The sequence below is a fragment of the Lysobacter sp. A378 genome (genome assembly GCF_054052125.1).
In genome coordinates, this window is record NZ_JBSVRK010000001.1 from 55,909 (window position 1) to 171,251 (window position 115,343).

Annotated in this window: 79 protein-coding genes and 1 tRNA gene (2 of these 80 only partly in view); 38 read left to right on the forward strand and 42 right to left on the reverse strand. The window is 65.6% G+C overall.

All coding sequences use genetic code 11. From position 1 onward, the window contains the following. The 4 genes from ACW7G1_RS00280 to ACW7G1_RS00295 form a co-directional block, all read right to left on the reverse strand. Positions 1 to 453, reverse strand: the 5' portion of a protein-coding gene (locus tag ACW7G1_RS00280) for a DUF4019 domain-containing protein (protein ID WP_456977774.1). 39 nt of this gene lie to the left of the window's left edge; the window shows 453 of its 492 coding nt (coding positions 1-453); it begins with the start codon at positions 451 to 453; the stop codon falls past the left edge of the window. A 39-nt stretch (positions 454 to 492) separates the two neighbouring features. Then, complete coding sequence (locus tag ACW7G1_RS00285) at positions 493 to 2,082, reverse strand: methyltransferase regulatory domain-containing protein (protein WP_456977775.1); 1,590 nt, start codon at positions 2,080 to 2,082, stop codon at positions 493 to 495. Then, a complete protein-coding gene (locus ACW7G1_RS00290; protein ID WP_456977776.1) occupies positions 2,079 to 2,894 on the reverse strand; it encodes an OmpA family protein in 816 nt (271 codons plus the stop codon). The genes ACW7G1_RS00285 and ACW7G1_RS00290 overlap by 4 nt, the downstream gene beginning before the upstream one ends. Positions 2,895 to 3,003: 109 nt before the next feature. Then, positions 3,004 to 9,915 carry a YadA-like family protein gene (locus ACW7G1_RS00295; protein ID WP_456977777.1) on the reverse strand — a complete coding sequence of 2,304 codons (6,912 nt, stop codon included), beginning with the start codon at positions 9,913 to 9,915 and terminating at the stop codon, positions 3,004 to 3,006. A gap of 221 nt (positions 9,916 to 10,136) precedes the next feature. On the opposite strand from ACW7G1_RS00295, the gene ACW7G1_RS00300 reads away from it, so the two are divergent. After that, on the forward strand, positions 10,137 to 13,046 hold the full coding sequence (locus tag ACW7G1_RS00300; RefSeq protein WP_456977778.1) for a protein kinase domain-containing protein: 2,910 nt from the start codon (positions 10,137 to 10,139) through the stop codon (positions 13,044 to 13,046). Between the two features lie 54 nt (positions 13,047 to 13,100). On the opposite strand, the gene ACW7G1_RS00305 is transcribed toward ACW7G1_RS00300, so the two are convergent. Together ACW7G1_RS00305 and ACW7G1_RS00310 are read right to left on the reverse strand one after the other, a co-directional pair. Next, the gene (locus tag ACW7G1_RS00305) at positions 13,101 to 14,915 is read right to left on the reverse strand and encodes a S8 family peptidase (RefSeq protein ID WP_456977779.1); all 1,815 of its coding nucleotides are present in this window, start codon (positions 14,913 to 14,915) and stop codon (positions 13,101 to 13,103) included. A 171-nt stretch (positions 14,916 to 15,086) separates the two neighbouring features. Beyond that, positions 15,087 to 16,913, reverse strand: coding sequence for a S8 family peptidase (locus ACW7G1_RS00310; RefSeq protein WP_456977780.1), 1,827 nt, complete (start codon positions 16,911 to 16,913; stop codon positions 15,087 to 15,089). Positions 16,914 to 17,506: 593 nt separating this feature from the next. On the opposite strand from ACW7G1_RS00310, the gene ACW7G1_RS00315 reads away from it, so the two are divergent. The 3 genes from ACW7G1_RS00315 to ACW7G1_RS00325 all read left to right on the forward strand — a co-directional run bounded on the left by ACW7G1_RS00315 (position 17,507) and on the right by ACW7G1_RS00325 (position 25,417). Then, positions 17,507 to 20,386 (forward strand): winged helix-turn-helix domain-containing protein, encoded by a 2,880-nt coding sequence (locus tag ACW7G1_RS00315; protein ID WP_456977782.1) that lies wholly within the window; start codon positions 17,507 to 17,509, stop codon positions 20,384 to 20,386. Between the two features lie 99 nt (positions 20,387 to 20,485). Further along, positions 20,486 to 21,868: an FAD/NAD(P)-binding protein gene (locus ACW7G1_RS00320; RefSeq protein ID WP_456977783.1), complete on the forward strand. Its 1,383-nt coding sequence runs from the start codon at positions 20,486 to 20,488 to the stop codon at positions 21,866 to 21,868. Between the two features lie 78 nt (positions 21,869 to 21,946). Then, complete coding sequence (locus ACW7G1_RS00325) at positions 21,947 to 25,417, forward strand: hybrid sensor histidine kinase/response regulator (protein ID WP_456977784.1); 3,471 nt, start codon at positions 21,947 to 21,949, stop codon at positions 25,415 to 25,417. Here ACW7G1_RS00325 and ACW7G1_RS00330 read toward each other — a convergent pair. Together ACW7G1_RS00330 and acs are read right to left on the reverse strand one after the other, a co-directional pair. Then, the gene (locus tag ACW7G1_RS00330) at positions 25,389 to 26,057 is read right to left on the reverse strand and encodes a response regulator (protein WP_456977785.1); all 669 of its coding nucleotides are present in this window, start codon (positions 26,055 to 26,057) and stop codon (positions 25,389 to 25,391) included. The two genes, ACW7G1_RS00325 and ACW7G1_RS00330, sit on opposite strands and share 29 nt — an antisense overlap. A 9-nt stretch (positions 26,058 to 26,066) precedes the next feature. Then, positions 26,067 to 28,034 (reverse strand): acetate--CoA ligase, encoded by a 1,968-nt coding sequence (gene acs, locus ACW7G1_RS00335; RefSeq protein ID WP_456977786.1) that lies wholly within the window; start codon positions 28,032 to 28,034, stop codon positions 26,067 to 26,069. A gap of 223 nt (positions 28,035 to 28,257) precedes the next feature. Between acs and ACW7G1_RS00340 the strand changes: the two genes are divergently transcribed. The 3 genes from ACW7G1_RS00340 (at position 28,258) to ACW7G1_RS00350 (ending at position 31,795) form a co-directional block, all read left to right on the forward strand. Continuing rightward, positions 28,258 to 29,646, forward strand: a complete 1,389-nt coding sequence (locus ACW7G1_RS00340) for a DcaP family trimeric outer membrane transporter (protein WP_456977787.1) — start codon at positions 28,258 to 28,260, stop codon at positions 29,644 to 29,646. A gap of 31 nt (positions 29,647 to 29,677) precedes the next feature. Continuing rightward, complete coding sequence (locus tag ACW7G1_RS00345; protein ID WP_456977788.1) at positions 29,678 to 31,345, forward strand: MFS transporter; 1,668 nt, start codon at positions 29,678 to 29,680, stop codon at positions 31,343 to 31,345. Positions 31,346 to 31,501: 156 nt separating this feature from the next. Beyond that, positions 31,502 to 31,795, forward strand: coding sequence for a DUF2218 domain-containing protein (locus tag ACW7G1_RS00350; RefSeq protein WP_456977789.1), 294 nt, complete (start codon positions 31,502 to 31,504; stop codon positions 31,793 to 31,795). A gap of 22 nt (positions 31,796 to 31,817) precedes the next feature. Here the strand turns inward: ACW7G1_RS00350 and ACW7G1_RS00355 are convergent, their stop codons facing one another. Further along, positions 31,818 to 32,153 (reverse strand): hypothetical protein, encoded by a 336-nt coding sequence (locus ACW7G1_RS00355; protein ID WP_456978792.1) that lies wholly within the window; start codon positions 32,151 to 32,153, stop codon positions 31,818 to 31,820. Between the two features lie 102 nt (positions 32,154 to 32,255). After that, a complete protein-coding gene (locus ACW7G1_RS00360; protein WP_456977790.1) occupies positions 32,256 to 33,440 on the reverse strand; it encodes a DesA family fatty acid desaturase in 1,185 nt (394 codons plus the stop codon). Positions 33,441 to 33,622: 182 nt separating this feature from the next. On the opposite strand from ACW7G1_RS00360, the gene mutM reads away from it, so the two are divergent. The 3 genes from mutM to ACW7G1_RS00375 all read left to right on the forward strand — a co-directional run bounded on the left by mutM (position 33,623) and on the right by ACW7G1_RS00375 (position 38,154). Then, on the forward strand, positions 33,623 to 34,462 hold the full coding sequence (gene mutM / locus ACW7G1_RS00365; protein ID WP_456977791.1) for a bifunctional DNA-formamidopyrimidine glycosylase/DNA-(apurinic or apyrimidinic site) lyase: 840 nt from the start codon (positions 33,623 to 33,625) through the stop codon (positions 34,460 to 34,462). Positions 34,463 to 34,590: 128 nt separating this feature from the next. After that, on the forward strand, positions 34,591 to 35,190 hold the full coding sequence (locus ACW7G1_RS00370; protein ID WP_456977792.1) for an ECF-type sigma factor: 600 nt from the start codon (positions 34,591 to 34,593) through the stop codon (positions 35,188 to 35,190). A gap of 99 nt (positions 35,191 to 35,289) precedes the next feature. After that, positions 35,290 to 38,154 (forward strand): protein kinase domain-containing protein, encoded by a 2,865-nt coding sequence (locus tag ACW7G1_RS00375; protein ID WP_456977793.1) that lies wholly within the window; start codon positions 35,290 to 35,292, stop codon positions 38,152 to 38,154. 24 nt (positions 38,155 to 38,178) lie between these two features. Here the strand turns inward: ACW7G1_RS00375 and ACW7G1_RS00380 are convergent, their stop codons facing one another. After that, on the reverse strand, positions 38,179 to 38,817 hold the full coding sequence (locus ACW7G1_RS00380; protein WP_456977794.1) for a thymidine kinase: 639 nt from the start codon (positions 38,815 to 38,817) through the stop codon (positions 38,179 to 38,181). Between the two features lie 81 nt (positions 38,818 to 38,898). On the opposite strand from ACW7G1_RS00380, the gene ACW7G1_RS00385 reads away from it, so the two are divergent. The 7 genes from ACW7G1_RS00385 (at position 38,899) to cfa (ending at position 57,330) form a co-directional block, all read left to right on the forward strand. Continuing rightward, positions 38,899 to 40,878 (forward strand): UvrD-helicase domain-containing protein, encoded by a 1,980-nt coding sequence (locus ACW7G1_RS00385; RefSeq protein WP_456977795.1) that lies wholly within the window; start codon positions 38,899 to 38,901, stop codon positions 40,876 to 40,878. 350 nt (positions 40,879 to 41,228) lie between these two features. Further along, positions 41,229 to 49,088, forward strand: a complete 7,860-nt coding sequence (locus ACW7G1_RS00390; protein ID WP_456977796.1) for an ESPR-type extended signal peptide-containing protein — start codon at positions 41,229 to 41,231, stop codon at positions 49,086 to 49,088. Positions 49,089 to 49,223: 135 nt separating this feature from the next. Then, on the forward strand, positions 49,224 to 51,101 hold the full coding sequence (locus ACW7G1_RS00395; protein WP_456977797.1) for a S8 family peptidase: 1,878 nt from the start codon (positions 49,224 to 49,226) through the stop codon (positions 51,099 to 51,101). A gap of 102 nt (positions 51,102 to 51,203) precedes the next feature. Beyond that, on the forward strand, positions 51,204 to 52,133 hold the full coding sequence (locus ACW7G1_RS00400; protein WP_456977798.1) for a 5'-nucleotidase, lipoprotein e(P4) family: 930 nt from the start codon (positions 51,204 to 51,206) through the stop codon (positions 52,131 to 52,133). A gap of 144 nt (positions 52,134 to 52,277) precedes the next feature. Continuing rightward, positions 52,278 to 53,240 (forward strand): hypothetical protein, encoded by a 963-nt coding sequence (locus tag ACW7G1_RS00405; protein WP_456977799.1) that lies wholly within the window; start codon positions 52,278 to 52,280, stop codon positions 53,238 to 53,240. Positions 53,241 to 53,280: 40 nt separating this feature from the next. Next, positions 53,281 to 55,986 (forward strand): glycerol-3-phosphate 1-O-acyltransferase PlsB, encoded by a 2,706-nt coding sequence (plsB, locus tag ACW7G1_RS00410; protein WP_456977800.1) that lies wholly within the window; start codon positions 53,281 to 53,283, stop codon positions 55,984 to 55,986. Positions 55,987 to 56,115: 129 nt separating this feature from the next. Then, on the forward strand, positions 56,116 to 57,330 hold the full coding sequence (cfa, locus tag ACW7G1_RS00415; RefSeq protein ID WP_456977801.1) for a cyclopropane fatty acyl phospholipid synthase: 1,215 nt from the start codon (positions 56,116 to 56,118) through the stop codon (positions 57,328 to 57,330). Positions 57,331 to 57,371: 41 nt separating this feature from the next. Here the strand turns inward: cfa and ACW7G1_RS00420 are convergent, their stop codons facing one another. Continuing rightward, a complete protein-coding gene (locus ACW7G1_RS00420; protein ID WP_456977802.1) occupies positions 57,372 to 57,587 on the reverse strand; it encodes a YdcH family protein in 216 nt (71 codons plus the stop codon). A 122-nt stretch (positions 57,588 to 57,709) separates the two neighbouring features. On the opposite strand from ACW7G1_RS00420, the gene ACW7G1_RS00425 reads away from it, so the two are divergent. Together ACW7G1_RS00425 and ACW7G1_RS00430 are read left to right on the forward strand one after the other, a co-directional pair. Further along, complete coding sequence (locus ACW7G1_RS00425) at positions 57,710 to 58,612, forward strand: recombination-associated protein RdgC (protein ID WP_456977803.1); 903 nt, start codon at positions 57,710 to 57,712, stop codon at positions 58,610 to 58,612. Between the two features lie 18 nt (positions 58,613 to 58,630). Further along, positions 58,631 to 59,440 (forward strand): M48 family metallopeptidase, encoded by an 810-nt coding sequence (locus ACW7G1_RS00430; RefSeq protein ID WP_456977804.1) that lies wholly within the window; start codon positions 58,631 to 58,633, stop codon positions 59,438 to 59,440. Here the strand turns inward: ACW7G1_RS00430 and ACW7G1_RS00435 are convergent. Together ACW7G1_RS00435 and hemH are read right to left on the reverse strand one after the other, a co-directional pair. Then, a complete protein-coding gene (locus tag ACW7G1_RS00435) occupies positions 59,400 to 60,293 on the reverse strand; it encodes an alpha/beta fold hydrolase (protein ID WP_456978793.1) in 894 nt (297 codons plus the stop codon). The genes ACW7G1_RS00430 and ACW7G1_RS00435 overlap by 41 nt on opposite strands. 20 nt (positions 60,294 to 60,313) lie before the next feature. Further along, positions 60,314 to 61,276 (reverse strand): ferrochelatase, encoded by a 963-nt coding sequence (hemH, locus tag ACW7G1_RS00440; RefSeq protein WP_456977805.1) that lies wholly within the window; start codon positions 61,274 to 61,276, stop codon positions 60,314 to 60,316. A gap of 104 nt (positions 61,277 to 61,380) precedes the next feature. Here hemH and ACW7G1_RS00445 point away from each other — a divergent pair, with 104 nt between their 5' ends. The 5 genes from ACW7G1_RS00445 to ACW7G1_RS00465 all read left to right on the forward strand — a co-directional run bounded on the left by ACW7G1_RS00445 (position 61,381) and on the right by ACW7G1_RS00465 (position 64,771). Continuing rightward, entirely contained in the window at positions 61,381 to 62,283 is a 903-nt protein-coding gene (locus ACW7G1_RS00445; protein ID WP_456977806.1) for a YSC84-related protein, read from the forward strand. A gap of 110 nt (positions 62,284 to 62,393) precedes the next feature. Beyond that, positions 62,394 to 62,663: a Sec-independent protein translocase subunit TatA gene (gene tatA / locus ACW7G1_RS00450; RefSeq protein ID WP_456977807.1), complete on the forward strand. Its 270-nt coding sequence runs from the start codon at positions 62,394 to 62,396 to the stop codon at positions 62,661 to 62,663. Positions 62,664 to 62,694: 31 nt separating this feature from the next. After that, complete coding sequence (gene tatB / locus ACW7G1_RS00455) at positions 62,695 to 63,258, forward strand: Sec-independent protein translocase protein TatB (RefSeq protein ID WP_456977808.1); 564 nt, start codon at positions 62,695 to 62,697, stop codon at positions 63,256 to 63,258. Beyond that, positions 63,255 to 64,022: a twin-arginine translocase subunit TatC gene (tatC, locus tag ACW7G1_RS00460; RefSeq protein ID WP_456977809.1), complete on the forward strand. Its 768-nt coding sequence runs from the start codon at positions 63,255 to 63,257 to the stop codon at positions 64,020 to 64,022. Before tatB ends, tatC begins: the two co-directional genes overlap by 4 nt. Positions 64,023 to 64,024: 2 nt before the next feature. Continuing rightward, entirely contained in the window at positions 64,025 to 64,771 is a 747-nt protein-coding gene (locus ACW7G1_RS00465) for an RDD family protein (protein ID WP_456977810.1), read from the forward strand. Between the two features lie 131 nt (positions 64,772 to 64,902). Here the strand turns inward: ACW7G1_RS00465 and ACW7G1_RS00470 are convergent, their stop codons facing one another. Together ACW7G1_RS00470 and ACW7G1_RS00475 are read right to left on the reverse strand one after the other, a co-directional pair. Continuing rightward, a complete protein-coding gene (locus ACW7G1_RS00470; protein WP_456977811.1) occupies positions 64,903 to 65,742 on the reverse strand; it encodes a BPSS1780 family membrane protein in 840 nt (279 codons plus the stop codon). Continuing rightward, complete coding sequence (locus ACW7G1_RS00475) at positions 65,739 to 66,485, reverse strand: glutamine amidotransferase (RefSeq protein WP_456978794.1); 747 nt, start codon at positions 66,483 to 66,485, stop codon at positions 65,739 to 65,741. The genes ACW7G1_RS00470 and ACW7G1_RS00475 overlap by 4 nt, the downstream gene beginning before the upstream one ends. Before the next feature lie 96 nt (positions 66,486 to 66,581). Between ACW7G1_RS00475 and glyQ the strand changes: the two genes are divergently transcribed. The 4 genes from glyQ to ACW7G1_RS00495 all read left to right on the forward strand — a co-directional run bounded on the left by glyQ (position 66,582) and on the right by ACW7G1_RS00495 (position 75,597). Then, a complete protein-coding gene (gene glyQ, locus ACW7G1_RS00480) occupies positions 66,582 to 67,547 on the forward strand; it encodes a glycine--tRNA ligase subunit alpha (protein ID WP_456977812.1) in 966 nt (321 codons plus the stop codon). Positions 67,548 to 67,582: 35 nt separating this feature from the next. Beyond that, positions 67,583 to 69,751: a glycine--tRNA ligase subunit beta gene (glyS, locus tag ACW7G1_RS00485; RefSeq protein ID WP_456978795.1), complete on the forward strand. Its 2,169-nt coding sequence runs from the start codon at positions 67,583 to 67,585 to the stop codon at positions 69,749 to 69,751. A gap of 77 nt (positions 69,752 to 69,828) precedes the next feature. After that, positions 69,829 to 71,616 (forward strand): autotransporter assembly complex protein TamA, encoded by a 1,788-nt coding sequence (locus ACW7G1_RS00490; protein WP_456977813.1) that lies wholly within the window; start codon positions 69,829 to 69,831, stop codon positions 71,614 to 71,616. Between the two features lie 3 nt (positions 71,617 to 71,619). Next, entirely contained in the window at positions 71,620 to 75,597 is a 3,978-nt protein-coding gene (locus ACW7G1_RS00495) for a translocation/assembly module TamB domain-containing protein (protein ID WP_456977814.1), read from the forward strand. A gap of 10 nt (positions 75,598 to 75,607) precedes the next feature. Here ACW7G1_RS00495 and ACW7G1_RS00500 read toward each other — a convergent pair whose 3' ends face one another. The 6 genes from ACW7G1_RS00500 to ACW7G1_RS00525 all read right to left on the reverse strand — a co-directional run bounded on the left by ACW7G1_RS00500 (position 75,608) and on the right by ACW7G1_RS00525 (position 83,368). Further along, a complete protein-coding gene (locus tag ACW7G1_RS00500) occupies positions 75,608 to 76,087 on the reverse strand; it encodes a DUF421 domain-containing protein (RefSeq protein ID WP_456977815.1) in 480 nt (159 codons plus the stop codon). A 117-nt stretch (positions 76,088 to 76,204) separates the two neighbouring features. Beyond that, positions 76,205 to 76,933, reverse strand: coding sequence for a GTP cyclohydrolase II (gene ribA, locus ACW7G1_RS00505; RefSeq protein ID WP_456977816.1), 729 nt, complete (start codon positions 76,931 to 76,933; stop codon positions 76,205 to 76,207). A gap of 184 nt (positions 76,934 to 77,117) precedes the next feature. Further along, a complete protein-coding gene (locus ACW7G1_RS00510; RefSeq protein ID WP_456977817.1) occupies positions 77,118 to 78,554 on the reverse strand; it encodes a sialidase family protein in 1,437 nt (478 codons plus the stop codon). A gap of 75 nt (positions 78,555 to 78,629) precedes the next feature. After that, positions 78,630 to 80,069: a magnesium transporter gene (gene mgtE, locus ACW7G1_RS00515; RefSeq protein ID WP_456977818.1), complete on the reverse strand. Its 1,440-nt coding sequence runs from the start codon at positions 80,067 to 80,069 to the stop codon at positions 78,630 to 78,632. A 247-nt stretch (positions 80,070 to 80,316) separates the two neighbouring features. Next, positions 80,317 to 82,206 carry a tRNA uridine-5-carboxymethylaminomethyl(34) synthesis enzyme MnmG gene (mnmG, locus tag ACW7G1_RS00520; RefSeq protein WP_456977819.1) on the reverse strand — a complete coding sequence of 630 codons (1,890 nt, stop codon included), beginning with the start codon at positions 82,204 to 82,206 and terminating at the stop codon, positions 80,317 to 80,319. 583 nt (positions 82,207 to 82,789) lie between these two features. Then, positions 82,790 to 83,368, reverse strand: a complete 579-nt coding sequence (locus ACW7G1_RS00525) for a hypothetical protein (protein WP_456977820.1) — start codon at positions 83,366 to 83,368, stop codon at positions 82,790 to 82,792. Positions 83,369 to 83,494: 126 nt separating this feature from the next. Here ACW7G1_RS00525 and ACW7G1_RS00530 point away from each other — a divergent pair, with 126 nt between their 5' ends. Next, positions 83,495 to 84,505, forward strand: a complete 1,011-nt coding sequence (locus ACW7G1_RS00530) for a threonine ammonia-lyase (RefSeq protein WP_456977821.1) — start codon at positions 83,495 to 83,497, stop codon at positions 84,503 to 84,505. Positions 84,506 to 84,514: 9 nt separating this feature from the next. Here the strand turns inward: ACW7G1_RS00530 and ACW7G1_RS00535 are convergent, their stop codons facing one another. The 6 genes from ACW7G1_RS00535 to bioB form a co-directional block, all read right to left on the reverse strand. Beyond that, positions 84,515 to 85,162: a hypothetical protein gene (locus ACW7G1_RS00535; protein ID WP_456977822.1), complete on the reverse strand. Its 648-nt coding sequence runs from the start codon at positions 85,160 to 85,162 to the stop codon at positions 84,515 to 84,517. Between the two features lie 106 nt (positions 85,163 to 85,268). Beyond that, positions 85,269 to 86,273: a multidrug resistance efflux transporter family protein gene (locus tag ACW7G1_RS00540; protein WP_456977823.1), complete on the reverse strand. Its 1,005-nt coding sequence runs from the start codon at positions 86,271 to 86,273 to the stop codon at positions 85,269 to 85,271. Continuing rightward, positions 86,270 to 87,205: a malonyl-ACP O-methyltransferase BioC gene (gene bioC, locus ACW7G1_RS00545; protein ID WP_456977824.1), complete on the reverse strand. Its 936-nt coding sequence runs from the start codon at positions 87,203 to 87,205 to the stop codon at positions 86,270 to 86,272. Before bioC ends, ACW7G1_RS00540 begins: the two co-directional genes overlap by 4 nt. Beyond that, positions 87,202 to 87,987 carry a pimeloyl-ACP methyl ester esterase BioH gene (gene bioH / locus ACW7G1_RS00550; RefSeq protein WP_456977825.1) on the reverse strand — a complete coding sequence of 262 codons (786 nt, stop codon included), beginning with the start codon at positions 87,985 to 87,987 and terminating at the stop codon, positions 87,202 to 87,204. The genes bioC and bioH overlap by 4 nt, the downstream gene beginning before the upstream one ends. Positions 87,988 to 88,047: 60 nt before the next feature. After that, positions 88,048 to 89,268 carry an 8-amino-7-oxononanoate synthase gene (gene bioF, locus ACW7G1_RS00555; RefSeq protein WP_456977826.1) on the reverse strand — a complete coding sequence of 407 codons (1,221 nt, stop codon included), beginning with the start codon at positions 89,266 to 89,268 and terminating at the stop codon, positions 88,048 to 88,050. 3 nt (positions 89,269 to 89,271) lie between these two features. Beyond that, positions 89,272 to 90,405 (reverse strand): biotin synthase BioB, encoded by a 1,134-nt coding sequence (gene bioB / locus ACW7G1_RS00560; protein WP_456977827.1) that lies wholly within the window; start codon positions 90,403 to 90,405, stop codon positions 89,272 to 89,274. Between the two features lie 49 nt (positions 90,406 to 90,454). Here bioB and ACW7G1_RS00565 point away from each other — a divergent pair, with 49 nt between their 5' ends. Then, positions 90,455 to 91,243 carry a double zinc ribbon domain-containing protein gene (locus ACW7G1_RS00565; protein ID WP_456977828.1) on the forward strand — a complete coding sequence of 263 codons (789 nt, stop codon included), beginning with the start codon at positions 90,455 to 90,457 and terminating at the stop codon, positions 91,241 to 91,243. Between the two features lie 30 nt (positions 91,244 to 91,273). Here ACW7G1_RS00565 and ubiA read toward each other — a convergent pair whose 3' ends face one another. After that, the gene (gene ubiA / locus ACW7G1_RS00570; protein WP_456977829.1) at positions 91,274 to 92,173 is read right to left on the reverse strand and encodes a 4-hydroxybenzoate octaprenyltransferase; all 900 of its coding nucleotides are present in this window, start codon (positions 92,171 to 92,173) and stop codon (positions 91,274 to 91,276) included. 158 nt (positions 92,174 to 92,331) lie between these two features. Here ubiA and ACW7G1_RS00575 point away from each other — a divergent pair. From ACW7G1_RS00575 to prpB, 3 genes are all read left to right on the forward strand, one after another. Next, positions 92,332 to 92,408, forward strand: a tRNA-Arg gene (locus ACW7G1_RS00575). Positions 92,409 to 92,569: 161 nt separating this feature from the next. Next, positions 92,570 to 94,252, forward strand: coding sequence for a 4Fe-4S dicluster domain-containing protein (locus tag ACW7G1_RS00580; RefSeq protein WP_456977830.1), 1,683 nt, complete (start codon positions 92,570 to 92,572; stop codon positions 94,250 to 94,252). 61 nt (positions 94,253 to 94,313) lie between these two features. Next, a complete protein-coding gene (prpB, locus tag ACW7G1_RS00585; RefSeq protein ID WP_456977831.1) occupies positions 94,314 to 95,201 on the forward strand; it encodes a methylisocitrate lyase in 888 nt (295 codons plus the stop codon). Positions 95,202 to 95,229: 28 nt separating this feature from the next. On the opposite strand, the gene ACW7G1_RS00590 is transcribed toward prpB, so the two are convergent. The 7 genes from ACW7G1_RS00590 to ACW7G1_RS00620 form a co-directional block, all read right to left on the reverse strand. Beyond that, on the reverse strand, positions 95,230 to 95,571 hold the full coding sequence (locus ACW7G1_RS00590) for a DUF302 domain-containing protein (protein WP_456977832.1): 342 nt from the start codon (positions 95,569 to 95,571) through the stop codon (positions 95,230 to 95,232). Between the two features lie 196 nt (positions 95,572 to 95,767). Further along, on the reverse strand, positions 95,768 to 97,504 hold the full coding sequence (locus tag ACW7G1_RS00595) for a serine hydrolase domain-containing protein (protein ID WP_456977833.1): 1,737 nt from the start codon (positions 97,502 to 97,504) through the stop codon (positions 95,768 to 95,770). A 57-nt stretch (positions 97,505 to 97,561) separates the two neighbouring features. Next, positions 97,562 to 98,443, reverse strand: a complete 882-nt coding sequence (locus ACW7G1_RS00600; protein WP_456977834.1) for a helix-turn-helix transcriptional regulator — start codon at positions 98,441 to 98,443, stop codon at positions 97,562 to 97,564. Between the two features lie 113 nt (positions 98,444 to 98,556). Further along, the gene (gene ggt, locus ACW7G1_RS00605; RefSeq protein WP_456978796.1) at positions 98,557 to 100,275 is read right to left on the reverse strand and encodes a gamma-glutamyltransferase; all 1,719 of its coding nucleotides are present in this window, start codon (positions 100,273 to 100,275) and stop codon (positions 98,557 to 98,559) included. 224 nt (positions 100,276 to 100,499) lie between these two features. Next, positions 100,500 to 101,135, reverse strand: coding sequence for a DUF6624 domain-containing protein (locus ACW7G1_RS00610; protein WP_456977835.1), 636 nt, complete (start codon positions 101,133 to 101,135; stop codon positions 100,500 to 100,502). 1,459 nt (positions 101,136 to 102,594) lie between these two features. Further along, on the reverse strand, positions 102,595 to 103,680 hold the full coding sequence (locus ACW7G1_RS00615; protein WP_456977836.1) for an alpha/beta fold hydrolase: 1,086 nt from the start codon (positions 103,678 to 103,680) through the stop codon (positions 102,595 to 102,597). Between the two features lie 56 nt (positions 103,681 to 103,736). Next, complete coding sequence (locus tag ACW7G1_RS00620) at positions 103,737 to 104,987, reverse strand: FAD-binding domain (RefSeq protein ID WP_456977837.1); 1,251 nt, start codon at positions 104,985 to 104,987, stop codon at positions 103,737 to 103,739. A gap of 164 nt (positions 104,988 to 105,151) precedes the next feature. Here ACW7G1_RS00620 and ACW7G1_RS00625 point away from each other — a divergent pair, with 164 nt between their 5' ends. Beyond that, positions 105,152 to 106,048, forward strand: a complete 897-nt coding sequence (locus ACW7G1_RS00625) for a dienelactone hydrolase family protein (protein WP_456977838.1) — start codon at positions 105,152 to 105,154, stop codon at positions 106,046 to 106,048. 75 nt (positions 106,049 to 106,123) lie between these two features. Here ACW7G1_RS00625 and ACW7G1_RS00630 read toward each other — a convergent pair whose 3' ends face one another. From ACW7G1_RS00630 to ACW7G1_RS00655, 6 genes are all read right to left on the reverse strand, one after another. Beyond that, the gene (locus tag ACW7G1_RS00630; protein WP_456977839.1) at positions 106,124 to 106,342 is read right to left on the reverse strand and encodes a hypothetical protein; all 219 of its coding nucleotides are present in this window, start codon (positions 106,340 to 106,342) and stop codon (positions 106,124 to 106,126) included. 68 nt (positions 106,343 to 106,410) lie between these two features. Next, entirely contained in the window at positions 106,411 to 107,217 is an 807-nt protein-coding gene (locus ACW7G1_RS00635; protein WP_456977840.1) for a trypsin-like serine protease, read from the reverse strand. 83 nt (positions 107,218 to 107,300) lie between these two features. After that, positions 107,301 to 107,912, reverse strand: a complete 612-nt coding sequence (locus tag ACW7G1_RS00640) for a DUF1294 domain-containing protein (protein ID WP_456977841.1) — start codon at positions 107,910 to 107,912, stop codon at positions 107,301 to 107,303. Positions 107,913 to 108,056: 144 nt separating this feature from the next. Then, a complete protein-coding gene (locus ACW7G1_RS00645; protein ID WP_456977842.1) occupies positions 108,057 to 109,574 on the reverse strand; it encodes an ATP-binding protein in 1,518 nt (505 codons plus the stop codon). A gap of 132 nt (positions 109,575 to 109,706) precedes the next feature. After that, positions 109,707 to 110,054 (reverse strand): hypothetical protein, encoded by a 348-nt coding sequence (locus tag ACW7G1_RS00650; protein WP_456977843.1) that lies wholly within the window; start codon positions 110,052 to 110,054, stop codon positions 109,707 to 109,709. A gap of 287 nt (positions 110,055 to 110,341) precedes the next feature. Continuing rightward, positions 110,342 to 112,366: a S9 family peptidase gene (locus tag ACW7G1_RS00655; RefSeq protein ID WP_456977844.1), complete on the reverse strand. Its 2,025-nt coding sequence runs from the start codon at positions 112,364 to 112,366 to the stop codon at positions 110,342 to 110,344. Positions 112,367 to 112,700: 334 nt separating this feature from the next. Here ACW7G1_RS00655 and ACW7G1_RS00660 point away from each other — a divergent pair, with 334 nt between their 5' ends. The 4 genes from ACW7G1_RS00660 to ACW7G1_RS00675 form a co-directional block, all read left to right on the forward strand. Continuing rightward, the gene (locus tag ACW7G1_RS00660) at positions 112,701 to 113,216 is read left to right on the forward strand and encodes a c-type cytochrome (RefSeq protein WP_456977845.1); all 516 of its coding nucleotides are present in this window, start codon (positions 112,701 to 112,703) and stop codon (positions 113,214 to 113,216) included. Positions 113,217 to 113,343: 127 nt separating this feature from the next. After that, a complete protein-coding gene (locus ACW7G1_RS00665) occupies positions 113,344 to 114,057 on the forward strand; it encodes an alpha/beta hydrolase (protein WP_456977846.1) in 714 nt (237 codons plus the stop codon). Positions 114,058 to 114,064: 7 nt separating this feature from the next. After that, entirely contained in the window at positions 114,065 to 115,156 is a 1,092-nt protein-coding gene (zapE, locus tag ACW7G1_RS00670; RefSeq protein WP_456978797.1) for a cell division protein ZapE, read from the forward strand. 101 nt (positions 115,157 to 115,257) lie between these two features. Further along, positions 115,258 to 115,343, forward strand: partial view of a hypothetical protein gene (locus tag ACW7G1_RS00675; RefSeq protein WP_456977847.1) — the 5' portion only. Its footprint extends 277 nt past the window's final position; the window shows 86 of its 363 coding nt (coding positions 1-86); its start codon is at positions 115,258 to 115,260; its stop codon lies beyond the right edge, outside the window.

Below are 115,343 nucleotides of genomic sequence, written 5' to 3' on the forward strand. Positions count from 1 at the left end.
CTCGTCCAGATGCAGTGTCACCCGCTCATGCGCAACCGTGTTAGCAGCAAAAACCGTGGCCATCCCGATGCCGACGTACTGTCCGGGTGGAAGCGGGCCAGAGGCGTCGCCCTGCTGACGATGCAACGATACCCAGTTGCGGCTGACCACCGTGCCAAGCGGCTGCCGCACCTTGGCGATGCCGGCGACGAAAGCCTCGCGCGCGACACTGCTCTTGGTCAACGGGGACGCACCCTCCCACAGATCACCGACCCGGCCGGCATCGATCCATTGCGCAGCCTGCAAACCGGCGTTGATGAAATCATTGGGACTCAGCGCGTTGCGCTGTGCCGCAGGCGCGGTCCCCTCGGCTGATTGTGGTCGTTGCTGCGGTTGCTGCGCCAGAGCGGTGCCTGCCGTCAGCAGCAGCAGCAGCAGCAGCAGCAGGCAGAGCGTGAGCGGGAACTTCTTCATAGGGATATTCCTCCTGTCCGATCCTGATGATGTTGGCCGTCAACCATCGATCGGCAGCAACAGTTTTGTTTGCGGCAAGTAACTCAATAACGCATCCAGATGCTCCTCCATGCATCTGGCTTGCTCGGCCTCGCCGGTCACCGGCCGGCCGTTCATGACGAACTGGATTCGCTTTTTCCGCACCGCATCACCGAGTCGCTTCAACAGTGCCTGACGATCATGACTGCCGTCCAGGAAGGGAGACAGGCATTGGCCCACCGGATCCAGGGCGACCGTTTCATGCCATGCATTGAACGTCCCACCGGCCACGTCGTGCAATGCCGCCGCCTTGCGTGCGTGGATACCGATGCAGGGCTTGTCCCCTGTCGTCCCGCCGACGGCTACCGGCGACAGCCGGTACCGCGCCAGGCCACTTATCACCAGCGACTCCAGCAGGCCGTCCAGTTGGATGCGCACCTGCTCCCGAGGCTCGTCCACGCGGGCTGCCACCGTCGACAGCAGGTCGGGGTAGCTCAATGTCGAGGGCCAGACCCGAGTCAATGCGCCTGCCGCCGCCTTGGCCGCGGGCCCGTCCAAACTGATACTTTGGCCGGGGGACGGCCCGAAGCGCTGTGGCCGGGCATCCATTGACGGCACCTGATCCTGGCAAGGCAGGTTGGCCGCGTAGTGCAGCGCCTGCAGACGCTCGGCCGACAATGCGTAGTTGATCTCCGTCGCCCGTTCGGCAGGCACCAGCAAGGTCTGCCGGAACTGACGGTTGGTGACGAAATCCAGGTACTGCTCCAGCTTTACCTGGCTGTCCCCACACTCTTTCAGCAACGGCCCGGCGATACCCTGGCCATGGTTTGAAACGAACATGCCGGCCGGCTCGGCTTCCGCAAGATAGGACAGGCCATGCCCGGAGGCGCGTTCCACGAAGTCGCCGAAATAGCAGGGCGCATTGCACTCCTCCAGGAACTCGTGCAGCAGATAGTAATCCTGCGAGTTCTTCAGCATTGGCAGGTTTTCTTCCACCACCCGTGCCAGCACGCTGTCCGGATGTGCCATCTGGCCGAGAAACTCGATCATGCCGCGCGCATAGGCCAGCCGGTCGGCCGGCGTGTTGCGTTCGGCACCGCGCAACAACATCGCATCGCGCACGATCTCCTTGCCCTTCCAGCCTGGATAGGTGTTGTAGCTCACATACGCAACGCCATTCGGACTCAGGCGTTGCCCGCACAACTGCAGTATCGCGTTCTGCACATGCGCCGGCACCCAGCTGTAAACGCCATGACAGATGATGTAGTCGAACTCGCCGACATCATCCTCAAGCGTGCTCAGGTCGGCCTGACGGAGCTCCAGGTTCCGCAATCCCAGGCCATCGACAACCCTCTGCCCACAGTCGATCTGCACGTGCGACAAGTCCAGGCCCAGCACTTGGGCGCCCGGATGGCGCGCCGCGAACGGCACCACGTTGCCGCCTGCCGCACAACCGAGCTCCAACACCCGGGCCGTGTCCGGCGCGGGCGTTTGCAATCCGAAAAGGTGCGCGACGGCCGCCACGTGCTCCGGAGTCGACTGGGGAAACGGGCGCGAATCATACGGGGTTTCGTCGTAGCTCCGTTTCACCGATTCAACGGTCGTGGTCATTCCTCGGACATCACGCCATCGGCCACGATCTCGACCCGACGGTTGGGTTGCAGGCACACCACCAGCGCACTGCGTTCCAGGCCGTCATCGCACTCCTTCACCGGCTCGCTCGCACCGCGCCCCTGCGAGGAGACGTCGTGCGACGGCACGCCCTGCTCGACCAGAAAGCTCCGTACCGTGTCGGCGCGGCGTTGCGACAGCAACAGGTTGTCGTCCTCGCGGCCAATCCGGTCAGCGTGGCCGATGACGCGCACCTCACCGGTCTCCGTCGACTCCAGCGTGTCGACGATCGAGACGAGCTGCTCGCGACCGCCCGGCAGTACGTCCTCCAGCGCGTAATGGGCGAACTCGAAAAGTACCTCGTCGGACAACTCGAACCGTTTCTCCACCGCCACGTCCTCATCCGCGACCTTGAGTAGATCGGCGCAGCTCGACGGCGCCCAGTGGAAACTTTGCCCCTGGTACTCCTGGTCGAAGATCACCTTGTACTGGCAAGTAGTGACCTCGTTGCCCCGACGGAAGTGGAACAGGTAATCCCACTCGCGCACGCCGAAGGCGCCTTCGCGAAAATGCGGCTTGCCGACCAGGCCGTACAGCTGATCCTTGGTGACGCCCGGACCGATCTGCCGCAGGTTGTCGATATTGGGGAAGGTGCCGCCTTTGAGCACCACCCGGTCGGCGGAAGGAAAGATCACCTCGCCTGCCTGCCCCTGCGGCGAGATGTCGCGACTGATGTGCCGGGTACAGCCTGCGGCAAGGGCGACCGCGCCCACCATCATCAGGAGGATCATCGATTGGCTTTTGTTGATCATTGTGATTTCGCCTTGAAGGTTTGGTCTCGGTGGAATGCGAACTCAGTCCCGCGGCCGCATCGCCGCGGTGACGGGCAACCTTTCCTGAAGGCCACCCGCCGTCGGGTGCTTACCACTGGATACCGGCGCCGACCGAGAAGCCCCATTCGCGGGTGGTGTTTCCGCTGGCTTGGACCTTGTAGACAAAGCGTCCGTTCTCGGTGATGCCTGAGAGGCCGACAGCCATGCCACCCTCGCCTTGGTAGCCACCCAGGGCCACACCCAACATGTTCTTGCCGGGCAGATACGCCTGGGGTAATCCCGCCATCGCCATCGCCGAGGCGGTAGCGCCCCTGTAGCCGCGTTCCAAGGTCCACACATCGCTCTGGAGCCCGTCGATCCGGCTATCGGTGTAACTGTTGGCCTGGTTGATCGCGTAATCCACGCCGGAGTTGAGCTGATTCACATTCACCGCATCCGTACCTGCTACGCCTGCCGCCACGCCGGAAACCGTACGCCCACCCACATTCACTTCACCAGCCGAGGTGCTGTTGCCCACATACGCAGCGTTGTAGCCGCTTTGCGCGCCCACCGTCGTAGCCGAACCCGCACCCAGTGCCACGCTGTTGCCGTGGGTCGCCTCGGCCCCCGTACCTACCGCGGTGCTGTTGTCTGCGCTGGCCGTGCTCTGGTTGCCCACCGCCACGGCGTTCTCTCCACTGGCCGCCGCACCGGCGCCACCGGCAGACGAGTTGGTGCCCGTCGCGCTTGGCGCCACCGTGCTGGAATCCGCACTGGCCCGGAAAGCTCCAACCCCGCCTTGCTGCAGGGCAGTGACGCTGTCCTCGACGCCAGTGATGCGATCGTCGAACTGGTTGACCGTGGTGCCCAGGTTGGTCACGTCGCCTTCGACATTGTTCACCCGGTCATCCAGATTGGCGACATCGCCCTCGACGGTGGTGACACGGTCGCCCAGTTGATTGACCGAGTCGTTGACGGTGTCGATCTGCGTATCGGTGTACGCGTTGGACTCCGCAACGGCGCTCTCGACACCGGCCTGCAGCTGGCTGACGTTGACCGCATCGGTGTCGGCCGAGCCGGCCGCGACACCGGTGATCTGCCGGCCACCGATGTTCATCTCACCGGTGGAGCTGCTTGCGCCGACGTACGCACCTTCATAGTTCGCCTGCGCGCCCACCAAGGTGGCCGAGCCGGCTCCCAGGGCGACGCTGTTGCCGTGGGACGCCGTTGCCCCGGAGCCCAACGCCAGGCTGCCGTCGCCGTCCGCCGAGGCACCCAGGCCCAGGGCCATGGCCTCGTTGCCTCCAGCCGACGCATCCTTGCCGACCGCGATTGCATCGACACCGGTGGCACCGTCGCTGTTTTCGTTGCCGCCGCCGGTCGAGTTGACGTGGTAGTACTTGGTTTGGGCGCTTGAAACCGCGTCGGCCAGCTGGTCCACGTTCACCGCATCGGTGCCGGCCACGCCGGGCGCCACGTTGCCGATTACCAGTCCGCCCGCGTCGATGCCCGTCGCGGTCACGCTCGGGCCACCGGCAATCACCAGTCCGGTGCTGCCCAGCGCCACATCAGGACCCACCGTCACGCCGGTGTTGCTCAGTACCGTGTCGCCGGTGGTCACGCTGCCGGCCGGGCCCAGGTCGATGGTCTCGTTAAGTGTGATCTCGACTTCACCGGCATCATCCGCGCCGGTTTGCGCCACCGTCAGGTTGCTGTCGCCGGTAAAGGTGACCGTGCCGTTCGGGCCGATGTTCGCCGTGCTGGTGCCGTCGGTGACGTTCCAGCCGGCATTGGTCGTGTCGCTGATCTGCTTGAGCTGGTCCTCGGTGGCCGCCTGCCCCGAGGTGTAGTTGTCCGGGTCGAAGGTCTGGTTGGTCAGGCCGTTGATGGTGCCCGCACCCGCGGTGTTGACACTGACCGCACCGAACACCGGCTGGTCGGTCATCTGGATCTGCAACTCGTTGCCCACCACCTCGGTGCGCAGGTTCGCGCCACTGTAGGTGCCCGGGCTGGTCGCCGCCCCGGTCACCAGCAGCTCCTCACCCAGCAGCCGGTCCACCGTGCCGGCGTTGCCGGTGAAGGTCATCGGTGTCTCGCTCAGTCCGGTGAGCTGGCTGACGTTCACCGCATCGGTGGCGGCCACGCCGGGCGCCACGTCGCCGATCACCAGCCCGCCCGCATCGATGCCGGCGAGGGTCACGCTGGGGCCACCCGCGATGGTCAGGCCGGTCCCGTCGACCACCGTGCCGCCTGCCGTCACGCTGTCCACCGCGATGTCGTCGGCCAGGTCGAAGGTCACGTCGTCGTCGGTGGCGGTCTTGCTCACCACGATGTTGCCGTCACTGTTGCTCAGATCCACCGTCTCGTCCGGCGCCACGTTGGTCGCGTTCGCACCCTGCGCGCTGATATTCCAGCCCGCGCTGGCGGTGTCACTGACCTGGGTCAACGCGTCCTGCACCGTCGTGTAGGTGGTGCCATCCACGTCCAGGCCGGCCGTCACCGCGTGCGTCGCCGGGTCGTAGGCCGAGGTGCCGCCCAGTGAAGCTGCGGTCGTCGTGCCGACCGTGTCCACGTTATCGCCCAGTGCATCGACCGCTTGATCCGTGGCAAACAGCTGGCTGCCGTTGATCGCATCGGTGCTGGTCGCATCCACGCGACCGGCCGCCACGTTGGTGAGTGTGCGGTCCGCGCCCACGCTGCCGACGCTGACCGTGCTGGTCGCCGCCGTGCCCGCGTAGGTGTAGGCCACGTTGTCCACCGTCGCACCGGCGGTGTTGACCACCGCCGCGGTGGTCGAGCCCGAGCCCAGGGCCACGTCGCCCGCCTGCGCTCCGGCCACCGCGCCATTGCCCAGTGCCGTGCCGCTGTCGACCGTCGCGCTGGCATCCACGCCGGCGGCGAGCGCGTTGATCCCGGTCGCGCCATCGTTGTCGTAGTTGCCGCCCTGCACGCCGTTGTCGTTGACGCTGTAGTAATGCGTCTGCACCGCAGTGGTCGCGTCGGTCAGCTGGTCCACGTTCACCCCGTCGGTGCCGGCCACGCCGGGCGCCACGTTGGTGATCACCGCGCCGCCGGCATCGATACCGGTGGTGGTCACGCTGGGGCCACCCGCGATGGTCAGGCCGGTGTTGCCCAGCGCCACGTTCGGGCCCACCGTCACGCCGGCGTTGCTCAGTACCGCCTCGCCGGTGGTCACACTGCCGGCCGGACCCAGATCGATGTTTTCGTTGAGTGTGATCTCCACCGCACCGGCATCGTCCACGCCGGTCTGTGCCACCGCCAGGTTGCTGTCACCGGTAAAGGTGACCGTGCCGTCGGGGCCGATGTTCGCCGCGGTGGTGCCGTCGGTGACGTTCCAGCCGGCATTGGCGGTGTCGCTGAGTTGGGTCAGTGCGTCCTGCACCGTCGTGTGGGTGGTGCCGTCCACGTCCAGGCCGGCCGTTACCGTGTGCGTGGCCGCGTCGTAGGCCGAGGTCCCGCCCAGTGATGCCGCGGTCGTCGTGCCGACCGTGTCCACGTCTACGCCCAGCGCGTCGACCGCCTGATCCGTGGCAAACAGCTGGCTGCCATTGATCGCATCAGTGCTGGTCGCATCCACGCGACCGGCCGCCACGTTGGTGAGTGTGCGCTCGGCGCCCACGCTGCCGACGCTGACCGTGCTGGTCGCCGCCGTGCCCGCGTAGGTGTAGGCCACGTTGTCCACCGTCGCACCGGTGGTGTTGACCACCGCCGCGGTGGTCGAGCCCGAACCCAGCGCCACGTCGCCCGCCTGCGCTCCGGCTACGGCGCCATTGCCCAGCGCCGTGCCGCTGTCCACCGTCGCGCTGGCATCCACACCGGCGGCGAGCGCATTGACGCCGGTTGCGCCGTCGTTGTCGTAGTTGCCGCCCTGCACGCCGTTGTCGTTGACGCTGTAGTAGTGCGTGGCAGTGGCATCGACCGTGTCGGCCAGTGCGCTCAGCTGCGATACGTTTACCGCATCATCATCCGCGGAGCCCGCAGCCACACCGGTGATCTGGCGGCTGCCCACATCCACTGCCGCACGCGTAGCCACCGTCGCCGCGATCGCCGCCGTGCCAGCCGCGTCCGCGCCGGTCGGCACATAACCGGCCACACCGGCCGCCGTGTCCGACACCGACCCCGAACCCAGGGCCACGCCGCCGGCCACGGTCACATCCGCGCCGTTACCGATGACGAGCGCATCGGCCACGTCCACGTTGTTGCCGTTGCCGACAATCCGGCTGCCGGCCGCCCCCACCGCCAGCACGTTGTTGTTGCCGAATGTGCCCGCATCGTCGGCGTCGATGGTGTTGTCGTTGCCCAGCGAGTACGAACCGCTGCCGGTGATCACCGTCGGGTCGCCGATCGCACCGCTGTTGTTGCCGCTGACCTGGTTGCCGGTGCCGATGCTGATGGCGCTGACGCCGCTGGACTGCGCGCCCGTGCCGATGGCCACCGAATTGCCGCCGGTCGCCTGCGCGCCGGTGCCGATGGCGATGTCGCTGATCGCCGTGGCCGAACCGGCCACGCCCGCGACGGCGTTGCGGCCAGCCGCGATACCGCTGTTGGTGAAGGCCGCCGCCGAGGTACCAAGGGCAAGCGAATCGGCGCCAACCGCGCGCGTATTGGTGGTGGTGTCCTGAGCCTGGGAAGTCGCGCTGGACGAACCCAGCGCCACCGAACGATCGCCTGTGGCGTAGGAAGAATCGCCGATCGCCACGCTGCCGCTGCCGATGGCGGTCGCGACCTGGCCGATTGCCAGGCTCTGGGAACCCTGGGCGACGCTCATCCGCCCCAGCGCGGTCGAATAGACGCCCTCGGCGTAGCTCGCAACACCAATGGCGAGCGTCGACCCGCCATGGGCATGCGCGCCCATGCCGATGGCAACGGCAGCCTGCCCGTCCGCATCGGTGTGGGAACCCAGCGCGACACCCGCGCCGGCCGAGGCGGCATTGTCGCCGAGCACGACCGAGCTGAATAGAATGGGATTGGCGCCGCCACTGGTATTGTCGGTGGGGAAGCCGAGTCCATCGGTACGAAGTTGGGCCACCTTCAACTGGGCGCCAGAAAGGGTGGCGTTGTTGCCGATTGCGATGCTGTTGATCGTGCCCGCCGATGCAGCGCTGCCGATGGCAATGGCGTCCGCGAATTGCGATTTGGCCAGACTGCCGATTGCCACGCCACGGGCCCCCGAAGCTGCGCTGCCGGTACCCATCGCCACACTCGATTGCGCGTTCGCCACAGCATTCACGCCAGCGGCAATCGCGTTGATCCCGGTCGCACCGTCGTTGTTGTAGTTGCCGCCCTGCACGCCGTTGTCGTTGACGCTGTAGTAGTGCGTGGCACTGGCATCAACGGTATCGGCCAACGCGCTCAGCTGCGACACGTTTACCGCATCATCATCCGCGGCACCCGCGGCCACGCCCGTGATCTGGCGGCTGCCCACGTCCACTGCCGCACGCGTGGCCACCGTCGCCGCGATCGCCGCCGAACCGGCCGCGTCCGCGCCGGTCGGCACGTAACCGGCCACGCCGGCCGCCGTGTCCGACACCGACCCCGAACCCAGGGCCACACCGCCGGCTACGGTCACATCCGCCCCGTTACCGATGACGAACGCATCGGCCACGGCAACGTTGTTGCCGTTGCCGACAATCCGGCTGCCGTCCGCCGCCGCCGCCAGCACGTTGTTGTTGCCAAACGTGCCCGTCTCGTCGGCGTCGATGGTGTTGTCGTTACCCAGCGAGTACGAACCCGCGCCGGTGATCACCGTCGGGTCGCCAATCGCGCCGCTGTTGTTGCCACTGACCTGGTTGCCGGTGCCGATGCTGATGGAGTTGACACCGCTGGCCTGCGCGCCGGTGCCGATGGCCAGCGCGTTGACGCCTCCGGCGGTGGCGTCCTTGCCCACCGCGGTGGCGCCTTCTGCCGTGGCCTTGGCGACATTGCCAAGCGCCAGACTGCCCACCCCCGTGGCATCGGCTCCGGAACCCACGGCAGTCGCATACTCCGCGCTGGCTGCCGCCTGATAGCCCATGGCAAGTGCCGCAAGACCGGTGGCCTGGGAGATCCGGCCAACCGCCAGACTGTTATCCCCTGTGGCATCGGAACCCGAGCCCAGGGAAATCGCGTATTCGTTGGCTGTTGCCTGATAACCCATGGCAATGGAATTTGTGCCGGGGGCCAGGGTGTTGTTACCAATGGCGACGGCCCGGTCGCCAGCGGCCACCGCGCCATCGCCAAGGGCGACCGACGACACACCTGCGGCGGCGGCGCCCACCCCCAAGGCGGTGGCGCGCTCCGCACTGGCCACGGAGCTCGCGCCGAGGGCGACGGTCCCGAGCCCGCTGGACGCGGCGTTGCCGCCAATGGCAATCGCACTGTTTGCGGTGGCCTGGGCACCCTTGCTGTTGCTGGCGCCGATGGCGATGGAGTACACGCCGGAGGCCGTGGTGGAGTTGAGGACGGACAACGATTCGCCAGCGACATTGGAACTGGAGCCGCCGATAGCCACCGCATTGAGTCCAGACGCGATGACACCATAACCAAGCGCCGTACTGCCCCTGCCCGTCGCCCGGCTCTCCAGACCGACCGCGGTCGCCCACTGCCCCGCCTGACTGTTGAAACCGAAGGCAGCGCCGCCTTTGCCGGTTACCGAGCTCCAAGCACCGTAGACAGTGGCTGCCGTTTGGTCTTTGCCCGTCGCTTCGCAGCCGGCTACGGTGGAAAAAGAGCCAGTACCATCCTCGGGGTCATCCACAGTAGGGTTGGTGGCTATCCTACCAATAGTAGACAAGCCGGCACCCCCTATGCACGTCTCAGTACCATCTTCGAGCGTATTGGCATGCGCTCCCGGCGGCCACCCCTGCAACAGCACGGCCAGTGCCACCGCAAGCGCACCAAGCCTGGGTCCCGAAACGCGTCCCGCTCCTGTGGGCGCGACACTGCCGCCCTTGGCGAGTTCCGAGGCCACCACCAACTGCCCCAGCTTCGCATTCCATACCGTGCTGTAGATCTTGTTCATGTCGTATTCCCCATCCCTTATCGTGGAATCAAGTCGAAGCGCGTACCCCTATACAAGAGGTACTCGCAGTAAGGGGCACATCCAGGACATGCCTGTCCCGGGATATATTCTTGGCCGTCAGCCCAAATCCCGCGGGCATGACGGCAACCGATGTCCGGTGGCCGCCCGCTTCCACGAAACTACGCAAGTACCCCATAAAGGTCGGTGTCGGACAGCCCTATATGCCAGCCACACGAGCCCACGCGCTGAAGCTGTTCGACGAATACGTCGAGATGTCCCGCCGCCGGCAATTGCGCGCGCTGGAACGGCTCAGGGACCACGACCGACCGCTGCATGACGCGCTGGCGGACATGCTGGCGGCCGACGCGCTGGAGCATCCGCTCGACGGGGCGCCATTCGAACTGCTGGCCCGGCTTCAGCGCAAAGGCGCGGCCGTCGAGCCACCCCCGCCCGATCTCCGCCTTGGCACGCGCCTGGGCGCGTGGCAGATCGACCGCATCATTGGCACCGGCGGTATGGGGACGGTGTACGAAGCCCACCGCGCCGACGACCATTACCAGCAGCGCGTGGCCCTCAAATGCATCCGCGCCGGACTCTGCTCACCGCGCCTGATCCAGGCCTTTCTCGACGAGCGCAACAACCTGGCGCAGTTGGACCACCCCGGCATCGCCGCGCTGCTCGACGGTGGGGTCGAACCCGACGGGCAGCCGTGGTTCACCATGCATTACGTGGATGGCATCCCCATTGATCACTGGTGCGCCGAGCGCCAACTGCCGGTGCACGAACGGGTCAAGTTGTTGATGCAGGTCTGCGATGCGCTCGCCTGCGCGCACGGAAAGCTGGTGTTGCACCAGGACATCAACACGTCGAACGTGCTGGTGACCGGCGACGGACGGGTACAACTGCTCGATTTCGGTCTGTCTTCCACCCTGATAAGAGGCAAACAGGACCACCCGTCACCCATGGCAGTACCCAACGGGTATACCGCCCCCGAAATCCTCTCCGGCATCGGGCCGCATGTCGGAACCGACATCTACTCGCTGGGCGTGGTGATGTACCGGCTGCTGTGCGGCGGCTGGCCGCTGCCGCCATCGTTGCTGCGCACGCGGGCGACGCCGCTGCCGTTACCCGCGCCGATGGACGAGGTAGCCGTTGTGGCTACGTATGAAATGGCGCGGCGACGCGGTTTCGGCAATCCGCAAGCGCTGCGCCGACACCTGGCCGGGGACCTGAGCGCGATCGGACTGAAATGCGTGGCCAATACTCCCGGACAGCGCTATCGCAATGCCACGGAGTTGCAAGACGACCTGCTCCGATGGCTGAAGCAACTGCCGGTGCAGGCGCACAGCAGCGGCACCGGGTATCGGCTGGGCAAGTTTCTACGCCGCAACCGATTGCCGGTTGTGTTGACTGCGGCTGTCGCGCTGGCGGTGGCCGGCGGCCTGGGCGTCAACACGATTCAGCACCACCGCATGGCCCGGGAAGCCGGGGCCACCCGGGCGGTAAGCCATTTGTTCGAGCAGATGCTGGGCAACGCCACGTTGTCGGGACTGAGCGAGACACCGTTCTCTTCCCGGACATTGCTCAAAAACACCGAAGCGCAATTGCGACAGGAGCCCCTGCAGTCGCATCCGACCCTGCTGTCGCGTGGCCTGTCGGCGCTGGCACGCGGCTATGCCGTCATCGGCGACTACCCGAAAGCAGCACAGCTGGCGCGCGAGGCGGAGGCCGCGGTACCCCAAAAGGGAGTGGAGAATGCGGAAGCCCGTGCGACCTGGGCATCCCTCCTCAACTTGCAGGCCCTGCACGCCCAGGCCGGTGAAGTGGCATCCGCAGGTCTGCAGCGGCTCGGCAGCCTCGATGACAAGCATGCAGGTCATGTTCGCCTCCGCCTGCTGACCGAGCAGGCACGTGCGCAGTGGGGCATGGCCGACAGTGATCTGGCTTTGGTCACGCTGCAGGCGGCGCTGACATCGGCGGAAGCGATGAGCGACACCGATCCGGAACCCTTGGCCGAGCTGTTGACCCTGCGAGGATCGTGGCGAACCAGGATCCTTCGTTTCGACGATGCGGAGCGGGACCTGCGGCGGGCGATCGCGCTGGTGGAAGACGACAATCTCCTGCTGGCGGACGAGGCGCGCCAACAGCTGGCGCAGACCCTGGTGGTGGCCGAGCGCACCGACGAAGCCGCGGCCATCGCCCAGGCGCTGGTAGAAAGCCGCCGCCGCTCCCTGGGCGAGCAGCACCCCGATACCGGAATCGCCTGGGTGGTGCTGGCCGACAATCAATTCATGCAGGGGCAGATAGACGCCAGCGCCGAATCGCTGGCCCGGGGCAAGGCGATACTCCAACAGACCTACGGCGTGTCCCACCCCGAGTATGCCGAGGCATTGCGCGTGGAATCATTGATCGATTACGCGCGTGACAACTACGAAACCAGCCTTGAGAAATCCCGCGACGCACTGGCCATCATCGAAAAGGCGCTGGGCCCCGAACACGACATGGCGCGGCGGGCGCGACACAACCTCGGCAACAAATTGAGCTCGGCGCCCGCCAGTTGGCCTGCCGAACGCTACCAGGCGGCGATCAACGAGAGCATCGCCCTGAACGCGCAGTTGTTGCAGGTGGGCAGGACCAAGCACATCCCCATGCCGCAGCAGAAGCTGCACCTGGCGCGAACCCTGATGAGCCGTCACCACACGGGAGACCTGGCCGACGCCGAACACCTGCTGCGCGGGGCCATGGTGGATGCCGAAACCTATTACGGGTCGCACCATACCTACCCGATGCTGGTCCGGCATTCGTTGGCCATCCTGCTGTTCCGGACAGGACATACCCGGGAAAGCTATCGGCAACTGGGAGCCACCATCGACGAAGCCACTGCCTTGTTACCGGCGACCCTCGCCCAGGCGGTGATCTACGAGTCGCTGAGATACCAGGCGTTGTGCGCCGTCCGCGAAGGGGACACTGCGCGGGCCGAGGCCCTTCTGCTTGAGGCGTCCGACGTGGCCGCCGAGCTTCTGGGCACCGACCACATGGCTTTTCTTGAAACGCGCTCCAGCCTGGAGGAACTGAGACGGACGGGCACGTTGCGGGATGCGGAAGATGCATTGGTCGCGATGGACCGGTAATACGAAAAACAGCAACCCCGGCCGAAGCCGGGGTTGCTGCGTTTACGGCAGGACTCAGTTGTCGTAAGTGGCAACCAGGCTCGCACCCGAGTAGGGCAGGAACCCGCCGCCACGCACCATCACGTGGTACGTGCCGGGCGTCGGGTAGGTTCCACGGCAGGTCTTGGGAGACCGGTTGCCCGTCAGACCGCAGGCGTAGACGGTCGTCGTGGGTTGCGAACCCAGCCGCACGTACAGGTCGGCGGAGGAGAAGAAGCCCGAGCCACCGACAAGCTTGATGCTGAGGTTGGTGGCCCCGGCCGGCACGTCGACGGTCCAGTACTGCTGGCTCCAGGCTGCACCGGCCACGCCGGTCACCGGCACGCCGTTCTGCAACTCACCGTCAACCGGATCGGTCGGGTCCGGGTCGGTCGGGTCCGGGTCCGGGTCCGGGTCGGTGCCGTCAAGCACTGCGTTCACCGCGGCCTCGGCGTTGACGATGCCGGCGCCGATCGGGCGCGACGGGGTGGACGGGAAGTCGCTCGCGGTGTCCTGCAGCAGCTCGAGCATCTCCGCCTGGGTCAGCGGGGTCTCCGCCGCCGCCTGGACCAGCGCAATCACGCCGGCCACGTGCGGGGCCGCCATCGAGGTGCCGTCGTAACTGGCGTAGGCCTCCTGTTCCGGCCCCTGGCGGCCGCTGTTGACGGTCGATAGAACGTCCGACCCCGGTGCCGCGATATCCACCGACGCTCCGTAGTTGGAGAAGGACGAGCGCGCACCGGTGTTGGTGTTGGAGCCGACCGAGATCGAGTTGCCGCAGTTGGTCATCATATATCTGGATGCGTCGCCATTGGCGTTGCCGGCGGCAACCACCACGATCGAACCGCGCTCGACGGCTTCCTTCATGGCCAGCTTGGTGGTTTCGCTGCAGGTGCCGGGGTACCCGCTGCCCACGCTGAGGTTCAGCACTTCGGCGGGGTTCTGATTGGCCGGGGCGCCGGGAACGCTGCCGCCCGAGGCCCAGGTGACCCCATCGCTGATATCGGACCAGGGACCGCCACAACGGCCCAGCACGCGGACCGGCACGACCTTCGCATCGGGGGCGACACCCGCAACGCCCTTGGCGTTATCGGTGACCGCGGCAACGGTGCCGGCGACATGCGTACCGTGCCAGGAGCTGTTTTTACCCCCATGCGGCTTTTCACCGAACTGCACGCAGAAGTTGGCTTCGAACCCATCTCCCACGTCGCGTGCGTCCGCATCGCGACCGTCGCCGTCGTTGCCCCTCACGGGATCGGAAAGAAAATCGTAGCCGGGCAGGAGGTTCGGCAGCAGGTCGGAGTGCTCGGTGTAGCCGGTGTCGATTACCGCGACCACGACGCCTTCACCGGTCGACTTGTCCCAGGCCTGCTCGGTGTGGGTGCCGCCCGGGCCATTCTTGAGACCGTACTGGCTTCCGTATTTCGGATCATTCGGCGCGGCGTACGCCACCGCCACCCCGTCGGCTTCGACATACTCGACATTCGGATCGGCGGCGATCTGCCGCATGAAGGCCTCGGCCTCGACGCGGTCCAGCGGACGATCGGTCTTGATCACGTCGGCGCCGACGCCGAGACGGCGGAGATGGCGCACGCCCCGGGTGGAAGGAACGGCGCGGGCGGCACTTTGCAGCGAGCCGGCCAACGCGCTGGCGCTGGTGGCCTGGGTGCTGCCATCGCGGTATTTCACGATGAAGCGGCTCTGCGTCGCGCCGGCTTCCTGCAGCCCGTTCAGGCTGCTCAGATTGATCCGCTGCCCGGCGGTGGCGGTCGCCGCCATGGATGTCAGTGCGATCGCGGTTGCGGCGACCAATGTACGCATGCGAATGCGCTTGTTCGATTTCCTGGACATTGCTTTGAACTCCCCGAATAGCTTGGTGTATTGAAAGCTGAACCCCGCAAGCGGATGCCGCGACGGACAGGCACGTTGCGGGATGCGGAAGATGCATTGGCCGCGATGGATCGGTAATACGCAAAACAGCAACCCCGGCCGAAGCCGGGGTTGCTGCGTTTACAGCGGGACTCAGTTGTCGTAAGTGGCAACCAGGCTCGCACCCGAGTAGGGCAGGAACCCGCCGCCACGCACCATGATGTGGTACGTGCCCGGCGTCGGGTAGGTCCCACGGCAGGTCTTGGGAGCCCGGTAGCCCGTCAGACCGCAGGCGTAGACGGTCGTCGTGGGTTGCGAACCCAGCCGCACGTACAGGTCGGCGGAGGAGAAGAAGCCCGAGCCACCGACAAGCTTGATGCTGAGGTTGGTGGCCCCGGCCGGCACGTCGACGGTCCAGTACTGCTGGCTCCGGGCCGCACCGGCCACGCCGGTCACCGGCACGCCGTTCTGCAACTCACCGTCGACCGGATCGGGCGTCGGGTCAGTCGGATCCGGGTCAGTCGGGTCCGGGTCCGGATCCGGGTCGGTGCCGGCAAGCACGGCGTTCACCGCGGCCTCGGCGTTGACGATGCCGGCGCCGATCGGTTGCGACGGGGTGGACGGGAAGTCGCTCGCGGTGTCCTGCAGCAGCTCGAGCATCTCTGCCTGGGTCAGCGGGGTCTCCGCCGCCGCCTGGACCAGCGCAATCACGCCGGCCACGTGCGGGGACGCCATCGAGGTGCCGCTCTTTGAAACGTAGTCTTCCTGACCCGGATCCTGGGTACCGGTATTGCCAGTCGACTCGATGTCCGACCCCGGTGCGGCGATATCCACCGAAGCCCCGTAGTTGGAGAAGTACGAGCGTGCGCCGGTGTTCGTGTTCGAGCCGACCGAGATCACGTTTCCGCAGTTGGTCTGCGTATATTGGGATGCATCGTCGTTGGAGTTGCCGGCGGCGACCACCACGATCGCACCGCGCTCGACGGCTTCTTTCATGGCCAGCTTGGTGGTGTCGCTGCAGGTGGCGGGACCCTGGCTGCCCAGGCTGAGGTTCAGTACTTCGGCCGGGTTCTGATTGGCCGGGACGCCGGCAACGCTGCCGCCCGAGGCCCAGGTGATCGCATCGGTGATATCGGAACCGTAACCGCCACAACGGCCCAGCACGCGGACCGGCACGACCTTCGCATTCGGTGCGACACCCGCAACGCCCTTGGCGTTATCGGTGACCGCGGCAACGGTGCCGGCGACATGCGTACCATGCCAGCCGCTGTTTCGAGCCGGGCTCGGCTTGCCAGTGAACTGCGTGCAGAAGCCGGTCTCGTACCCATCTCCCGCGTCGCGTGCGTCCGCATCGCGACCGTCGCCGTCGTTGCCGATCAGGGGCTCGGACACAAAATCGTAGCCAGGCAGGATGTTCGGCAGCAGGTCGGAGTGATCGGTGTAGCCGGTGTCGAGTACCGCGACCACGACACCCTCACCCGTCGACTTGTCCCAGGCCTGCTCGGCGTGGGAGCCACCCGGGCCATTCTTGAGGCCGTACTGGTCTCCATACTCCGGATCATTCGGCGCGTCGTACGCCACCATCAGAATGTCGGCTTCGACGTACTCGACGTTCGGGTCGGCGGCAATCTGCCGCATGAAGACTTCGGCTTCGACGCGGTCCAGCGGACGATCGGTCTTGATCACATCGGCGCCGACGGAAAGACGGCGGAGATGACTTACACCCTGGGTGGAGGGAACGGCGCGGGCGGCACTTTGCAGCGACCCGGCCAACGCGCTGACGCTGGTGGCCTGGGTGCTGCCATCGCGGTATTTCACGATAAAGCGGCTCTGCGTCGCGCCGGCTTCCTGCAGACCATTCAGGCTGCTCAGATTGACTCGCTGCCCGGCGGACGCGGTCGCCGCCATGGTTGTCAGTGCGATCGCGGTTGCGGCGACCAATGTACGCATGCGAATGCGCTTGTTCGATTTCCTGGACATTGCTTTGAACTCCCGGAATAACTTGGTGTGTTAAAAGTTGAACCCGCAAGCGGAAGCTGCGGGCGTTAACGTCATGGAGCGGATCGGGATGACCACTTCCCCCCATTGATTTGTCTATGATTTGTCTATGGGCGAATGTGACCCGACTTGCACATTCCGATGCATATGCACCGGCAGTTCGCACTCGGAACCTGAAGCTTCGGTGGGAGACCGTGTGACGCGGCTTCCTTTGCGTCCACGGCCGAAGACGTCGCTATTCGGCACTCCGTACCGACGTCCTTGCGAGGCCCCTGCACTCCGCTATTGCCCTTCCCTGGCATTCCTTCCCTGGCGCTCCTCCCTGGAAGGCGTTCCAATTGCCCGAGCAACCGGAGTGCAGGACAGATATAGGTGACGCCACGGGACATTTACTTATGCAAAGTGTTCAATTTCTTATCAATTAGTGATAATTACGAGACACACCTCACGTTATTGACCGGCGAACATCCCCTCGGCAGCCGCTATCGGGATAGTTGTGAGTCCGGCGGGAGCCGGCATGGCGGGTCCTGCAGAGGCGGACCGCCGCGATACAACCCACGACAGGAGCACGCGCAGTGACGGATGCACTCGGGTTTCCATGGCCCAGTGAGGTCAGGCAACTAAGGATCGGTGACCTGGAAATTGACCTGCGGTACCGCCAGGTCAGCAGTCCGGAGCAAACCGTCGAACTGCCCCAACGCGCGTTCGACCTGTTGCTGGAATTTCTTGCCAGCCCCCATGCCCTGCATACCCGGGCAATGTTGTTTGATCAGGTCTGGCAGGGTGTGATCGTCGAAGATGCCAACCTGTCACAAAGCATATGGCTACTGCGCAAGGCCCTGGGGCCATCGCGCAAGCAATGGATCCGTACCGTTGCAAAGAGGGGCTACGTGTTCGAGCCGCCCTGCCCGGTGGAGCCGGTGCTGGTCAATGCGACCGATGCCATTGACGGCGTGGAAGCGGGACTGGACGGCTTGCCGGCTGCGGAACCGTCGGAAGTCCGCATTGGCGGCCCAGAAGTTCCTGAGAAACGGCTCCACCTCTGGCTGGTGGCGACGGGACTGGCGGCGCTGGCCGCCATTGCCGTCGTTTTGGCACCCAAGCCCACGCCATTGGCACCGATTGATGCGGCAACCGCTCCGGTCGCCGTCGCACTGATCGAGGTTGGCAACAACAATGATGCCGAGGCCCATTGGCCGGCAATCCTGCTGTATGCCTGGCTGGAATGGAAGCTCGAATCGCTGCCGGAAGTCATCGTGATGAGCGAAGCGCACCTGGCTGCCGATGCGGCCTCACTGTCGCCCACGGTGGTGCTGCTCAGTTCCGGCCAGGCCGCCAACCAACCGGGCGAACGTTTCGTCCGCGCCCGCATTACCGACGCCGATGGGACCCGGCAACTGGAACTGCGCGGCAACCTGGCGCGGATTCCGGCACTGGTCGATCAGTTGTCCCAGCAGATACTGACGCAGCTGATTCCCGGTCGCGACGACACGCCGTGGCCCACGCTGGACATCGATGCATCCGCAGCCCGCAGCTATACCATCGCCTACCGGGACTATCGCGACCGGGACATGTCCGCCAGCGCGGCCGGCTTGCAGTCGGTAGTCGGACAGTCACCCGGTTTTGGACTGGCACAGCTGCAACTGGCGATGTCCCGGGCACGATTGGGCCAAGCCAATGCCGCCGTGGCACACATGCAGACGGCGCGCGAATTGCTGGTGCCGATCGGCGACGACACCGATCAGGTGCTGGATGCCGCACAACTGTGGGTCGATCCGCGTCGCGTGGTTGAGGCGTCTGCGGCAATCACCGCGCTGGCGGACAGATACCCGAAAAACCTGAGATTCCGCCTCGACCAGGCCTGGTTCCAGCTACGCTCCGGCCAGGCCGACCTGGCACTGGAGAGCCTGGCGGGGGTGGAGTGGCAACGCCAGCCCATCAGTTTGCGCATTCCCTGGTTGATTTGCCTGGCCGAGATTGCCGGCGCCCGCGGCGACCTCGCTGGCATGCGTACGCACGCGATGGCGGCCGAGCAACTGGCACGAGACGCCGGCCCGGGATGGGAGCCTGAGCGCGCGATCGCCATCCATCTGAAAGCACAGGTCGATGTCGCCGAATTCGGGGACGAGGCCGATATGTCGCAATTCGAGCAGGCGGCGACGCTGTTCGCCGCTGCCGGCGCGGAACTGGACGCATTGCACGTCAGGGTTTCCGCCGAACTGTCGAAGCCACCGTCGGCGCCGTCGACGCAGTTGGACACCCTGCTGGCCCGATCACACGCCGGCGGTTATCGATCCATGGAGGTCCAACTGCTTCGCCGTGTCGCGTTCCAGCACTACCACGCCGGCAACCTGGCTGAATACCGCAAGCGACTGGATGAGGCGCTCGCCATCGCCGTGGCTGCGGGCGATGCCCCCGGGCAGCGTGCATTGCAACTGGACTTGCTCAACGAGGACGCTCTGGCGGGTCGCTTCGATCAGGCTCGTGAACGTGTTCGCCTTATCCGAAGCCAGGGGTTGAAAGGCAACCTGGCGGTGTGGCTGGACCAGCTCGAGGCTATTATCCTGACCACCGAGGGCGACTACACCGGCGCGCTGGAAGTACTCGAGCACACCGTGAAGCGTCTCGCCCGTGAAGACCTGCCGCCATTGCCCACGGTGGTTTCCGCGCGACTGGCATGCGCAAGGGTGACAGGATTGTTGTCGTTGGGACGGATGCAGCAAGCGCGCATGGCGCTGGAGCGCTGCGGTCTGGACGGGCCACCCGAGCTGGAGGATCAATTGGTGATGCACCAAGCTGCCATCTCCCTGCTGGCCGGCGATGCTGCGTCCGCGTCGCCACGGCTGCAGACGATGGTGACCCGGACCCGCTCCATGGAGCAAGGCCCCCACCGCTGGTTGACGGCACTGCAGACCGCGCCACTGCTGGCTCGCGCGGGTCAACTGGAAGAAGCGGACGCCTTGTACACCGCCACCCACGACGCACTGCAAGGTTCCGGATACGCCTGGTTGCTCGCTCAGACGGAAGTTGGCCAAGCCGAAACCGCGGCCGCGCGCGGCCGGTGGACTCAGGCGATGCGCCACGCCGAGGCCGCACGCCAAACCTATCCCAACGACACCTGGATGCAGTCCCACCGCCTCGACCTGGTCGCAATCCTGCACGCACTGGCCGACAACCGGCCCGAGGCCGCGCAATCCCTGCTGGCACGCAGTCACGCCCGCGCCCATGCGCTGGGAGATGTCGCGGTACAGCTGGAGCTGCACAGCCTTATGGCGGCCGATGGCCGGCTCGACGACTGCGACGTCCAAGGCCCTGCCGCGGGCACGCAAGTTGCCACCACCGGCATGCGGGGCGCCAACGTGGACTGGATGACGCCCTGGCCGGCAGGCCGCGAAGCGACCATCGCGGCGGCACCTGCCCACAACCGGGATCCGGCCGCCCAGGTACAGCGTTGACCGATCCCCGTTGATGCAGCCAACATCGTCACTGCACATGTCACGCAGACGCAGTTTTCAGCGGCGAAGCGGTCTCCGCCACTCACCTACAATCGGGCCATGACGAATCCAACCCTTTCCGTGGATGTCGCAATCATCGGCGGTGGCGCGGCTGGCGTGATGACGGCCATCCATCTCTTGCGCCTGGCTGCCACGCCGCTGCAGGTCGTCCTGGTCGAACCTGCCGCGATGCTCGGCGAAGGTGTCGCCTACGCCAGTCGCGCCGCCGAACATCGGCTCAACGTGCCCGTGCAGCGCATGAGCGCGTTTGTCGACTGGCCCGAGGATTTCCTCGACTTCATGCTGGAACACCACGGCTCTACCGATCGATCGGCGGGGTCGTTGGCCGCCAGTTATGCGCAACGCCGACACTATGCGGACTACCTGCGTGATCGGCTGCGACAGGCCGAGACAGCCAGTGTCGCCCAGCTTGAAGTCGTGCACGATCGCGCGGTCGCGATGACAGGATCGGGACCGGACTGGCGTGTGCGGCTCGCCTCGAGCGCGACGGTTTGCACGCGCAATGTCGTGCTGGCAATGGGCAATACCGTGCGCCCGCTGCCCGCGCGCGGGGTTGATGCGTTGTCGGTCGGCCAATACCTGGAAGCCTGGCAGTACGAGTCCGTCGTCCAGCTTCGGCGCGATGCCGATATCGCGATCATCGGTTCGGGCCTGAGCATGGCCGATGTCGTGTTGTCGCTTCACGCCGGCGGTCACCGCGGCCGCATCCATGTGCTGTCGCGACACGCCCTGATGCCGCTGCCGCATGCCGACACCCATGGGGCCGCGGATTTCGACCCGGCGGCACTGCTCGCACTGTCCTTGCGCCAGAGATTGAAGGCACTACGCGGTCATGCGGCCAATGCGATTGCCCGTGGCGAGGCGTGGCAAGGGGTGATCGACTGTATCCGCCCGCACGTGCAGGCCTTGTGGCAAAGCCTGTCGGTCACTGATCAGCGGCGCTTCCTGCGTCATGTCGTGCGGCAATGGGACGTGCACCGACACCGGATCGCGCCCGACGTGCACACCACGATCGATGCGCTGCGCGCCAGCGGCCAGTTGCGGCTTTATCGCGGACGCTTGCAGGCGGCAACGTCCACCGCTGACGGGGTGCGCCTCGAGGTTCAACGGGCCGACGGCGGCGCACGGGTGCTGGAGGTCGATCACCTCGTCAACGCCACTGGCGTGGAGACCCGCGCCGCATCGATGCGCAACGCCTTGTTGCAGGACCTGCTGGCAACGGGCGTGGCGGTATCTGGCCCGCATGGCATTGGCATCGATACGGCAGCCAATGGCGAGGTGATCGCACGGGATGGCGCGGTACAGACCACCGTGCTGGCGCTTGGCAGCCTGCGCATCGGCAGCCTGTGGGAGAGCCTGGCAGTACCCGAACTGCGCAACCAGAGTGAAGCCATCGCACGCAAACTGCTCGGCGGGGATTAGACCTTCGTCGAGGCAGTACCGGAGTCGTACTGCCTCGCCCTACACTCGGCGATCGACTGACCACGGAGGCGCGCGCAATTGATTCCTGGCTGGGTACTGCTGCTGGTGTCGGTCGGCTACGTCGGCATGCTGTTCGGGGTCGCGTATTACGGCGATCAACGCGAAGCGATGCCGAAACATCGCTGGGTACGACCGGCGGTGTACTCGCTGGCGCTGGCGGTCTACTGCTCGTCGTGGACGTTTTACGGCGCGGTCGGCACCGCCGCGCGCACCGGCCTGGGCTTCCTGCCGATCTATCTGGGGCCGCTGTTGCTGTTGCTGTTCGGTTGGCGGCTGCTGGAACGGCTGGTGCTGATCTCCGACGAGCAGCGGATCACCTCGATCGCCGACTTCCTTTCCTCGCGCTATGGCCGCGCGCCAGGGCTGGCGGCGCTGGTCTCGCTGCTCGCGCTGATCGCCGCGATTCCCTACGTGGCGCTGCAATTCAAGGCCGTGGCCGACAGCATCGAGGTACTCGCCGGGGTGCCGGACAACACCAGCCTGCTGGCGGATCCGGCGCTGTATATCGCGTTGCTGCTGGCGGTGTTCTCGATCCTGTTCGGCACCCGGCGGATCGATGCCACCGAGCACCATCACGGCATGGTGCTGGCGGTAGCGCTGGAGTCGCTGGTCAAACTGGTGGCGTTCATCGCCGTGGGTATCTTCGCGCTGATGCACCTGCCGGGCGTCGGCGGCCTGGGCGAGCGCATCGTGCAGGCGGCCGATACCGTCACCCGGCCTGGTTTGCCGGCGGGCTTCGTCGCCCAGACCCTGCTCGCCTTCACCGCATTGATCTGCCTGCCTCGGCAGTTCCACGTCGCAGTGGTGGAATGTCAGAACGTCGGCGACCTGCGGGTCGCGCGCTGGTTCTTCGGCGGCTACCTGATATTGATCAGCCTGATGATCGTGCCTATCAGCCTCGCCGGCCAGGCCGTGCTGGGTGACAGCGGGGTATCGCCCGACACTTACGTGCTCGCGCTGCCGTTGGCAATGGACCAGAGCCTGCTGGCACTGATGGTCTACATCGGCGGATTCTCCGCCGCCACCGGCATGGTGATCGTGACCAGCGTGGCGCTGGCAACGATGGTCAGCAATGACCTGATCATGCCGGCACTGTTGCGTACCGGCGCCCTCAGCCGCACCGGGCCGGGTATCGAGAAGCGGGTGCTGTGGGTACGCCGGGTCACGATTATCGGCTTGGCGCTGATGGCCTATGCCTATGCCCGGGGGTCCGGTGACGGCAGTCTCGCCCAGCACGGCCTGCTGGCGTTCGCCGCGGTTGCCCAGTTCGCACCGGCACTGATCGGTGGCCTGTACTGGCGCGGTGCGAGCCGCACCGGTGCGCTGGCCGGAATCGCCGCTGGCGCATCGTTGTGGTTCTACACCTTGTTGTTGCCGAGCCTGGCCACCGGGGGCTGGATCGCTTCGGACTGGGTCGATGTCGGCCCGTTCGGCATTGCCTGGTTGCAACCGGAGCAACTGTTCGGCCTGGTGGGTTGGGACAGCCTGACCCATGGAGTGTTCTGGTCGCTGCTGCTCAACACCAGCGCCTTTGTCTACGTCTCCGCACACCAGCGGCCGCGGTTGCAGGAGCAACTGCGGGCGGCGCCATTCCTGGACCCGTATCGACAGCGACCGCCGCTCGGCCCCGGCGGCTGGGCCGGAAACGTGCGCGGTGGCGACCTGTTGGCGTTGGCCGAACGCATCGTCGGTGGACGTCATGCCCGACGCTCCTTCCAGGACTATGCCGGTCGGCAAGGTCAGCCTTGGAACCCGGAACAGCTTGCCGACCGCGCGCTCGCCCAGTTCACCGAGCGCCTGCTCGCCGCCGCGATCGGTGCTGCCTCGGCGCGGCTCACCTTGACCAGTGCCCTGCGCGGATCGGGCATGGAACTGGGCGAGGTGGTGGCGCTGCTGGACGAAGCGAACCAAGAGCTGCGCTTCAACCGCCAGGTGCTGGCGACCACGCTGGAAAACATCAGCCAGGGCGTCAGCGTGGTGGACGCGGAGCTGTGCCTGGTGGCCTGGAACCGCCGTTACCAGGAGATGTTCGACTACCCGCAGGGCATGTTGTACGTCGGCCGTCCGGTCGCGGACCTGCTGCACTGGAATGCCGAGCGCGGCGAGATGGGTCCGGGGGATACCGAGACCCAGGTGCAGCGCCGGATCGAACACCTTGGTGTCGGCGCGCCGCATGTGTCCGAACGCGTGCGCGCCAACGGCCAGGTGATCGAGCTGCGGGGCCGGCCGCTTGATGGGGGCGGCTATGTCACCAGCTACAGCGACATCACCGATTACAAACGCGTCGAGCGCGCGCTGCGTGAATCCAACGAGACACTGGAGCAGCGCGTCGAGCAGCGCACCCGTGAGGCCGAGGACGCACAGCAATCCAGGACGCGCTTTCTTGCCGCGGTCAGCCACGACCTGCTGCAACCGCTCAACGCCGCACGACTGTTCACCTCGGCCCTGCGCGAGAGTGACGAGTCTGTCGAGCAGGGCCGCCTGGCCGAACGCGTCGATGCCTCCCTGCGCGCCGCCGAGGACCTGCTCGATGGGCTGCTCGATATCTCCCGCCTCGACGCCGGTGCACTGCGCCCGGAGATCGCCGACTTCGACGTCAACGAACTGCTGCGCGAACTGGCCGCCCAGCATTCACCGATAGCCGCCAGTCGCGGCCTGCAATTGCGGGTGCGCGCGCCGGCCGCCCCGCTGATGGTTCGCACCGACCGCCGGCTGCTGCGCCGCGCACTGCAGAACTTCCTCGCCAATGCCTTGCGCTATACCCGCGATGGCGGTGTGCTGATCGCCGCACGCGTGCGCGAGGGCGCCGTCGAGCTGCAGGTCTGGGATACCGGGCCAGGGGTCTCACCGCACCACCTCGGGCAGATCTTCGATGAGTTCCGCCGCTTCGACCACCCCGGCCGCGGCGAGCGTGGCCTCGGCCTGGGGCTGTCGATCTGCCAACGTATCGCCCGCACCTTGGACCATCCGCTGGGCGTGCGTTCGCGGGTCGGTGCCGGCAGCGTGTTCTCGATTACCGTGCCATTCGGCCGAGCACGTTTCCCCGACGTCTCCGCGTCCGCCCCGCGCACCGAAGGCATTACCGATTCCCTCACCGGCCTGCGTGTGTTGTGCATCGACAACGACCGCGAGATCCTCGAAGGCATGCGCGCCCTGCTCACCCGCTGGCACGTTGTCAGCCTGACCGCCGCCACCGTCGACGAGGCCATCGCCGTGCTGGACGCGTTGCCGGCCGGTGAAGCTCCCGACGTCGCCCTGGTCGACTACCACCTGCACGACCGCCTGGACGGCCTGGGCATCATCGACCTGCTGCGCGAACGCCTCGGCCCCGGCCTGCCAGCCGCGTTGCTGACCGGCGACGGCAGCGACGCGCTCAAGCACGCCGCCCGCGAGCATCACTGCCTGGTGTTGACCAAACCGATCAAGCCGGCGTCGCTGCGCGCGTTCCTGGCGGCCGGGGTCACTCGCCTTCCTCCGGCGGCAACGTGATGTTGCCCGGATCCAACGCCAGTCGGCCGGCAATCAGCACCGCCTGGGTGCGGTTGTTGGCGCCGAGCTTGCGCAGGATCGCGGTGACGTGGGCTTTGACGGTGGCCTCGGAGACGGTGAGCTCGTAACCGATCTGCTTGTTCAACAAGCCCGAGCCGAGCATCTGCAGGACGCGGAATTGCTGCGGGGTGAGGTCGCGCAGGCGGCGGGCAGCATCGTGTTCATCGGGATCTGCGGCCGGGGCGTTGAAGGCGGCGGACGGAGCCCAGCGATCGCCCGCCAGGACGGTACCGATCGCCTCACCCAGTGTGGCCACATCGGCGGACTTTGGAATGAAGCCGACCGCGCCGTGGTCCAGCGCGCGCCGCATCACCGCCGGCTCCTCACGCGCGGACACCACCACGATCGGCAACTGCGGACGCAAGGCACGCAAGTGCACCAACGCACTGAAGCCCTGCGCGCCGGGCATGTTCAGGTCGAGCAACAACAGATCGGCATCCGGCTCGGCTTCGACCAGCGCGTACAGGGCGCCCACGCTGTCGGCCTCGCACAGACGCGCTGTCGGCAGCACCCGTGCAACCACCCCGCGCAGGGCTTCGCGGAAGAGCGGATGGTCGTCGGCAATCAGCAGGGTCGGCATGGGCGGACGCTACGGGACGCGGCGCTCCTTGACCAGCGAATCGACTACGGCCGGATCGGCCAGGGTGCTGGTGTCGCCGAGTTGATCCGGCGCGTTCTCGGCAATCTTGCGCAGGATGCGACGCATGATCTTGCCCGAGCGGGTTTTGGGCAGACCCGGCGCCCATTGCAGGTGGTCGGGAGTCGCAATCGGGCCGATTTCGGCCCGCACGTGCTTGACCAGTTCCGCGCGCAATGCATCGCTGGGCTGCTCGCCGGCAATCAGGGTCACGTAGGCATAGATGCCCTGGCCCTTGATGTCGTGCGGGAAGCCGACCACGGCGGCCTCGGCGACCTTGTCATGCGAGACCAGCGCGCTCTCCACCTCGGCGGTGCCGATGCGGTGTCCGCTGACGTTGATCACATCGTCCACCCGGCCGGTGATCCAGTAGTCGCCGTCGGCGTCGCGGCGACAGCCATCGCCAGTGAAATAGGTGCCCGGATAGGTCTTGAAGTAGGTGTCGATGAAACGCTGGTCATCGCCGTAGACGGTGCGCATCTGGCCCGGCCAGGAATCGACGATGACCAGGTTGCCCTCACCCTCGCCTTCGATGAAATTGCCGTTGGTGTCGACAATCGCCGGCTGGATGCCGAAGAACGGATTGGTGGCGCAGCCCGGCTTGAGGTCGGTCGCACCCGGCAGCGGCGAGATCAGGATGCCGCCATTCTCGGTCTGCCACCAGGTGTCCACGATCGGGCAACGGCCGTCACCGACGACGTCGTAGTACCAGCGCCAGGCCTCGGGATTGATCGGCTCACCGACGCTGCCCAGCAGGCGCAGTGATTTGCGTGAGGTCGCCTTGACCGGCTCGTCGCCCTCGCGCATCAGCGCGCGGATCGCGGTCGGCGCGGTGTAGAAAATCGTGACCTGGTGCTTGTCGATGACCTGCCAGAAGCGCGAGGCGTCCGGGTAGTTTGGAACGCCCTCGAACACCAGCGAGGTGGCGCCGTTGGCCAGCGGTCCGTAGACGATATAGCTGTGGCCGGTGACCCAACCGACATCGGCGGTGCACCAGTAGACGTCGTCCTCGCGCAGGTCGAACACCGCTTCGTGGGTGTAGCTGACATACACCAGGTACCCGCCGGTGGTGTGCAGCACGCCCTTGGGTTTGCCGGTGCTGCCGGAGGTGTAGAGGATGAACAATGGGTCCTCGGCATTCATGCGCTCGGGCTCGCACTCGACCGGCTGCCCGTCGACCACGGCGTCATACCAGCGGTCACGCGGCATCTGCATGTCGACCGCGGCGCGGGTATGGCGTACCACCAGCACGGTCTCGACGCTGTTGGTCCCGGGCAGTTTCAGCGCGGCATCGACATTGACCTTCAACGGCACCCGTTTGCTGCCACGCAAGCCTTCGTCGGCGGTGATGATCAACTTGCTGCCGCTGTCAGCCACACGGTCGGCGATCGAGTGGGCCGAGAAGCCGCCAAACACCACCATGTGCACCGCGCCGATGCGCGAGCAGGCGAGCATCGCGATCGCCGCTTCGGGGATCATCGGCAGGTAGATGGTGACCCGGTCGCCCTTGCCGATGCCCAGCGCGCGCAGGGCGTTGGCCAGCTTGCATACGCGCTGGTGCAGTTCGCGGTAGGTGATGTTCTGCGCGGCGGCGTCAGGGCTGTCGGGCTCGAACACCAGCGCGGTCTTGTCGCCGTGGGTCGCCAGGTGGCGGTCCAGGCAGTTGACGCTGACGTTGAGCTCGCCGTCCTCGTACCAGCGGATGCGGAAATCGGCCAGATCGAAGCTGGTGTTCTTGATCCTGGTCGGCTTGGTCATCCAGTCCAGCCGCTCCGCCACCTGCCCCCAGAACTGGTCCGGGTGCGCGACCGACTGCGCGTACAGGCGCTGGTAGTCGTCCTGGGTGATGCGGGTATCGACGGCGAATCCGGGCTTGACCGGATAGACCGCGATGGGCTGGTTCGAGACGGGCTCGCTCATGACGCACTCCGATATGCAGTTGCGGGGCCGGCACGCGGCGGGTGCCAGGAGCGTCAGTGTGCCGCATCGACCGGGGCGGTCGGTAAACCTCGCCTTAGACCTTGGTCGTAATCGGCAGGATGAACAGGGGCATCTACGACCAAAGGTGAATGGTTGTGCAGTGCGGTGGCCACGCAGTCTGCCTGCGAACCGTGCAAACGACGCGGTTTCCATGGGAGGGAACATGTCCAATCGCAAGCCGTCGTACGGCGTGACCACGCTCCACAAGCGACCGATCCCCAAGCGACCGCTCGCCGCGGCGTTGCTGGTCGCAATGGCATTGCCCGGCTTCGCCTACGCGCAAACAGCCAAGGAGGTCGAGCTGGAGGCCCGCGTGGTCGAGCTGGAGAAGATGGTCCAGCAACTGGTGTCGCAGCAACAGCAGGCCATCACCACTACCGAAGCGGTGCCGGCCACCCCGGCCGCGACCGCGGTAGCCGACGGCAAGGCGATCCAGGCCACCACCATCACGCCGTCCGCGGCACCTGGCACCGCCTTCAGCTTCGGCGGCTTCATCAAGCTCGACGCGATGGTCACCGACACCAGCGACGGGCGCATCGCCGACGGCTCGGCGGGCCGGTTGTTCTATGTCCCCAGCACGATTCCGGTTGGCCCCGACGGTGCCGAGGGCGGCGATGCCTATACCGACGTGCATGCGCAGTTCTCGCGCTTCTGGCTCGCCGCCGACCACGTCACCGACGCCGGCGACAAGGTCAAGGCCTACATCGAGGCCGACATGTACGGCGGCGGCAGCAATTCATTGCTCGGCAACGAGACCTCGACCAACACCTACGGTGTGTCCCTGCGCCACGCCTACGTGAGCTGGAACAACTGGCTGGCCGGCCAGACCTGGTCGAACTTCCAGGACACCGCCGCGCTGCCGGATTCGGTCGACTTCGTCGGCCCGACCGACGGCGTGATCTTCGTGCGCCAAGCCCAACTGCGTTACACCAGCGGCCCGTGGTCGTTCTCGCTGGAGAACCCGCAGACCACCGTCACCCCGTACCTCGCCGCCGGCCCGCGCTTCAACAGTGGCGACAACATCGCCCCCGACGCCACCGCGCGCTGGCTCACCAAGGGCGACTGGGGCCACTTCACCGTGGCCGGCCTGCTGCGCCAGTTCAAGGCTGGCGAAGAGACCGCGACCGGCGGCGCGCTCAGCGCCTCGGGCAAGTTCAACCTCGGCGCCAACGATGACATCCGCTACGCGATCAACGGCGGCAGCGGCATCGGTCGTTACCTCGCGTTCGGCCTGGGCAGCGACGTGGTTCAGGACGCCGACGGCGACCTCGAGGCGCTGGACGGCTACGGCGGCTATGTCGCGTGGCGCCACGCGCTGAGTCCGAAGCTGCGCGGCAACCTGATGTACTCGGCCGCGCACTTCGACAACGACGTCGGAATCACCGGCCAGGGCGTGACCGAGCGTGCCCACTCGCTGCGCGCCAACCTCATCTATTCGCCGTTCCCCAAGCTCGACATCGGCGCGGAGCTGAGCGTCGGCCAGCGCTTCCTCGAGGACGACCGCGAGGGCAACCTGAGCCGCCTGCACACCACCGTCAAGTACAGCTTCTAACGCATCGCCCAACCCGAAGGGAAACCACCTTATGTCTACCGTCAATCCCGCCGCCGGCTCACTGCCGAAGGTCACCATCACCAAGGAACAGCGCAAGGTCATCATCGCGTCCAGCCTTGGCACCGTGTTCGAGTGGTACGACTTTTATCTGTACGGTTCACTGGCGGCGATCATCGCGCACCAGTTCTTCAGTGGCGTCAACGAGACCACCGGTTTCATCTTCGCGCTGCTGGCGTTTGCCGCCGGTTTCGCGGTGCGTCCCTTCGGCGCGATCGTGTTCGGCCGCATCGGCGACATGGTCGGGCGCAAGTACACGTTCCTGATCACCATCGTGATCATGGGCATCTCGACCTTCCTGGTCGGCATGCTGCCCAGTTACGCATCCATCGGCATCACTGCGCCGATCATCCTGGTGGTTCTGCGAATGCTGCAGGGGCTGGCGCTGGGCGGTGAGTACGGCGGCGCCGCGACGTATGTGGCCGAACATGCCCCGCACGGCCGGCGCGGCCTGTTCACCAGCTTCATCCAGACCACCGCGACGGTCGGGCTGCTGTTGTCGCTGGTGGTGATCCTGAGCGTGCGCGGAATCCTGGGCGAAGAGGCGTTCGAACAATGGGGCTGGCGCATCCCGTTCCTGATCTCCATCGTGCTGGTCGGCGTGTCGGTGTGGATCCGCATGCAGCTGGCCGAATCGCCGATGTTCCAGAAAATGAAGGACGAAGGCACGCTGTCGAAGGCACCGATCACCGAGAGCTTCTTCTCGAAGAACGGCCGCATCGTGTTGCTGGCCCTGCTGGGCGCCACCGCCGGCCAAGCCGTGGTCTGGTACACCGGGCAGTTCTACGCAATGTACTTCCTCACCCAGTCATTGAAGGTCGATCCGACGACGACCTGGTTGCTGATTGGTGGCGCGTTGCTGATAGGCACACCGTTCTTCGTGTTCTTCGGCTGGTTGTCGGACAAGATCGGCCGCAAGAAGATCGTGATGGCCGGCTGCCTGATTGCCGCACTGACCTACTTCCCGCTGTTCAAGGCATTGACCCACTACGCCAACCCGGCGATCGAGGAAGCCAGCGCCTCATCCCCGGCACTGGTCCTGGCCGATCCGGCCACCTGCAGTTTCCAGTTCGATCCGGTCGGCAAGAAGCAGTTCACCAGTTCCTGCGACATCGCCACCGCGGCCCTGGCCAAGGCCGGCGTGCCGTATGACGTGGAACCCGCGCCGGCAGGCAGCGTGGCAATGGTGATGATTGGCGATGTCGAGGTCGGCAGCTACGAGGCGAAGGGTCTGGCGAAGGAGGTTGCAGCCACCAGGGCCAGCGAATTTGGCAGCTCGCTGAAGACCGTGCTGACCACCGCCGGCTACACCGAGAAGGCCGAGGATGCACGCATCAACAAACCCATGGTGCTGCTGATCCTGACCATCCTGGTGCTGTACGTGACCATGGTCTACGGGCCGATCGCGGCGTGGCTGGTGGAGCTGTTCCCGACCAGGATCCGCTATACCTCGATGTCGCTGCCGTACCACATCGGCAACGGCTGGTTCGGCGGCTTCCTGCCCACCATCTCGTTCGCACTGGTGGTCGCCACCGGCAACATCTACTACGGGCTGTGGTACCCGATCATCATCGCGTTGATGACGTTCGTGGTCGGCTCGCTGTTCCTGCGCGAGACCAAGGACGTGGATATCACCTTGTAGCGCGGCGGATTCAACTTTGAAGTGCACGGTCGCCTTTCGTTGCGACCGTGCCACTGCCAACCCCCGCGTCAGTGCAGCAGGGACAACACCGGCCTCGTGCCGGTGTTGTCTTTTGTGGATAATGAGAATGACTCTCAACTGACAGAGGTAGAACCAATGCACTCCACCCATTCGCTCATTACCGTCACCGACCTGGGGCCGGCCAAGCTTATCGGCCGTTTGGCGAAGCACTGGTCACACAAGCTCGAAGTGGAGCACGACGACACCGGCGCCCGGATCGTATTCGGCAACGCGGTATGCGTGCTGCGAGTGCAGGGCGACACCATTGCCGCGACCATCGAAAGCGCGGACAGCGCAGAGCTCGAGAAGCTGGAGCCGATAGTCGCCGAGCACCTGCAACGCATGGCGCGCGGTGAGGCGTTGTCGATCCAGTGGCAGCGACAGGGCTGAACCGCCTGCCGGGCTTACGCCGTTAGCGCGGCGGCGGCGCGGCCAGTTCGCGCGCATCGAGAAAGCCATCGCTATTGAGGTCCTGGCGATGGAACGCGGCGGCCAGGGCCGCCAGGTGCTGGGCCTGGGTCACTGGACGGCCGCGGCCACCCGGCAGCTCGACCGGGTCGAGCACACCGTCACCGTCCACGTCCATGCGCTCGAATGCGTACCCCATCCACTGCTGGTACTCGACCAGCGAAACGCGGCCATCACGATCGGTGTCCATGCGCTGCAGGTAGTCGCCGGTCGCATCGACCCGTGACTGTGCCGATGCCGGCGGCGCAATCACGGCGCCAGGCACCGACAGCACGAACATCAGCAGCAACGGCTTGGCACGCATCGTCGATAACTCCTGCAACAGGCGGGCAGACAAAAGGGGCGTCGCCGCCCCTCTTGTCCGGGTAGGCCCTGCGGGCGGTCAGGCCCGCGCGGGCACCAGGGTGTAGCCCTTCATCCGTGCCGAGAATTGCTGCAAGGCGTGGTTGCCACTGTTCTCCGCTTCCACGCACCAGTCATGCAGGCGCTGCAGCGTTGCCTGGGCATCGTGGGACCGGTCGTCAAGCACCTGCTGCAGGCGTTGGCGGTATTCGGCCAGTGTCGCCATGTGCGGACGATCGGCCAACCACGCCTGCAACCGTTCGCGCTTTTCGTCATCAAGCCAGCGACCGCCATCGGCGAGCCCCTTGCGCAGCTTGCGCGGCAACTTCTCGTCACTGGCACGCAAGGTCGGCAACGTGACCTTGCGGTAGTAATCGGTCATTGCCTGGAAGCGGATCGCCAGCAGCGCCTTCAGCGTCTCCCGGTCGGGCATGGCGATGTTGGGGCGCACGTCCAGGGTCGGCGCGACGCGAAGCACCTTCGCCAATCGCAATGCCTGCAGCACCCGGATGGCGCTCCAGCCGATGTCGAACTCGAACTTGCGCAGGGCAAACTTGGCCGAGCTGGGGAATGCGTGATGGTTGTTGTGCAGCTCTTCCCCGCCAATCCAGAACGCCCACGGAATCAGGTTGGTGGCCTTGTCGGTGGTCTCGAAGTTGCGATAACCCCACCAATGGCCCAGTCCGTTGACCACGCCAGCGGCCCACAGCGGGATCCACAACATCTGGATCGCCCAGATCGCCACGCCGGCAAAGCCGAACAGCGCAAAACTGATCAGCAACAACAACACCGGACCCTTGGTCGCATGCGGCGTATACAGGTGCCGCTCGATCCAGTCATCCGGGCAACCCTTGCCGTATTTCTCGATCGACGCGCGGTCACTGCGGGCCTCGCGGTACAACTCCACGCCACGCCAGAACACCGTGGCGATGCCCTTGGTGACCGGGCTGTGCGGGTCTTCCTCGGTCTCGCACATCGCGTGGTGCTTGCGGTGGATGGCCACCCACTCCCGGGTGATCATCGAGGTCGTCAGCCAGGTCCAGAAACGGAAGAAGTGGTTGACCACCGGGTGGAAATCGACGCCGCGATGGGTCATCGACCGATGCAGGTACAAGGTCACCGCAAAGATGGTCAGCTGGGTAACCACCAGCAAATAGACCAGCAGCCCGACAATGCCGGCCTGCAGCACGCCGCCGGCGAGAAAATCGAGTAGTGAAACGGGCATTTCCAGACTCCGGAAAACAAGTGGCCACATGGCTCGGCCGCACAGGTAATGATGCCACTGTCGCCAGTTCAATGCTTGCTGGCGGGCACCTGTCACGACTGGGCCATTCAGCGGCAACCGCCCTCACGCAGCTGAATGGCCCAGTCGAACCCGGGTGGTGCGCGCCGCCGTAGACTCTCGCCATGCCGGAACTTCCTGAAATCGAGACCACACGTGCCGGTCTGGCACCACACCTGACCGGGCACCAGGTCACCGCCGTGACATTGCGCCGGGACTCGCTACGGTGGCCGATTCCCACCGAGATCGGCAGCGCGCTGCGCGGCCAGCGGATCGATGCGGTGCGCCGACGGGCAAAGTACCTGCTGCTCGATACCGCCGCCGGCAGCGCGCTGATCCACCTGGGCATGTCGGGCAGCCTGCGGGTGCTGCCAGCCGGGACGCCGCTGCGGCCCCACGACCATGTCGATATCGGTATCGACGATGGCCGGGTCCTGCGTTTCAATGATCCGCGCCGCTTCGGCTGCCTGTTGTGGCAGCCTCCCGGGACGCTGCACCCGCTGCTGGCCTCATTGGGAGCCGAGCCGCTTGATACACCCGGCCTGGCCGATCCTGACGGCCTGGCCTTCGATGGCGACTACCTGTTTGCCCGCAGCCGCGGTCGGCGGGCTCCGGTGAAGTCATTCCTGATGGACCAGTCCATCGTCGTCGGCGTGGGCAACATCTACGCCGCCGAGGCGCTGTTCGGCGCGGGAGTATCACCAACACGGCCTGCGGGTCGGGTCTCACGCGAGCGCTACCAACGCCTCGCCGCGGAGATCCAGCGGGTCCTGGCAGCGGCCATCGCCCAAGGCGGCACCACCTTGCGTGACTTCATCAGCCCCGACGGCAACGCGGGCTATTTCGTCCAGCAATTGTCGGTGTATGGGCGCGCTGGCGAACCGTGCCCGGCTTGTGGACGGACCTTGAAACACGCCCGGATCGGGCAGCGCTCCAGCGTCTGGTGCAACCACTGCCAGCGCTGATGCCGACAGGGCGGCCTTGGCGTCCTGTCTCCCGTAACCGCAAAACGCGAAAACGTATGCGCCAGCCCGGGTGAAACCTGTCGGGACGTTCACGTTATAGTCGAGAGTCCAACGCCTCAGGCAATACGATGGCCAGTCTCAATCAAATTGATGACGCTGAAGACATTGGCGACATCACCCTGATGCTGGACGCAGCGCGGGGCGGGGATCGTGCCGCGCTCGACCAGGTGTTGGCCACGCTGTACCAACAGCTGCACGCCATGGCCCGGCGCCAGCTCGCCGGCCAGCGTGGGCAGACCCTGGACGCCACCGCCCTGGTGCACGAGGCCTATCTGAAGTTGTCGAGCAAACGTGAGGCGACGTTTGATGATCGTTCGCACTTCTTTGCCTACGCCGCCTCGGCCATGCGCTCGGTGGTGGTCGATTACGCGCGCCAGCGACTGGCGAAGAAGCGTGGCGGCGACCTGCACCGGGTCACCGATCTGCCCGAGGACCTGGAAGGCGGGTTGCGGCTGGACGACGAGATGCTGGCCCTGGACATCGCGCTTACCCGGTTGGCGGCGGTCGACGCGCGCCTGGCGAAAGTGGTGGAGCTGCGTTACTTCGCCGGCTTGTCTGAGCTGGAGATCGCCACGCTGCTGGAGCGTTCCGAGCGCAGCATCCGGCGCGACTGGCAAAAGGCACGCCTGTTCCTGCTAGCCTCGCTGCGGGACGAGGCGGCAGGCTGACCACTGCGCTGCCGCAGTACCGGCATTCAGGGTGAGCAATCGCCGCAGTCGAGGGAGATCCGGCATGGCAGCGGTCAACGTTGTTGCGACGTACTGACGATGGACCCCGCGCGTTGGCAACGATTGTCGCCACTGCTTGACGAGCTGTTCGAGCTGCAACCCGATGCCCGCGCGCAACGTCTGCACGAATTACGCACCCAGGATGCCCAGGCGGCTGACGAGCTGGAAGCATTGATCGCGCTGGAAGACGCACGCGAGGACTTCCTGTCTCAACCCGTGATCACGACCGAGCGCGGCGTCCTGCCCGGCAGCACGGTCGGGCCTTATCAGCTCGAGTACCTGCTGGGCGAAGGGGGCATGGGGCAGGTCTGGCTGGGCGCGCGCGCCGACGGCCTGTACCAGCGTCGGGTCGCGGTGAAACTGCTACGGCCGGGCCTGGCCAATACCGACCTGCGCCTGCGCTTCACCCGCGAGCGGCAGATCCTCGCCCGCCTTGCCCATCCACACATCGCGCGGCTGCTGGACGCCGGCATCAGCACCGAAGGACTGCCCTACCTGGCGCTGGAGTATGTCGACGGCGCGCCCATCACCGACTACTGCCGCGACCATGACACGCCGCTGGAAACGCGGCTGCAGATGTTCGAGCAGATCTGCGGGGCGGTCAGCCACGCCCACGCCAACCTGATTGTCCATCGCGACCTGAAGCCGTCCAACATCCTGGTGACGCCGGCGGGTGAGGTGCGCCTGCTCGATTTCGGCATCGCCAAACTGCTCGACAGCGATATCGCGCCCGAGCAGACCCAGACCGGGACACGCGCCTTCACCCTGCACTACGCCGCTCCCGAGCAGATCCGTGGCGAGCCGGTCACCACGATGACCGACGTCTACTCGCTGGGGGTGGTGCTGTATGAACTGCTCGCCGACACCAAGCCGTACCGGTTGCGGCGCGACAGTGATGCAGCCTGGGAGGAGGCGATCCTGGCCCACGACCCGGTGCGTCCGTCCCAGGCGATGCTGCAACGCCCCCCTGACGCCACGGACCCGGACCAACCCCGCGACAGTGGTGCATGGCGGCGGCGGGCACGCGCCTTGTCCGGCGACCTGGACAACATCGTGTTGAAGACGCTGTCCAAGCGCCCCGAGCAACGCTACCCCTCGGTCGAGGCACTCGCCCAGGACCTGCAACGCTACGGCGCGGGTTTGCCCGTGCGGGCGCGACCACAAAGCCTGAACTACCAACTGCGCAAGTTTGTCAGCCGCCACCGCTGGCCGCTGGCCACCGGCAGCCTGACCGCGCTGGTCCTCACCGCATCGTTGGCGGTGGTCGCCTGGCAAGCGCGTGAGGCTGTCAATGAGGCCGCGCGTGCGCAAGCACTGCAGGCGTTCATGGTTGGCGTATTCGAAGGTGCCGGCGGTACCCGCGACGGGGAGCCGCTGGACCTGCGCGACCTGCTGGGGACGTCGGTGGAGCGCGCCAATCGCGAGCTGGCCCGTCAGCCACGGACGCTGGCCGAGATACTCGGCGTGGTGGCGCGGCTGCGCATCGGGCTGGGCGACTACCAGGAAGCGAAACTCCTGTTGGACCAGCAGGCGGGATTGATCGCGGGCAGCGACGCCGTGCCAAGCAGCCTGCAGCTGGAATCGCTGACCCAACGCGGCCGCGTGGCCCGCCTGTTGGGCGACCCGGCCGCATGCATCGCGCTGATGCAGCCGTCACTGGACAACGCTCGGGCCGAGCAGGCCAGGCTGCCACCGCAAGCCACCGAGTTTTACTCCCAGCTCGGCCGCTGCCGCCGGGCCAACGGCGAGCGCGGTGGTGCGCAGCGGTTGTTCGAGCGGTCGTTGATGCTGCGCCGTGAAGGCCATGCCAATCGCGTGGGGGAGGTGGAAAACTTGATGGATCTGGCCGGCCTGCATGCCGACGGGGGCCAGACCGCTGTCGCCCTGGCGGACTTCGAAACCGCGCGGGACAGCTTGTTGCGTGAAGCGGGCGACCGTCACCCGTTGCTGATCGACATCCACCGCAACCTCAGTCGCCTGCACCGCGCCCAGGGAGAGCTGGAACCGGCCCAGGGCGAACTTGAAACCGCGCTGGCGATCAGTACGGAGGTCCACGGGCCGCAGCATGCGACCACGCTGGCGGTGCGTCGCCAACTGGCCTCCATCCATTTCCAGCAAGGCCGCTACAGGCAGGCCGAAGCCGAACTGCGCGACAGCCATCGGCTGCTTGCCGCACGGCTCGGACCGAACCATCCCGATCTCGCCGACAGTTACCACGCGCTCGCCATGATCGAGTGGGAACAAGGTGATCTGGACGCTGCATCGGCGTCGCTGCGTCACCGGCTCACAATCCTCCGCGCCGACGACCGACCCGGGCCGGTCGCCGATGCGCTTCTGGGCCTGGCGTCGGTGTTGCATGCGGACGACCGCGACCCGCTCGCCCATCCCCTGCTGCTGGAGGCGCACGAGATCCGCCAGACCCTTCCCGGTATCGAAGACGGATCGGTCGGCGAGATCGATCGTCTTCTCGGCGAGGTCGAGATCGCCATGGGCCAAACCGGCCAGGGCGTGGAACGCCTGCAGCACGCCATCCGCCAGTTGCGGGGCGACTACGGCAACCACTATCCACTCACCCGACGTGCCGAGCTGGCCCTGGCCTACCAGCGTGCGTCCCGGTTTGCCGGATTGCCGGCCGCAGCCGCGGCTTTGGCGCAGCTGGATGCACTGGCGCAACTTCCGGATAACGACATCGAATTGCGCGACACGATCTGGCGCGCGCGCGCCTATGCAGCGCAACTTCGCTGTCATGGCCCCCAACGGCAGGATTCGTTGCGCCAGCTGGACCAGCTGGATCAGGACCTGCAGCAGGCCCGGCCGGAAGGGGGCGTGATACCGCGGGAGGTCGAAGCGATCCGTCTGGGCTGCAACGCGGGCAGATCCGCCCGGGCGGGGATCGGCGGCTGAGCATGCCGACCGGTCACCCGTCGGTCAGTCGCGGTCGCTGGGCTCAAGCGCGAGCGATGGCTGTTGCGGGGTGATCGTGCCTTCGCCACGCGCCACCTTCTTGAACTCGGCCCGCGATACCGACAGGTAACGCTCGTTGCCACCAATCTCGACCTGGGGACCGTCGCTTACCGCGCGGCCCTGCTCGTCTACGCGCACGGTCATGGTCGCCTTGCTGCCACTGTGGCAGATCGTCTTGATCTCGCTGATCTCGTCGGCCCAGGCGAGCAGGTACTGGCTGCCCTCAAACAATTCACCACGGAAATCCGTGCGCAAGCCATAGCAAAGCACCGGGATCCGGAGCGCATCGACCACTTCGGTCAACTGCCACACCTGCGATTTGTGCAGGAACTGCGCCTCGTCCACCAACACGCAATGCAACGCGCCATGGGCGGCGATATCGGCCGCCACCAGCGCCTGCAGATCCTGCCGCGAATCGAACACGGTCGCCGGCGCGCTCAGGCCGATGCGCGAAGCGACCGTGCCGCTGCCGACGCGGTCGTCCAGACGCGGCGCCAGGATCGCCACCCGCATCCCGCGCTCACGGTAGTTGTGCGCGGACTGCAGCAAGTTGGTGGTCTTGCCGGCGTTCATCGCCGAATAGTAGAAATACAGCTTGGCCATGACGGCATTTTACCGATTCGGGTCACCGTAGCGATCGCCGGTATGGGTGCGACAATGGGGATGGTCCACGACGGTCACTCCATGCACGGCCTCAATCCCCCCCAACGCGCCGCTGTCGAGCACATCGACGGCCCCCTGCTCGTGCTCGCCGGCGCCGGCAGCGGCAAGACCCGGGTGATCGTGGAGAAGATCGCGCACCTGATCGCGTCGGGCCGAATGCCGGCCAAGCGCATCGCCGCGATCACCTTCACCAACAAGTCCGCCAAGGAAATGCGCGAGCGCGTCGCCAAGCGCATCCGGGGTGACGGCGCCGAGGGGCTGACCATCTGCACCTTCCACGCGCTGGGCTTGCGTTTTTTGCAGATCGAGCACGCCAAGCTCGGCCTGCGCCGCGGCTTCTCGATCTTCGACAGCGACGACAGCGCGGCGCAGATCAAGGACCTGCTCGGCACCGGCACCAAACCCGATGCGCTGGATGCGATGCGCAACCTGATCTCGCGGGCGAAGAACTCCGGACTGTCGCCCGAGCAGGCGATGGCCGAGGCACGTACCGCGCGCGAGATCGACGCGGCGACGGTGTACGCGCTGTACCAGGCGCGGCTGGGCACGTTCAACGCGGTCGACTTCGACGACCTGATCCGGCTGCCGGTGCAGCTGCTGGAATGCGACCAGGAGTGCGCGCTGGGCTGGCGCGAGCGCATCGGCTACCTGCTGGTGGACGAGTGCCAGGACACCAACGACGCGCAGTACCGACTGCTCAAGGCGCTGGCCGGCCCGCGGGGGCTGTTCACCTGCGTGGGCGACGACGACCAGTCGATCTACGCCTGGCGCGGGGCGAACCCGGACAACCTGCTGTCACTGGGCACCGACTACCCGGCGCTGCGGATCATCAAGCTGGAGCAGAACTACCGCTGCTCCAACCGCGTGCTGCGCACCGCCAACGCGCTGATCGCCAACAACCCGCATGCGCACCCCAAGACCCTGTGGAGCGAGCAGGCCGACGGCGAGCGCATCCGCATCTGGGAGTGCCGAGACAACGCACACGAGGCGGAAAAAGTCGCCTCGGAAATCCAGTTTGTCGCCACCGCCCGGCAGGCGCCATGGAGCGATTTTTGCATCCTGTTCCGCGGGAACTTCCAGTCCCGCGCGCTGGAAAAGGCGTTGCAGCTGGTCAAGGTTCCGTACCACCTCTCCGGCGGTACCGCGTTCCTGGAGCGCGGCGAGGTCAAAGACGCGCTGTCCTGGCTGCGCCTGGTCGCCAACCCCGACGATGATGCTGCCTTCCTGCGCGCGGTGACCTCGCCCAAGCGTGAGGTCGGCGCGACCACTTTGTCCAGACTGGGCGAGCTGGCCCAGCGCGCCGGCATGCCGATGTCGCGCGCGGCCGAATCGGTCGGCGCACTGAAGCAGCTTCCGCCCCGTGCCGGCAACGCGCTCGACAACTTCGTCGGCATCCTGCGCGGCCTGCGCAACGACGCCCGCCGGATGACCCCGGCGGAACTGGTGCGCACGCTGGCCGACAAGTCCGGGCTGCTCGCCTCGATCCGTGCCCAATGCAAAGACGAGACCAGCTTCCAGCGCCGCAAGGCCAATCTGGAAGAGCTCGCCGACTGGTTCGACGGCGGCAAAGGCGCGGGACCAGGCGAGCTCGCCGCGCAGCTGGCCTTGCTCTCGCACGCCGACAAGGGCGATGCCGGCAACCAGGTCCGGCTGATGAGCCTGCACGGCGCCAAGGGTCTGGAATTCCGCTACGTCTTCATCGTTGGCGTCGAGGACGGCACCCTGCCGCACGAGGCCAGCATCGACGAAGGCAGCATCGAGGAAGAGCGCCGCCTGCTGTACGTCGGCATCACCCGCGCCAAGGAACAACTGTGGCTGTCTTACTCGAAAAAGGCGCAAAAATGGGGCGACACGATCCGCCTCAAACCGAGCCGTTTCTTCGACGAACTGCCCGCCGCCGAGATCCAGCGCGACGGTGCCGACCCGGTCGCCGACGCGGCCCGGAAGCAGGAGCGGGCAACCGCCGGATTGGCCGCAATCCGCGCGCTTTTAGACAACTGACGCAGCGCGGCAACATTTGCCGCACCGCACAATTATTTGTGATGAAAATCACGTTATAAGTAGCGATTACGGGCCTTTGTCGTCGATAAGTGCCTCTGTGCGTCATCAAGTATTTACCCCCGAGTCATTTTTCGTGCTATTGCTTTCGGCAAGGCAGTTGCCAGATCCATGGCAATTGCATGTACTCCGGCGTCCCCGATTTCATGCCCGGCGTAACTCCAGCATGAAGTTTCTCTGCTCGATTTCGTAGCGACACCTAGAGCTGAAATGGGCACCCGGAGTTGTCATTGGGGGAGTCGCTGTCGCGATGCCGACAGCGCTCCAAATGAAGCCGACCGGGGAAATCAGCCATGTCCGTCTTGCACACCATCCGTTCCACCCACAACGCCGTCCTGAACACCCCCCGCGGTCACGCCAAGCGCGCACCGCTGTATCTCGCGCTCGTCGCGGCGCTGACCTTGGCGACCGCGCCCACCATCGCCGCAGAAACTTGCGAAACCACTGGCAGCAACACGTCGGTGGCGATCGGCGACCAGGCGCTGGCTTGCGGGGAGGGCAGCATTGCGATCGGCCAGGCCGCCACCGCCATCGGTGCGGCCAGTATCGCTATTGGCCGCGACGCCACGGCCGCCGGCGCGGACAGCAGCGCCGTCGGCGAGGGCGCCAGCGCCACCGGTGCCGCCAGCAACGCAGCGGGGCTGAGAGCTACCGCGGTGGGCGCAGACAGTCTGGCCGTGGGCGATGGAACCACTGCCGTTGGCGCGAGGTCCATCGCCGTCAGCACCGGTACTGCCGTCGGCAACGGTGCGCTGTCGGTGGGCGAGAACAGCGTCGCCGTCGGTGCCGGCTCGATCGCGCTGCGAGACAACGCGCTTTCGGTCGGCAGCGCCGGCAACGAACGCCAGATCACCAACGTCGCCGCCGGTACCGAGGGCTCCGATGCGGTGAACGTGGACCAGTTGGACGCGGTCGCGGCAGCCGCCGAGAACACCGACCAGTACTTCAAGGCCAGCGGCGAGGGTGAGGCGCTGGTCGAAGGCGAGGACGCGGTTGCCGCCGGTTCCAACGCGCTGGCAGATGGTGATTACGCCACTGCAGTTGGCTCAAGCAGCTACGCGGGAGCGCAAGGCGCCTCGGCGTTCGGCAGCGGCGCGATGGCACTGGGCGAGTTCAGCTCGGCCAGCGGCTACAACGCGGTCGCCACCGGCGATGACAGCGTGGCCAATGGCAGCAACAGCGAAGCCACGGGCACCTCCAGTGTCGCCATGGGTGGCCGCCGCGCGGTCCTGGACGATGAAGGCAACCCGGTCCTGGATGCGGACGGCAACCCGACCTACGTCAACACCGTCGCCAGTGGCGATGACAGCACGGCGCTGGGCGCCGGCGCGGTCGCCGCCGAAGTCGGCGCCACCGCAACCGGCGCCGGGTCCAACGCCTCCGGGGCCTACAGCACCGCAACCGGCACCGAATCCACGGCAGCGGCGACCCAAGCCACCGCCAATGGTTTCCGCAGTGCGGCCACCGGCGACGGATCCACCGCTGTGGGCAGCTATACCGAAGCCGACGGTTTCCTGTCTTCGGCGATCGGTTACGGCTCGGTCGCCTCCAATGATTACGCCACGGCGCTGGGCGCATCCGCGACCGCAAGCGGTGCCAGCAGCACCGCACTGGGCGAGGCCGCACAGGCCAGCGGCGATGAGAGCACCGCAGTCGGCGGCAGCACCTTCTTCGGCTTGATCAGCACCCAGGCAAGCGGTACCGGCGGCACCGCCGTCGGCAACGGCGCATGGGCCACCGGCGAGTACGCCACCACCGTGGGACACAACAGCTGGGCGGATGGCGAGCAAAGCGTAGCGCTGGGGGCCAACGCGTTCGCCCTGGACGACAACGCCGTGGCGCTGGGGGCCAACTCGGCAACCAATCGCGCCAACAGCGTCTCCGTTGGCGATGTCGGCAGCGAGCGCCAGATCACCAACGTCGCCGCCGGCACCGAGGGCACCGATGCGGTGAACCTGGACCAGTTGGATGCGGTCGCGGCAGTCGCCGAGGCCACCGACCAGTACTTCAAGGCCAGCGGCGAGGGTGAGGCCCTCGTCGAAGGCGAGGACGCGGTTGCGGCCGGTTCCAACGCGATGGCCGATGGTGATTACACCACCGCGGTCGGCTCTTCGAGCTTCGCCGGGGCGCAAGGTGCCTCGGCGTTCGGCAGCGGTGCGATGGCGCTGGGCGAGTTCAGCTCGGCCAGCGGCTACAACGCGGTCGCCACCGGCGATGACAGCGTGGCCAATGGCAGCAACAGCGAAGCCACGGGCACCTCCAGTGTCGCCATGGGTGGCCGCCGCGCGGTCCTGGACGATGAAGGCAATCCGGTCCTGGATGCGGACGGCAACCCGACCTACGTCAACACCGTCGCCAGTGGCGATGACAGCACGGCGCTGGGCGCCGGCGCGGTCGCCGCCGAAGTCGGCGCCACCGCAACCGGCGCGGGCTCAAATGCCTCCGGCGCCTACAGCACCGCAACCGGCGCCGAAGCCACGGCAGCGGCTACCCAGGCCACCGCCAATGGTTTCCGCAGTGCGGCCAACGGTGACGGATCCACCGCTGTGGGCAGCTACACAGAAGCCGACGGTTTCCTGTCTTCGGCAATCGGTTACGGCTCGGTCGCCTCCAACGATTACGCCACGGCGCTGGGTGCATCCGCGACCGCGAGCGGCGCCAGCAGCACCGCACTGGGCGAGTCCGCACAGGCCAGCGGCGACGAGAGCACCGCAGTCGGCGGCACAACCCTCTATGGCTTGATCAATACCCGTGCGAGCGGAACCGCCAGCTCCGCTTTCGGCAACGGCGCTTGGGCAACCGGCGGCTATAGCACGGCGCTTGGCCACAACAGCTTTGCCGCCGGCGACGGCAGCGCCGCAGTCGGGTACAACAGCTACGCGTCCGGCGTAGACAGCGTGGCAGTAGGCGTCAGCGCCTATGCACCCGCCACCAACAGCGTGGCTCTCGGTGCCAACTCGATGAGCGACCGCGACAACAGCGTATCCGTCGGCAGTGCCGGCAGCGAGCGCCAGATCACCAATGTCGCCGCCGGTACCGAGGGCACCGATGCGGTGAACCTGGACCAGTTGGACGCGGTCGCGGCGGTCGCCGAGACCACCGACCAGTACTTCAAGGCCAGTGGTGAGGGTGAGGCGCTGGTCGAAGGCGAGGACGCGGTTGCGGCCGGTTCCAACGCGATGGCCGACGGCGATTACACCACTGCGGTCGGCTCTTCCAGCTTTGCAGGCGCGCAAGGCGCTTCGGCGTATGGCAGCGGCGCGATGGCGATGGGCGAATTCAGCTCGGCCAGCGGCTACAACGCGGTCGCCAGCGGCGACGACAGCGTAGCCAGCGGCAGCAACAGCGAAGCCACGGGCACCTCCAGTGTCGCCATGGGCGGCCGCCGCGCGGTCCTGGACGATGAAGGCAATCCGGTCCTGGGTGCGGACGGCAACCCGACCTACGTCAACACCGTGGCCAGCGGCGATGACAGCACGGCTCTGGGCGCCGGCGCGGTCGCCGCCGAAGTCGGCGCCACCGCAACCGGCGCCGGCGCCAATGCAGCCGGTGCCTACAGCACCGCAACCGGCTCCGAAGCCACGGCAGCGGCTACCCAGGCCACCGCCAATGGTTTCCGCAGTGCGGCCACCGGGGACGGATCCACCGCTGTGGGCAGCTATACCGAGGCGGATGGCTTCCTGTCTTCGGCGATCGGTTACGGCTCGGTCGCCTCCAATGATTACGCCACGGCGCTGGGCGCATCCGCGACCGCAAGCGGTGCCAGCAGCACCGCACTGGGCGAGGCCGCACAGGCCAGCGGCGATGAGAGCACCGCGGTCGGCGGCAGCACCTTCTTCGGCTTGATCAGCACCCAGGCGAGCGGCACCGGCGGCACTGCCGTCGGTAATGGCGCATGGGCCACCGGCGAGTACGCCACCGCCGTGGGACATAACAGCTACGCCGACGGCGAGCAAAGCTTGGCGCTGGGTGCAAACGCGTTCGCCCTGGACGACAACGCCGTGGCGCTGGGTGCCAACTCGGCAACCAACCGCGCCAACAGCGTCTCCGTTGGCGATGTCGGCAGCGAGCGCCAGATCACCAACGTCGCCGCCGGCACCGAGGGCACCGATGCGGTGAACCTGGACCAGCTGGATGCGGTCGCGGCGGTTGCCGAGAACACCGACCAGTACTTCAAGGCCACCGGTGAGGGCGAGGCGCTGGTCGAAGGCGAGGACGCGGTAGCAGCCGGTTCCAACGCGATGGCCGACGGCGATTACACCACCGCGGTCGGCTCTTCCAGCTTCGCCGGCGCGCAAGGCGCTTCGGCGTTCGGTAGCGGTGCGATGGCGTTGGGCAAGTTCAGCTCGGCCAGCGGCTACAACGCGGTCGCCAGCGGCAGTGACAGCGTCGCCAGCGGCAGCAATAGCGAGGCGAGCGGCGATTCCAGTATCGCCATTGGTGGAAAGATCAACGCCTTTGATGCCGACGGCAACCCGATCGAGGTCAACACGGTGGCGTCCGGATTGGGCGCGACGGCGGTCGGCTCTGGCAGTCTGGCCACTGGCATCGGTAGCTCGTCTGTTGGCGTGCTCAGCGAGGCCAACGGTTACGCGGCATCGGCCTTTGGCTATGGCAGCATTGCCAACGGCGAATACGCCTCCAGCTTCGGCCATGCCGCCGGGGCCACCGGTGATTACAGCGTGGCGGTGGGCGGTCCGGCGGACCTGATCCCCGGTTGGGGCATCCTCGTCTACACCCAGGCCAGCGGGCTCAGCTCGGCCGCGTTCGGTGCCGGTGCGATCGCCGCTGGCGACTTCAGTACGGCCAATGGCAGCCTGTCGGAAGCCTCCGGCGAAATGAGCACCGCGCTGGGCTACTTCGCCTATGCGCCAGGCGCCAACTCGTCGGCGCTGGGCGCCAACTCCTGGGCCAGCGGCGCCAACAGCTCGGCAGTTGGTTACTACAGCACCAGCTACGGCGCCGACAGCACCGCAATCGGCTACTACAGCACCGCTGATGCGGACAACAGCGTCGCCTTGGGTGCGAACTCGATCGCCGACCGCGCCAACAGCGTCTCCGTTGGCGATGTCGGCAGCGAGCGCCAGATCACCAACGTCGCCGCCGGTACCGAGGGCACCGATGCGGTGAACCTGGACCAGCTGGATGCGGTCGCGGCAGTCGCCGAGACCACCGACCAGTACTTCAAGGCCAGCGGCGAGGGTGAGGCCCTCGTCGAAGGCGAGGACGCGGTTGCGGCCGGTTCCAACGCGATGGCCGATGGTGATTACACCACCGCGGTCGGCTCTTCGAGCTTCGCCGGGGCGCAAGGTGCCTCGGCGTTCGGCAGCGGTGCGATGGCGTTGGGCGAGTTCAGCTCGGCCAGCGGCTACAACGCGGTCGCCACCGGCGATGACAGCGTGGCCAATGGCAGCAACAGCGAAGCCACGGGCACCTCCAGTGTCGCCATGGGTGGCCGCCGCGCGGTCCTGGACGATGAAGGCAATCCGGTCCTGGATGCGGACGGCAACCCGACCTACGTCAACACCGTCGCCAGTGGCGATGACAGCACGGCGCTGGGCGCCGGCGCGGTCGCCGCCGAAGTCGGCGCCACCGCAACCGGCGCGGGCTCAAATGCCTCCGGCGCTTACAGCACCGCGACCGGCACCGAATCCACGGCAGCGGCTACCCAGGCCACCGCCAATGGCTTCCGCAGTGCGGCCACCGGCGACGGATCCACCGCTGTGGGCAGCTATACCGAAGCCGACGGTTTCCTGTCCTCGGCGATCGGTTATGGCTCGGTCGCCTCCAACGATTACGCCACGGCGGTGGGTGCAGCCGCGACTGCGAGCGGCGCCAGCAGCACCGCAATAGGTGAGTCCAGCTCGGCTTCGGGCCTGGAAAGCACGGCGGTCGGTGGAACCGCGTTCGGGGTCATCGCCACCGAAGCGTCCGGCGAGGGCGCCTCCGCATTCGGCAATGGCGCCTGGGCCGGAGGCGACTACAGCACTTCCGTCGGTTGGTTGAGCAGCGCCGATGGGATCGGTTCCACCACCGTGGGCGGCGCAGCATGGGCCGCAGCGGATGATTCGACCGCGCTGGGTTACGGGACATACGCCTCTGCGCCCAACAGCGTCGCCCTGGGGGCCGGATCGGTGGCTGACCGCGCCGACACCGTCTCCGTCGGCGAAGTTGGCGGCGAGCGCCAGATCAGCAATGTCGCCGCCGGTACCGAGGGCACCGACGCGGTGAACCTGGACCAGCTCAATTCCGTGGCGGAGACAGCCGGAGAGACCAGCCGACTGTTCCAGGCAACGGGCGAAGGTGAGGCCATCGTTGCGGGCGAGGACTCCGTGGCAGCGGGCAGCGACGCTTACGCGGAAGGCAATTACGCCACCGCCATTGGTTCCAGCAGCAGCGCAATCGGTGAAGGTGCCAGCGCGTCCGGCTCCGGCGCAGTTGCAGTCGGTACCCAGGCGACCGCCAACGGCTTCAATGCCGTCGCATTGGCCGACAACGCCACCGCCAGCGGTGCCAACAGCAACGCGTCGGGTGAGTACGCCAGCGCCACCGGTGCCGAGAGCGAGGCTGGCGGGTTGTATGCCACCGCTACCGGTGCCGCCGCGATCGCCAGCGGTGATGGCAGCGTGGCGACCGGCTCGCTGAGTGAAGCCTCCGGAATCGAATCCACCGCAAGCGGGTTCTTCAGCCTGGCCAGTGGCGAAGCCGCCACGGCTTTGGGGGCGGAAAGCGTTGCCAGTGGCAATGTTTCGGTGGCTACCGGGTTCCTCGCCGAAGCCACCGGCGACTTCGCTACTTCACTGGGCGGGCTGTCCACCGCCGCTGGCTATAACAGCACCGCCGTCGGCAGCGCCGCCACGGCACTAGGCGATGACAGCACAGCGGTCGGTTCCGACAGCATTGCCACTGCCGACAACAGCGTGGCGTTGGGTGTCGGCTCGCAGGCCGATCGCGCCAACAGCGTCTCCATGGGTGGTGTCGGCAGCGAGCGACAGATCACCAATGTCGCGGCAGGAACATTCGACACCGACGCCGTCAATCTGTTCCAGCTGAGCTCCATGGCCACTGCCCTGGGCGGCGGCGCAGGCTTTAGTGGAGGCATTTTCAGCGGGCCCAGCTACATGATCCAGGGCAGCAACTACACCAACGTCGGTGCCGCTTTCACCGCGATTGATGTCGAGCTTGGGATCATCAACGCGGTGATCGACAACCTGCCCCCAGGCCTGACCAGACCGCGTCAGCTGTCGGCAACGACGCTGGTAGCACAGACCGCCGCCGCGACGACGCCCACCCCCGCAGTCGCAACCGTAGCGCCGCAAAGTACGGCTCCTGCTGCCACCGCAGGCTCCGCCGGAGGGATTGCGATGGGTAATGGCAGCCACGCTGCGGACGGCAACGACATCGCGATTGGCAACAATAGCGTCGTCAATGCGGCCAACAGCACCGCCGTGGGCACCAACAGCAGCGTGGATGCGGCGGCAAGCAACGCGGTCGCGATCGGTGCCGATACCAACGTGACCGCCTCCGGCGGTGCCGCGTTGGGTCAAGGCGCCACGGTCACGGCCGAGGGTGCAGTCGCACTCGGCCAGGGTTCGGTGGCCGATGAGGCCAACACCGTCTCCGTGGGTTCGGCCAGCAACCAGCGCCGGGTAACCAACGTCGCCGCTGGCTCCGCTGACACCGATGCCACCAACGTGGCGCAGGTGCAAGCCGGCAACGCCGCCACCCTGGCCAGCGCGCAGGGCTACACCGACACCACTGCGACCCAGACGCTGACTTCGGCCTACAACTACACCGACACCAGCACCACCAACGCGTTGAATTCGGCCAAGGCCTACACCGACCAGAGCATTGGCCTGCTCAACGACGACTTCAATGCGTTGCGCGGCGAGGTCAATGAGCGCTTCTACGAAGTCGACCACCGGTTCGACCAGATGGGCGCGATGAGCGCGGCGATGCTGAACATGGCCACCAGTGCAGCAGGCGTCCGCACCCCGAACCGGGTCGGTGTCGGCGTCGGCTTCCAGAACGGCGCATCGGCGCTGTCGGTCGGCTACCAACGCGCATTGTCCGACCGCGCCACGGTGACCTTCGGCGGCGCGTTCAGCGGCGACGACTCCTCTGTCGGCGCTGGTGTCGGCTTTGGCTGGTAGTTCCCCCGGCGGGGTCGGGATCAGAACGTCCTGGCCCCGCCACCGCAATGCTGCATCAAGCCTGTTCCAGATCAAGCCTGTTCCAGATCGACGCTTTTCACAACCTGCATGTCAATCACCACGAGGAAGTGCCAGATGAATTGCAAGAACCCATCGTTCCGCATCAGCCTGCTCGCCGCCGCAGTGGCAGTCACCATCGCCGCCCCCGCGGCAATGGCCACCGGCGTTGCACCGCTGCCGACCCGTGGTGCCCCCCAAGCTGCCCCCGCAGCCCAGGACGGCGCCCGCCTGATCATCCGCTACCAGGACAGCAACCTGTCCCACGCAGCCAAGCTGCAGACCGTCGATACCGCCGCTTCGCGCAGCCGTGCAATGTTGTCGGCCAGCTCTCGGAGCGGCGCCAAGGCACCCGCCTCCCGTTATATGCGCAAGCTTGCGGTGGGCGCGGACCTGGTCCGGCTGGACCGGGATCTCGACCCGGCTGCGCTGAAGGCACTGGTACGGGAGCTGTCTGCCGACCCGGCGGTGAAGTCGGTCCAGATCGACCAGATGATGCATGCGATCGACAAGACCAGTGGGCAGGTCGCCAGCCGCGACCTGGTACAGCCGCAACTGGTAGTCGACGACCCGTACTTCGCCCAGTACCAGTGGCACCTTCAAGACACGGCTGGCGGCATCAACGCGCCGGAAGCCTGGGACACCTCCACCGGTGAAGGCGTGGTCGTGGCGGTGCTGGACACCGGCATCATCGACCATCCGGACATGGATGCGAACATGCTGGCCGGCTACGATTTCATCACCGACGCCGAGGTATCGCGTCGTCCGACCGATGAGCGCGTACCTGGCGCGCACGACTACGGCGACTGGTACGCCGCCGGCGAATGCCAAGAGGTGGAAGCCTCGGGCAGTTCGTTCCACGGCACCCACGTCGCCGGGACGATTGCCGAACTGAGCAACAACGGCCTCGGCATGGCAGGCGTTGCCCACAATGCCAAGGTCCTGCCGGTGCGCGTGCTCGGCAAATGCGGCGGCTACACCTCCGACATCGCCGACGCGATCGTCTGGGCCGCGGGCGGCGACGTTCCCGGCGTGCCCACCAATACCAACCCTGCCGAGATCATCAACATGAGCCTGGGCGGTACTGGCAGCTGCAACCCGATCAGCCAGGCGGCGATCAACCAGGCGGTCGGGTTGGGTACCACGGTGGTGGTCGCGGCGGGCAACAGCAATAGCGATGTTGCCAACCACTCCCCTGCCAGCTGCGAGAACGTCATCTCGGTCGGCGCCGTCGGCATCACCGGTGCCCGCGCCTACTACTCCAACTACGGCGACAAGGTCGACCTGTCGGGTCCCGGCGGTGGGGTTACCGATGGCAATCCGGACGGGTACGTCTGGCAGGCTGGCAACGACTCGGCCACGTCGCCGGAACTGGGTGAGGTCACCTACATGGGCATGGCCGGCACGTCGATGGCCGCCCCCCACGTTGCAGCAGTCGGCGCGCTGGTCCAGAGCACCGTGGTTGCTGCAGGCCAGGCACCCAAGACGCCGGCCGAACTGGAAGCCATCCTGGTCGACAGTGCTCGGCCGTTCCCGTCTACCCCCGACCGGGACATCGGCAGTGGCCTGCTTGACGCGCCCGATGCACTGGCCAAGGCGATGGAGGTGCCGTGCGATCCTGCCGTGGAGGACTGCGCTCCGGATGCGATCGAGCTGACCAGCAGGGAGGCCGTACGCAACCTGTCCGGCGCGTCGGGCAGCGAAACGCTGTACAGCATCGAAGTCCCGGCCGGCTCGCGGCTGCTGAACGTGATGACCTACGGCGGCAGCGGCAACGTCAGCGTGTATGTCAGCGCCGGCGAAGCGCCAACCACCGCGGCGTATGACCACGAGTCCTCACGTCCGGGCAACAACGAGACCGTCCGCGTGCGCAACCCGGAAGCCACCACTTACTTCATCCTGGTGGTCGGTGAAAGTGCCTACAGCCGCGCGAGTATCCAGGCCCGCGTCGACTGACCCAACCACGGCAAGGACGCACCACCAGAACCCCGGCTTCGGCCGGGGTTCTGGTTGCAGGCCCTCCGCTACACTCGCAGACCTGATCCTCCGGAGCCCGTCATGCATCGTCGCCTGCTTGTTCCCGCACTGTTATCCAGCGTCGTTGCGCTATCGGGTTGCCAGCACGGCCTCACTCATCCAGGTGCGGGCGCCGCCAAGACCGAGGTCCAACCGTCTGCCTCGGTTGCCGCAGCGGACGACAACCTCAACGCGGTTTTGTGGATGCAGTCATCGGTTGAGTTTCGTGCCACCGCGGCCCAGACCTATCGCGCCGCAGCGGACCAGCTCGACGCCGCCCTGGCCGACCCGCAATGGGATGCCCTGGTCCCCGATGAGCGCGCCAACCCCGCAACAGGGCTGAAGCCGGCGGTCATCGTCGACATCGACGAGACGGTGCTGGACAACTCGCCCTACCAGGCGCGATTGATCCAGACCGGGCTGCAATACGACCCCGCCACCTGGGCGGCGTGGGTCGCCGAGGCAAGCGCCCGCCCGGTCCCCGGCGTGGTCGAGTTCGCACAGGCGGCCAGTGCCCGCGGCATCACCATGATCTACATCTCCAATCGCAACCATGATCAGCAGGCCGCCACCCTGGCCAACCTGCGCGCAGTGGGCCTGCCGGTCGCCGACAACTCGGTGTACCTGGGCAAGGGCCTGCAGGTCGAGCACTGCGCGCAACCCTCCAGCAGCGACAAGCAATGCCGTCGCCAGCTGGTTGGCCGCAGCTATCGGGTGCTGATGCAGTTCGGCGACCAGTTGGGCGACTTTGTCCAGGTCGAACCCAACACCACCGCCCATCGGCAGGCGCTGTTGGAGCAATACGGCGACCGTTTCGGCGAGCGTTGGTGGATGTTGTCCAACCCGACTTATGGCGACTGGTTGCCGGCCTTGTTCGGTAACGACTGGAGCCTGCCACCGGCAGCGCAACGCGAGGCAAAGCGCGCCGCGCTGGACACTGCGGGCGCTGTCGTGGACCCGGGTCGCGATTGATCGTGTGCGCTCGCGCGTCCTTCTGCCTGCAAGTCCGTGGACGCTGATCGCGGTGGGCGGCCATTGTTGTCCAGATCATCGACCCGGCTTGTAACGAGGACCGGTGGCGGCGAAGATGCCGGACTGCGACTGGGGAGCCGCTGCATGTTATTGATCCGACGCATCACTTTCAGGCTGCTATCGACAAGACTGTTATCGGCCCTCGCGCTGCTGGCGATCATCACCACCGTGGGCGTGGCGTGCGACCGCACCCCGACCGAGGCCCCGGCCAGCACCGGCCCGACCGGACCGGTCGCGGCGGTCAACCGGCTGGTCGAGGACCTTCGAGCCAACGACGTGGCCGCCTACTCGCGCCACGCCTTGCCACCGTCGTTGCACCGACAGATGAGCGTGGCATGGAGCGAGGGACACACCATCTGGCCACTGACCGAACTGCCGCTGGACGACCGTCTACCGGGATTTATCACCCTGTTGGCGGAGCCGGAGGCAGAGAAGTCCCTGCTGGCTGCCTACAACCACCAATTTGCCGGCGCAGACCGGGAATTGCGCACCGCGGCGGCGACCTTGGGCTTGTTCGCCACCCAGTATGTGCAAGGCAGCGCTGACTACAGCACCGCGGAGCGCGAGCATTATGTGCAGCTGATCACGGCGTTGAGCGAATGGGCCCAACAGGCTCCATTGGGTGACGTGGCCCAGGCCAGGATAGCCATACCCCAGCTGGTGGCTGCTGCGCGCCTGACTGGTCTGGCCGCTCCCGATGCGTTTCCCACGACCGGGATGGATCGCAGCCTGGATCGCCTCGCCCCGTTCTTCGCACGTTTCAAACAGGTATTGACCGGCTATGGCCTGGATCTCGACCAGGCGCTGGATAGCACCAAGGTCCGGCTTCTCGAACAAACCGGCGACCAGGCCCGGGTTTCGGTGGCTTACACTCTTGCCGGCATCGCCATCGAAGCCGAGATTCGGGTCGAGCGGCACGATGGACACTGGTACCTGACCGACCTGTTGCGTCACGCCCGATCCCAGGTTCCGGCTGCAAGCACCGGCGCTGAATCGGGCCCACCACCGGCCACCCTCGAAACGCCGACCGATCTCACCGTTCGCTGAGCCGTCTATCCACCGCGAGCGAACCGGCATAATGGCGCCGATGCCAAAACAGACACCCCTGCAGTTTCCTGGCGACGATGCCAATACGCCGGCCGCGGAACCGGTGCGCGACCAGTCGCTGTCCAGCTTCGAGCCGGGCTCCACCCTGGGCGATGAAGCCGAGCCGGTCACGGACAAGACAACGGCCGCAGGTGTCGCCTCGGAGCGCTCACAAGACTCGTGGCGACCCTGGTGGGCGCGCCTGCTGGGCCGCCTGTTGGCGCCATGGATCGCGCTGACGATTGAACCGCGCGAGCCGGCGGTCCACGCGGCCGGGCTGGTTGAGCATCCCATCTGCTATGTGATCGAGCATTACGGCCTGTCCAATGCCCTGATCCTGGAGCGGGCGTGTCAAGACAGCGGCCTGCCTTCACCGCTGCAACCGTTGCCCGGTGACCCGCTGGGACGCAAGCGCGCGTATGTCGCGCTGTCGCGGCGCAACGCCAGCACGCTGGCACCCCTGCAGCAGTCGCTGGGTAGCGCACCGCCATCATCCAAAAGCCACTCCGAATCGCTGGCACGGCTGCTGAAAGCCCACCGCGATGACCCCACGCTCGACGTCCTGCTGGTGCCGGTATCGATCTTCGTCGGCCGCGCACCGGACAAGACCAGCGGCTGGTTTTCGGTGCTGTTCTCGGAGAACTGGGCATTGGTCGGCCGTTTCCGCCGCCTGCTGGCGATCCTGCTCAATGGCCGCGCCACCACGGTGCGGTTCGCGCCGCCAATCAGCCTGCGCGGAATCATTGCCGAGAACCTGCCGCCGGAACGCACGGTGCGCAAGCTCTCACGCGTGCTACGCACCCATTTCCGCCGCATCCGGGCCGCGGTCATTGGCCCGGATCTGTCGACCCGCCGCTTGCTGGTCGACAAGGTGCTGGCCACCGACTCGGTCAAGGACGCCATCGCCGACCAGGCGCGGCGCGACAATTCCAGCGCTGCAGACGCGTGGAAGAAAGCCCACGGCTACGCTTACGAGATCGCCGCCGACTATTCCCACCCGGTGGTGCGCTCAGCCAGCTTCCTGCTGACCCTGGTCTGGAACCGGATCTACCGCGGCGTGCTGGTCCATCACCTGGACAAGCTCAAGCAGGCCGCGCCGGGGCACGAGGTCATCTACGTGCCCTGCCATCGCAGCCACATGGATTACCTGCTGCTGAGCTACCTGCTGTACACCCGTGGCATCGTGCCGCCGCACATCGTCGCCGGCATCAACCTCAACCTGCCGGTCATCGGCACGTTGCTGCGCAAGGGTGGCGCGTTCTTCATCCGTCGCAGCATCCGCGGCAGCATGCTGTATTCGACCGTGCTCAGCGAGTACGTCGCCAAGCTGGTCTCCGGTGGCTACTCGATCGAGTACTTCGTCGAAGGCGGCCGTTCGCGGACCGGCCGGCTGCTGCCACCCAAGGGCGGCATGGTGTCGATGACCGTGCGCGCTTTCCTGCGCCAGCCGACCCGGCCGGTATTGTTCCAGCCGGTCTACATCGGCTACGAGAAGCTGATGGAGGGCAACAGCTACCTGGACGAGTTGTCGGGCAAGCAGAAGAAGGGCGAGTCGATCTGGCAACTGCTGGCCGGCATACCGAAGGTACTGCGCTCCAACTACGGCCAGGTGGTGGTCAACTTCGGCGAGCCGATCAAGCTCGATGACGTGCTGGCCGAGCACGCGCCCGATTGGGAAGGCAAGGCGCTGGGCGATGACGAGAAGCCGGCCTGGCTGTCGGGGACGGTCGAGTCGCTGGCCCGGCGCATCCAGGTCAACGTCAACCGCGCGGCCGACGTCAACCCGATCAACCTGCTCGCACTGGCGCTGCTGTCCACGCCCAAGCACGCCATGGGCGAGGCCGACCTGCTGGCCCAGATTGCGCTGTCGACCACGCTGCTGGCCGAGTTGCCGTACTCGGACCGGGTCACCGTGACCCCGCACAGCCCGGCGCAGATCATTGCCCACGCCGAAGACATCGGCGTACTGACCCGCACCGCCCACCCGCTGGGCGACGTGTTGCAGGTCGGGGGCGACCAGTCGGTGTTGCTGAGCTATTTCCGCAACAACGTGCTGCACCTGTTTACCGCGGCCTCGTGGATTGCCTGCTGCTTCCAGAACAACCGCCGCATGGCCCAGGACAGCGTGTTGCGGCTGGGCCGCAGCGTTTATCCGTTCCTGCAGACCGAACTGTTCCTGCCATGGAGCGAGGACGAGTTCGTGGAGCGCCTCACCGGCACCATCGACATCTTCGTGCGCGAAGGGCTGCTGGAGCGCGTCAATGACGAGGACGGCGGCATCCTGGCCCGCAATGCCGGCCAGAGCGACGAGGTGTTCCGGCTGCGCGCAATCGGCCATTCCCTGCAGCAGGCGTTCGAGCGTTATTACATCACCATCTCGGTGCTGGTGAAGAACGGCAGTGGCACCCTGTCCACCGGGCAGCTGGAAAGCCTGTGCCAGCTTGCCGCGCAACGTCTCAGCCTGCTCTACGCCCCGGCCGCGCCGGAGTTCTTCGACAAGACCCTGTTCCGCGGCTTCATCCAGAAGCTGCGCGAGATCAAGCTGGTCCGGCTCGACGAGAACGCCAAGCTGGTGTTCGACCAACTGCTGGAAACCTGGGCGCGCGATGCCAAGTTCATCCTCGGCCGGGAGTTGCGCCACAGTATCGAAAAGGTCAGTCCCGAGGCCGCCAAACCCGATCCGGATGCACTTCCCGGCAACCCCTGAGAAGGGTGCTGCGACCGGTTCATGGTAAGGGTAGGATGAATGGCGCCGCCGGAACCGTCGCGGACCGGCCGTGATCGATGTACACCGGCTCCGTGCCGGTCGCCGCGACCACCGCCGGAGGATTGCGTCATGACTCAACCGACACCCGCCACCGCGGCTCGCGACACTCCCGAAGCGCAAACGCCCCACCCTGCGCCCGACCCGTCACCGCCACTTGCCAACGCTCCGCAACAACTGGTGGCCGGCCTGCTCGGCAAGGCCGACATCCGCATCAACGGCGATCGTCCCTGGGACATGCAACTGCACGACCCGGCCGCGCTGGAGCGCGCCCTGGCAGAGGGCAACCTCGGCCTCGGCGAGGCCTACATGGCCGGCGCCTGGGACTGTGAGCAGCTGGACGGCTTCTTCGACCGTCTGTTGCGGGCCCATCTCGAACGCGAGGTAGCACCGGCACGTATTGCCTGGCACGCATTGCAGGTGCGGATGTTCAACCGCCAGAACCGCACCCGCGCATGGCAGGTCGGCAAGACCCATTACGATCTGGGCAACCGTTTCTATGAAGCGATGCTCGACCCGCTCATGGTCTACTCCTGCGGCTACTGGCGTGACGCCGACACCCTTGCCCAGGCCCAGGTCGCCAAGCTGGACCTGATCTGTCGCAAGCTGGACCTGAAGCCAGGCATGCGCGTGCTCGACATCGGTTGCGGCTGGGGCAGCTTCATGGGATACGCCGCCGAACATTACGGCGTCCACTGCATCGGGGTGACGGTGTCGAAGGAACAAGCCCGGTACAGCCAGCAGCGTTACGCAGGGTTGCCGCTGGAGTTCGTCCTGCAGGATTATCGCGAGCTTGACCAGGACACCCTCGGCGGGCCGGTCGACCGCATCGTCAGTGTCGGCATGTTCGAGCACGTCGGCCACAAGAACCACCGCGAGTACATGGAAGTCGCCGAGCGTTGCCTGGCCGACGATGGCCTGTTCCTGCTGCACACCATCGGCAAGAACCAGCGCGACGCGGTGCCGGACCGGTGGATCGACAAGCACATCTTTCCCAACGGCGAGACACCATCGACTGGCCAGATCGGCGATGCCATCGACGGTTTGTTCGTTGCCGAGGACGTGCACAACTTCGGTGCCTACTACGACCCCACTTTGATGGCCTGGCATGCCAACTTCGAGGCGGCGTGGCCGCAGTTTGCCGACGAGCTGGGCGAGACGTTCCGCCGCAAGTGGCGTTATTACCTGCTCTCGTGCGCCGGTGCATTCCGCGCCCGCGAGTTGCAGCTGTGGCAGTGGGTACTGTCGAAGAATGGCGTTGCCGGGGGTTACCAGCGACCGGGTTGATCCAGCGCCGGGCGGCTTTCACGCAGCGCCGGATTCCAGGCTCACGCAGGCCAGTCGGGGATCAAAGCGCTTTGCAGGCGCGCGATGCAATCCTTCAGCGACAACTTGTGCTTCTTCAGCCGTTTCAAGGCCAGCTCGTCGGATGCGTCCGGCCCAGACGAGACCAGCCGGGCGATCTCGGCATCGAGCTCACGGTGCTCCTGGCGCAGCTGCACCAGACGTCGTTCGATGTCAGCCGGATCGCCGCTGTCGTTCATCCCCGCACAATAGCGCGCCCGGGCAATCAGCACGACATCCGCCCATCGCGGCAGGGGCAACGCGGGCCGCGGCCGGTAGAATGGCCGGTCCGCACGACCGTTGCCTCTTTTCCGGATATCGAATGTTCTTCCGCAACCTGACCCTGTTCCGCTTTCCCCCCAGCACCAAACTCGACGCTCTCGATGCCGGCCTGCAGGAATGCCTGCTCAAGCCGGTCGGCGCGCTGGAGTTGTCCTCGCGCGGCTTCATCTCGCCGTTCGGCCGTGATGCCGAGGAGCTCTCGCATCGACTGGGGGATGCGCTGTGGCTGACCATGGGCGGCGAGGATCGACTGCTACCCGGCTCGGTGGTCAACGACATGCTGGCGCGCAAACTGGCCCAGATCGAACAGACCGAGGGGCGCAAGCCCGGGGGGCGCACCCGCAAGCGGATCAAGGACGAGCTGATCACCGAGCTGATGCCGCGGGCGTTCATCAAGCCCAGCCGCACCGATGCGCTGCTCGACCTGGAACACGGCATCGTGGTGATCGACACCTCCAGCCGCAAGAGCGCGGAGCACGTCTGCAGCGAGATCCGCCGCGCGTTGGGCAGCTTCCCGGCCTTGCCGCTGAGCGCCGAGATCGCGCCGCGCTCGATCCTCACCGGCTGGGTTGCCGGCGAGCCGTTGCCCGATGGCTTGAGCATCGGCGACGAATGCGAACTGCGCGATCCGGCCGATCACGGTGCGGTGGTCAAGGTGCAGCGCATGGAGCTGGACAACGACGAGATCGCCAAGCACCTGGAGACCGGCAAGCAGGTCACCCGGTTGGCGCTGACCCTGGACGACCACGTCTCGTTCGTACTCGGCGAGGATCTGGTGGTACGCAAGTTCAAGCTGCTGGACGGCGCCGTCGACCAGTTGGAGTCCACCGACAGCGAGGACGTGCGCGCCGAGCTGGATGCGCGCTTTGCGCTGATGAGCGCGGAGGTCAAGCGATTGTTCGTGGTGCTGGAAGCCGCGTTCAAGATCAGCAAGTCGGAATAGTCCGTCACCGGAGCCGCCGTGAGCCTCAACCCGTTCCGCCAGCTGGCCCGCAAACCGCGCGCGGTAGAGCGCGACGCGTTCGAGTTGGTGCTGGCGGACGGCCGGGTGTTGGTGGTGCAACGGTTCCGCGACCCGCGCGCGCGGCGGATCAAGCTGTCCGTTGACGAGCGCGGCCCACGCTTGACCTTGCCGCTGCGCGCCAGTCTGGTCAGCGGCGAGCGCTTCAGCCGCGAGCACGCCGATTGGTTGGCGTCACAGGTCGACCGCCACGCCGTGGACGTACCGGCGGCGGTGGATCGATTGCAGACCACGGCATTGCCGCTGCGCAGCCAAATGCTCCCCTTGCGCTGGCAAACCGGACGTCACACCCGGCTTCAGCATGACGGTGAGGATGCCGACGACCGTGGCACCGGCCTGGTCATCAGCCTGCCTGACCGCGCTGGTCCCTCCGCGATCGCCCGCGCGCTGTGTGACTTCTACGAAGGCCAGGCGCGTGCCGACATTGGTCGTTGGCTGCCGGCGTACCAGGCCGGACTGCCACGGCCGCCGCGGCAATTCCGGTTCAAGCAGATGTCGTCGCAGTGGGGTTCGTTGGCGCCCGACGGCACCGTGGCGCTGGACCTGTCACTGGTACTGGCGCGACCTTCGGCGTTTGAGTATGTGCTGGTCCACGAGCTGTGCCATCTGCTCCAGGCCAACCACTCACCGGCCTTCTGGAGTGAGGTCGAGGCGCGTTGCCCGGCGTGGCGGGAGGACCGGGATTACCTGAAAAGCGAGGGCCGCCGACTCAAGGCGACCTTGCGGGCGTTACTCGGCGGGCAGCACTGAAAAAGTCACCGATGGCCGTGCCGACCTCCGCAGGCGCTTCCATGTGCACATGGTGACCTCCCTGCAACACCACCAGATCCGCATTTGTCAGGCAATCAAAACGCGCGCGGCGCAGTGTCTCCGGGAAGTAAACCTGGGCCGGCTCGGCATAGATCACCCGGACCGGACAGGTGATTGCCGCCAACTGGCTACGCACTTGCGCCTCGCTCAGTCGCACCGCGGTGGGACGGGTCAGGCGTGGATCACTGCGCCAACTGAAGCCGCGCGCCCGGTCCTCGCCACGGGCGGGCGCCAGGCCGCGGGCCACCAACAGGCTAGCCGCGGGTTCGCTGATTCCGCCGGCCATCATCCGGGCGCGCACCGCGGCCGCCGGGTCGGCAAACACCCGTAATGGCTTTCGCTCAGCGGACCGCTGCGAAAAGGATCGGTGCAGGCGAATCACGGCCTCCTCGTCCTCGTTGTCCTGCTCGGCCAGCGCGCCCAGCGACTCAATCGTGCACAACCGCTCGATCCGCTCCGGTGCGGCGGCGGCCATCACGCTGGCCACGGCGCCGCCCAGCGAATGGCCAAGCAGCGAGAACCGCTCCCAACCCAGCGCATCGGCCGCGGCAAAGACCACCCGGGCGGTATTGACCACGGTGTATTCGGCGGCCGCTGGCAGGTGGACGCTGGCGCCGTGGCCGGGCATGTCCAGTGCGACCAGGTCGATCCCGCCCAGGCACGGCTGCAACGGCACGAAGCTGGCAGCGTTATCCAGCCAGCCATGCAGCGCCAGTACTCGCGGCGCGCCTGCTGTGCCGCTGCGCAAGCCGGCAAACCGGCCCAGCGACGTGTCGAGGTTGATCTCGCGCATGGCGTGCGCATTGACGCTGCTCAATCCCATGCCTGCAACTCGCGTTGTGCGATTGCCGCCAATGCTGCGGCGTGTGCCGGATTGTCGTTCAGGCACGGGATGTAGCGCAGCCGGCCACCGCGCGCGGCGAAGTCCTCGGCCAGCATGATTGCAATCTCCTCCAGGGTTTCCAGGCAGTCGGCGGCGAATCCCGGCGCCACGATGTCCACCTTGCGTACTCCACGGTCGGCCAACGCGACCAGCGTGTTGGCGGTGGCCGGCTCCAACCAGCGCTCACGGCCGAACCGCGATTGGTAGCTGACGCCCCATTGCGCCTCATCCAGCCCCAGGGCCGCCGCGATCGCCTGGGCACCGGCTTCGCATTGACGCTGGTAGGGGTCACCCGCGTCGACCAGGCGTTGCGGCAAGCCATGAAAGGAAAACAGCAGGAACTCGCTGGCACCATGCTGGTCGCGGTGGGCGCGGATCGAGCTGGCCACGGCATCGACCCAGCCCGCATCCAGGTGATAGTCCTGGACCATGCGCAACGGCAGCGATCCGGCTCGCGCAACCACGTCGCCCACCGAAGCGGTGGTGGTGGTCGAATATTGCGGATACAACGGCAACACCAGCGCGCGCTTGATCCCCTCCGACCGCAATCGCTGCAACACCTGCGCCAGCGAGGGCTCGCCGTAGCGCATCGCATCGATCACGCGCACCCCGGGCATTTCGCGCTGAACCGCTTCGGCCAGGCGCCGGGTATGCACGGCAAGCGGCGAGCCCTCGGCCATCCACACACTGGCGTACTTGGGCGCCACCTTGGGTGCACGCAGCGGCAGGATCAGCCCGTGCAACAAGGGCAGCCAGAACCACCGTGGCAGCGAAACCACCCGCCGATCGCCAAGGAACTCTCCCAGGTAACGACGGATCGCCGCGGCGGTGGGCGCGGCCGGGGTACCCAGGTTGACCAGTACCAGTGCGGTGTCGGTTCCTACCTTATTCATCGCCTTCTCATTAGCCTGAACTCCATTCGCGCGTCGCGGTCAATTGCAGCGCACCCATTATGATTCGTTGCGCACCGCTTGCATCCACGTCCCCGGAGTTGCCCATGCCCATCCTGCCCCGACTCGCCATCGCCTTGCTCACGTTTGGTCTGGCCGCCCCTGCCATGGCGGGTGTTGCCGAGGACGAGCGTGCACGCAATGCGTTGCGCGTACTCAATGAAATCCAGGCCATTCCCGAGTCAAGCATTCCGGACATCCTGTTCGACGAGGCCAAGGCGATAGTGGTGGTGCCCGACACGCTCAAGATCGGCCTGGTGATCGGCGGTCGCCGTGGTCACGGCCTGGTCTCGGTAAAGACGCCGCAAGGCACCTGGTCCAATCCCGCCTTCGTCAAGCTGACCGGTGGCAGCATCGGCTTCCAGGCCGGCGTGCAGTCCTCCGACGTGGTGATGGTCTTCACCAGCCAGCGTGGCGTGGACTCCATCGTCAACGGCAAGATCACCCTTGGTGCGGATGCCAGCATCGCCGCCGGGCCGATCGGGCGAACCACCAGCCTGGCCACCGACGGCAAGTTGAAGGCGGAGATCTGGTCGTGGTCACGGGCCCGCGGCCTGTTTGCGGGCGTCGCGCTGGACGGGGGGGTAGTGAGCATCGACGACGACGCCAATGTTGCCGCCTACGGCCCGGGCACTACGCCACGGATGATCTTCGAAGGCCGCGCCGAGGCGCGTCCATCCGACACCATCGTGAGTTTCCGCGACCAGCTGGAAGAAGCCACGGCAGCGGCGCGTAGCGCGCGACAAGGCAATACGCCCGCACCGGCGGCCGTCACGACCGCAGCCCCGCAGTACACGCCGTCGCCGGCCAATAACCCCGTCAATGGCCCCGTGAATGCGCCGCTCAACACGCCTACAAACCAGCCCACAAGCCAGCCGGAGCCGTTCCAGACCGTGGACAGCCCCACCGCGCCACCCATCCAGACCGAGCCACTGCCTCCGATCGAGTAGTGGCTGCCAGCCGGCGATTGGCCTTTGGCTGAGGCACTGGCCGATATCGCGATGCCATTCGGTTAGGCTGGCTGCGCTATCCTGCATCCCCACTTCCAGCGAGAGATCCGATGGGCAGTTTAAGTATTTGGCACTGGCTGGTCGTGCTGGTGATCGTGGTACTGGTGTTTGGAACCAAGCGCCTGAAAAACGTGGGCAAGGACGTGGGTGAGGCGGTCAAGGGCTTCAAGCAGGGAATCCACGACGCGGATGACGACACCGCACGCAAGGACCAGCCGCCGGCGCAGCTGTCGGATGCGGCTCGTCGCGACAGCGCCAACAACGAGACGCCTTCGCGCAACAAGGAAGCCGCGCACGACGACGAGCACACCCCGCGCTGAGCGCGGGCATCGGCGTCCTCCGGCTACCGGCATGTTCGACATCGGCTTTTCAGAGCTTTTCGTGGTGGCGATCGTGGCGTTGCTGGTACTGGGCCCCGAGCGCCTGCCACGCGCTGCGCGATTCGCCGGACTGTGGGTTCGCCGCGCCCGCGCGCAGTGGTACTCGGTGAAGTCCGAACTGGAAAGAGAGTTGGCGGACGAGGAACTCAAGAGCAGCCTGCGCAAGACCCAGGACGAATTGCGCGATGCCCGCGACCAGTTGCAGGCCAGCGGCGAGGGTCTGCGACGCGACCTGCAACACGGCCGCGATATTGCCGAACGTGAATGGACCCAGGCCACCCAGGCGCAACCCAGCGCCGACCACGACTCGCATGGTTCCGGGCAGCCCGCGCCCGGCGGCGACCAGACGCACGATGAGCCATATCCCGGCGAACCCGGTCCGCCGCGCGATGAGCCGGCCGAGCCCGAGCACCGGGAGCCCGGTCCAGCTGCCCCGGCGCGACGTGAGCCCGACCCTGTCGAGCCTGACCCTGTCCGGCGCGACCCACCATCGCCTGACAAGCCGGTCCGCGACCCGTCGTCGTCGCGCCCATGACTGCGCCGAACGAGCCAACTGATACCGAGTCGGGCAACGCCCCCCGCCTGCTCGATCACCTGATCGAGCTGCGCTCACGGCTGTTGCGCGCGGTCGTCGGGTTGGTCGTGGTGCTGGTGGTGATGCTGCCGTTCGGCAATGACCTCTACGCCTTGCTCGCCGCGCCGCTGCTGGAAAAGTTGCCCGCGGGTGGCCAGCTGATCGCGGTGGAAGTCGCCAGTCCGTTCTTCACCCCGGTGAAGCTGGCCTTCTTTGCCGCCGTGATGGTGTCGATGCCCTGGCTGCTTTACCAGGCGTGGGCGTTCGTCGCACCGGGCCTGTACCAGCGTGAGAAGCGGCTCGCCATTCCGCTGCTCGCTTCGGCCGTCATGCTTTTCTACGCCGGCTGCGCGTTCGCGTTCTTCCTGGTGCTGCCGATGGTATTCGGCTTCCTGACCCGGATCGCGCCCGATGGCGTGGCCATGATGACCGACATCAGCGCCTACCTGGATTTCGTGCTGGTGATATTCCTGGCCTTCGGCGCCAGTTTCGAGCTGCCCGTCGCGCTGGTGATCGCGACGCTGCTCGGCTGGGTCACCCCGCAGCAGTTGCGTGAATCACGCGGTTACGCGGTGGTGGGCATCTTCATCGTCGCCGCGGTGATCACCCCGCCGGACGTGGTCTCCCAGTTGATGCTGGCGATCCCGATGTGCCTGTTGTATGAGGTCGGCATCGTCGCATCGCGGTGGCTGGCCCCACCCGACGCGGCCGCCCCGGAAGAGTAGGTGTGACCGCGCATCCCGACGGCCGGCTACCGACTTCCGCGGGGTTCTGGCAGCGTGCCGCGGCATGGTCAATCGATATGGCACTGATCGCGCCGCTGGCCCTGCTGCTGGCCTGGCCGGTCATCTCGGCTCCGGCGCATGCCGTGCCGTCCCAGGTGACCGGCTTGTTGCAGACGGCAAGCCAAGCCATGGCCGACGCGATCATTAATTACGTTCCCCTGCCGCAACTGGCGGCGGCACTGCTGCACAACCCGGCGTTGCATGAGGCGAGCCTGGGCCTGCAGTCGACGCTGTGGTCGCTGACATGGCCGCTGCTGCTCGCGGTCGCCTTGCTTGGTGGCGGTTATCACGTCGCCTGCGAGGGCTCGTACCGACGAGCGACACCGGGCCAGCGCCTGCTTGGTTTACAGGTCGTCGACCTGGGGGGCCAAACATTGACACCGGGCCGCGCCCTCAGCCGTCACCTTGCGGGCAGCCTGTCCTGGGCGACATTGAACGTCGGTCACCTGATGGCGGCATTGGCGCCGCGACACTTGGCCTTGCACGACCGCATCAGCGCGACACGGGTCGTAACCGCCCCAATGGCGACACCCCCAGCGGTGGCAACCGGTGGCCCAGGCGACAGACTGCCAACCTGGGCCTGGGTCTGGCTTGGGATACTCGCGATCACCACCATCGCACTGACGCTATGGGGCATGATTGCGGCGATGGCGGTGATGCGCACCACGCTGGAGCAGGCACTGCCCTGACGCCGGCACGTGGCCAGCGACACCGGCAGCCAGCCGTGTGACTGGCGATTCAACCGCGCCGGCACCAGGCTCCCCCACATGGCGGACGTCCTCCCCCGAGGATCGCACTGCCATTGCCTGCCTGGCTCGGGTCAGGCCTCGAAACCGCCTGCTGACGCCACTGGCGCCGTCGGTGCGTCACCGATCATATGCCGCCACGCGAGATAGGCCACTCCGCCCATCACCGGCAGCAGGATCGCCATCAGCAGCAGCTGAACCACGAACATCGACGCCATCGCCCCGATTGCCATGCTCAACACCATCCCGACCAGTTGCAACGCCAGACTCAGCGCGACCATCGCTATCACCAGCAGCACCAGCAGCACCAATACCGCACCCAGATTGCGCAGGCAGGCGCGGAAGCTCAGCTTCATCGCCGCGAAGGCGCCGCGGTCGGTGAACATCACCTCGGGAATCGCAACGAAGGTGAAGAATCCGGCGACTACGCCGACCACCAACGCGGCAATCATCCAGCCAAACAGCCGACCCAGCGGCAGCGACTCGACCAGCGCGGGATCCGGATTGACCTGCAGCTCGACCATGAGCTCGGATAGGCGCACCAGCTCCTGACTTCCCACCATCGCCACCAGCAACACGATCACCACCACCAACGCGGCGATCTGCGGCAGCAGCATCGCCAACAGCTGCGGCACCTTGCCATCACGCACGCCCTGCACCAGGTCGGCCGGCGACGCCGGGCGCCCCAGGTCGACTTCGCGCGTGGCGTAAACCACGCCGGCAAACAGGACCGGACCAAGCACCGCCAACACCAGACTCAGCCAGACCTGGCCGCCGACCGATGCCAGGGTCGACAGGCCACCCCAGATGACGCCCAGCAGACCCAGCGTCAGCGGCGCCTTGCGCAACAACGCCACGCCGCCCAACAACCATTCCGCGCCTGCACCGGCAGGCACCTTGCGAATATCCGTCATGATCCGGTTTTCTCCCTTGTCGATACGCTATGTGGCAGCCCGCGCGCGTGGTGGACGAATCGGCGCAGCACTCGTCGAGCCTGCGGACAGGCCCCCACCGCCGCGAGCATCGCCCGTGGATCGAGTCCTTCGCGTTGCAACGCAATCTTGCGCGCGTCGATATAACCACGCATATGAGTGGCGCTGAATTCGGGATGGAATTGGACTCCCCAGGCGTTACTCCCCCAGCGGAAGGCCTGGCAGGGGTCGGCGGCCGATCGCGCCAGCACCTCGGCCCCGGCGGGGGCGCGCAACACAGTCTGCAAGTGGGTCAGCTGGGCATCGAACGACGCAGGCAACGGCGCGAACAACGGGTCCTGCTCAGCCGCGGGCAGCAGCTCGATCGCGACCGTGCCCATCTCGCGTCCGGCCGGGTTGTCGCCGACTTCTCCGCCCAGCGCGTGCGCCAGCAGTTGGTGGCCGTAGCAGATCCCGAATACCGGCAAGCCCGCGTGCGCCGCGTCGCGCAACCAGGCCGCGGTGGCCTCGCTCCACGCCAGGCGATCGGTGACCATCGCGGCCGACCCGGTCACGATCACCCCGGCGAAGCCTTCGCGATTGGGCAATGTGTCACCGGCCTGGACATCGATCACCATCGCGCCGTCGCGTGGCAAGCCCGCGGCCACCCGGATCCAGTGCGCAAAATCGCCATGGCGGCGCAGGGGTTCGGCCGGCTGGCCAGTCGCGATAATCAGGAAGGGCATGGTCACGGACAGCGTATCCCAGTGTGAAGCGGCGAAAAAACGACGCGTGCAGAGCGGGCCGTATACTAACTTGCTTTGCCCCACGGCCTTTCAAGCATGTCGCAGCCTGACTCACGCGCCTTGTCGCCCACGACCTCCCAGCCCCCCAGCTTTCAACAACTCATCCAGCGCCTGAACACGTACTGGGCCGAGCAGGGCTGCGTGCTGATCCAGCCGCTGGACCTGGAGGTCGGTGCCGGCACCTTCCATCCGGCCACCTTCCTGCGCGCGCTGGGGCCGGAGCCGTGGAACGCTGCCTACGTACAGCCCTGCCGCCGCCCGACCGACGGCCGCTACGGCGACAATCCCAACCGGCTGCAGCGCTACTACCAGTACCAGGTCGCGATGAAGCCCTCGCCCGACAACATCGTCGAGCTGTACTTCGACTCGCTGAAAGCACTCGGCGTGGACCCGCTGGTGCACGACCTGCGGCTGGTCGAGGACAACTGGGAATCGCCGACCCTCGGCGCCTGGGGGCTGGGCTGGGAAGTCTGGCTCAACGGCATGGAGGTGACCCAGTTCACCTACTTCCAGCAGGCCGGCGGGATGGAATGCAGGCCGGTGCTGGGCGAGATCACCTACGGTCTGGAGCGCCTGTGCATGTACCTGCAGGGCGTCGACAACGTGTTCGACCTGGTCTGGACCCACGGCCCCGACGGCCACCCGGTGACCTATCGCGATGTCTACCACCAGAACGAGGTCGAGCAGAGCACCTACAACTTCGAGCATGCCAACGTCGATGTGCTGTTCCGGCGCTTCGACGAGTGCGAGGCCGAAGCGCTGGCACTGGTCGAACTCAACCTGCCGCTGCCGGCCTATGAGCAGGTGATGAAGGCCAGCCACAGCTTCAACATGCTCGATGCGCGCCGCGCGATCAGCGTCACCGAACGCCAGCGCTACATCCTGCGCGTGCGCAAGATCTCCCAGGCGGTGGCCGTGGCCTATCACGCCCAGCGCGAAAAACTGGGGTTCCCGGGAATGAAGAACACCACCGCCCAGCAGGCCGGCAAGGAGAGCGTGTGATGAGTAACGTCACCTCGGGCAACACGGGCGTGCCAATGCAGCCGCTGCTGATCGAGCTGGGGACCGAGGAGCTGCCGGTCAAGGCGTTGGCCGGGCTGGCGCAAGCGTTCTTCGATGGCGTGCTCGACGGCATGGTCAAGCGCGGCATCGCCTTCGAGCGCGACGAAGCCAAGCCGCTGTACACCCCGCGCCGGCTTGCGGTGCTGCTGCCCGGCGTGGCCGTTGAGCAACCCGAGCAGTCTTCCGAAGTGCTGGGGCCGTACCTCAACATCGCGCTGGACGCCGATGGCCAGCCAACGCGCGCACTGCAAGGCTTTGCCGCCAAGGCCGGCGTCGAGTGGACCTCGCTGGAGAAAACCAGCGACAACAAGGGCGAACGCTTCGTGCACCGCTCGGTCAAGCCGGGCGCGAAGACCGCCGACCTGCTGGGCGCAATCATCAGCGAAGCGCTGGCGGCGATGCCGATACCTAAGCCGATGCGCTGGGGCGACCACGACTACCGCTTTGCCCGGCCCGTGCATTGGCTGGTGGTATTACTGGGCGACAACGTGGTGGAGGTCGAACTGCTGGGCGTGCGCAGCGATCGCATGAGTCGCGGTCATCGTTTCATGCATGACAAGCCGGTCTGGTTCAGCACGCCCGGCGATTACGTGGGATCGCTGCGTGGCGCCAAAGTGCTGGTGGATGCCGACGAGCGGCGCGAAAGCATCGTGCGCCAGGTCGAGGCCGCGGCGCAGGCATGCAACGGCGTGGCGCGGATCGAGCCTGGCATCCTTGAAGAGGTCAACGGTCTGGTCGAATGGCCCAGTGCGATCACCTGCGGGTTCGAGTCGGAGTTCCTCGCGGTCCCGTCCGAGGCATTGATCGCGGCCATGGAAACCCACCAGAAGTTCTTCCCGGTGTTGGATGGGCAGGGCCGGCTCAGCGAGCACTTCGTCGCCATTGCCAACATCGACAGCACGGATGAGGCCGAAGTCCGCAGAGGTTACGAGCGGGTGATCCGGCCGCGCTTCAGCGACGCCAAGTTTTTCTTCGTGGAGGACATGAAGCAGGGACTGGCGTCGATGAACGACGGGCTTGGCAGCGTGACCTACCAGGCCAAACTCGGCAGCCTCGCCGACAAGGTGCAACGCGTGATGGCGCTGGCCGGATCGATCGCCGGCGAAGTCGGCATCGACCCCGCACTGGCCCGGCGCGCCGCCGAACTGTCCAAGGCCGACCTGCAGTCGCGCCTGGTGGGCGAGTTCCCGGAACTTCAGGGCATCGCCGGCCGCTATTACGCGGCGGTCGAGAACGAGCCGGTCGAGGTCGCCCACGCGATCGACGAGGCCTACATGCCGCGCTTCTCCGGCGATGCGATCGCACCATCGAAACTCGGCCAGGTACTGGCCATCGCCGAACGACTGGACACCCTGGCAGGGGGTTTCGTCGCCGGCCTGAAGCCAACCGGCAACAAGGATCCGTTCGCGTTGCGGCGCAATGCCCTGAGCCTGGCACGCACCTTGCTCGAAGGCGGTCACGCCCTAAACCTGAACAGTCTGCTCCTGCCTGCGGTTGAAAGCGCTTCACACGCAATTTTGTTTACCGCTGCATGGCAGCAAGACCAAGCAGCCAAGGAAGCTGCTTCGAAAGGCGTAAAGCTCGCACCCGTTCAAAGCGGTGGTGGCCACATGGCGAACGACCATGAATTAGCTGCCGAAATCCAGCACTTCATCTACGACCGACTGCGCGGCTATTACGCCGACCAGGGCATCTCGGTGCAGCAGTTCGAGGCGGTGGCCCATGTGGCCCACGACTCGCTGCTCGACTTCGACCACCGCCTCAAGGCGATCGGCGCGTTCGCGGCCCTGCCGGAAGCGGCCGCATTGGCCGCCGCCAACAAGCGCAGCCGCAACATCCTCAAGAAGGTCGAGGGACCGGTGCCGGACATCGTCGACACGAACCTGTTTTGCGAGCCGGCCGAACGCGAGTTGGCGGAAGCGGTCGATGCGGCGATCGCCGATACCGACCCGCTGCTGGAGCAGGACGATTACGTGGCCGTACTCGGCCGGCTGGCCCGGCTGCGTCCGCAAGTCGATGCCTTCTTCGAGCAGGTGATGGTCAACGCCGACGATGAGGCGGTACGCAATAACCGGCTGGCGCTGCTCAAGCGTCTGAGTGACCGGCTGGGCAGCGTTGCGGCAATCGAGTACTTGTCGATTTGAGGCCGGTCGATGTGAGGCCGGTCGATCTGAGACCTGTCCTAATCCATTCTTGACACGCTACCGGTATCCTCGCCCGCATGCGCCTTCCCCCCCTCGCCCTGCCCGTCGCCGCGTTGTGCCTGTTTGCCAGCGGCCCGGTGCACGCAGCGAAGGTGGACAAGGTGATCGTCACAGGCCTGGACGAGGCGATGACCGAGAACGTGCGCAGCGCCGTGGCGCTGGTCGACGTGGTCGGCAAGGACCTGTCCGGCCGGCGATTGGCGTATCTGGTGCGCGAGGCCGAAGACCAGGCCCGTGAAGCACTGGAGCCGTTCGGCTACTACTCACCGACGATTACCGTGGAGCGCGACCGCGGCGACGCCACCTCCACGGTGACCATCGCGGTCGATCCCGGGGAGCCGGTGCGGGTGCGACGCGAGCATGTTGCCATCGAAGGCGCCGGTGGCCGTGACCGGTACCTGACCGAAGACATCGCCGCGTTCCAGCCGGAGGTTGGCGAGGTGTTCGAACACCCGGTGTATGAAGCCAGCAAGACCCGCATCAGCCGACGGCTTGGCCAGCGCGGCTATTTCGACGCGGACTTTTCCCATCGCCGGGTGGAAGTCACCCGCGCGGAGCACGCGGCCGACATCGACCTGGTGTGGACCAGTGGCCCGCGCTACGACATGGGCGTGATCACGTTCGAGCAAAAGCCCAAGGCCATCCTGCGCACCTCGCTGCTCGACAATCTGGTCTATTGGGAAACCGGCAGCTATTACCACCAGGGCAAGCTGGACCGGCTGCGCGAGTCGCTGTCACGGCTGGATTATTTTTCCTCGGTCGTCATCAATCCCAACCCCGACGAGGCCGTCGATGGCCAGGTTCCCATCGACGTGCTGCTGTTTCCCGCCAAACGCAGCATTTACAGCGCCGGCCTGAGCTATGGCACCGACAGTGGTCCGGGCGTGCGGCTGGGGATGGAGCGCCGTTACGTCAACGATCGTGGCCACAAGGCACTGGTCCAACTCGACTACGCGCAGCGCCGCAAGACCCTGACCACGCAGTACCGCATCCCCGCGTTCGCGTGGGTGGACGGCTGGTATACCTTCAGCGCGCAAGCGGCGGACGAACAGACCGATTACATGGACAGTCGCCGGATCGAGTTCGTCGGCAGTCGCAGCGGACGCATCAACAACCATCTCAACGTCACCGCGTCGCTGCATGCGTTGCGCGAGCGCTGGTCCTATCTGGCCGATGACGATGGCGACGCCAGCACCGGCCCGGATTACCGCTACGCGACCTTCACCTATCCGTCGTTGCGGGCCGAATACATCGATGCCGACAGTCTGGTCTTCCCCCGCAACGGTCTCGCCGGCACCCTGCTGGTGCGCGGCGGCCTGGAAGGTGTGGGCAGCGACGCCAACTTTTCCCAGGCCAGGGCGACGCTGCGCTGGTATCGCGGGATGGGCGATCGCGACCGGTTGATCGTGCGCGGCGAACTGGGCCATACCTTCACCGACGACCTGGTCGCAATGCCGCCAAGCCTGCGCTTCTTCGCCGGTGGCGACCGCAGCATCCGCGGTTACGCCTGGCGCGAGGTCGGTCCGCGTGTGGAGGGCAGCGACGGCAAGCTGTACGCATTGGGCGCGCAGAACGTGGCGACTGCCAGCGTCGAGTACGAGCACTACTTCACCCAGAACTGGGGCGCCGCGGCGTTCGTCGATAGCGGCAGCGCGTTCGACGGCACGCCGGACTGGCACACAGGCGTCGGTGCCGGCGTGCGCTGGCGCTCCCCGGTCGGCCCGGTCCGGGTCGATATCGGCCACGGCCTGGACGATCCCGACGCCGGGTTCCAGATCTACCTCAGCATCGGGGCGGACCTGTAGCCGATGGCCGGCATCCTGCGCCGACGGATCGATCCCGACCTCACTGCCGAACAGCGCGAGCAGCGGATTGCCGAGCTGCGTGCGCGACGCAAGGCCCGTACGCGCTACCTGGCCATCCGTGGCGGGCTGTCGGTCGCCCTGATGGTCGTCGCCCTGGGTGTATTCGGCTACTGGTTGCTGGGCAGCATCGGCGGACGCGAGTTCCTGCTCGGCCAAGTGGTCTCGCGCCTGCCCGACAACGCCACCTTGAGCTGGAGCAAGGCCGAAGGACCCGCGTCGGGACCGCTGACCATGCATGACGTGCGCTTTACCTACGACGCCATCGTGTTCACCGCGCAGCGTGTCACCGTGGACCCGGCGTTGCGTCCGCTGCTGGGCCGGCGCCTGCGGCTCGACGCGATGCAGATCGAGAACGCGACGCTGGACCTGCCGCAAGGCGATGAGCCGTTCGAGCTGCCGCGCTGGCCTGACTCGTTGCCACAGATCGCCCCCCCACTGGCGCTGCAGGCCGACGACATCCAGGTCGACGGGTTCCGGGTCAGCAGCGAAGGGGTTCCCACCATCGACATCCAGCGCCTGCGCGGCGGCCTCGATGCCGGCCCGGGCACGCTGCATATCGAGCATCTGGTGGTCGACAGCGACCGTGGCCGGTTCACCGCACACGGCGATTACGTGCCCGCGGACCGCTACCGCAGCGACCTGGTGGCAACCGCGATACTGCCGGCGGCCACCGGACGCACCCCGGCCCGGCTGGGTTTTGTGGCCAAAGGCGACCTGGACCGCATGGACGTGGCACTGGCCGGCCGCGCACCGGAAGCCTTCCAGGCGACACTGGTACTGCGCGGCGACGGCAGCGAACCGCAGCTGGTCACCGGCGCCGGCGAGGTCGTGTCGGGCCCGGCGATGACCGCCACCGTGGGACCGCGCTGGCAATTGCGCGCCAACGCCGAGGCACTAGATATCGGCTTGTTGACCGGATCGAACGCCGCACCTTCGCCAACACCACTGGCATTTCAGTTCCAGGCCGATGGGGTTGGCGGCGACGCCCGCTTGCGCGGCGAGCTGCAGCAAGGGGATTTCCAGGCCCGGGTAGTCAATTCCCGGCTTCACGTCCAGGACCAGGTGCTACAGCTGAACCCGCTGCGGCTGCAACTGCTCGGGGGTGCCGTCACCGCGCGCGGCCGCGCCGACTTCAACAACCCGGACAATCCCGAGTTTCGTTTCGCCACCAACGTGCGCGACCTGCAATGGGGTGGCTCCAACAGTGCGACCACTTCGTCGGCGACTGTTGCTGACAATCCCGTCATCCACGCCGATGCGGATCTGGGGCTGGCAGGCACGATGAAGGCCTGGGCGCTGGTCGGTACCGCTACCCTGTCGCGCGCCGGCGAGCAGGCGGCACTGACCCTGGACGGGCGCGGCGATGCCCAGCAGATGCAGCTGCAGCGCCTGGACGTGCAGATGCCGACCGGCACGCTGGCCACCACCGGCACGGTGACGTGGGCACCGGGCCTGGCCTGGGACCTGGACGCAAAACTGGCCGGCTTTGATCCGGGTTACTTCGCCGCCGGCTGGGATGGGGCGGTGAATGGCCACATCACCAGTGACGGGCTCACCCGCGACGACGGCGGCCTGGACATCAACGCCGAACTTGCAGACCTGGGTGGCCGCTTGCGCGGACGACCACTTGATGGCGAGGGCAGCTTCACGATGCACGGTGCGGCGCCCACCGGAGGCAACGCAAGCTACGAGGGCGAACTGACCCTCGCCCTCGGCGGCAGCCGCATAGAAGCCCAGGGTCGCGCCGGCGATACCCTGGACATCAACGCGCGGTTCTCGCCGTTGCGGCTGGCCGACCTGTTGCCCGACAGCGCCGGCAGCTTGAGCGGCGAGATCCACCTGGTTGGCTCGCCCACGGCACCCGACATCAGCGCCGACCTGGACGGCAACGGGATTGTCTTTGGTGACTACTCGGCCGGCTCGATCCGCATCGACGGCCACTTGCCATGGTCGCGCGGCAACGGCTCGTTGAGCGTGCGTGCCAGCGATCTGGTCGCGGGCATCGAACTGGACACACTGGCCATCGACGCCCGTGGGGCCGTCGAGCAGCTGGCGCTTGACGCCAACACCAGCGGCGCATTGGGCAGCCTGGCCGTGGCCGCCAAGCTCGACCGGCAAGGCCGTCGCTGGCAAGGCGTGCTGGAGACGCTGCGGCTGGAGCTGCAACGCGGCGCGGACTGGCACTTGCTGCAACCGGCGGCGTTCGCCTGGAGCCCGGACCCCGCCGGCACCGGGAGCCTCGACAATGCGTGCCTGGCGTCCAGCGCCGGCGGCTCGGCGTGCGTGGCGGTTGACTGGCCGCGACCGGGCATCAGCATCACCGGACAAGGGCTGCCATTGGCACTGGTGCAACCTTACCTGCCACAACGCGAAGAGGACCGGCCGTGGGTGATGCGTGGCGAGATCGCCATCGATGCGCAACTGCGTCCCGTGGGCGACTACTGGGAAGGCAAGATGCGGGTCAGCTCGGCCAGTGGCGGCATCAAGGCCAGTCCACGTGCACGCAGCGAGCTGATTGAATACGACAACCTGTCGCTGACGGCGGACTTCCGCCGCCAGGGGATCGAGGCGGTGCTCGCCTCCGGTTTCAACGATGACGGCCGCATCGACGCGCACGTCATTACCGGCTGGGATGCCTATTCTCCCCTCGCCGGTCAGGTCTCGCTGGACACCGATGAACTCACCTGGCTGGAATTGTTTGTTGCCGACATCGTCGAGCCGACCGGCCAGCTGAACGCCGATATCCGCCTGGGCGGTACCCGCGCGGAGCCGCAACTGGGCGGACAGGCGCAACTGACCGACTTCAGCACCGAGATCCCGGCACTGGCCATCACCCTGCGCGAGGGCAACCTGCAGCTCAACGCCTTGTCCGACGGGACGGCGCAGATCCATGGCAGCGTGCGTTCCGCATCGACCGCCGGCAACCCCGGCAGCGGCGTGCTCAACATCGATGGCAGCCTGGGCTGGCAAGGCGATCAGACGCCGCTGGTACTCACGGTCCGCGGCGCCGACGTGCTGGTATCGGACAGCCTGGAACTGCGCCTGGTCGCCAGCCCGGACTTGAAGCTGCAGTACCAGGCCGGCCAACCACTGCAACTGAGCGGCCGGGTAGAGGTGCCGGAGGCCCGCATCAACCTGGAACAACTCGACCAGACGGTAGCGGTCTCCGATGACGTCGTGGTGCTCGATCCGGTCGATCCCGAGGACGGCCCCGGTACGCCGCTGCAGATGGAGCTGGTGATCCGGCTCGGCGACGACGTGCAGATGAACGGCTTCGGCCTGGACGGGAAGCTGGGCGGCGGCATGCGTATCGTGTCGCGCCCCGGACGGGAGATGACCGCCACCGGCATCATCACCGTGGCCGGCGAGTACACCGCCTACGGCCAGGACCTGCGCATCACCAGCAGCCAGTTGAGCTGGTCCAACGACCCGATTGCCGACCCCGCGATCCGGCTGCGCGCGGAGCGGAAGATCGGCGATGTCACCGCCGGTGTCGACGTCAGCGGCCGCGCCTCCGACCCGCAGGCCGAGGTCTGGTCCAATCCCGCCAGCTCCCAGGCCGAGTCGCTCGCCTACCTCACCCTGGGCCGCCCGCTGTCGACCCTGAGCGGCAGCGAGCGCGGCCAGCTCAACGCCGCCAGCGCCGCCCTCACCGCCGGCGGCAGCCTGCTGGCTTCCCAGCTGGGCGCGAAAATCGGCCTGGACGAAGCCGGGGTAATGCAGAGCCAAGCGCTCGGCGGCAGCGTGTTCGGCGTTGGCAAGCAGCTCTCGCCAAGGCTGTACGTCGGCTACGGCGTGTCGTTGCTGGGCACCGGCCAGGTGTTGACGTTGAAATACCTGCTCGACCACGGCTTTGATATCGAGATCGAATCCAGCTCGATCGAGAACCGCGGCTCGGTCAACTGGCGCAAGGAAAAATAGCGCCGCGCGGTCAATGCCCGGTGGACTTGGCAATCACGCTGAGCTGGCCATTGGGCTCCACTGTCACCAGCGCCGCATCCTCAACTTTCTCCAGGCCGTTGAGTCGCAACTGACTCAGCAGCTCCAGCTCGGTGACCAGCTCCTGGCGCATCGCTCGTCGCAGCATCTCGCCTTCGCGCACGATTACCACCGGAGCCTCGACGGTCCAGCGCGCGAACAGCGGTGACCGGAACTCCAGCATGTTGATCAACCAGGACCATGCCAGCACCACACCCGCCAGGACGACAAAATCCAGCGGGTGTTCCGCACCCGTCGACATCGAATCGGCCACCAAGCCGCCCATTATGACCAGCGCCAGCAGGTCACTTGGCGAGAGCCCGCCGATCTCGCGCTTGGGGAGCAACCGCAGCACGATCGCCAGCGAGAAATAGATCAACGTGGCGCGCGCCAGCAACTTCCATAGCGGCATCGACAGTTCGAATATCTCCATCGGCATCCGCCTCGCTGGTCACGTCATGTCGTCGAACCCCGAGGCTCTTGCCGCATGGGTCGGGGCACAGTAGCTACGCACCTCGTCGAGCCGACGTGAAGCCGGCGCCGGACGGCTTCAGTCGTGTGCCGGCGCCTTCGCCGCTGCCGTGGTGTCGATCAAGTGGCCGAGCTTGTCCTGCTTGGTCGCCAGGTAGCGCCGGTTGCTGGGATTGTGGCCGACCAGGATCGCGACCCGCTCGGTGACCGCAACGCCCACCGCCTGCATGGCCTTGACCTTGGCCGGGTTGTTGGTCATCAGGCGCAGCGCGTTCACGTCGAAATGCGCCAACATCGGCTTGCATATCCCGTAGTCACGCAGGTCAGGGGCAAACCCCAACGCCTCGTTGGCCTCCACCGTGTCGGCTCCGGCATCCTGCAGCGCATAGGCGCGGATCTTGTTGAGCAGACCGATGCCGCGGCCTTCCTGGCGCAAGTACAGCAGCATGCCGCGACCTTCGGTGGCGATACGCTTGAGCGCCTCTTCCAGTTGCGCGCCGCAGTCACAGCGGCGGCTGAACATGGCATCGCCGGTCAGGCATTCCGAATGCACCCGCGCCAGCACAGGTTCGCCATCGGAAATAGAACCGAGGGTCAACACCACGTGTTCACCGCCGCTGGCACGATCGGCAAAGCCGTGCATGCGGAAGTTCGCCCACGGCATCGGCAGATCGCAGCTGTCAACGTAGTCGAGGCGGGGCGCACGTTCCGCAGACGGTTCCAGGCCGGCGTCCATGTCGTTCAATTTGGGCCCGGTAGCGGCATGCAGCGAGGTCGCGGTGTCGATGGCGGGTTTGGCATCACTCATGGGGGGCCTGCAAACGCTCTGTACTGGGGGCATGAATCAAAGGTCGTGGGCACTATCTTCCTCCAAACCGCCTGTCGGGCGAAGCCAAGGCTCCCACGGCCGGGGACAAACGCCAGACGAACACGAATCCGGCAACCCGACCCAACCGATATGGGGGCGCCATGAACGAAGAAAAAAGACCGGATCAGTGCAACGGACCGTTCTGCGCGACCTGCGATTGCATGACCGCACCGCGGACACTGGGCGTGCCGTCCACGACCTCGGTCCAGACCACATGGGCGTCGCCACCGGCAAGGGCGATCTGCGGAAAGCCGGTACCGCGCCCGCGCCCGGCGACCTTGGCCAGCTCGATGCGTTGCTCTTCCCGCGCCAGTCCGGCCGAGTAGCGAGCCAGCTGCAGCGACTGGCCTTGCGCGTCTTCACGCAGCCACACCACCCACGCCGAATCGGCGTCCATGGCCACCGCGATGCGCCCTTGTACCGCTTGACCCTGGTCCAGGGTGATCGGGGCGGCGAAGGTATCGCCGGCATCGTCGCTGTAGGCAAGCTTGACGGTCGGAATTTCGCCGGCCGGTGTGGATTGACTGGTGTACCAGCCGATCACGACCTGGTCGCCATTGGCCGCAATCGACGGGCCGTTGACGGGACAGGCCGGCATTTCCCACTGGTCGGGATGAACGATATGCGGCGGCGTCCAGTTGCTGTCCTGCCACCGGGTGACTGCGATATCGCGGATCTCCCCGGCGCTGCGGTCACGGTAGGCCAGCAGCGGGCCTTTGGACGTCACCGCGATGGCGGTCTGGCAACAGTCGCACGTCATCGCGTCGATGCGGGTGTCGGCCGACTTGCGCAGCAGGACCTTGTCCGCAGCCATGCCGTCGAACTGCGCGGCGTCAAACTGCGCGGCGCGCAAGCTCATCGCGCCCGCTTGGCTGGAATGGCCGTCATGCCCGGCGCCCGCATCGTGGCCGCCGCCCGCCGTCTGGCGGCCGTCCAGCCACGCCACGCCGAGTCCGGCCTCGCCCTGTGGCCACAATGAGACAAACCCATGCTCGGTCGCAGTGCCATCGTCGTTGACCAGTACCGGCGCCGACCAGGTGCCGCCACCATCGTCGGATCGCACCAGGGCAATGTCATAGGCGTATCCGGCAGCAGCGGACTTTTGCAGCCAGTGCGCCCACAACGCGCCATCATTGCCCATGGCGATATGCGGGGTGTCGGCCCAGTTGACGAACCAATCGTCCCCGGTCGCTATTGTCGCCGGCGCCGTCCAGCCGGCCACGTCGTTTCCACCCGACTTCTCCGCGATGGAAAACCCCAGCGCGTGGCTGCCGGCCTGCCTGGGTTCAATCCAGGACAACAACAAGGTGCCATCCGGCGCTGCCACCAGATCCGGCTGGGCCGCGCCGACCGGCGCCGGCAACGGCCATGGATGACGTTGATACTCGGTGGCGATGGCAGAGGGGGGGACGTCGAGCGCACCGTCGCCGATAGCCGCGCTATCGACTGCCGCGCTATCGACTGCCACGGTGTCGGCGTCTGGTACCGGGCTGCAAGCGCCGCAAAGGATTGCGGTGGTCAAGACCGCGGTTGTCAGCACATCCAGGCGGGTCGGGTTCATCGCGACAGTCTACCGCTGCTGTCCGCCAACCGCCGACCCGGCGCCGTCACTCGATGGCGCGGGTTGCCGCCAACATCAGGCGACGGCATGACCCAGCCACGACAGCAGCACGGTGGCGATCGCAAAGTAGATCAGGATGCCCACGCCATCGGCCAGTGACGTGATCAGTGGCGAGCTGGCCGAGGCGGGGTCGGCCTTGAACCGGTTCAGCAGGAACGGCAGCGACATGCCCATGACGCTGCCCACCAGCACGATCAGCAGCATCGTCAAGGCCACCACCAAGGCAATCGCCGGACCGCCACGAAACAGGCCGATCGCGCTCACGGCAAACGCCATCGTCAGCCCCAGCAACGTCGAGACCACCACCTCGCGCCCCAGCATCTTGCCCCAGTCGCGCATCTCCACGTCACCGGTCGCCAGCGCACGCACCATCAGCGTGGCCGACTGCGCACCGGCATTGCCGCCGCTGGCGATCAGCAACGGCAGGAAGAACACCAACGCCATGTTGGCCGCGATCAGGTCCTCGAAGTGGGCGATGCCGGCCCCGGAAAACAGGTTCGCGAACACCAGCAGCACCAGCCAGTACACGCGCTGGCGGTACAGCAGCCCCACGGTGGCATCCTTCATGCTCATCGTCAGGCTGCCCAGGGTGCCGCCGGCCTTGTGGAAGTCCTCGGTCGCTTCCGCCTCGGCCACGTCCATCGCGTCATCGGCGGTGACGATGCCGACGATGCGCTCGTCATGGTCGACCACCGGCAACGCCATGAAGTCGTATCGCGCGATCTTGTTGGCGGCCTCGCTCTGGTCGGCATCGACGTGGACGGTGACGGGATTGGCAGCCATCATCTCCGACACCAGGGTGGCCGGATCGGCCAGGATCAAGCGCCGCAACGTGACCACACCCAGCAGACGGCGATCGTGGTCGATCACGTAGGAGGTGTAGATGGTCTCCTTGTCGGGCGCGACCCGGCGCAGCTCGGCGATTGCCTGGTCTGCGGTCAACTGCGGCGTCAGGGTCGCGTACTCGGACGTCATCAACGCACCGACGCTGTCACGCGGGTAACTGGCCAGACGCCGGATATCGTCGCGCTCGGCTTGCGCCAATGCCGGCAACAGGCGCTCGCGCCGATCCGACGGCAAGGTGTTGAACAGGTCCACGCGCTCGTCAGCGGACATCAGCTTGAGCAGTTCCAGCACCACCGGGCGCGGCATGCCGGCCACCAGCAAGGTCTGCAGTTCCAGCGGCAGGTAGCCAAACACCAGCGCGCGCTCGTCAGCGGCGATCAACGGCAGCACTGCGGCCTGTTGCTCCGGCGAAAGGCGGGTCAGCACGTCCGCCAGGTCGGCGGCCAGCACTTCGGTCAACGCGGCCTGCAGGGCCTCGGAGTTGTTGTATTGGAGCTGGTCGTGCTCAAGCTCGGCCGCGATCGCCTCGGCGACCAGATCGGCATCGAAGTTGCCGTGGATATCGGCGCGGTAAAACGGCCGCACGGCCTGTTGGGGGTTGGGTTGCATCTTCATGCCTCCGGCCGGTCGCTATCGTGCGATCGCGGAAGCTGGCAACACCGGTTTACCGGGTCGTCGCAGGCTCCACGCATCGCCGCGCGCGCGTGCGGGCCATGGTGTCGGGGAATGTTCTAGATCGACTCGGTGTGTCCACGGTGTGGTCATGGCCGGGGGAGTGGGGCCCCGGCAAGCTGCCGCAGTTTAGGCAGCCGCCCGCAAACCGGTCAACCGGGAGTTGACGCCGGCACCAGGTCTCTCAGGCGACCTGGTGGCGTCGCGCGCCCACCAGGTGCACCAGCAGCAGCGAGATCGCTGCCGGCGTCATGCCGGGGATGCGCTGGGCCTGACCGATGGTCTGCGGCCGCACGCGCTCGAGCTTGCCGCTGAGCTCTGCCGACAGTCCGTGGACCCGGGCGAAATCGAAGCCCGGCGGAATCGCGGTGGTCTCATGGCGTTGCTGGCGGGCAATTTCCTCGTTCTGGCGGTTGAGGTAGCCCGAATACTTCACCCCGATCTCGACCTGCTCGGCCACCGCCGGGTCGGCCACCGCCGGCCCCAGCGAAGCCACTGTTACCAGCCACGCATAGGTCACTTCCGGCCGCTTGAGCAGGTCGCGCGCGCTGCTCTCGCGGCTCAGCTCGATCCCCAGGCTGGCATTGATCTCGCGGCCCAGCGGATTGTTGGGCGAGGCCCAGATCGCAGCCAGCCGCGCGTTCTCGGTCTCGATCGCCTCGCGCTTGGCGGCAAACGCGGCCCAGCGCGCATCGCCGACCAGACCCAGGTTGCGGCCAGTTTCGGTCAGCCGCAGGTCGGCATTGTCCTCGCGCAGCTGCAGGCGGTACTCGGCGCGGCTGGTGAACATCCGGTACGGCTCGACGGTGCCGTGGGTGATCAGGTCATCGACCAGCACGCCGATGTACGCCTCGTCGCGGCGCGGACACCAACCGGCCTCCCCACGCACCTGACGCGCCGCATTGACCCCGGCCAGCAGCCCCTGCGCGGCGGCCTCCTCGTAACCGGTGGTGCCGTTGATCTGACCGGCGAAGAACAGGCCCTCGACCGCCTTGGTTTCCAACGTCGCCTTGAGCCCGCGCGGATCGAAGTAGTCGTACTCGATCGCGTAACCGGCGCGGGTGATGTGGGCATTCTCGAAACCGCGGATCGAGCGCACCAGCTCCAGCTGCACATCGAACGGCAGCGAAGTGGAGATGCCGTTGGGGTAGATCTCGGCCACGCCCAGACCCTCGGGCTCGACGAAGATCTGGTGGCTGGCCTTCTCGGCGAAACGCACCACCTTGTCCTCGATCGACGGGCAGTAGCGCGGGCCGACCCCCTCGATCTGGCCGGTGTACAGCGGCGAGCGGTCGAGTGCGCCGCGGATGATCTCGTGGGTACGCTCGCAGGTCTCGGCGATCCAGCACGACAGCTGGCGCGGGTGGTCGTCACGCGATCCCATGAACGACATCACCGGACGCGGGTCGTCACCGGGCTGCTCGACCATCACCGAGTAGTCCAGGCTGCGTCCGTCGATACGCGGCGGGGTGCCGGTCTTCAGCCGATCCACCACGAACGGGCCTTCGCGCAACCGCTGCGCCAGAGTGACCGACGGCGGATCGCCCGCGCGCCCGGCCGCGTAGGTGGTCAGGCCGACGTGCACCTTGCCGGCGAGGAAGGTGCCGGCGGTCAGGATCACCGCCGGCGCATGGAAGCGCAGACCGGTCTGGGTGGTGACGCCGCGGACCTTGGCGTTGTCGAAATCGATGTCGTCGACCCCGGCCTGGAACAGGGTCAGGCCCGGCTGGTTCTCCACCGCACGGCGGATGAAGGCGCGGTAGAGGCTGCGATCGGCCTGGCAGCGCGTCGCGCGCACCGCCGGTCCCTTGCTCGCGTTGAGCCGACGCCACTGGATTCCGGCCGCATCGGCGGCGTGCGCCATGATGCCGCCAAGCGCGTCGATCTCCCGCACCAGATGGCCCTTGCCGATCCCGCCGATCGCCGGGTTGCAGCTCATCGCGCCGACCGTCTCGACGTTGTGGGTCAGCAGCAGGGTCCGCGCACCCGCGCGCGCCGATGCCAGTGCGGCCTCGGTGCCGGCGTGGCCGCCACCGACCACGATCACGTCGTATTGAAAGAAATCATTGCTCATCGCAAGACCTGGCCAGTCGGCCGTCATTGGGCAACCCGTCGTGACATCCCGAGCCGCCGCAGGGCGTGGATTCTACGCCGTTCACCCGTGTGTCGCGTCCGCACATGCTGGCGGAATATCCCGGCAGGCACCGGGACTTGGCACGCTTCATGCTTTATCAATCATGCACCCAACAGGGCAGGCGCCTGGCGCCGGTCGGAATTGGAACAGGGCCGACCAAGTGCCTGTTGGGGAAGCACGGGGGCCGAATGTCGGGGGACATTCGGCCCTTTTTCTATGCATTAAATGTGACGCGCGCCTCACTTTGCGCGGATAAATACCGCCTCCCTGCCGCGGCGACACGCCTCCAGCCAGGGATTCCTGTCGCGCCCCGATGCGTCCCGAACAAGCGAAAGCCCCGCCGGAGCGGGGCTTTCAGTGTAGGCGTCGACGTCAAACGAGGGCGGAACAGGGGGGATCCGAGATTCCTCGTGAGACGTCGACATAGAGACGATACCTGATTACGTCGCATTGCGACGCTATCTGTCAATACCAGCGCATCGTAGTCATCCGGTGTTGAATTACCGGATGCACCGTGAGGCCACTATTTCTGTCTTACGGGATTGGATTTTTCGCGTCCGGCCTTGGACTTGCGGATCATTGTCTCCGTCCGTGAGCCCCGATTGCTGCTTGTCGACGCTGGGCGCGCCGACGAGGCTGGGCGCGCGGCAGTCGGGCGAACCGGCGCGGCGATGACACTGCGCTGCACCGCCGCGGGCGAACCGGTAGGACGCTCGGAGCGCTGGATCCGTTCGCGCTGCAGGCGCTCGTAATCCCGCCACGGCGCGCGATCACGATCGGTATCCGGCCGCGGCGTGTGGTTGCCGTTGTTGCCGTTGTTGTTGTGGCCGGGCCGCACCACGATCACCGGTGGCCGGTAGTAGCCGTAGGGATAGCTGCGGTTATATCCGTTGCCGTAATAGCCATTGCCGTAATGGGCGCCGCCGTAGTACCCCGGGTACCGATGACTGGAGTAGCCGTCGTACTGGTTGTAGTACCGGTAGTCGGTGGTCGGCTGACCGTAGTAGTAGTCGCCGCGCGCCTGTTGATAGCCATACCCGCCGGTCATGCAACCGCCCAGCAGCGCCATCGCGGAAAGTGGCAAAATCAGTTTTCTCAGCATTGCGGGATCCCCCGTTATGATGTAGTCATCGTCGGCTTCCGCCGTTGAACTAGCGCTTAACTCGGCAATTCCCGCATTCAGCTCCTCTGCCATGACACGTTGCTGGCGTCGCGCCGGACTCATCCCATGCAAACTATCCTCCCCGAGACTCCGCCCGGCCAGCCATCCTCCGCTGCGCTGGATTTTGATGCCATCCTCCATGCCGCCGCGCGCATTGCGCCGCACGTCCATGCAACCCCCGTGTTGCGGTCGCGCACCCTGGACACCTTGGCGGGCTGCGAGCTCCATTTCAAATGCGAGAACCTGCAGCGCACCGGAGCGTTCAAGTTCCGCGGAGCGTGCAATACGATTTTCTCACTGACGGAGGCCGAGCTCGCCCGCGGCATCGTCACCCAAAGCTCAGGCAACCACGGCGCGGGAGTGGCGCTGGCGTGCCGGTTGCGCCACGCCGAGGCAACTGTGGTGGCGCCTCGCACGGCATCGGCCGTCAAGCTCGCGGCAATGCGCAATTACGGCGCGCGGGTGATCCTGTGCGATCCGACGCAGGCGTCGCGCGACGAGGTCAGCGCCGAGGTGCTGCGCGACACCGGCGGGATATTGGTACATCCGTTCAACGACACCCGGGTGATCGCCGGCCAGGGCACTGCGACGCTGGAACTGCTGCACAGCGTCGCCAACCTGGACACGGTGATCACACCCGTTAGTGGTGGCGGCCTGTTGTCCGGTGCGGCGTTGGCCGCGCACGGCATCGACCCGGCGATCGAGGTGTTGGGCGCCGAGCCCGAGGGCGCGCGCGACGCGCATGATTCGTTGCGGACCGGGACGCGCATTTCCGGCCGCGCCGTCAACACCATCTGTGACGGGCTGCGCGCGGAGCTGGGCACATTGACCTTCCCGATCTTGCAAGCCCACGTGCGCGCCATCCTGCTGGCCAGCGACCCACAGGTAGTGGCGGCGATGCGGCTGTTGTGGGAGCGCATGAAGCTGGTGGTGGAGCCGTCTGCCGCCGTGCCGCTGGCGGTAGTACTGGGCCATCGCGAGCGTTTCGCCGGGCGGCGGGTCGGCATCATCCTCTCCGGCGGCAACGTCGATCTGGACGCGCTGCCGGCATTGCTGGCACTGGAAGCTACCGCCTGAGGGGCCGCGTTATCGCAATGGCACAACGTCCGCGGCCGGCGCAGCGACGCTGGTACCGATTGCCAACTGCTCCAGGCCTTCACCCAGCAACAGGCGTGCGACCGAGGCACGTTCCGGCAACGGCCGGTCGTGCAGCGCGTCCAGCAGCCAGCCAATCGACCGACAGCGGGCGTCGGCGTCAGTGCCATTCAAGCCGGCGACAAACCCGTCATTGACCAGCGCCGCGCGTACCCCGGCAGCTTTCAGTGACTGCCGTGCAACGGCCTCGTCGTAAGGCTGTACCGGCGCTTGCATGGCCGCGACAAACACGTTGGCCACCGCGTTGGCAAAGCGGTCCTGGTTGGCCGGTCCCAACCGGTTGGCGATCGCGTTCAGCCCGGCCAGGCTGCGGTCCGCGCCGGGATCGAACAATTGACACAACGCGGCGGCTTCATCCGCGCTGCGGGTGCTTGCGTGGGCGGCCTGCAACAGCCCGTCAATGGCCGGGTCCGGCGCGCGGCGCAACAATTCGCGGCCATCGGCTACCAGCACACCCGGATCAAACCCCCACTGTTCAATGACGCTGGTGGGCGCGTCCTGCGCGCGCACCGGCAGCAGACTGCTGACCAGCAGGGTGAGGACGGAAGTCGCCAAGGCTATGGAGGTTGGGCTGAACATGCTCGACTCGTGGCGTGACGTGTGAACGAATCTAGCGACCCGCGGCTGAACGCAACGTGCGTTTCAGGCGCCCGCGCTGCGAGTTCCAAGCGCCGCGCGACGCGTTCTAGGCGCCGCGCTCGCTTCGCAAGTCCTGGATGGCACGCCGGTCACCGGCGGCGTTGCGAGCGGCAACCCAACTGGAGCCGATAATGCCGACGATCACGATCCCGGCGCCCCACAACGCCAGGCCATGCGGCCATGTCTCGCCCAGCCAGAACACCCCCACGATGGTGGCGAACAGGATCTCCGCCCCCTGCATCGCCTCGACCGCCGCCAGGCCCGTCGCGGTGTCGCGAACCATGCCGGTGGCCTGGAAAAACAGCACCGTGGCGATGATCCCGGCGCCCACCGCCACCCCGGCCGCCAACCACACCTGGCCGGCGGGCGGCAGTCCGGCCTGGCTACCGGCATACAACGCCACCAGCAGCCACGCCGGCTGGCTGGCCAGGGTCAGTCCAAACACGCGTTGCGTGGCATTGAGCTCCGGGACGCCGGGCTGTGCGACCCGCTCCAGGTGCAGCAACAAACCGCGGTTGCCCAGCGGAAAGGCCACCGCGGCGAACACGACGCAGAACAAGGCAATCCAACCGTCGCGATCCAGACCCCCTCCGCTGACGCCAAACTGCATCAGCAATACGCCCGACACCACCACCAGTCCGGTGCCCAGTGCAGGCAACGGAATGCGTGCACGTTCGTCGGAGTACAACAGCGGAGCGCACAGCATCCCGGCAATCACGGTCAGCTGGAAGGTGCCGGCCACCAGCCATGACGGTCCGCTGGCGGCGGCGTAGCTCAGGCCGATGTAGAACAACACGAATCCGATCGTGCTCCAGCCCAACCACGGCCACGGATGCGCCCGGATCGCCTGCCACACCGGCTTGATCCCGCCCTGCCAGTGCATCAACGGCAGCATCAGCGGCAGGGCGATCAGGTAACGCAGCGCGGCCGTCCACGCCCAGTGTCCACCACCGGTTGCCGCCGCCCGGTTGAGCACATAGGTGCAGGTGAAAAACAGCCCCGACAGCAACGCTATCGCGACAGCAAGCAACGTCAGTCTGCGCTGGTTCAACGCTCAGGCCCGGAGCGCTTGCGAACCCGGATGGTCGACAGTGGCACCTGTACTTCGTCGACGCCATCGACCCGGATCGGCGCACCCGGCGGCGGGCCCCAGGCGTGGGCGTAGATCACCTCCCAGGTGGCCGGCAGCTGGCCATCGGGCCCGCGCAATGCCTCGTAGGCCCGGCTGGCCCGGGCAAACCTGGCACGGCCGGTAAGGCTGCGGCGACGCGTGGTCAGCGCGTTGGTGGCACCGAGCGCTTGCAGTCCGCGCATCAGGCTGGCCAGGTCGGGGTGGCCGAGGCGAAACTCGTCGCGGTCCAGTACCGGGTCCTTGAAACCGGCCGCGATCAGCGCATCGCCGAAGGGGCCGATCGCGGTGAACGGGCTCACGTGCGGCGCCTCGTCCGCATCGGCAAACGCCTGCCGCAACTCGATCAGGGTATCCATGCCGAACGTGGACACCAGCATCAGGCCACCGGGCTTGAGTACCCGCCGGATGCCGGCAAACACCCCGGGCAGGTCCTCGACCCATTGCAGGCACAAGTTGGAAAACAGCACGTCGACGCTGCGGTCGGCCAGCGGCAGCGCGCGTGCGTCGGCGCAGACCGCTACCGGCTTGTTCGCAAACGGATTCAGGCGTGGCAGGCCGGCCGTGCGCCCGGCGGCACTCACCTGCGCCAGCATCCCCGGGGCAGCGTCGATCGCCATCACCCGCGCCTTCGGCCAGCGTTTCTGCAACGTTGCCGACATATGCCCCGGCCCGCAGCCCAGGTCGACCACCAGCTTTGGCGGTGCCAGAGCGAGCGCGGGATCGTCAAGATAGTCCAGCGACTCGGCCAGCCGCGACGCCACTTCGCGCTGCAACGCGGCGGCGGAATCGTAGTCACCTGCGGCGCGCGAGAACGCGCGGCGCACCTGGCGATGGTCAAACAAGCCGTTCATGCCGGCTGCTCCGCATGGATCGATTGCATGAACGCGTCGATCTCGGTTGCGACTTCATCGGCGGCGCCCAGGAACGGCGCGTGACCGGCGTTGCGAATCACCACGCTGCGCGCATTGGGCGCCAACGCGGCGGCGGCCGGCATCGCGGTAGCAGGAACCAGGCGGTCGCGTCGGCCGGACAGCCACAGACTGGGCACCTGCAAATCCGCCAGTTCGCCGCGCATATCCACCGAGTCCAACAGACGCAAGCCCTCCAACAACGCACGCGGCGCCGGCTCACCGCGCTCGAACACCTGGGTCTTCAGCTCACGCAGTTCTTCCTGCGCGCTGCTGGAGCCCAGCGCCTCCAGCGCCAGGAAGCCCTCCAGGGTGCCGCGAAAATCACGCTGCAGTGCTTGCCCGAAGTCCGCAAACAGCTCGCGCCCGACTCCGTGCGGCCAGCTGTCATCATCACTACGTACGAAGCGCGGCGAGGAGGCGACCATTACCAGGCCGCGGACGTTGTCGGGGTGGTCCAGCGCGGCACGCATCGCCACCTGGCCACCCAGTGACCAGCCCAGCCAGACCGCATCGGGCACCTGCGCCACCAGCGCTTGTGCCAATGCCGCCGGCTCCAGGCTGCTGGCGTCGTCGCGGGAATGGCCGTGGCCGGGCAAGTCGACGCTGTGCAGCGTATAGCGTCCGGCCAGGCGCTCGACCAGGGGGGCGAACAGGCCGCCGTGCATCGCCCAGCCGTGGATCAGGCCGAGTGCCGGGCCGTGCCCGCGGGTTTGAATGTGCATGGTGTTCTTTCGGCTACTGCGGGTGGAATGAGGAGAGGGTCGAGTGCATTGCCGCTCGCGCTACGCCATCGCCCCGGCCTGGATCGAGGCAATCCGCGCTTCCGCCTCGGCGCGGTCCCGGGCCCGAAGCAACGCCTCGATCAACCCGTCGATATCGCTGCTGGCATGCAACGCCGACAAGGTTACCCGCAGCCGTGCGCGACCGTCCGGAACCGTGGGCGGCCGGATCGCGGCGACCCAGTAACCCTCACGCTCCAAGGCGTTGGCCATCGACAACGCACGCGCATCGTCACCGACCAGCACCGGCTGGATCGGCGTGTCCGACGGCAGCAGCGTCAACCCGGCGCTGCGCGCGCGACGGCGGAAATGGGCCGCCAGCTCGACCAGCTTCTCGCGCCGCCAATGCTCCTTGCGGGCCAGCCGCACCGCCGTCAGGCTGGCAGCGGCCTGGGCCGGCGGCAACGCGGTGGTGTAGATGTAGGGCCGTGCGGTTTCCGCCAGGTGCTCGATCAAGGCATGGTCACCCACTACCGCTGCGCCGTAACCGCCCAGCGCCTTGCCCAGGGTCGCCAGTTGCAGCGGGACCTGTTTCACCGACAAACCCGCCTCGGCCACGCTGCCCTGGCCATCGGGCCCCAGCACGCCAACGCCGTGGGCATCGTCGACATACAGCAGCGCGTCCTGGACGCGCGCGACCAACGCCAGCTGGCGCAGCGGCGCGACATCGCCGTCCATGCTGAACACGCCATCGGTGGCCAGCATCGCAACGCCTTTGGGCAGGCTGCGCAGCTGGCGGATCGCACCCTCCGCGTCGACGTGCGGATAACGCCGCAGGCGGCAGCCAGCCAGGCGCGCCGCATCGATCAGGCTGGCGTGGTTGAGGCGGTCCTGGACGCAGATGTCCTCATCGCCGAGCAACGCCTGGACCACCGCCAGGTTGGCCAGAAACCCGCTGCCGAACAGCAGGGCCTGCGGCGCGCCGAGCCAATCGGCCAGCTCCTTCTCCAGCCGGTCGTGCAAATCATGGTGGCCGCAGACCAGGTGCGACCCCAGGCCACCGGCGCCCTCGCGCGCCGCCGCATCCTGCAGCGCACCGACTACGGCGTAATGCTGGGACAGCCCAAGGTAATCGTTGCTGCAGAAATTCAGCAGTTGGCGGCCATCGACGATGCAACGCGCGCCATCGCGATGGCTGACCACGCGCCGGACCCGGCTACGCGACGCGGCGACCCGCGCCAGACGTGCAGCCTCGATGCGTTCGCGCCAGGACGCCCGCGGCATGATTCAGACTACGCCGGCGGTGCGGACGGTATCCATGCGGTGAAGTGTATCCCGGGTTTCGATCTCGATGTGGTTCGCCTCGATGCGGCCAGTCTCCACGATGTCGGCGTGCACGGTCGCGCCCGGCGCCTGCTCGACGATCGGCATCGGCCGCAGACCCAGGCGCTCGAACAAGGCCAGGTCGCGGTTGGTCTCGGGGTTGTCGGTGGTCAGCAACTTCTCGCCGTAGAAGATCGAGTTGGCGCCGGCCACGAAGCACAGCGCCTGCAACTCGTCGGACATCTGCTGGCGCCCAGCGGACAAGCGCACCATCGACAACGGCATCAGCAAGCGCGCCACGGCAATCGTGCGGGCAAACTCGAATGGATCCAGCTCGGCCAGGTTCTTGTCGTCGGCCAGCGGCGTGCCCTCGACCTTGACCAGGCGGTTGATCGGCACCGACTCGGGATGCGACGGCAGGTTGGCAAGCGTCTGCAGCAGGCCGGCGCGCTGGTCGCGCGACTCGCCCATGCCGACGATGCCGCCGCAGCAGGTCTTCAGGCCGACGTCGCGGACGTGAGCCAGCGTATCCAGCCGGTCCTGGTAGTCGCGGGTGTGGATGATCTCGTTGTAGAACTCCGGCGCGGTGTCCAGGTTGTGGTTGTAGTAGTCCAGCCCGGCCGCCTTCAACGATTGCGCCTGGCCGCCGCTGATCATCCCCAGCGTCGCGCAGGTTTCCAGCCCGAGCGCCTTCACCTCGCGGATCATCGCGGCGACCTTCGGGATGTCGCGGTCGGCCGGTGAACGCCACGCCGCGCCCATGCAGAACCGCGACGCGCCGGCCGCCTTCGCCGCACGCGCCTTGTCCAGCACCGCGTCGGTGGACATCAGCTTCTGCGCGTCCACCCCGGTGTGATAACGCTGCGCCTGCGGGCAGTAGGAGCAATCCTCGGGGCAGCCGCCCGTCTTTACCGACAACAAGGTGCTGACCTGGACCTCGTTGGGGTCGAAGTGGGCGCGATGCACGCTGGCCGCGCGGAACAGCAGCTCGGGGAACGGCAAATCGAACAGGGCGCGCACTTCATTGCGGGTCCAGTCGTGACGGATCTGAGGCGGCGCGGCCGGGGTGCGGACGGTCTGTTCACTGATAGCAGGCATGGCATTTTTCCGACAGAGACGGCAGGGCAAGCGTGGCAGTCTGGAAAGCATGACCGATGCTGTCAACCAAACCCACTCGCATAAAGTTGACAACACCCACCGCCGACTCACGACCTGGTTGCGCGAAGGCGTCCCGCAACTGCTGTGGCCGGGGCGCTGCCTGGTCTGTACCGCCCGCGGCACGCGCGGCCTGGACCTGTGCGCCGCCTGCCTGGCCGAACTGCCGTGGCACCGCCATGCCTGCCTATGTTGCGCGTTGCCGCTGCCGGCGACGACACCCGAGCCCGGCCCACCCGGCGTACTGCCCGGTCCGTCGATCTGCGGCCCTTGTCTCGCTCAACCATCACCGGTGACCCAGACCCATAGCGCCTGCACGTACCACGCGCCCCTGGACCGGCTCCTGCCCCGCTTCAAGTTTCATCGCGACCTCGCCGCCGGTCGCCTGCTCGCGCAGGTGATGGCGCAGGCGTTTGCCCACCTGCCGCCCCCGGTCGCGCTGGTGCCGATACCACTTCACCACGCCCGGCTGCGCCAACGCGGCTATGACCAGGCGCTGGAGCTGGCCCGCCCGCTGGGGCGGATGCTTGGTATCCCGGTTTGGGGCGACAGCTTGATGCGACAGCGCGCCACCGCACCGCAGTCGCGCCTGGACGCCGCCGACCGCCAGCGCAACCTGCGCGATGCATTCGCCGTGCGACCCGGCACCCGGCTGCCCGCCCACGTGGCACTGGTTGACGACGTGATGACCACCGGCGCGACGCTGCATGCGGCGGCAACCGCGCTGCGCCGCGCCGGCGTGACACGGGTCGATGCCTGGGTGGCGGCCCGCGTGCCTTGACCCCACCTTGACCATGCATGGCTGGTGTTGCTATCCGCGCAGTGCGAGGTCCGTCGCGATGCCGGCAAAAATCGCCAGGCCAACCCAATGGTTATGCAGGAACGCCCGGAACAGGGGCCCGCGCTCGCGGTTGCGCGAGATCCGGAACTCCCACGCCACCAGCCCCGCCGCGACCGCCAGCCCCACCCAATAGGCACCCGCCAGCGACGCGCGCTGACCCACCAGGACCAGCGCCGCGAAGAACATGACGTACAGCACCGCCTGGGCGACCAGGTCCAGATCGCCAAACAGCACCGCGGTGGACTTCGCACCAACCTTGATGTCGTCGTCGCGGTCGACCATCGCGTACCAGGTGTCGTAGGCGGTCGACCACAGGATGTTGGCGATATACAGCAGCCACGCCAGCGCCGGCACCTCGCCGGTCACCGCGGCGAACGCCATCGGGATGCCCCAGCCAAAGGCCATACCCAGGTAGACCTGCGGCAGGTAGGTGTAGCGCTTGAGGTAGGGGTAGGTTGCCGCCAGTACCAGGCCGACCAGGCTCATCCATACCGTGAGCCGGTTCATCGTCAGCACCAGCGCGAAGGCGGCCAGCATCAGTACCGCGAACAACGCCAGCGCCTCGCGCCCGCGTACTGCGCCAGTCGCCAAGGGCCGCTCCCGCGTGCGCTCCACATGCGGGTCGAGCCAGCGATCGGCATAGTCGTTGACCACGCAGCCGGCCGACCGGGTCAGCCAGACCCCGGCGGTGAACACGAACAGCGTCCACAACGGCGGCACACCCCCGGCGGCCAGCCACAGGCCCCACCAGGTCGGCCACAGCAGCAGCAACCAGCCGATGGGACGGTCGTTGCGGGTCAGCTTCCAGTACAGCCGCACGCGGGCCTTCCAGGGCGCAACGTGGTCGGGCTCAAAACGCTCGTAGCTCATCAGGCAATTATGGACGATGCCGTCGCGCCGGCACTGCGGTTGCCGCCGGCGGCGCGCATTGACTTCGACAATTCATCCCGACGCGCGGCGCATGATCCGATTTACCGCTAGAATGCTGTCCCCGTACCGCCGGGTTGACGGTAACGCGGTCAGAACATGCGCCTGTAGCTCAGCCGGATAGAGTAGTGGCTTCCGAAGCCATTGGTCGGGGGTTCGAATCCCTCCAGGCGCACCAATCTTTTCTGTGACGATTTCCGCGCCGGATCTGCGACGAGCCGGCGGGCGTTCCGCTATCCGCTGATCCTTGGCCCACGCGCTGCGCTCCACGTGTGCCTGCACGTTTCACGGCCGGGCGGGATAATGGCCCCCAATGTCTCCCAGCAACACGGAACCGCCATGACCCCGGAACAACTGCTCGCCACCTACGGCCCCCGCGAATCGATGGAGTTCGACATCGTCGTGGTCGGCGCCGGCCCGGCCGGACTGGCCACCGCGATCCGCCTGCGCCAACTGGCCGCCGACAAGGGCAGCGAGCTGTCGGTGTGCGTGCTGGAGAAGGGCTCCGAGCCCGGCGCGCACATCCTGTCGGGCGCGATCATGGACACCCGCGCGCTGGATGAGTTGTTGCCGGACTGGAAGGAACAAGGCGCGCCCTTGCGCCAGCCGGTCACCCGCGACGAGTTCCTGTTCCTGAGCGAGACCGGATCACTCGCGACGCCCGGTTTCCTGCTGCCGGGCTGCTTCGACAACCACGGCCATTACATCGCCAGCCTGGGCGAGTTCACCCGCTGGCTGGCGACCCAGGCCGAGGGGCTCGGGGTGGAGATCTTCCCCGGCTTCGCCGCCGCCGAAGTGCTCTACGACGAGGCCGGCGCGGTGATGGGCGTGGCCACCGGCGACATGGGCGTGGGCAAGGATGGCGAGCCGACCGCACAGTTCCAGCGCGGGATGGAGCTGCATGCCAAGTACACGGTGTTCGCCGAGGGCTCGCGCGGCAGCCTGGGCCGGGAGCTGATCGCCAAATTCGAGCTGGACAAGGGCTGCGACCCGCAAAGTTTCGCGCTCGGCGTAAAGGAGCTGTGGCAGGTCGATCCGGACAAACACGAACCCGGACTGGTGGTGCACACCTCCGGCTGGCCGCTGGACTCGGACACCTACGGCGGCTCATTCGTCTACCACGCCGAGGACAACAAGGTCGCGATCGGGTTCGTGGTCGGGCTGGATTACAGCAATCCGTGGCTGAGCCCGTTCGAGGAGTTCCAGCGCTTCAAGACCCACCCGGCCATCCGGAAGTATCTGGAAGGCGGCAAGCGCATTTCCTATGGCGCACGCACCATCACCGCCGGCGGGCTGCTCTCGTTGCCCAAGACTGTGTTTCCCGGCGGCGCACTGGTCGGCTGCGAGGCCGGCTACCTCAACGCCAGCCGGATCAAGGGCAGCCACGCCGCGCTCAAGACCGGCATGCTCGCCGCCGAGGCGGCGTTTGACGCGTTGTCCGAAGGCCGCTCGCGCGACGAGTTGCTGGCCTATCCGGCCGCGTTCGAGAACAGCTGGCTGCACGAGGAGCTGAAGCTGTCGAAGAACTTCAAACAGTGGTTCAAGAAGGGCCGTCTGCTGGCAACACTGATGACCGGCATCGAGCAATGGCTGCTGCCGAAGCTGGGCATCCGCAACCCGCCGTGGACGATCCACCACGCCAAGGCCGACCACGAGTGCCTGACGCCGGCCGCCCAATCCGAAAAAATCGTCTACCCCAAACCCGACGGCGTGCTGACCTTCGACCGGCTCAGCTCGGTGTTCCTGAGCAGTACCCACCACGACGAGAACCAGCCCAGCCACCTGACCCTCAAGGACGCCAGCATTCCGGTGGAAGTGAACCTGGCCGAGTACGCCGGCCCCGAGGCACGTTACTGCCCGGCCGGTGTGTACGAGTTCGTCGGCGAGGCAGGCCACGAGCGTCTGCAGATCAACGCGGCCAACTGCGTGCATTGCAAGACCTGCGACATCAAGGACCCGACCCAGAACATTGTCTGGGTCACCCCGCAAGGCGGCGACGGCCCGAACTACGCCGCGTTGTGACGACCGGCCGGCACACGGCCCGCGCGCACCGCCTCCCCCTCCTCCGCATCCCGAGAGACCCATGACCGCAATGACCAGCCCCGGCGCCCGTTTCCGCCACGCCCTGACCGAAGAGAAGCCGCTGCAGATCGTCGGCACCATCAATGCCAACCACGCGCTGCTGGCCCAACGTGCCGGCTACCGCGCGATCTACCTGTCCGGTGGTGGCGTCGCCGCCGGCTCGCTGGGCATGCCGGACCTGGGCATCAACACGTTGGACGACGTGCTGGTCGACGTGCGCCGCATCACCGATGTCTGCGATCTGCCGTTGCTGGTCGACATCGACACCGGCTTCGGTCCGAGCGCGTTCAACATCGCCCGCACCATCAAGTCGTTGATCAAGGCCGGCGGCGCCGCCTGCCATATCGAAGACCAGGTCGGCGCGAAACGTTGCGGCCACCGCCCGGGCAAGGAGATCGTGTCGCAGGGCGAGATGGTCGACCGGATCAAGGCCGCGGTGGATGCCAAGACCGACCCGGACTTCTTCCTGATCGCGCGCACCGACGCGATCCAGGTGGACGGCGTGGACGCGGCGATCGAGCGCGCGATTGCGTGTGTCGAAGCCGGCGCGGACGGCATCTTCGCCGAGGCCGCCAACGACCTGCCGACCTACCAGCGTTTCGTGGATGCGGTGAAGGCGCCGGTGTTGGCCAACATCACCGAGTTCGGGCAGACCCCGCTGTTCACCCGCGACGAGCTGGCCTCGGTCGGCGTGGCGATGCAGCTGTACCCGCTGTCCGCATTCCGCGCGATGAACAAGACCGCCGAAGCGGTGTACACCGCGATCCGCCGCGACGGCCACCAGAAAAACGTGGTCGACCTCATGCAGACCCGCGAGGAGCTGTACGAGCGCATCGGTTACCACGAGTTCGAGCGTCGCCTGGACAAGGTATTCAGCGACGCGAAGTAAGTCGCTGCCGGCCGGCTCTACTTTGGATCTAGGGCGCCACAGTGTCCGCAGCAAGGCCCGACAAGACTTCGCGAAGATTCTTGACGGCCGGACACTGCGCGACGCCGTGGCGCTGGGCAAGAAATGCAGGATCGTTGTAGCCCAGCCATATGTGGGCCGACGCGTCCTCCCAGACCAGGGCCTTCAGTGGAAGGTCTATGCCGATGGATTGGGCGCATTCCATGAGTGGTGTGCCGCCTTTCGGGTTGCCAAAGATGAGCACCTCCGTGGGGCGTAGTGTCTCGCCTACCGTGGCCGCTCCGGCTGCGTGATCAATGCGCGCGAACACTTTGAGGCCATGCTGTTTTGCCAGCTCTTCGAAGCGGCTCATTGTGTCGGCAGCGCTGTGTGGACTCTCGACAACCACGAGGCCGTCTGCAGCTGACGCAAGCGAGGCGAACGAAACCAAGGAGAGCGGCGAGCAATGGGCGCAGCAGTTTCATGGGTTGCTCCTATGACATGGGCCAGCAAGCGATACGGCGCGCCCGGCTAAGCCGAGACGTCCGATGTGGCGCACGCGGAAGGCCTTACCGTGGCGCGGGTAGCGCAGCGGGAATGATGTAATCGGTGACAAGGTTTTGCAGCGGATACCAAGTGGAGAACTCGCCGTAGCTGCCAGCGGTGATGGCCACGGTCAGGTCCAGCTCCGGCACCACGATCACAAACTGGCCGCCGTTGCCCTCTGCGGCGTAGGCGCGGTAATCGTGGCCCTGTACCCGAAAGTGATGCAGATGCCATGCATAGCCGTAGTCGTGATTGGGGCCTAACGTGGTGCGCCGTGTGACGGACGCGTCGATCCAGGCCGCATCGACCAGACGTTGTCCATGCCAGACCCCGCCATCCAGATACAACTGCCCCAACTTGAGCATGTCGCGCGGACGCAAGCGAATACCGCCGGCCAGGTAGGCATCGTCGTCCGGCATCAGGTTGATGTGATAGCCGTGCATCTGCATCGGTCGCGCGATCCAGTCGCGGAACAATTCGGTGAGTGGACGACCCGTCGCGTGGCGGACCGCGCCGCCGAGCAGGTTGATGCCAGCCGAGCAGTACACGGCCTTGTCGGCGCCGGGCTTTTGCGCCATCGGCAGGTTCAAGGTGTAGTGGTACCAATCCCGGTCGTCTTGCTGACCCTGCATCGTGTCTTCGCCGCCCGGCGATTCGCTATTGCCGTCGTCGCAGGCGAGGCCGGAGTTCATGCTCATCAGGTTGCCTACGGTGATGGCGCGTTTGGCCCCATCCACGTTCGCCAGTTTGTCGTACTGGGGGAACAGCGAAAGCACGGGGGTCTTCGCCGACAGCTCGGCGCCGTGATCAATCGCCATGCCGACCAGCAGGGAAGCGAACGACTTTCCGGCGGAACGCGTGTCGTGCGCCTGTTCGCGCGAGTAGCCGTGGAAATAGGCCTCGAACGCCAGCTTGCCGTGGCGCGCCACCAACAGCCCGTGTACCTGCGGATTGCCCGGTTCGGGCGCGGCGAGCGTATCAACATGCTGCAGCAGCGCGGTCATCGGCGCCAGCTGCATGCCCACATCGCCCAGTGTCGCCGTCGTCCAGCCGTCATCGACGGGGACCGGCACCTGGTACGCATTGTGCGCGCCAGCCGGAGTCGTCACGTAGTAGCCGAGCGCATGATCGCGGTCGCGCCGCGTGAACGGAAACACCGCAATGCCTTGCCAGTCCATGCGTAGTTGATCCGTTTCTTCGTCGAATCGGCCGTTCAAGGCCCAGCCCTCGCGTTTCGGGTCAGTCAACACGACCGTATCGCCGTCCACATCCACGTCATAAGCCCGACCGCGACCGAGGTTGTACTCGGGGTTGCTCAGGAAGGCCACAAACGAGTCGTCTGGCGTGCGCTGGATATTGAGGTACTGCGTCAGCCGGTCCACCAGGGGCCGCACCCGGCCAACCCAGATGTGGTCGTGGCCATGCGCCAGGACCACCGGGGTCGCGTAAGCGCTGGCCAGAGTCACGCCGGGTGGCTGAGTCCAGAAGCCATCGATGTTGCCGTCGACAAGTTGTCCACGAAAGTGGCCCTGTCCGCCGGGCATGGCGAAGCTGACATGATCGCCGTCGCGCACGACCGGGACCGACATTCCACCCACGCTCGCCTGCCACGGTGTCTGTCGCCCATCCACGGTGAGGGTGCCCGCCAGCAGCGGGCCGGAAACCGTCTCGTTACCCCACAGTCCGACGACGTCGGGTGGATCAGTCGCACGCGTGGTCGCGGAAATCACCAGCAACAGGCAAAGCAGGGCAACGCGCATCGGCAGCACCTCGGGATGGATGGCAAACCTTGACCGCCACGGCGATCCGGATGGCCATCATTGTGCGCACGAAAGCGGCAACGGTCTTGTACGGGTTGAACCTGGCTGCCGCTGCGCCGACCAGGCACGTTGACGGTAGCTACCCGGCGGCAGGCCGAAAGCTTCGCGGAAGGCGCGGGAAAAGTGCGCCTGGTCGAAGTAGCCGCAACGGATCGCAATTTCGCTCATGTCATGCGCATCGCTGGCCAACATCGCTGCGGCGAGATTCAGGCGCAGGCGACGCCGGTAGGTGCCGGGCGAGCAGCCAAAGTGCTGGCGGAAGGCGCGCGCCAGATGCACTGGGTGCACATCGCAGCCAGAGGCAACGCCGGCCAGCCCAAGAGGACTGTCGAGATCCTCGTGCAGGCAGTCGCGCGCGCGCAGCAGCCAGCGGGGCGCCTGCTCAAGGACTTCCTGGTAACGCGTCGCCGTGGCAGTCAGCAACTCCACGCAAAGCGACTCCAGCGCCAACGCGCCGTCGTCCTGGGGCAGGGTCAATCGCAGCGCCGCCTGCAGCGCGCCCGGACCAGGCGTCACCGCATAGTCGGGCAGGACCAGCACCTCTTCCAGGCCACGCTGCGCCGCCAACGACATCGAGACAGTGACGAACCGGCCGGACTCGCTGCGAAAGCGATCGCGGTGCAGGGTTCCTGGCGGGTTGTACACAAGGATCGGCCCTGCCTTGCTGCTGGACACCTTGCCGGCGCCGGCCAGGCCGCGCGCGGAGGACACGTAGTCTCCCTCCAGCACCAGGACAAAATGGGCTTCTGCGTGCGCGTGCTCGACGACGCCGTCCTCCGGCACCGTGGGCACCAGCTGCGATACCGAAAACCCGGGTGCGCGCCAGGTCGTCTGACGCGCACCGAGAAACTGGTCATGCTCGAAAACGTTTCGGGTCATGGCGCCAAGATCGGGAAGTGGTGGAGTGGCCCCTTTGGGAAGACACCTGCAATTCAGGGTACCGGAGGCGACCCATCGACCCAAACCTGTTTGCCACTCCCGCTGCGCATGGCTCAATCGACGGCTTCGACCTTGCCCAGGCCATTCGGGCTGCGTGGATCGCTGGCCGCGGTCTTGACGTTGCTGGCCTTGTCCCAGACCACTACGTTCATGTTGCCCCACGAGTCCCTGTCGTTGATTTCGTAGCCCATCTCTTTCAGCTTCGCCAGCGCATCGGCGGAAATGTCGCTGCCTTTCTCGATGTCCACGCGGTCGGGCATGAACTGATGGTGGATGCGTTTTTGCGCGGTGATCTCGCCGGCATCCTTGCCGTCGATGAAGGCGAGGATGGCGCCGAAGACCTGGGTGATGATGGTCGAACCGCCGGGCGAGCCGATCACTGCCAGGCGATCTTCGCCGACCACGAAGCTCGGCGTCATCGAGGACAGCATCCGCTTGCCGCCGACCGCCGCGTTGGCGGAGCCGCCGATCAGGCCGAACGCGTTGGGCTGGCCGGCAACCAGCGCGAAGTCGTCCATCTCGTTGTTCAGCAGCACGCCGCTGTTGCCGGCGACGAAGCCGGAGCCCAGCGTGGTGTTGACGGTGGCGGTCATCGAGACCATGTTGCCGTCCTTGTCGATGATCGAGTAATGCGTGGTGTGCATGCCGGGATCTTTCACGGCCACCGACGGCAGCCACTCGGACTTGGTGGCCCGATCGGGCAGGATGCTCTGGCGCAGGCCGTCGGCGTAGTAAGGGGACAGCAGCATGTCCAGCGGCATCTTCACGAAATCCGGATCGCCCAGGTATTCGTTGTGGTCGCGGAAGGCGCGGCGCATCGCCTCGACGAGGTAATGGATGCGGTGGGCTTCATCCATGCTCTTGAGGTCGAGCGGGGCGAGGATGTTCAGCATTTCGGCGACCGCCACGCCACCGGAGGACGGCGGCGGCGCGGTGACGATCTTGTAGCCGGCGTAATCCAGCTCGATCGGCGCGCGCTCCTTCGCCTGGTAACTGGCCAGGTCGGCGAGCGTCCAGGTGCCGCCGGCCGCCTTGACGGCCTTGACCATCTCCTTCGCCACCGGGCCCTTGTAGAAACCGTCGGCGCCGCGTTCGGCCATGGCTTTAAGCGTCGCGCCCTGGCCCGGGTCGCGGAAGATGCCGGTTTCCTGCGGTGCCTTGCCGTTGGGGAAGAACTTGCTGGCCGAGGCCGGGTAGCGGCGCAGCACGTCGGCCTTGCGCGTGATCGAACGGACCAGCGCGCCGGTGGGGTGGAAGCCCTCGTCGGCCAGCCGGATCGCCGGACGCAGCGACACCGACAGTGGCAGTTTTCCGTACTTGTCGGCCATGTAGGCCAGGCCTGCCGGCATGCCGGGAATGCCAGCGGCGAGCGGGCCGTTGAGCGAGGTGTCGCGGTTGGGGGTGCCATCGGCGTTGAGATAATCGGCCTCGCTCACCGCCTGTGGCGCCATTTCGCGCGCATCGATGAAGGTGTCCTTGCCGGTGGCGGCATCGTGGATCAGGGCGAGAAAACCGCCACCCAGACCCGAGGCTTCCGGTTGCACCACCGACAGCGAGGTGGCCACGGCAATCGCGGCATCGACGGCGTTGCCGCCTTGGGCGAGGGTTTCGAAGCCGGCTTCGGTGGCCAGGGCATTCGCGCTGGCGATCGCGGCGGTGGTCGTGATGGTGCGCGGCGTCGTGTCGTCACGCGCATACGCCAGCACGCTGAACGTGGCGACCGCCACCACCAGCACCGATCGGCACCAGCGCAGGTTACGACGGTTCGGCATTGCGCCGCAGGCCGGCTTGGCACGGGATTGCAGCGTGTCTTGATCGAACATTCGGTCACCCTTCATGTATTGAGGCGGTCGAACGTTGCGTTCCCGATATAAAGCCTCTTGATCGAGCATAGTCACAGGCAAGCGAAGCCTCCTATGAAAAAAGCGGCACCGGGCATAACCAAATGTTGTGGGTGCTTTTGCCGGCATCATCAATGCCAGGCGGCGCGGAATTGTCAGGGGGCATCCGAACATTCGTGTGGTGAGAAGAGAACCTTCTCAGGCCACACAAGTGAGGCACCCTCGTTGCCCTCAGAAATCTGGGTTGCCCAGCAATAGAACGAAGCCAGCCCGATCTCCTTACGCCTCGCGTCCAGCTGGCTTGGCGTCACGATGTCGTAGAAGCGGATTATGTTGCCCGGCGCAGTCATGAACTGCATGCCGTAAACCTGCGGCCGATCGGTAAGTCTACGGTTTCGATCAACTAAAACTGCCAAGTCCCAAGCAGCCGCTTCGTCGGCGAGCACGGCGTACTTAAGTTGCTGGGCAGCTAACACCTGATATTGCGGGTCCATATCAGCATGTTGGGTCAACCGCCACGCAGCCTTGGCGGCTTGTTCCCCAACCTCGGATCGCTTAGGCCAGCCGCAGTTGGCAAGCACTGTGCGCAGGTATGCGGTGTTCTCTCGATCAATCTGGAGGACGCGATCCAACGCCTCCTTTGATTCTCTATTAGCCACAAGCGTTTTTCGCGCGGCCTGATCGACTTCATTGCGCTTTAGCAACTCATGCTGCAAGGAAGCAGGCGCACAGTCCTGAGCGGCCGCGGCCAAAGGACAAGCAACTAGAACAATCAAGATAAGACGAAGCATCATATGCCCCCAAAGGCCTGCGTTAAGCCGACTTGAACGAATTGTTAGGCCCCACACCGACCGTCTTTGAGGAAATGCAAGATGAGCATGCTGATTCTAGACTGCAGTTCGGTGGGGCCATGGTTGTTCATGTCGTTGTGACGGGAGCCGGGGATTGCCGCAATGCAAGTGCCAGTATTCTTTTCTTGCTCTGTGGGAAGAACGCCAGCGTCTGCCTCAAAATCGCTACCCCGAATAGAGAGAACGTGGATCGAAGGGTCCCGAGGAAGCGGATACCTACGATTGTCCAGTGTGACCAGGGTTGTCGCAAGCGTCGGCGACTCATGCAAGGCAAGGGCTGAGATGTCTCCCCCATTGGAGTGGCCGATGAGCACCAAGTGAGACCAGTCAAACTCCCGGTATTTTCTGTCCAAGGCCTCACGTACAAAGCGGATATTTTCAGCTCCGCGCTTCCACGCGGGCATGCGACTAGCGAATAAGTCGCCGCTCCTGCTTAGGGCAGGGTCCGAGGGCATGTCATGCTGAATTGCCACGACCAAGTAGCCAGATTTCGCCAGTGCGTTGGAGATAAACGAGTAGTCGGTGTTGAGAAGACCGTAGCCTGAACTCACAAAGGCTACTGGGCATGGCCTTGCGTGTGTGCAGTTGCGGGGCTGCGCCGGGAGATAGAGCGCAATAGGAATTTGCCTCTCACGGCTTGCGTCCCAGAGTTCGGTCAACTCTATGAAATTTGAGTCGCTGCGCGTTGTGGTAGCGCAACCCGCCAAGATGAATGCCGCTACTAGTGCTACAAGCCTCATCGATCCTTCCATGTGGGGCCTAACGCCTGAGATAAGCCGAGTCGCGAAGCGGCTTCGGCTTGAATGAGTTGGTAGTTTCCTGCTCGGTTTTTAGTCGAACGCACTGCTTCTCAGAGAGTTCCAGTCGTTCTTCCAAAAACTCATGGGGCCTTGACCACGCGTAATTTACAGCCCAGAAACACACACTTGCGCCGAAGTACTGGTGCAACAGGTTCGGCCTCGTTGCGATGGCGACGGAAACAACCCGAGGGATAAAACGCTGCTCGTCCGTACACCCTATGCAATGGGTTGACCCAGCAAGACTATTTGAGAGTAATGACCAATATGGTCGGACAGATTTAGCGGCATGCCGCACCCGTGTGTCGTCTCTCTGCCCCCATTTGTTCGTAAGCATGATCGCGTAGAAGGACACAGCCGTACCATCTTCAAGTCGCACGGTGATGGCGTCACGGTACCCATGCTTCGTCATCGTGCTGATCCCGCTATATCCAATGACTTCAGCGCAGAGCGCCATTGTGCATATCTGGGGCTCCCGTACAGGCGGAGGAGCCCATGCAGGGCTAGAAGCAGCACCAAGAAATATTGCCAGCAGGAGCGGCTTGTGCCGTTTACTCATGTGAGATCCAGTGAAGCGGTTTCGGCTTGAATCAATTGTTGGGCTACTCTGAGTGCTCGTTGTTAAGCAAGACGAGCGTATGCACCGCCTGTTGAAATTCGTGTGGCTTGTCGAGGAAGGTGTAGTGCTGTGCACCGGGTATTTCGATGTAGCGCTTCTGGGGAGCGGTAACGGTCTCATAGTACTGTCGGATCAACGCATTAGGCGTAATCCAATCTTCTGCTCCAACAATCGCCACGTATGGAACTTCCAACTCCGGAATGTCGCGCATCGCATTGAAGCCAAGGACTCCGGGGATGACGTTTTTCCATTGGCTCCACCATTGTGGATTCGCGATCCACTTGCATGGGCCGATGTATGCGAGCCCGCAGGACTCGGTAATAGTGTGACTGGGCGAGGTCATGTAGGCGAACCAACGCGCTTTGGCCGTGTGCTTTTGAAGGATATTGCCAATATTGAAGTGCTCTAACCACTCTCGTTGCTTTTTAACGGCAGAAAAGTCAATCATCGGCTGGCCGTCAGCATTTGTGGCAAGACCAGGTGCGAAGCTGGAGAGGCCTGCAATAGCTCGATCATTGCCCTCGCGGCGAGCGAGCGACATGAGATGCTCGTGTGTGATCCGATTGCCTGCTCTCCAGTCCACGACTTGACCGACAGTTGCCACTCCTAATACTTTTTCGGGTGTCGCTGATGCAATTTTCAGCGCAAGAATGGATCCGAATGAGTGACCAACAAGATAGAGCGCCTGTCGATCAAACTCCAGGAGGAGATGATCAACTACCGCATTTGTGTCCTGCACCATTTGCTCTAATGTCGGCCCTTCTTTGTACTTATCGGACTTGCCCACACCGCCCGTTTCAATGTGTACAACAATAAAGTCCTGTTCCAGTTCGTCGCTGAATTCCGAGGCGAGCGGGACAACACTTTCTCCGGGGCCGCCAGGGAGGAACAGAAGAAGCGGCTTTTCCCGCTGATAGCCGCGAATGAACAAGTAGTGCTTGGTGCCTCGTATAGTCACGGCATCTGTCTGGACAATGCCGTTATCTCCCACTGAGTTGTACACGTAGTAGCGCCATGCCTTTGCCACGGCGAAAGTCAGGACAATCAGCAGTATGATGGCGACAATCACCAGAGCTGAGATTTTGAATAGCTTTCGATGTGCCATGAGCAACCTGATCGCCTGAGTTAACCCGCGCTGCGAAGCGGCGCCGGCTTGAATGAATCGCTAGGCGACGTCTGCGTTTCTGGGCAAGACATCGCGTATTCGGGCAGCTCCATTGCGTCACGGAAGTAGCGACCCATTAGAAGCCGGGGGAACACGGGCAGCCGCATAAAGAGGGTTGCCAAGTCGCGCGCTTTTACCCCAAGTTCCGTTTTTGGCACGAACGACGGCACCAGGCTCTCTGCGTACCTCTGCTTGCGGGTAGCGTACGGTTTTATGCGCCTTTGATAGTGCTTTAGCGCTGAGTCGAGATCCGCTCCGTGGACGTGGATTTCTCCGGCGAGCACATAAGCTTCGGCAAGTGCCAAGCCCGCGCCCTCCCCGGCTATGAGTGACGGGCATGCGGCCGCATCGCCCACCAGCGCCACCCTGTTTTTCGTCCATCTATCCATGCGGATCTGACTGATGCTGTCGAAATAGACCTCATCCGTCTTTTCGAGTGCTGACAGAATTGCAGGACATTCCCAGCCCATGTTGGAAAATGCAGTCGTCAATGCTGCTTTGCGCTCGGACTCACCGGTAGTGAGGGTGCTCGGCAAATATTCATTTCTGAGGAGCATGAAAAAGAGCGTTTTATCATCGCGCACTGGGAACCGGGCTATGTACCTCCCCGGTGCCGTGTGCGCTACATACAGATCGTCGTCGCGCGGGCGATAGCCGGCTACCTCGAACGAGGCGACATGGCACCCCATCGGATACTCAAACTGGCTGTCCGGGCCGAATGTGATTTGGCGGATCTTCGAGTGGAGGCCGTCGGCCCCGACGACGAGATCAACCTCTCGTTGCGGCGCGTGCTCGAAGCCAACGTGTGCGTACGCTCCGTCGTCATCTATCGTGGCGATGCTATCGCCGAAGATCGTCTCCACCCGGTTGTCCAGCAAGCCGTAGATTGCAGCGGCGATGTCGGCGCGCGCTAATGTCGCGATGCGCCCGTTTGCCAAGCTCTGCAGAACCTGCGATGGATAACCGCCGCGCGTTCGGCCTTGGCTATCGACCATGCGTAGTTCGTCGGTCTCGTACTGTAGCTCCAGCAGCTTTGGAAGGAGGCCCATCTTTTCCACTGCCTCGTAGCCGACTCCCCACAGGTTGAGGATGTAGCCACCGGTGCGCAGTTCCGGAGCCCGTTCGACCAGCAGTACCTCGTGGCCCATCTTGCTAAGCCAATAGGCCAGGGCCGTGCCTGCGATACCCGCTCCGTTGATGGCTACTCTCATTTTCCTTGTGCCTTGATTTTGATGACCCAACAACGGAATTGTATCCGTTAGCAGCCCAACGCCTGAATCAACCCGACCCACGAAGCGGATTCGGATTGAATGAATTGTAAGGTGCCCCCGGGCGGCTTACGTGCCATCCTGATTGCGGGCTACCATTGCAGATGATGACCGACCTCACCACGACGCTTCGAGAGCGCCTGGGACTTGCGGACCCTGTCCCGCTGGGGTTCCAACGGGGCGACGTCGAAGAGGCCGACGGATTCGACCGAGAACGGATCGAGTACCGGGGACTCGAAGGTGACCTCATTCCGGCTTTCCTGTTCACGCCGAGGGGTCGCGACGCGCTTGGCGGAGTGGTTGTCTTTCACCAACACAATGGGGAGTTCCACTTCGGCAAGAGCGAGGTAGCCGGCGAGGTGGGCGACGCGTTTCAAGCCTTCGGGCCGGCGCTCGCTCGTAGAGGCCTCTCAGTCTTGGCCCCGGACTCCATCACTTTCGAGGATCGACGAGGAGCGGTTCGGGGGGTGGAACCGGATTATTACGATTGGCTTCAGCACTACAACGCCATGAGCTACCGATTGCTGGATGGCGACCTGCTGATGAGGAAGTGCCTGGATGACGCCCAACGGGCCCTGAGCGTTCTGCTCCAAGCCGCTGATATAGACGAGCGGCTCGTGGGCGTGGCAGGACACTCATACGGTGGTTACACAGCGCTTTACCACGCAGCAGTTGATGCACGATGCAGGTTCGCATGCATCAGCGGTGCCGTGTGCAGCTTCGAGACGCGCCGCCGGGAAGACACCGGGATCACCCTCTTCGAGGCCGTGCCCGGGCTGGCTCGCCAGATCGACACGCACGATGTCCTTTCAGCCATCGGACCTCGGCCGACAATGGTTGTGTCGGGTACCAAGGACAAGTATTCGCGGGATGCAGACCAGATCGTGGCCAAGGTCGCCGGCGACTTCATCACCGAGCTCCGCGTCGACCGCGGACACGCTCTCGATCAAGATAGATTCGATGCGATCGTCGAGTGGATCGTCGGCCGCGTATCCGATCAGTGAGAAGGGACACCTAACGCTGGAGTTAAGCGGCGGCGCCGTCCGCCTTGAACGAAATGTTGGACAACGCTGCGTTCATTAGCTGGCTACGTTGTACCAAACTGAGATAAGCCAAAGCGCTGGCTGCATGCTGCCGCCGCAAGCCGACTGTTGGATGTGTTGGACCTCTACAGCGGGATTCTGAGAGAGCCACTCGTTGATGCGCGCCTCAAAGTCTTCCGCTTTCCCGGCATTGTGAGCACCAATGAATCCCTTGTCTTGCAAGGGCGCTTGAACCCAGAACAACTTGACTTGCATGGAAGCATCCTTGTGTTGTTAAGTCGACCCACGAAGCGGGTTCGGCTTGAATGAATTGTCAGCCCCACTTATGGCTGCGCAGAGATAACGCTTTCAATCCACTCTTTGTAATGGTTCAGGCGGACATTGCAAGTGATTTGGCCATATCGTCCGGGCGTCCTAATAGTGTTTTGAGGATCTGACCACGAAGTCAGTCCGACCAACAACCAATCCTTCTCAGCCTGAATAAGGACTGGCCCACCACTGTCGCCACTTCCTGAGCCGCCCTCGAGGGGCAATGCATCCGACGGTTTGTCGAACATATAGCAGAGCCAGCGGCCATGGGCGCTGGTGACCTTGTTGTACGCACGACGAAGCTCAGTACGGTGGGAGTCACGAAATTCGTGCCCAGTGACTCCGTTACCCGTAGCGCCTCTTCCTATTACCTTGATGATTTGGCCGAACTCGTCGTCGCTCTTGTTGATTGCGACAGGAGAGACGTCAGCAACGGGTTGTGCCAGTTTTATGAGTGCGATGTCATCCGAGGAGGAGAGCAGCACTCTAAAAAGAGTCCAATCCCAAGTAGCCAGCGCCTGGTCAAGTAGCTCTTGCGGCGGCTTTTTGTATCCGGGGTGTATCACGAGGCGTTCAACGTCTCTGGGCGCTCCGTTAATGGCTACCTGCTTGATCTCAGATTGCCACGTGACAGCATGAGCGGCGGTAATAACCCACTTTGGCGCGATCAATACACCATGCCCCTCGCCAGGCAAGTCAACTAGAGCAGGGAGCTCAGACGCCGGAACTCTATACTTTGAGTCATCAACGTCATCACGAATCACGATCGCGCTTGCACTGAAGGACACGACCAGCAGTGCGAGCAACAAGAGTCGGGTCATATGCGATTCCTTTGGAGGTATCTTCGAGAGGCTAACGCCTGAGTTAAGCCGAGCCACGAAGCGGATTCGGCTTGAACGAATTGTCAGCCGCCAAACACCATAGTTGTGATTGACTGTGCGAGGCCGCTATGCACAAGCCAAACGACAACTGCGATGTTGACGAACACGGTGACCCAGAAAACCTGTTGAAACGACGCCTTTACAGTCTTGTGGTGGAATTGTTGTTGCGCAATGAGCGCACCAGGCCAACCACCAAGCAAGTCCACGAAATGCAACGTGCTTTCCGGAGTGCGCTGCATGTTTTTGCCTGCAGCAGCCTTGTCCAACGAGTACATGATGTAGGACACGCAACTCAGTAGCACGTAGCCAACTGTTATCATTGCCGGGACGATGCCAAAGAACATGCCGAGCGAGACTGAAACCAAGAAGATGACGCCAAGTTCCAGCCGCGGCAACGGCCTATATGGCTTACGTTGCTCGATCTTCTGGCCGGCGTGCCGTACATCTGTCGCGTTTGTTCGGCCGCGAGCATCTTTGGATGCCGCGTATGAGATGAGGTCACCGTCAATCGGTCTGCGAGATCCGAACTGAAAAGCTTTGATATGAACAAAGGCGCGATCTCCGCCGTCATGTGGCGTGACAAAGCCGTAGCCCTTGTCCTCGTTCCAGTCGGAAATTCTTCCTACAAGTCGCATGGACAGCCCGTTTGGCGGCTAACGCCTAAGCTAAGCCGCGTCGCAACGGGGCGTGAAGCACATGGCAAGCTGTACCTGCCATGTGGCTTGCGCCCCGATGTGGCGTCGGCTTGAGCGCATTGTTAGGCGCTGCCACCTCGAAGCTCAACATCTTATGAAAGCTCTCATCAGTTCGATAGATTCCGAAAGGTCTCTAGAACTGAATGGTGGATTGTGAATGTTCTCGGGGTGGTGTATTTGGTGGCGAATATACTCAGTCAGCACAATTTGTTGCTGGTGCGTTGATCCATCCTGACGCGTCCGTACATACGCCTTGAGCGGTTTTCCATCACGGAACTGAGACAGACGCCCTTCTGCTTCGATGTAACCGTAAAGTTCATTGTGATACTCGAACGTCGCCTCGCCAAAAGCTGCGAAGGTGACCTCATTCAAGCTGGGGTACGGGAGCTCACTCGGGAGCACACGAGTGACTCTCTCCGGAAGGCGGTCCGATACCAAAAGAATGTTGTCGAACTGTAGGCGCTTAACGATCTCTGGGCTGTGAGTGGTGAGTAGCACCTGCGTACTCTCTGCCTGAGACAGTGCAATTAGTGCATCTGTGAGACCGCGCTGATGCTCGGGGTGTTGCGACGTTTCCGGTTCCTCAATGGCGTACACGACATTCGGCAGGTTGGCCTGGCTCATCCTTCTTTCCGCTTCTGCACGAAAGAAGCTGATGAGTACCAGCCGCTTTACACCGCTTCCGCGCTTGTTTATCGGGATATCGTCGTCACCAGATATAGAAACGCTCTTGAAGACATCTGCCCACTTGAGACTGGCTGCATCTGGCAATTGCGGTGTCAATGACCGCGCAATAGCTGGATTTAGCTCCCCAAGCTTCTCGAGCGTTCGCGCTGCCACCTCTTCGAGCCTAGTTCTTACCGTATCTGCGACGCCAGCCAAGCTTGCTTGAATGGTCGGATCGCCAAGGATCTCCTTTACGGCAATCCGCATTGGGTCCTGCACCTCGTCGTCAGAGTCCGTGTTTTTTCTGTCGGACTGGAAGAGAGTGTATAGCGGCATGTACGTTTTCAGTTGCTCCCATATCCCCTTCGCGTCGATCTTTGCTACCTCAATTTCCACCTCTTCCAGCTGCAGGTCATCTTGGCCCTGCCAGATTGACTTTCGAATCTCTGCGCTTCGTGTTCTATCAGGGCATCCCAAGCCCTGGTCTTCAAGCATCTTGCGGAGCTCAGTAATCTTCTTGCTAAGCAGGTCTCGACATCCGGCGCTGACTGGATGCAGGGCATTGAGGAAAATCTTCTCCTTTCCAGCTGAAGGATAACGTTTGATTACTCGGAGTGTGCCTTCTCGCGACAAGAGATACTCGCCTTGAAGCGTCGTTTCGTTCGTAGAGTCGATCACAATGCTAGGAGGCAGTTGATCGAACTCGACTTCGATCTCGATGCAATCTTGCCCACTTGCGAGGCATTGCTTGTTGATGTCTTCTTTGTCGAGTTTGACGCAGCCTTTTCCTTCATTGAAGAAGATGTCCAAGGCTTCGAGTATTGTCGACTTCCCAATGTCGTTTCGCCCGACCAAGACGCAAAGATTCTCGATTTCGATGCGACCTGGTTTTTCGTATCCTCGGAACCTGTTTACTACGACAGACTTAATTCTCATAGCTCCCCCTGAGCCTTCCAAGCAGCACCTAACGCCTGAGTTAAGCCGAACTGCGTAGTGGAGCCAACAACATGGCAAGCTTTACCTGCCATGTTGTTGGTGTAACGAAGCGGTTTCGGCTTGAACGAATTGTTAGCCGTTCTGCGCGACAGAATCCGCCGGCGACCTCATGAACTCTGCAACACGGCACAACACCTTGTACCGAAAATCAAATAAATCAGTCTGGACCTCGATCACATGCTCTAGTGTTTGTCCGGCCTGATCGGCTTTGTCTAGATGCTTCTTGCGAGTGCTGCCAAAGAACGCGTTTTGGGCAAGCCCCCGCTGCTCGGCTAAGACGCGGTGGCACACTGCGATGTGGTTTGATATGTCAGCCAACCGCTTATCGACGATGTTCAGCATGTCCAAGGGATCGCGGCTGCGTTCTCGAAGCATCTTGTCGTAAATGGAAATTGAGTCACGGAACTCGTCAAGAATCATCACGACACCGGTAAGTTGGTTGAACGGCTAACACTGATTCGAGCCCCCAAACGGGGCGCAGCAAACAGTATGCCCGAAAGCTCCTCCGGGCCAACAGCTCACAACCGGCACCAAATCAACCGGTTACACATACCTAACCTTGGCCCGCTCGAACCCGAGTTGGTTCTATTAGGACTGCGGCAACGCGTTGTAATACTCGCTACGCGCTCCAACGAAATATCCCGCAGTGGGCGCGGCACCGGGACCGTTGCAACGGAGTAATCCATGGGGTTGTCTCGCCACACTGCCTACTTCCGGATCACCTGCTCGTGGTCCTGCAATGCCTCGGCCAAACCCGGCACCCCATCGGCACCCGTCGGCACGCTGATGCTGGAGTCGGTGAAGTCGGCCCCGATCGGCTCGGCGCGGCCACCCAGGCACTCGCTCAGGAAGCCCTCGGCCACGGCATTGAACGCCTTGTTGTTCTCCGGTCGCGCGAAGCCGTGGCCTTCGTCCGGGAACAGCACGTAGGTCACCGGAATGTCGTTGGCGGTCATCGCCTTGACGATCTGGTCGGACTCGTCCTGCTTCACGCGCGGGTCGTTCGCGCCCTGACCGATCAGCAGCGGCTTGGTGATCTGGTCGGCGCGGGTCAGCGGCGAGCGCTCGAGCAGCCACTGCTTGCCCTCCTCGGTGCGCGGGTCGCCCATGCGCTTGGCCAGTTGCTCGTAGAAACTGGCCCAGTACGGCGGCACCGTGCTGAGCAGGGTGTTGAGGTTGGACGGGCCGACGATGTCGACGCCGCAAGCGAAGGTGTCCGGGGTGAAGGTCAGCCCGGCCAGCGTGGCGTAGCCGCCGTAGCTGCCGCCCATGATCGCGACCTGGTCGGCGGTGGTGACGCCCTCATCGACCGCCCACTGCACCGCGTCGAGCAGGTCGTCGTGCATCTTGCCGGCCCACTCGCCGTTGCCGGCGTTGGTGAACTCCTTGCCGAAGCCGGTGGAGCCGCGGAAGTTCACCGCCAGCGTGGCGTAGCCGCGGTTCGCCAGCCATTGGTCGTACGGGCTGTAGCCGTAGCTGTCGCGCGCCCACGGGCCGCCGTGCACGAACAGCACCATCGGCACCGGGGCGTCGGCCTTGCCGTCGTTGTTGGCGTCGGCGCCCTTCGGCAGGGTGAGGTAGCTGACCAGCGTCTTGCCGTCGCGCGAGGTGATCTCCTGCGGCCACTGCGGAACCAGCGGCTTGTCATCGAGCTCCGGACGCGCCGAGAACAACTTGGTCAGCGTGCCGCCCGCGCCGCGGTCGTAGCGGTAGTAGACCACCGGGGCCTCGGCCGCCGAGTAGGTGACGATCCACACGCTGTCATCGTGCGTGCGCGCATTGACGCCGATCTCGCCGGGGCCGATTGCCTGCAGCTTCTCCAGGTCGGCGCTGATGGCCGGATCGACCGGCTCCCACTCCTCGCGCAGGTAGTTCACCGCGACCGCCTGCACTTCGCCCGTCTGCGGGTGCGTCAGCGACTGGCCGACGTCGGCGCGCGCGTCCTCCAGCACCAGCGTGCGCTCGCCGCTGGCCACGTCGACCGCATACAGCGCCGCGGTGTTGCGCCCGCGCGAGTCGACCAGGTAAAGGGTGTCGCCGTCGGTGGTCAGGCTGGCGGGGGCGGTGGTCATCGAGTCCTCGAACGGGATGTCCGAGTAGACCTTCCAGCCGCCCTGCCCGTCGGGCTGCAGGATGTCGCTGCCGCCGTCGGGCCGCGCGCGCGTTGCATAGCGCACCGTGAGGCTGTCGTCGGCCAGGTAGCCGCCGATCTGGTCGTCGTTCTTCTCCACCAGCGTGCGCTCGCCGGTGGCGAGGTCGACCTTGTACAGGTCGTGCCACGCCGGGTCGCGGTCGTTCATGCCGACCAGGATCGTGCCCGGCTGCGAGTGGCTGGCCGCCACCACCATCGCGGTGGTCTTGGGATACGGCGTGAGGTCGGCTTCCTCGCCTGTCGCGATGTTGACGCTATAGAGGTGGAAGTCCTCGTCGCCGCCGGTGTCGCGCAGGTACAGCAGCGTATCGGGCAGGTAGGACCAGAAGTGGTTGCGGATGCCGCGCGCGGTGTCGTCGGTGATCGCGCGCGCCTCCCCGGGATTGTCGGCCGGCGCCACCCAGACGTTCATCACGCCCTCGACCGGTGCGACCCAGCTCAGGGTCTTGCCGTCGGGGCTGATCATCACCATCGCGCGCTCGGGATTGCCGAACAACGCATCGCGCGTGATCAGCTCGACATCGGCGATGCGCTCGGCAGCTGTCGGCGGCGTCTGGGCGAGTGCGGTGGAAATCGACATGGCGAGGACGAGACCTGCGACGCGGGGCAGCTGGGTGAGCATGTGGATCTCCAGGGATGCGGCGACTGGCCCCGAAATGAGACCGGCATCGCAGTAAAGCACCTATTCAACGTCCACTCCAGATGGGTTGGAATGACGCCATCGCCGGGCCCGTGCAAGCTCGACCCACAAGCTGTTGGCATGCAGCCACGAACTACCCGTTTCCAGTGCAAGCCCGGGGCACGGCTACTTGTCGGGGTGAGTTGGCTTTATACTGCCCCGCGGCCGCCTGATTGCGGCTTTCCGTTGAATTGGCGACGTGCACCCTTCATGGGCGACGCACAACAGGTGGACCGTGCAGAACTACGACCTCGAATTCCTGAAGAAATTCTCCGTGATGATGGGCTTCCTGCTGGTGGTTGCCCTGGGCCTCATTGGACTCGCCTATTACGTCCACGAGTCGTTGCCGGAAGAAGTGCCCGCCAACGTGGCCGCTCGAACCCAGGCGCGTATCGCACCGGTTGGCGGCGTCTACGCCGGCAGCACCGGCGCGGCGGCGCAGGCGGCGGCAACGGCGGCGGCGGCGGCAGCGGCGACCGCACAGGTTGCCTACGGCGGCACGCTGGACGGCTCGGTGATCTTCGACAGCCTGTGTTCGGGCTGCCATACCACCGGCGCCGGCGGCTCACCGACCATGGACAAGGCGCATTGGGCCGCGCGGATTCCGCAGGGTGTTGATACCCTCCACCGTCACGCGATCGAAGGCTTTACCGGCAGTACCGGCATGATGCCCGCCAAGGGCGGCAACCCGGCGCTGACCGACGAGCAGGTGATCGCCACCGTCGACTGGATGATGGACAACCTGAAGTAATCAATACCCGGCATTTGCCGCGCACAACGCCGCCTCCGGGCGGCGTTGTCGTATCCGCGACCGGCATTTGCGCGGGCGCCGCCGTCGTCGCCGGCACGGCCGCCAACAGGCGGCTTATCATGGCGGGATGGACAACCCCACATTTCCCGACGACGCCGACTTCCTTGGCGGCAGCGCCGCCAATCTCACCCTCGCCGGCCCGGCCGGAGATATCGAGACGATCGTCGAGGCACCCGAGCCCGACGTTCCTGCTCGACCGCTGGTCGTGGTGGTCTGCCACCCGCTGCCGACCGAAGGCGGCACCATGCACAACAAGGTTGTGACCATGACCGCGCGGGCGCTGCACCAGTCCGGCGCCAGCACCGTACGGTTCAATTTTCGCGGCGTCGGTGCCTCCGAGGGCAGTTTCGACGAAGGCAATGGTGAGGTTGAGGACCTGGCCGTGGTGGTCGCCTGGGTCCGCGAACAGCGCCCGCAGGCACAGCTCTGGCTCGCCGGTTTCAGTTTTGGCTCCTACGTTGCCTACAAGGCCGCCGCCCGGCTGCAGCCGGACATGCTGATCATGATTGCCCCCCCTGCGGGCGGTCGTGGCTACGACTTTGCCGCCATCGCGCCCTTCGACGGCCCGTGGCTGGTGGTTCAGGGCGAGGCGGATGAGATCGTCGATCCCGCCGCGGTCTATGCCTGGGTCGATGGCTTGAATCCGCCGCCGGAACTGGTCCGCATTCCCGATACCAGTCATTTCTTCCATCGCAAGCTGATGGACCTGCGCGGCGCGATAAAAAACGGCGTGCGCCCCTTCCTGCCAGCCGCAATCGGGACCCCCACCGCCGATGGTTGACCCGGACATGGTCGAGCGCGCGCCTCCCAGCGCGCGTTACCGGGCAGGCGTGGCCGCCGGGAACTGGAGTGACGATCCCGCCCAGCAGGCGGCACTGGCCGAGCTGGATCGCCTGCATGCGGCGCTGCTGGACCCGCCGCGGGCCGGCTTGCTGGACCGGCTGCTCAACAAACCCGCACCGGCCGCCACAGGACTGTATCTGTGGGGCGGCGTGGGACGTGGCAAGACGTTCCTGATCGACCTGTTTTATGAAGGCTTGCCGACGACCCGCAAGCACCGCACCCACTTTCATCGCTTCATGCGGGAAGTCCATGCGCAGCTGCGCGAGCACGCCGGCGAGCGCGATCCGCTGGTAAACATCGCCAGGCAAACCGGTGCGAGGCTCGATGTGCTGGTGCTGGACGAGTTCTTCGTCACCGATATCGGCGACGCGATGTTGCTGGGACGCCTGCTGGAGCACCTGTTCGCCCACGGCGTCGCACTGGTGACCACGTCCAACATCGACCCTGACAACCTGTTCAAGGACGGTCTGCAACGCGAGCGCTTCCTGCCCGCGATCGCCCAGCTGAAAAAACATTGCACCGTGCTCCACCTGGACAGCGACCACGACTACCGTTTGCGTGCGTTGACCCGCTCACCGGTTTATCGCGCGCCGCTGGACGCCGATTCGGACGACTGGTTGGCCGCTCGCTGGGAAGAGATTGTCGACGGCCGGGGGCGAGAGACTGGCCCGCTGCAGATCGAAGGTCGTGAGATCGCGGTGCGCGGACTTGCCGAAGGCCATGCCTGGCTCGACTTCGCGGCGCTGTGTGAAGGCCCGCGCGCGACCGGTGACTACATCGAGATCGCCACCGAGTTCCACACCGTCGTGGTGGGCGGCATACCGCTGTTCGATGGCGACAACGACGACCCGGGGCGGCGTTTCGTGCACCTGATCGACGAGCTTTACGACCGCCAGGTCAACCTGGTCTGCACTGCCGCCGCCGCGCCGCTGGAGCTGTACCGCGGTCGTCGGCTGACCGGCGCGTTCGAGCGTACCGCCTCGCGCCTGATCGAGATGCGCTCGGCGGAGTACCTGGCCCAGGAGCACCGCTGCTGATCTGGCCGGTTCCTGGCGACGCGCCGACAACCACGCTTCGATAACAACCGTGATCCTATGCTCGATGCGCAGCCCGTCGCTGCCTCGATGAGGGAACCGGCATGGACTCGATCGGCATGTTGCGCGTTGCGGTAGCCCTGTTTGCGATCGCTGCAGCAGGTGGATTGGTGATGGCCGCGATCCGGCT

What these genes read in the sequence shown, in the direction of transcription:
- ACW7G1_RS00510 (WP_456977817.1), bottom strand. Translation starts at nt 78,554, where the DNA reads ATGAACCCGACCCGCCTGGATGTGCTGACAACCGCGGTCTTGACCACC.
- ribA (WP_456977816.1), bottom strand. Translation starts at nt 76,933, where the DNA reads ATGAGTGATGCCAAACCCGCCATCGACACCGCGACCTCGCTGCATGCC.
- ACW7G1_RS00385 (WP_456977795.1), top strand. Translation starts at nt 38,899, where the DNA reads ATGCACGGCCTCAATCCCCCCCAACGCGCCGCTGTCGAGCACATCGAC.
- ACW7G1_RS00580 (WP_456977830.1), top strand. Translation starts at nt 92,570, where the DNA reads ATGACCCCGGAACAACTGCTCGCCACCTACGGCCCCCGCGAATCGATG.
- ACW7G1_RS00665 (WP_456977846.1), top strand. Translation starts at nt 113,344, where the DNA reads ATGGACAACCCCACATTTCCCGACGACGCCGACTTCCTTGGCGGCAGC.
- plsB (WP_456977800.1), top strand. Translation starts at nt 53,281, where the DNA reads ATGCCAAAACAGACACCCCTGCAGTTTCCTGGCGACGATGCCAATACG.
- cfa (WP_456977801.1), top strand. Translation starts at nt 56,116, where the DNA reads ATGACTCAACCGACACCCGCCACCGCGGCTCGCGACACTCCCGAAGCG.
- ACW7G1_RS00645 (WP_456977842.1), bottom strand. Translation starts at nt 109,574, where the DNA reads ATGAGAATTAAGTCTGTCGTAGTAAACAGGTTCCGAGGATACGAAAAA.
- ACW7G1_RS00650 (WP_456977843.1), bottom strand. Translation starts at nt 110,054, where the DNA reads ATGATTCTTGACGAGTTCCGTGACTCAATTTCCATTTACGACAAGATG.
- ACW7G1_RS00400 (WP_456977798.1), top strand. Translation starts at nt 51,204, where the DNA reads ATGCATCGTCGCCTGCTTGTTCCCGCACTGTTATCCAGCGTCGTTGCG.
- ACW7G1_RS00420 (WP_456977802.1), bottom strand. Translation starts at nt 57,587, where the DNA reads ATGAACGACAGCGGCGATCCGGCTGACATCGAACGACGTCTGGTGCAG.
- ggt (WP_456978796.1), bottom strand. Translation starts at nt 100,275, where the DNA reads ATGCCGAACCGTCGTAACCTGCGCTGGTGCCGATCGGTGCTGGTGGTG.
- ACW7G1_RS00435 (WP_456978793.1), bottom strand. Translation starts at nt 60,293, where the DNA reads ATGCGCGAGATCAACCTCGACACGTCGCTGGGCCGGTTTGCCGGCTTG.
- ACW7G1_RS00390 (WP_456977796.1), top strand. Translation starts at nt 41,229, where the DNA reads ATGTCCGTCTTGCACACCATCCGTTCCACCCACAACGCCGTCCTGAAC.
- mutM (WP_456977791.1), top strand. Translation starts at nt 33,623, where the DNA reads ATGCCGGAACTTCCTGAAATCGAGACCACACGTGCCGGTCTGGCACCA.
- ACW7G1_RS00565 (WP_456977828.1), top strand. Translation starts at nt 90,455, where the DNA reads ATGACCGATGCTGTCAACCAAACCCACTCGCATAAAGTTGACAACACC.
- ACW7G1_RS00330 (WP_456977785.1), bottom strand. Translation starts at nt 26,057, where the DNA reads ATGCCGACCCTGCTGATTGCCGACGACCATCCGCTCTTCCGCGAAGCC.
- ACW7G1_RS00305 (WP_456977779.1), bottom strand. Translation starts at nt 14,915, where the DNA reads ATGTCCAGGAAATCGAACAAGCGCATTCGCATGCGTACATTGGTCGCC.
- ACW7G1_RS00425 (WP_456977803.1), top strand. Translation starts at nt 57,710, where the DNA reads ATGTTCTTCCGCAACCTGACCCTGTTCCGCTTTCCCCCCAGCACCAAA.
- prpB (WP_456977831.1), top strand. Translation starts at nt 94,314, where the DNA reads ATGACCGCAATGACCAGCCCCGGCGCCCGTTTCCGCCACGCCCTGACC.
- ACW7G1_RS00625 (WP_456977838.1), top strand. Translation starts at nt 105,152, where the DNA reads ATGACCGACCTCACCACGACGCTTCGAGAGCGCCTGGGACTTGCGGAC.
- ACW7G1_RS00535 (WP_456977822.1), bottom strand. Translation starts at nt 85,162, where the DNA reads ATGTTCAGCCCAACCTCCATAGCCTTGGCGACTTCCGTCCTCACCCTG.
- ACW7G1_RS00635 (WP_456977840.1), bottom strand. Translation starts at nt 107,217, where the DNA reads ATGACCCGACTCTTGTTGCTCGCACTGCTGGTCGTGTCCTTCAGTGCA.
- ACW7G1_RS00490 (WP_456977813.1), top strand. Translation starts at nt 69,829, where the DNA reads ATGCGCCTTCCCCCCCTCGCCCTGCCCGTCGCCGCGTTGTGCCTGTTT.
- ACW7G1_RS00360 (WP_456977790.1), bottom strand. Translation starts at nt 33,440, where the DNA reads ATGCCCGTTTCACTACTCGATTTTCTCGCCGGCGGCGTGCTGCAGGCC.
- ACW7G1_RS00500 (WP_456977815.1), bottom strand. Translation starts at nt 76,087, where the DNA reads ATGGAGATATTCGAACTGTCGATGCCGCTATGGAAGTTGCTGGCGCGC.
- ACW7G1_RS00355 (WP_456978792.1), bottom strand. Translation starts at nt 32,153, where the DNA reads ATGTTCGTGCTGTCGGTGCCTGGCGCCGTGATTGCGCCGCCGGCATCG.
- ACW7G1_RS00595 (WP_456977833.1), bottom strand. Translation starts at nt 97,504, where the DNA reads ATGCGCGTTGCCCTGCTTTGCCTGTTGCTGGTGATTTCCGCGACCACG.
- bioC (WP_456977824.1), bottom strand. Translation starts at nt 87,205, where the DNA reads ATGAACGGCTTGTTTGACCATCGCCAGGTGCGCCGCGCGTTCTCGCGC.
- tatC (WP_456977809.1), top strand. Translation starts at nt 63,255, where the DNA reads ATGACTGCGCCGAACGAGCCAACTGATACCGAGTCGGGCAACGCCCCC.
- hemH (WP_456977805.1), bottom strand. Translation starts at nt 61,276, where the DNA reads ATGAATAAGGTAGGAACCGACACCGCACTGGTACTGGTCAACCTGGGT.
- ACW7G1_RS00445 (WP_456977806.1), top strand. Translation starts at nt 61,381, where the DNA reads ATGCCCATCCTGCCCCGACTCGCCATCGCCTTGCTCACGTTTGGTCTG.
- mgtE (WP_456977818.1), bottom strand. Translation starts at nt 80,069, where the DNA reads ATGCAACCCAACCCCCAACAGGCCGTGCGGCCGTTTTACCGCGCCGAT.
- ACW7G1_RS00620 (WP_456977837.1), bottom strand. Translation starts at nt 104,987, where the DNA reads ATGAGAGTAGCCATCAACGGAGCGGGTATCGCAGGCACGGCCCTGGCC.
- ACW7G1_RS00600 (WP_456977834.1), bottom strand. Translation starts at nt 98,443, where the DNA reads ATGACCCGAAACGTTTTCGAGCATGACCAGTTTCTCGGTGCGCGTCAG.
- ACW7G1_RS00610 (WP_456977835.1), bottom strand. Translation starts at nt 101,135, where the DNA reads ATGCTTCGTCTTATCTTGATTGTTCTAGTTGCTTGTCCTTTGGCCGCG.
- tatA (WP_456977807.1), top strand. Translation starts at nt 62,394, where the DNA reads ATGGGCAGTTTAAGTATTTGGCACTGGCTGGTCGTGCTGGTGATCGTG.
- ACW7G1_RS00370 (WP_456977792.1), top strand. Translation starts at nt 34,591, where the DNA reads ATGGCCAGTCTCAATCAAATTGATGACGCTGAAGACATTGGCGACATC.
- ACW7G1_RS00525 (WP_456977820.1), bottom strand. Translation starts at nt 83,368, where the DNA reads ATGCTGAGAAAACTGATTTTGCCACTTTCCGCGATGGCGCTGCTGGGC.
- ACW7G1_RS00295 (WP_456977777.1), bottom strand. Translation starts at nt 9,915, where the DNA reads ATGAACAAGATCTACAGCACGGTATGGAATGCGAAGCTGGGGCAGTTG.
- ACW7G1_RS00340 (WP_456977787.1), top strand. Translation starts at nt 28,258, where the DNA reads ATGTCCAATCGCAAGCCGTCGTACGGCGTGACCACGCTCCACAAGCGA.
- bioF (WP_456977826.1), bottom strand. Translation starts at nt 89,268, where the DNA reads ATGCCGCGGGCGTCCTGGCGCGAACGCATCGAGGCTGCACGTCTGGCG.
- ACW7G1_RS00655 (WP_456977844.1), bottom strand. Translation starts at nt 112,366, where the DNA reads ATGTCGATTTCCACCGCACTCGCCCAGACGCCGCCGACAGCTGCCGAG.
- ACW7G1_RS00530 (WP_456977821.1), top strand. Translation starts at nt 83,495, where the DNA reads ATGCAAACTATCCTCCCCGAGACTCCGCCCGGCCAGCCATCCTCCGCT.
- ACW7G1_RS00405 (WP_456977799.1), top strand. Translation starts at nt 52,278, where the DNA reads ATGTTATTGATCCGACGCATCACTTTCAGGCTGCTATCGACAAGACTG.
- ACW7G1_RS00590 (WP_456977832.1), bottom strand. Translation starts at nt 95,571, where the DNA reads ATGAGCCGCTTCGAAGAGCTGGCAAAACAGCATGGCCTCAAAGTGTTC.
- mnmG (WP_456977819.1), bottom strand. Translation starts at nt 82,206, where the DNA reads ATGAGCAATGATTTCTTTCAATACGACGTGATCGTGGTCGGTGGCGGC.
- glyQ (WP_456977812.1), top strand. Translation starts at nt 66,582, where the DNA reads ATGTCGCAGCCTGACTCACGCGCCTTGTCGCCCACGACCTCCCAGCCC.
- ACW7G1_RS00470 (WP_456977811.1), bottom strand. Translation starts at nt 65,742, where the DNA reads ATGACGGATATTCGCAAGGTGCCTGCCGGTGCAGGCGCGGAATGGTTG.
- ubiA (WP_456977829.1), bottom strand. Translation starts at nt 92,173, where the DNA reads ATGAGCTACGAGCGTTTTGAGCCCGACCACGTTGCGCCCTGGAAGGCC.
- ACW7G1_RS00630 (WP_456977839.1), bottom strand. Translation starts at nt 106,342, where the DNA reads ATGCAAGTCAAGTTGTTCTGGGTTCAAGCGCCCTTGCAAGACAAGGGA.
- ACW7G1_RS00375 (WP_456977793.1), top strand. Translation starts at nt 35,290, where the DNA reads ATGGACCCCGCGCGTTGGCAACGATTGTCGCCACTGCTTGACGAGCTG.
- bioH (WP_456977825.1), bottom strand. Translation starts at nt 87,987, where the DNA reads ATGCACATTCAAACCCGCGGGCACGGCCCGGCACTCGGCCTGATCCAC.
- bioB (WP_456977827.1), bottom strand. Translation starts at nt 90,405, where the DNA reads ATGCCTGCTATCAGTGAACAGACCGTCCGCACCCCGGCCGCGCCGCCT.
- ACW7G1_RS00380 (WP_456977794.1), bottom strand. Translation starts at nt 38,817, where the DNA reads ATGGCCAAGCTGTATTTCTACTATTCGGCGATGAACGCCGGCAAGACC.
- tatB (WP_456977808.1), top strand. Translation starts at nt 62,695, where the DNA reads ATGTTCGACATCGGCTTTTCAGAGCTTTTCGTGGTGGCGATCGTGGCG.
- ACW7G1_RS00285 (WP_456977775.1), bottom strand. Translation starts at nt 2,082, where the DNA reads ATGACCACGACCGTTGAATCGGTGAAACGGAGCTACGACGAAACCCCG.
- ACW7G1_RS00640 (WP_456977841.1), bottom strand. Translation starts at nt 107,912, where the DNA reads ATGCGACTTGTAGGAAGAATTTCCGACTGGAACGAGGACAAGGGCTAC.
- ACW7G1_RS00310 (WP_456977780.1), bottom strand. Translation starts at nt 16,913, where the DNA reads ATGTCCAGGAAATCGAACAAGCGCATTCGCATGCGTACATTGGTCGCC.
- glyS (WP_456978795.1), top strand. Translation starts at nt 67,583, where the DNA reads ATGCAGCCGCTGCTGATCGAGCTGGGGACCGAGGAGCTGCCGGTCAAG.
- ACW7G1_RS00475 (WP_456978794.1), bottom strand. Translation starts at nt 66,485, where the DNA reads ATGCCCTTCCTGATTATCGCGACTGGCCAGCCGGCCGAACCCCTGCGC.
- zapE (WP_456978797.1), top strand. Translation starts at nt 114,065, where the DNA reads ATGGTCGAGCGCGCGCCTCCCAGCGCGCGTTACCGGGCAGGCGTGGCC.
- ACW7G1_RS00290 (WP_456977776.1), bottom strand. Translation starts at nt 2,894, where the DNA reads ATGATCAACAAAAGCCAATCGATGATCCTCCTGATGATGGTGGGCGCG.
- ACW7G1_RS00345 (WP_456977788.1), top strand. Translation starts at nt 29,678, where the DNA reads ATGTCTACCGTCAATCCCGCCGCCGGCTCACTGCCGAAGGTCACCATC.
- ACW7G1_RS00350 (WP_456977789.1), top strand. Translation starts at nt 31,502, where the DNA reads ATGCACTCCACCCATTCGCTCATTACCGTCACCGACCTGGGGCCGGCC.
- acs (WP_456977786.1), bottom strand. Translation starts at nt 28,034, where the DNA reads ATGAGCGAGCCCGTCTCGAACCAGCCCATCGCGGTCTATCCGGTCAAG.
- ACW7G1_RS00300 (WP_456977778.1), top strand. Translation starts at nt 10,137, where the DNA reads ATGCCAGCCACACGAGCCCACGCGCTGAAGCTGTTCGACGAATACGTC.
- ACW7G1_RS00495 (WP_456977814.1), top strand. Translation starts at nt 71,620, where the DNA reads ATGGCCGGCATCCTGCGCCGACGGATCGATCCCGACCTCACTGCCGAA.
- ACW7G1_RS00395 (WP_456977797.1), top strand. Translation starts at nt 49,224, where the DNA reads ATGAATTGCAAGAACCCATCGTTCCGCATCAGCCTGCTCGCCGCCGCA.
- ACW7G1_RS00320 (WP_456977783.1), top strand. Translation starts at nt 20,486, where the DNA reads ATGACGAATCCAACCCTTTCCGTGGATGTCGCAATCATCGGCGGTGGC.